This is a genomic window from Flavobacterium bizetiae (genome assembly GCF_024271895.1).
In the GTDB taxonomy this organism is placed as follows: domain Bacteria; phylum Bacteroidota; class Bacteroidia; order Flavobacteriales; family Flavobacteriaceae; genus Flavobacterium; species Flavobacterium bizetiae.
In genome coordinates, this window is the sequence record NZ_CP091861.1 from 1099214 (window position 1) to 1214556 (window position 115343).

Here is a 115343-nt window from a genome sequence, read left to right on the forward strand (position 1 = left end):
GAAACTGTTCCTCCATCTGCGAATAAAGTAATTACACCATCAGAATTTTTACAGATTGGTAATTTAACTTCTGCATATAATGTTAATGGTTTTAAAACAGTAACAGATACAGGGGCTGTAACCGGACACTGGTTTTTATCCCAAACCCATACTTTATAATCTCCAGGAGCATTAACCTCAAGAATATTACTGTCTTGATAGATTACACCATCTAAACTATATTGTAGTTTCAATAATCCATCAGCTGTAACTTCAATTTCATACTTGTCAGTAGTAGGACATTGATTCAACACTTTTACATTTGTAATGGTTGGCAAAGGATCTAATGAAATGTTCACTTGCTTAGATTGTGGACAGCCGTTAGCATCTTTTACATACACTACCCAAGTATCAAAATCTGCTGGTCCTACTTTTAAAGTCTTAACTGATTTAGTTGCTACTTCTGAATAATCAGCATCTGTAACTGCCTGCGTTATAGGTAAAATTGCAAATTTATAATTACGTGTTCCTCCAACAATAGAATTTGGATCTACAGTAATAGTACCGTCTTCATTGCAATTTTGATTTTCAACTTTAATATCAATTCCTGTAATATCTAATAAATCTGGTTGTGTAATAGTAACCGGATTTGAATCAACATCACACGATGGATAATCTGTTTGAGTAACTTTTACAATATAATTTACTCCTGCAGCTAATCCTGTAATCGTAAATGGATTGTTTGTTGTTGCATTTATGCCTGTTCCGTTTGCTACGGAAACTCCGCCAAGAAGAACATCATAATTATAGTTCTTAGTATAGTTTTCGATGTTAATTGTAATTGCACCATCGCTTAATCCGTTACAAGTCACCTGTGAAGATGCTGTAGCAAATACTTTCATGGTATTATACAAAGGAACATCATGAACATTAGTAAGTATTGTACACAATGTGTTTACATCTGTAATTTTAAATTGATAGCTATGTCCTGCCGGCGCTAAATAATTAAATGTTGATCCGGTAGTTATTGCCGTTGCTGGTGTGCTATATGCTGCACCATCTATAGAAACCTGATATTCAAAAGCACCAGTTCCGCCAGCAATATCAACTTTAATAGTTTCAACTCCTAAATTTGGACAATCTGCAGCAATAAATAATTCAGCTTTAGCAGAATCCAATACCGGGAATGGGTTAATAATAATCTGTACATCATCAACACAACCGTTTTTATCCTTAACATAGTAAGTATATGTCTGAGGTGTTTTTGGAGCATCAACCGTAAACTCATTGCTAAGATACCAACCTGTTCCGTCGCTATAGGTATAATCACTAACTGCGCCTGTACCTGAACCCGTTCCACCATCACCTGTTACGGTAACAATAGTTCTTTTGATTGCATTAGCAGGTTGTGTACATTCAAATTTAGCTGCTACTGCTTTCGCTTCTACAGGAATTGGAGCTGTTATCTCAATATTAGATTTTGTTAGAGGACAATCTTTCTCTGATTCTACTGTTACTTCATACATACCCGCAATTAATCCCGTAAATAAACCTGAGCCAGTCTGCACTACAGGAGTTCCTGTTGTAGGCGCGGTTCTGGTTAATGTATAGGTATATGGAGTATTTTCTGTAACTCCAGTTAATGTTACTAATATCTGACCATTAGAAGCATCACCTTGAGCCGGTACTTCGATACAATTTGGTGAAGTCGGTACTGCATCAAAATTAATTGAACTTGGAGCAACCATTTCTACCGCAGGAATATCAAACGAACATCCTTCTGTATCTGTAACTGTAAATTTATAACTTCCTGAAGCTGTAACAATGTAATTTGTTGTACCAGGATTATCAAATGTAAACGGACCTGTTGTTGTCGTTAAATCTTTAGTAACAGTATAGCTATAAGCTGGATAACCTCCTGCGGCTTCTAATTTAATTATACCGTCAGTTGTACCTGTACAATAAAGCTCTTTCTCTTTTGTTGCCGAAGCAAGTAACTGACTGTTAATTTTAACTGACACTGGTGTAACTGCTTTACAACCAAATTGATCTCTTACAGTAACCTGATAATCACCAGGAGCTACATCTGTAAAAGTATTTCCTTGCCATGTTTTACCATTATCAATACTATACTGATAACTTGGTGTATATGCAGGAGTACCCAGAGTAGTTGCATTCACTACTATAGTTGCACCTTGACCAACACCCGAACCTGTATAACAATAAACAGATGAAATATCTATTGAAGCTACTGGCTCTATTGGAGTAAATAGTTCGAACGTGTCTGTTAATATACAACCTTTTGCATCTTGTACTGAGAAATTGTAAACACCTACTTTTTTAAGTCCTCCGAAATCACCATCAGTCTGAACAGGTAAAACTGTACCATCTGGTTCTGTCAATGTAAACAAATAACTTCCCCATCCTTTATCAGCTGTAATAACAACTTTTCCATCTGTTGTACAACCTAGTGGTGTTACTGTTTTATCAATAACTAAAAGCTCAGCTGGGCTTTCAATTTCGAAATCAAGGAACATCGAACAATTTGTTGCATTATCGAACACAGTAATTTTATGATTACCAGGAGTTAGATTTGTTAAATCAATCTTACCATCTGCAGGCCCTGCGACAGCAAGATTAGTATCAAGTTGATAAGTATAAGTAGCTGTACCAAAACCAGTAACTAAGAAACTAGCTTTTCCATTATCTGCACCAAAACAAGTAATATCTGTTAAAGATTGTTCTTCAATATTAATTTTAATAACCTCTTTAATTTCTTTAGATAACTGTTTAGTACATCCTGTATCTACGTCAGTAACTAAAAACACATAATTACCAGGGGTTAAACCATTAAACACTCCCGTTGCACTAGTAGTTACAATTGGAGATGGTGCTATAGTTGCATAAGTATATGCTGCTCCCGTTCTTCCAATTACATTTGTGATAGTTGCTGTAATAAATAAAGTAGTACATGTAATTGGTCCTGATAGATTAATATCAAAATTAGATGGTTTAACCAATTTAGGAATCAAAACTGTACCCGTTGCATCAATACAACCATTAGCATCTCTAACTGCATAAGGAATATTTCTATCTGCATCTGCTTCATTAACAGTATAAATAGTTTTGTCATCGAAATCACTTCCATCAAAACTATATTCATATACTCCTGTGCCACCTGTAGCTGATAATTCTACTTTTGCAGGTTGAGCTGCATTTCCTGCGCCACATGTAAATTGTGTGACTTTTGCCGGATCTAATTTTACTTCTGTTGGTGCTCCTAAAACTACGCTACCAGTAACCTCACATTCTAAGGCATCTTTTACGACAAATGGATAGGTTGTACTAGTAAGAGCTGTAACGCTATAAGTATTTTCATCAGAGAATCCTAAATTATTAAAATTAAATTTATAAGGTCCTTGGCCTCCAATTGCTGATAATATAATTGTACCAGCACCACCATAACATTTCGCTATAATTGCTTCAGAATCCGGAACAATTGGTACTAATGCTTTAATAACTATTGGGTTTGTTACAATTGGGCAATTATTTGCATCTGTAACTCTAATAATATAAGTATCTGCATCTGCTGCCACTATAGGGTAACTAAAGTTTCTGTCTAATGCTCCTAAGGAAACTGGTGCAGAATATGCTGCTGCTCCTTTTTTAACCTCATATTTAAATGGAGCTGTACCATCTGTAATTGTTACATCAATACTTGCATTTGGAGTTGCAACAGAACAGTCTAGTTGTTTTGTTACAACTTTAAGTTTTGGAGTTGGTATAATATCAATAGATTGCAATACTTCACAACTATTTTTATCCTTCACATAAATATCATAGTGACCTGGACTTAGATTTTGAATTAAATATGGAAAACTGTCTACTAATGTATAACTAGTATTATTGTTTATACTGATATAAAAAGGAGCAATAGCCGTAGCTGAATTTGTCAAATCTACTTTTATTTCGAATGCCCCCGCAACTGCACATAAATTTGGTACCGAAAGATCAATTGTAGGACTTGGATCTAATGGCAATAAAAATACCGGTGTTCCTTTAATACATCCAAAAGCATCTTTTACCCATGCATAATAATTAGCAGAATCTCTATTAAAGATTGGTGATGTAGTCCAAGCAGGATCTGTAGCAGCTGGAGTTCCCGGAGTAGTTGTAACCATATAATTATAAGGTCCCGTTCCGTCACTTCCAATTACTTTAATAATACCAGCAGCTGGATTACAATTATCATTTTGTACAATAACATAATCTGCCGACAATAATACTGCCGATTCTCTAATTGAGAATTTAGCTGTAGATAAACTACATCCTGCATTTGTTGCTCCAGCACCTTCTTTTACTAAAACAAAATAATCACCATAAGGCATTGCTCCGAAACCAGTGATAGCAAGTGTTCCGTTTGCAGGAACCGTTCCTGAACCTGTAATTCCTGTTGGAGCTAATGATAATGCATCATAGACTTCGTAGGTAATTGGAGTTGGAGAGGAATAAATACTTGTTACATTAAAAGTAACTTTTCCATCACCATTACCTTTACAAGTAACATTTTGCGAAGTAGGAGCACTAACACTAAGTGTTGTATTTGATGGAATTGGTATTTCTGCCGTTTCATAATAGTAACATCCTGAATGACTATCATATACAATAAACGTATATCTTACTCCTGGTATTAAACCTGTTATTGTCGCTTGCTTAGCTGGAGATTCACCAACCCATACTCCAACAGTTGGATACTTTGGTTTAACACCTGTATAATAACTGAAGTAAAATGGCCCATTACCAATAGGAATTGAAGTATTGACACCAACAGCCACCACAGCAGAACCTAAAGCAGAACAATCAGCCGGAGGTGGTGCATTTACTGTAATGTCTAAATCATCTGGTGGAGAAGTAATGGTAACTTCTTCCGTGTAAACACATCCTTTAGCATCTGTAATCCTAATTTCATAAAGACCAAAATCAACAATTTCAAAAACTGCTGATGTACCCGGTACATTTTTAAATTCTTTATAATAGTTTGTTCCCGTTACAAAATAGTTATACGGAGATGTTCCGCCTGTAACCTTATCAATAGTTATTGATCCTAATGATACACCATTACTAGTATTACATGTAATACCAACAATTGTTTTCTCAAGAGCTATTTTAGAAGGCTGTATTAATGTAATATCTTTTGAAACACTTATACAACCTTTACTATCTTTAACTTGAAAACTATAAATTGTACCCGGAGCTACTGTAGCTGCCAAATCAGTAAATACAGGCGAATCTTGCCATGTACCACCATTAATACGGTACTGATAACCAGGAACACCACCACTTGCAGTTACTGTAATTGTTCCTTCAGAAACATTGAAACAATTTGGATCTGTTTTTATTGCACTAGCAGTAGGAGTTTCCGGATCTGTAACTTTAATTGGCCCTATTTCTGTACTACAACCACCAGATGTAACTTTAAAGTAATAATTACCTGATGCTGTCGTGTTAAATACATTACTTCCTACTGGAGCATATGTTCCCGTAGTTTCTAATTTATAGTCATAAGTGTATGAATTATTTCCACCTCCTGCTGTAAGTGTTACCTGAGCAGCAGCTGGAGCACTACACGTTATATCTTTGTCTAAAACATGTTTTAATGTTAATATCGAATTTATCGTGATATTTGTTTTTGCTTCACAACCATGGTCATCCATTATACTTAATGTGTACGTACCTGGACCCGTAATTGTTTTTGTATCATTTGTATCATAAGATCCGTCCAATCCGTAAAGCGGGGTTCCATTATATACAGTACCAACAATTTTTACTGTAAAATTAGTTCCTGAGTAACACATCGGAGCCGTTATTGGGTCTATCGTTGGCTTAGCATCTCTAGGGATAGTTATAGTACTTTGTATAGGACAACCTTTACCATCTGTAACATAAACATCATAATTTATACCGTCAACATCAGTATCTTTTTCAAAAAGTCCTGTAGTGTTATAATCACCCGCAACTGGAGTAACACCTTGTTTTACTACAGCATAATTTAATGTACCTGTTCCACCTGTAGCAGTCACAGTAATATTTGTTTTTGGCTTAGAACAAAATACTTTTGTTCCATCTGCTTTAACAATAGTAATAGCATCCGGATCGCCCAGTATTACCTCATCTGTAGCTGTACAACCTGTTGCTGTATTTGTTACTGTAAATGTATAAGTTAAACCACCTTTTAATCCTGTATAAGTAACAACACCTGCTATATCATTTCCAACAATGTTAGTTGGTGATGCACTACTTACTAAACCAAAAGTATATCCTCCTGTGGTATTTCCTGAAATTGTAAATTTAACCACCCCATCGCTTAATCCATTACAAGTTACATTGGTTACAATACCACCAACTGCGTTAATAGGATCAACAGGTTTAACATAATACTCATCAACAACTGTACAACCGTTGTTATCTGTTATTTTAAAATGATAATTTCCAGGATATAATCCTAAAAATATATGATCCTGAGTTGCAATTCCTGTCACTACAGGATTTGCAGGAGCAATAGCTGCATCTGTACTTGTTATCTCGAATTTAAATGGTGCTACACCATTTGTTACAGTAACTTTTAAATCTGTCGTTTTTTCTGCTGACTTACAGCTAATAATAGGATCTTGTGAAAAAGACAAAGCTGTAGGCGATTTTAAACCTTTAATTTCAACATCTATAGGAGTTGATAAAGAACAGTTATTCGCATCAAATACTTGTACGGTTACAGTACCTGAGTCAGTTGTAGTATAAACATTTGATACTACCGGAGGCATAACTCCATTATAGCTGTATCTGTATGGATTAATACCTGGAAATGGTGTTCCGCCTGTTACAGTAACTGTAATTTTAGCTGGTTTTGCATTATTTGAGGCATCGCACAATAATTCAGTAGTAACCTTAGCATCTACCGTTAAACCAATAGATGGTTCGTTAATATCAACTGTTTTAGCATCTGATTTACATTTTTTAGCATCTATAACATAAATGCTATATTTTCCTGCCTTTAAATTCTTAAATATATTAGTTGTTTGTGTTACTTCTACGGTAGCCGGAACAGTATTTAAAACATATGTGTAAGTTCCTAGAGCAGGTGTAGCATTAACTGTTATCGTTCCTGTATTATCTCCTTTACATTTTACATCTACTTTGTCTGTTGTAAAATCTGGTTTTACTGTCGCATCTACTTTTTGAGAAACTATTACAGTACAACCTTTGCTATCTGTAATCTCAAAATAATATGTTCCCTCTAAAACTGAATGACTAAATTTAGTTTGACCAGCAGAAACATTAATATATGCCTCTGACGAAAAAACACCTGTAGTATTTACTCTATATTTATAATCTGGATATCCGTTAAAAATTGAAACTTCAATTTTTGCTTCAGGACTAGTAGGATCACACGTTAAATCTGCTTCTATTCTTGGAGTTGCTGACAAAGGCTGAGCAATTGTTTGTTTTGCTAAAACATCTGTACAACCAGTCACAATATCTCTAACTGTAATGGTATAATCACCAGGTATTAACCCCTTAAAAGTTCCTGAAGGCTGATAACTACCGCTGTTAAGTTTGTATTCGTAATTAGGGTTTGGATTTGGTGCCGAAGTTGGTTCTGCAATTAAAGTTGCACCTAAACCTCCTGCACAATAAATAGTATTTACACTAATTTGAGCTGATGGTTTAACGAAATCATTAATTAAAAAAGTTTGACCTGCAACTGTACAACCTCTCAAATCGCTTACAGAAACGCTGTAAGTACCAGGCGCCAGATTAATAAATTTGTTATTATTAACCTGAACTTTTGCTGCACCTGCCGGTAATGGTAATGTACGGGTTACCGTGTATGTATATGTACCCCAACCATCTACAGCATTTATAGTAGCTGTACCCTGATCTTTACAAGTAACATGAGTAAGATCCGGAGCATTTAAAGCCAGAGCAGCTGTTGGTCCCTGAACTTTTACAATTTCTGTAACCGGGCAATTTGTTGTAGAGTTTGTTACTACAATTTTATGATCACCTGCTGCTAAACCTGTAATTACAATATCAAATGGGCTACCTGTTGATGTTTTAGTTTCTAAAGGTAGTGCGTCAACTTGATAAGTATAACCAGTACCAGCATCAATTCCGGTAATTGTAAATGTTGCTGTACCATCTGTACTTCCTGTAAAACAAGATACAGGAGTAGACTTACTACCTACTGTAAAGCTTTTAGGTAATGGTATAAAGTGTTTGTCCTGAACTTTACAATTATTTGCATCTCTTACTTCAAAAGTATACTCTACATCAGCAGCAAGATTCGTAAATGTATTATTTGTACTAAATGTTCCTGCAGTTGGTGAAACCATTCTGTACTCTAAACCAGTAGTTAAAATAGTACCTGCAGCATTTTTTACATCTGTAATAGTTATTGTTGAACGATTTGTTGGGCATGTAACCAGAGAATGATCAATTTTCATTGAAGCCGGTTTGTTCAAGGCAGTAATCGTACCTACTGTTATAGTTTTTGAACAAGAATTAGCATCTGAAATAACAACTTTGTATTCGCCTGCAATACTTAAATTACTAAAAGTTAAACCATCTTGTGGTCCTGCAACCGCTACATTATCTAATAATAATGTGTATTTATATTGAGGTGTTCCTCCCTTAACTTCTGAAACGGTAATTGTAGCCGCATGATCACAAGTATATGCTGTGCTTATCTCTGCTTTTCCTGAAATATCTTCAGGCTGATAAATTTTGAATGAATATGATTTAGTACACTCATTGGCATCTTTAACAATAAAAGTGTAGTCAATTCCTGCAACAGAACCTTCTAAACCGTCGTAATGTGTTTTATTACTGAAACCTCCTGTTCCATTAAATTCAAAAGTATAAGGAGCTACTCCTGTTAATCCTTTTAAATCAACATAACCATTTTTAGTTCCAAAACAAGTTGCATTATTAGGCTTAGCTTCTGCAGTAACTTGTATTTTATCACTAATTTTTTGTAATATTTTTATCGGGCATTTATTAAAATCAACAATCTCAAAAGTATAAGTATCTGAAATTGTAGTAGTAAACTCAAATGTTGATGTTGTAGTCGTTCCTTCATCCATTTTAGTTCCTAAACTATTTTTAACGATATAATTAAACGGAGCTGCACCCCCTTCAATAGTAACTAAAATAGTAGCCGCAGCAGCTGCACCAGCTTTACAGCTTAATGCTGCTTTGATAGATGGTTTTGCAGCAAATACCGGACTAATAGTCTGACTTACCGCATCGGCAGAACAACCATTTGCATCTACAATAATAAAATCATAAATTCCTTCTTTAGAAACCGGATATGTAAAAGTTGGACCATCAAAAAGATCACTCAATTCACTGTAATTACCTCCGTTGAATCTTACTTTGTATTGAAATTTTCCTTTACCACCTATAATTTTAACGACAATTGACGCTCCTGTAGTAGCATTAAAACATAAATTTGAACTTGCATCAATTTCTGCTTTTATTGCAACAGGGCCATTTACTTTTAAATTTGTAATCTGACTTGCAGGACAATTTTTACCATCTACTCCTGAAACTGTATAATTACCCGGAAGAACATCTCTTACTTTATACTCCCCGTCTACCGGATCAACAACAAAAGGTTGTTTTGTTCCATCTGCCGTATTGGTTAATGTAATCGCATAAGTTGGTCCTGTACCTCCTTCTATTTTAGCTGTAACGATAGCTTTTGTGCTACAAGTTGCATCAGTTGCGCTAACATTTAATTTAAATAAATCAGGTGATTTAATTATGGTTGGAATTGTATAGCTACAATCTGTTGCTGTTTTATTATATCTAATTCTGATGTCATAAGTTTTAGCAACGATATCAGGAAAAGTAGCATTTGGAAATTTAACTTCAGCAACTTTTGATGTATACCATTTAACTCCGCCATCTATAGAATATTCATATCCATTTGTAGTATCAAAGTTTTCTGCTTTTATTGTAAAAGCTCCATCTTTGCTTCCAAAACATGAAACAGGAGTTATTCCTTCAACTGTTCCTATAAACTTAGGTGGTGCATTGATAGTAAAATCCCATTTAAATTGTGCTCCACAAACTCTTGGAACCTGATACACTTTAATATCGTCTATTGCAACGTCATTTCCATTATCATCTCTTACATTAGAACGAACAATAAATCGTAACGAAGTATGTGCTCCAGGGTCAAGAGTGATTGCTGTTTTTGGAAACTTTTGCCAGTCAAGATCATTATTTGATCTGGTAATAGGTCCTGTCGCAAACCATGATATTTCGGTACCGCTATCATCTACTAAGGCAATTCTTAAATTAGCATCAGCTTTACCTTTTCCAATCATCATTAAATTCATCGCATAAAACTCGAAATTAATTGGCTGATTTGGAATCACATCATTAATTTGTTTTTCATACAATATCGTCGTTACCGGTATTTTATCTCCAATATTAACTGCCAGGAATCTACCTTTAGGATCCTTACCTTTACTGGTGTTATCTTTTGGATACATCCAATTCCAGCCAGAAGTTGCTGTTTGATTTATATAACTCGTTACAGAATAATCACCATCGTTTATCGCCGGACTACCATTACACCAGGTTGCGCTTTGACTATTATCTTGTATTTGTCTTTCAAAACAATAATAAAAAGTATTGATACCAGGTGAAGTAGTATTCTCACCACTTCCAAAAGTTTCTGTTAACAAATTACTAGAGGTCGTAGCTGACTTCACATTATAATCAACTGTAATAAAGTGCTGACCTTGTGGAATATTTAAGAACACGTTAGGCTGCGCCGTATTAGGATTAGGATAACCATCGATGTAATATTGAAAAGTATATCTTGGATCTCCAGCACCGCCATTGATAATAACGGATTGATTAGCTGTACCATCACAATTAAAAACCAAAGGACCACGTTCAATTTTTGGAGCAGTTGGCTTAGCATCCATATAAATATTCCCCATCTCATAAGTACACAGTGATTTATCTCTGATAACCACTGTATATGGACCTCCTTCAGGCAAATATCCTTCATTTGTTTTTTGCCAACCATCTGTACTATTAAACCAATATTCATAAGGAGCAGTTCCTCCCTGAGGGTTTGTAATTCTTACAATTCCTTTTACTCCATCAGGGGCACAACCAGCTAATGCGGCAACTCCTGCAGAAGCAGTTAAGGCTGTTGTTGTACCGATATTAACTACAGTAAATGCATCAGTACAAGAAATACCATTTACTCCATATCTAATAGCAACATTATATTCACCAGCGACTAAATTTTTATAACTACTTGTACTTGTCTGCCAGCTTTTTCCAAAATCTTTACTATATTCAATGGTATTATAACCATTTTTATTGACTATCGTAATATTAATATTTCCTGTTGGGTTACAACTTCCACTTGTTGTTGTTGTAATTGTGTATTCAGGTTTTTTGGAATTAGCAATGACGAATGTTTTATCAGCCGTACAACCGTTCAGGTCTGTAACTCGCATTATATAAGTTCCGCCTTTACTCACAATAACTTTACCGTTAGGTACAAGAACAAAACCGGCATTATCTATATTAACATAATAATTATAGGGAGAGGTTCCTTCAGCCGCACCACCAGTAATAATTCCAGTACTACAATCATTCATTGTCGTAGTAATAGACGAATTATTTAGCAGTTTAGTCTTTGATTTAATAGTAATTTTTTGTGTATCTGTTGCACAAGTACCTTCTATAGTAGTTACAATTACATAGTTTCCATCTGCTAAACCTGTAAATTCGTGCTCCGCAATAGATTTAGGTCCGCCAGTGGCAATTGCATTTTTTAAATCAGTGTCCTTAAAAATTTGATATACAAATTGATTGTTTAGTGTATTAGGTCTCACAATCACACTACCTTTTTCGCCATTACATGCCGGCTGAGTTTCAACTACTGTAGAAGCAAAATTAATTTCACTAACCACAATACCTTTAACATTAAAAATACAACTTCCTGTTATTCCTCTCAATCGAATAAAAACATTATATTTATCTGCTTTTGTTACCTGAAAAGTATTACTATCCTGCCAGGTATTTGCATCAGGATTTGTAGTAAAACTGTATTCATATGCAGCACCAAAACCACCTGCAATAATTTGACCTGGAATTACACAACCTGTACCGTCTTTTACGATATCACTTTTTATAATTCCTGTAGGATCTACTTCATTTGTATAAACATTAAAGTAAAAAATAAACTCTGTTTTATCAGCATATCTAATTTTTACTCTAAACTCACCTGCAGCACTGGCATTATAGTCAGGTCCACTGGCAACATCTGCCCACGTACAATTATCTGCATCATTAGCACAATTACCATTTAAGTTAGGCGCACAACCTCCTGTACGACGCTCCCATTGAATTGAAATTGCATCTGTAATACCAGTTTTGATAAGTCTGGAATCATTTTTTCCGCATAAAAATAACTTTGGTAATTTTTTACCATCATTAGGACATTCAGAAACAACACCTGCGTACTCTCCCTGAGCATATTTAATAACAGGATTTTCAATAGCCGGAACTGCTACTTTTGCCTTATTTGGATCCGTGTTAGTATCTAAACTAAAAGGATTTTCAAACTGATTATTTGCTTTTAAGAATATATTCTCATTCAAGTTTTTGGGAAACTTGGAGTTATAAGCGATTCCATTTTGCGAGTAGGATGCAAAATTGAATAACATGGCTAAAACAAAAATCAGCGTTCTTAAAATAGTAGGTTTTCTCATAATCATTTTTTTGTTTACTTACATTTTATCCTCTAAGGGGCATTAGTGAATAAAACAATTAGTATTCTATAACATTTATTATTATGCCCTCCTTAGCATAGGTTAAGGAGGACCGACATTACTCTTATTCTGTATTAATTCTCGACTTTTACGATAGCCATTTTTCCGTTATATGGTTTTGTTCCTTTTGCTTCTAATGCTTTAGTTGCTTCAGATAAACCTTCGAATTTCTCGTAATAGATATAATACTTACTTGTTGTTACGTTGTAAAAGAAATTAACATCTGAACGTCCTGCCGCGACTGCTTTAGTCAGGAACTGATCACGTTTTTCTACACTGTTGTGAACGGCAATAATTAAATAATAACCACTATCAGAATTTTTAATATTCTTGATAATTTGCATATTCGACTGGTCTTCACCAAAATCAAAATCACTTGCGGTTAATGGCGTACTGCTTATTTTAGTTGTTTCTTTTATACGTTTTAGAGCGGCAACGTCCTGTGCATATCTTCCCTGATCGTTCTCGTAAGCTGCACGTTTGATTCTACGTTTTTTCTCAATTTCAGTTTCAGCTTTAATACGTTCTAAATTCGAAAGTAAAACAGCACTGTCTGATTCCATTTTTAATTGTGCTGCTTTCAACTGATTGATCTTATCCAGATACGCCTTGTTTAAAGCATCATTTTTATTCGGGAATTTTTTAAGTCTTTCGTTATATAAATTAGTCAACTTAGCGATTTCATCTTTTTGAATTCTATTCGCATCCGCAAGTTGGGCTTTTAAAGCTTCTAACTGACTATTTTCAGCCGCTACACTTTTAAAAGGCTTTGGCTCTTTATAAATTCCTTTTTCACTTAAATCATTCTCTTCTTTTAAGTCATTAAGATCTCTTTGTTTATTAGCCACAGTAGTATTAAACTGAGACAATAAGTCTTTTTGATTTTTAACCGAATTCTCAATAGATTGTGTTAAATCATCTATTGCTTTTGCTGTATCGTCTTTTGGAGCTGAAGCTGCTTTTGCAAGTGCATCTGCTGCTAATTTAGCCTGCAATGCTTCTGCATCTGCTTTCGCTTTGGCATCGGCCAATAATTTTGCTTCACGTGCCTCTTCTGCTAATCGTAATTGTCTTGTTTCTTCTTCAGCCTGTAATTTTTCAGTAGCTTCTGCATCCGCTTTTGCTTTTTGATCTGCCAGTAACTTCGCTTGTGCAGCCTGCATATCAGCTTTCGCTTTTGCATCAGCAGCTAATTTTGCTTGTAATGCTTCTGCATCTGCTTTGGCTTTTGCATCAGCAGCTAGTTTTGCTTGTAATGCTTCTGCATCCGCTTTTGCTTTAGCATCTGCAGCTAATTTTGCTTGTAATGCTTGGGCATCGGCTTTCGCTTTTGCATCTGCAGCTAATTTTGCTTGTAATGCTTGGGCATCGGCTTTCGCTTTTGCATCTGCAGCTAGTTTTGCTTGTAACGCTTCTGCATCCGCTTTCGCTTTGGCATCAGCAGCTAGTTTTGCCTGTAATGCTTCTGCATCCGCTTTTGCTTTAGCATCAGCAGCTAATTTTGCCTGAAGTGCTTGAGCATCTGCTTTCGCTTTTGCATCTGCAGCTAGTTTTGCCTGTAATGCTTCTGCATCGGCTTTGGCTTTTGCGTCAGCAGCAAGTTTAGCCTGCAATGCTTCTGCATCAGCTTTTGCTTTAGCGTCAGCAGCTAGTTTTGCCTGAAGTGCTTCTGCATCGGCTTTTGCTTTTGCATCAGCAGCTAGTTTTGCTTGTAGTGCTTGAGCATCAGCTTTTGCTTTAGCGTCAGCAGCAAGTTTTGCCTGTAATGCTTCTGCATCAGCGGCTAATTTTGCCAGACGTGCTTCTTCTGCTTCTTGTAATTTTTTCGCTTCTGCATCAGCTTTCGCTTTAGCAGTTGCTTCTGCATCAGCTTTAACTCTTGCATCGGCAATTAATTTTGCCTGTAATGCTTCCATATCAGCTTTTGCTTTGGCGTCAGCAGCAAGTTTTGCCTGTAATGCTTCTGCATCCGCTTTTGCTTTAGCATCAGCAGCTAATTTTGCCTGTAGTGCTTCTGCATCCGCTTTTGCTTTAGCATCAGCAGCTAGTTTTGCTTGTAGTGCTTCTGCATCAGCCTTAGCTTTAGCATCAGCAGCTAGTTTTGCTTGTAGTGCTTCTGCATCAGCCTTAGCTTTAGCATCAGCAGCTAGTTTTGCTTGTAGTGCTTCTGCATCAGCCTTAGCTTTAGCATCTGCAACTAGTTTTGCTTGTAATGCTTCTGCATCCGCTTTCGCTTTAGCATCTGCTTCTATTTTTGCTTTTGCAGCAGCTTCAGCATCAGCCTTAGCTTTTGCGTCAGCAGCTATTCTTGCTGCTCTTGCTTCAGCATCTGCTTTCGCTTTGGCATCGGCAGCTAATTTTTCTTTTAATGCAGCATCTTCAGCAGCTTTTGCTTTAGCATCTGCAGCTAACTTAGCTTTGTTCGCGGCATCAATGCTTACTTTTGTTTTTGCGGCAGCAGCGGCAGCAGCTTTGGCTTCAGCGGCTAATCTTGCCTGATAAGCATCTGAATCTGCTTTTGCTTTAGCATCTGCAGCTAAGATTGATTGTAAATCTGCCGCTTCAGCTTTTGCTTTAGCATCGGCTTTACGTTTTGCTTCGGCAGCATCTGCTTTCGCTTTAGCATCTGCAGCTAATTTTATTTTTAGGGCTTCGGCATCGGCCTTAGCTTTATTATCGGCTTCTAGTTTTGCTTTGGCAGCAGCTTCAGCATCGGCTTTAGCTTTTGCATCTGCAGCTAGTTTAACTTTTAGCGCTTCTGCATCTGCTTTCGCTTTATCAGCAGCTAATTCAGCTTGTGTTTTTTGTGGTGTTGCAGTTGTTGCAGCTTTTGCTTTTGCAGCTGCTGCGGCATCGGCTTTGGCTTTATCTGCAGCTAACTTAGTTCTCAATGCTTCGGCGTCTGCTTTGGCCTTATCAGCCGCCAATTGTGCCTGAGTTTTTTGAGTTGCTGTAGCAGTAGGTTTATTTGCAATTGCTTGCGCTCTCGCAGCGGCAGCAGCATCTACTCTCGCTTTATTATCTGCAGCTAATTTTATTCTGCGCGCTTCAGCATCAGCTCTAGCTTTGTCTGCAGTCAGTTGTGCTTGTGTTTTTTGTTCTGTTGCTACTGCTCTGTTTGTTGTTGCAGTTTGTGCTCTTGTTGCATCGGCTTTGGCTTTTGCATCAGCAGCTAATTTTATTTTTAATGCTTCGGCATCAGCCTTAGCTTTATTATCAGCTTCTAATTTTGCTTTTGCAGCGGCTTCGGCATCAGCTTTCACTTTTTCTGCAGCAGCCAGTCTTATTTTAAGTGCTTCAGCATCGGCTTTAGCCTTAGCTTCTGCAGCTAATCTTGCTGTTTCGGCCCCACTTACTCTAGTTACCGGTGCAGCTTTTGGTTTAGCCATTACTGCTTTTGGTTTCGAAGGATCTATTAAAGAACCCTCTTCATCATCACCATAGTAATAATTTCTGTTTTTGAATTTATAAGCAATAGCAAATTCATGAGAACCTCCCAGATTTGTAAAATTCCCCATTCCTCTTTCGTAGTTGTACTCAATGGCAATACTCGGAGAAATATTAATTCCTAAACCTGCTGAAATTCCGTATAAAGTATTATAACCTGCCTGTGCCCAAACTCCTTGTGGAATGGCAATCATAGCAAGTCCTGAAATAATAGTTTTATCTTGTTTTATTTCTGTTTTTACAATTCCTGAGAATTTACTACGATCAAAAAAACCATAGCTATCCAGATATCCTGTATACATAGCATGCAATTCAATTGCTCTTTCCGGATCATCTTTTACAATACCTGATCCAAAATTATAAAGAATTAAATTGTTTACAGAAACTCCAAAATCAAGAAATGCGGTTCCGTAATTAATACCAGGATTAACAGTAAGTAATGTATTTGAAGGATAATCTAAATTTAAAAGATTTGGATCATCAGATATGATTTTCCCTTTGTTTAAACCACTTTGATATACGCCAACGTTCATACCAAAAGTTAAGTTACTGTCTTGCTCTAAAACAATATTGTGTGCAAAGTTTCCTATTCCGCCAAAAACAGTCATTAGACCATAATTTTGTTGAAATAAGCCAAAAGCAAAAGCTTCATTTTCTCTAAAACGTCCTGAATAATTGGCTAAATAAGTATTTGGCGCATCTTCAAACTGCACCCATTGTCTTTTATTATAAAAACTTGCGTATGCATTTGTTTCGCGAACAAAACTAAATGTTGGGTTGATTAAATATCTATTAAACTTTAAAGAATTTCTGATAGGTAATGAAAACGAAACAACTCCATTCTCAGGTTTGTCCTGGGAATAGAGTGTATTTGAAAAACCGTAAAATAAAGTGATGAATAGTAAAATTTTCTTCATATTATCTTATCACAGTTATTGATCCTTTTTTCTCACCTGCGTCGCCTTTAATGACATAGTAATATACTGGATTTACATTTTTAAAATCGATTGAAGTCTGAGGCCAATCTCCCTGATAATTGGTAACATCAAGAACCATATCGCCATTTGAACTTATAATCATAACCTTGGTATTCGCATTCTTGTATTCATCAGGTATATTCCAATAAGGGCTTAAACCACTTAAACTTATTATGTTTGGAATCACTGATGAAGGTCCTGCTTTTCCTTTGGCTTTAAAAATAAATTCTTTAGAAGAGATACATCCTGAAGATTGCGATATACGCACTTTGTAAATACCAATAGCCGCTACCAGATAACTACTAGATGTAGCTCCCGAAATAAGATTGTTGTTTAGATACCACTCATAAGTTGGGCTTGTAGCATCTGTTGTAACCGTAACGTTTAAAGTTTCTCCTTCTTCAAGTTGAAACTCATCAGCAACATCAATACTGGAATTAAAACCGTTACTTTTCAGGTCGATTGATCCTGTAGCATTACATCCTCCAAAGTCAACTTCTACCGTATAGATACCGGATTCAGTTGCTTTTACGGTACGGGTATTACCTCCAAATGGAGCGCCATCTTTTTTCCAGGTATATTTATTACCACTACTTGCAGTTAAAACGGTTCCATCTGCACTTGCACAAAACGGATTACCTAAACTAGAAGTAATAACTACAGCAGATCCGGATGATGAACTTGCAACGTTTACACGATTAGAACTCGTATTTGGATCGGTACATGCACCATACTCAATAACAGCATAATACTCTCCGGCTGAATTTACAACTAACGTTTTATCACTTTGTCCTGCAATAAGAGCACCGTCCTTAAACCATCTGTATTTAAGATTTGGGTAAGTAGCAGGAGAAGATCCTATTACGCCTGGAGTATCATTATCAACTGAAAGAGTTAAATTACCACCTGAACAAATAGTAGCATTACCAGATTTTCCATTAACGGAAAATGATCCCTCATATGACTTATAGTAGGCAGGGAAATCTGTAGCACTTGTGATTGCATTTTTATATCGCACACTTGTAACTCCGGTAGAACTTTTTATTCTTATACCATAAGTTTCTGACCCTACCAAAGTAACTGGCAGCGAAAATTTTATGGTTTGTTTTGTTGGAGAAACATCTATAGGAGCTCCCTTTATAATAGTAGCAATAGGGTTATTTGCATTGTCTAAAAGTTCTACTGCAAATGTTGTTCCCGGAGGAAAATCAACATAACTAAATGTAGCGTTAAATTCATTGAAAGCAGGACCAGCACAAAGTTTCTCTAAACCATCAAATGGCTGAGGAACTATAGTTTGGGCATACATATTCGATTTAGCTAAGAATAAAAAGCCAAATAAAATGAGAATTTTAGTAAAACTTAAAGTAATTTTTCGAATCATATAGTGCGTTTTCGGGCCAGATCTATATTCTCAAAAAACAAGATGTCTATAAATGTTTCAGAAAAATCATATCGGTAGTTCTCAATAATATCTTTTGCAAGAAGTGAATAAGAAGCTGCTAATGATGAATTATCTTCACATTTTAAAGTAGTCTGATCGTTCGAATCAACTGCAATAGGAAGGCTATCCTTGGGGATGGATAGCCCTGCTATAAACTGATTAGAATTCTCTAATTTGCTGATAATTTTAGTATCAGCCGTATCTTTATTTTGGTTATTTGACGTAGTCATATGGCAAACAGTAGCAATAGAAGTTGTAGGCTTTTCTATTGAACTTTGTGCATATAGACTTAACGTAATAGGTGAAACCAAAAATATTATATTTAAAAAATATTTTTTTCTAGATTGAGCCATTATGTTTTGATCTTTATTTGGTCCTGTTTAAGACGAATACATAAATTGTGTCTGGGGACTTTATTAATAAAATTTACGCTTTGAAATAAAAATCTAAGTCTATTATCTATTGCCGCTTGAAGCTGTAATTTTTCCTAATTGTAATCTAAAATCTGGTTTTTTAGCGTTAGAAATATCAATGAAAGTTTCTTTGTTATCACTTTGAGAGTAAACGTTAAAGAACACACTATTTCCGTACCAGCTCTCTAAATCTTCGTTGTTAGAATTGTACTCTGTAAAGATATTTCCGTTACATAGGTTGAAGTACATTTCCTCAAATTTGATTTTTTTAAGGTTGGCGTCATTGATTTCTGTTTTGCTGTCTAATAATACTGCCGGATTAAATCCTGAGATCACACTTCTTTTCATTTCAAGAGAAGCATTTTCAGCTACATAAACAGCCTCTTTTACTAAACCTGCCTGAATATCAGCTTTGATATTGTCGCTGTCATTAAGCATTGTAATATTAGTTGCAACAACTAAAGTTTGTTTTTTAGTAAAATCTGTTTCGCTTTTCTTTTCGTAAGATTTTACTTCCATACAACGAGATCCGTCTTTAGTACTTGAGAAGTAAGAAGATCTAACTGCCAATGAGTTATAGAAACGACATTGTACACCTTGAGAAAATTTAAAATCGTCGTTGATTGATTTATAAGAAACAAATTTTGTAGCATTTATATCTCCGCCAAGGATACCAAAAGAATCTCCTCCAGCGTAGCTTACCATAATGTTTTCTAGTATAGTTTTACTACCAACACCAGCTAAAGTTAAACCGTTGAAAGTATCAACACCTTTTACTTTTTTTCCTGCAAATTCGATTCTCACGAATCTTAAAATTCCAGAGTTTGAAGCTGCATTATCTCCACCGTAAGTAGTAAGAGTTGGATCAAGATCTAAGTTATAAGAACCTACGTTTCCAAATTTATTAATTGGAGCATCACCAAGAATTACAACTCCACCCCAGTCTCCAGCTTTTTTCTGGCTGCGGTTTGAAGTAAATACGATTGGATCTGTTTCTAAACCATCTGCAACAAGTTGAGCACCTTTTGTAACTACCAATGTTCCTTTTGTTTCGAAATCACCAATAATCAAAGTTCCCGGTTCGATCGTTAAAACAGCGTTATTTGTTACATAAACATTGCCTTGCAAAACATAAATATTCCTCTTCAGCAATTTTGTATTAACAGAAATGTTTCCTGCTAAGATTTGATTTGCTTCTCCATACTCTACTTTGTGAGGCTTAAATTCGGTCCAGTTGTTCAACCAATTGTTGTAGCCCATAATTCCTTTTTCTTGTTGAGCACTCATACTAGTAACTGTCAAAAGAACGCAGATCATTTGAGTAATTTTTTTCATGATAAGGGGGTATTACGGTTAATAATAAATTTGGGTATGCGTATGCTTAAATGATAAAAACTCATCCCGAGTTTTCTGATAGTAGTCAGAACCCACGAGAACGAGTTGTTTTTTTTATTTCTTTTTTTCATGGCGTAAAAAATTTAACTCATCTACGCAAACACTTCAAAAAAGGTTTTAAAAAATATTATATAATATTACATTTCGTTCAATTCGTTGAACTCATGTAAAGATTTCAATGTGCTTTCGTAAAATAAAATTGCTGCAATAAGATTTCCTTTATCAGAATACGGCATCATTTTTCTTTGAAATTCTACTGTAGTATCTAAGAAAGTAGTTGTACCAACAGCCTGAGCATCTAAAACTTTTTTGTGTTCGTTATCGTCCGGAATACCTAAGTCTGCCATCGTAACACCTGGTTTTGTAACCAAAGCAATGTAAGGGAGAGTTTTTACTAAAACTTTAATACGCTCAATGTACAGTTCCAAAAGTTCTCCTTTTTGCATACCGCTCAATTCTTTTTGATCATGGTATTTGCGAATAAGAGCTGTTGTACTAATGATACTTCTTGGAGCATTTTTAGCCTGTGCTGAAATAGCACCAGTTGTCATTAAAAAAAGTGTACTAAATAAAATAATTTTCCCTTTCATAGATTCTTATTATAATGGGTTGTTGATGCAAACAAAAATATGTAAATTAACTTAAATTGCAACTTTATTGATTTCTTTTTTCAAAAAAAAACCTTAAAAAAACCTTAAAAATCAGTCTTATGTCGGGAAAATGTGCGTTTTAACGGGCTTTTTGTTAAATTTGTTAAAATTCAAACCGTAAGATATTACACATAAAAAAAATAAAATCATTTAAAATTATAACCAAAAAAACCTTACGTTTATCATTTTTTAGAAAAAACTATTAACAAAAAACTGCTGATATCTACTCGATTTATCCTCGTTATTAACAAAAGTTGGTTAACAAACTTCAAAAAATTCGAGAAAAAAGCTTTATAACAACATAAATAAAATACCCGATAGAAAGTTTTGAACGAAAATTTTTGACTACATCATTTTCTTCTATCTTTGCTTCATGCAATTTTCTCAAATTTTAGGTCAAGATTACATTAAAAGTCACTTGATAAAAAGTGCAGCTTCCGGACGAATTCCGCACGCACAATTATTCATTGGGCCAGAAGGAAGTGGCACACTATCAACGGCCATCGCTTATGCGCAATATATTTTGTGCAGCAATACAGGAAACGAAAATTCTAATGGAAATGATTCCTGCAATTTGAAGTTTCAAAACATTTCGCACCCCGATCTGCATTTTATTTATCCAACGGTTACTACCGAGGATGTTAAAACAAAACCAAAAAGCTTAGATTTTATTCAGGACTGGCGCACTTTTATTCAGGAAATCCCTTACGGCGGATTATTTGACTGGTATAAAATTCTGGGCGTTCAGAACAAACAGGGAGAAATACGTGTCGAAGATGCAACAGAAGTTTTAAAATCACTTTCGTTAAAATCTTACGAAGGCGGTTATAAAATCATGATCATCTGGATGGCCGATAAAATGAATATCGCAGCCTCAAATAAGCTTTTAAAATTATTAGAAGAGCCTTCAGATAAAACCATTTTTATTCTGATTTCTGAAAATGAAGAAGACATTATTCAAACCATACGTTCTCGTTGTCAGGTCATTCACTTTAACGGACTTCCGGAAAAAGTAATCGCCGAGGCTTTGGTTGCTCAGGAAAATATAGATTCTAATTTAGCTAAAAAAATTGCACATCAGGCTCAGGGAAATTTTAACAAAGCCTTACATCTTTTAAAAGAAGACGATTCAGAATATCCTTTTGAACAATGGTTTGTTAACTGGGTTCGTGCCGCATTTAGAGCCAAAGGAAATGCTGCCGCCATTCAGGATTTAATATCCTGGAGTGAAGAAATTGCAGCTCTTGGACGTGAAAGCCAGAAAAAATTCATTCAGTTTTGTATTGAAATGTTTCGTCAGGCACTTTTGCTTAATTATGAAGCTCCAACTTTGGTTTACATTGAACCTAAAGTCGAAAAATTCAAACTCGAAAATTTTGCACCATTTGTAAACGGAAACAACATTCACGAAATCTTCAAAGAACTTTCAGATGCGATGTATCACATTGAAAGAAACGGAAATGCAAAAATAATTCTGACCGATTTGTCTATAAAACTGACTCGTTTAATTCATAAAAAATAGTTTCAAATGAATAACAATGTTGCCTCCATTTTACTATTAGCATTTTTAGCCTTAACCTTCTTACAATCAGGATATGAAAAAATATTTTATTGGAAAGATAATGTCGAATGGCTTAAAGGGCATTTTGCCAAAACACCACTAAAAAACCAGGTACCTCTCGCCTTACTTCACCTTTTAATTCTTGAATTAATTTCTGGAATTTTATGTGTTGTTGGAGCCATACAATTACTTACAAATAGTGGTCGTGAATTTGGTTTCTACGGAGCTATTTTCTCTTGTATTTGTTTGCTAATGATGCTTTTTGGGCAAAGATTAGCCAAAGATTACGACGGCGCGAGAACGATCGTAATCTATTTTATTCCGGCCGTTATGGCTGTTTATTGGTTGAATTAATCAACTTTAATTTTTAAAAAGAAAACCACAAATTTCTAAGATTCATATTGATTTTCTAATCTTTTTATTCTGAGAAATTTACGGCGAAAAATAAAATTTTACATTAAAAAAATGAACTCAAAACACCCTTCAGAATCCTTAACCATTTTAACCGATTTAGTTTTACCGAGCGAAACAAATCCTTTAAACAACCTTTTTGGAGGTGAATTATTGGCCCGTATGGATCGTGCAGCAAGTATTGCAGCCCGCAGACATTCTCGCCGAATTGTAGTAACAGCATCTGTAAATCACGTTGCTTTCAACAGAGCCATTTCGTTAGGAAGTGTCGTAACTGTTGAAGCAAAAGTGTCAAGATCTTTTAAAAGTTCTATGGAAGTTTTTATCGATGTTTGGGTAGAAGATCGTGAATCAGGAAGCAGAACAAAAGCAAACGAAGCTATTTATACTTTTGTGGCCGTTGATGATACCGGAAGACCAGTTGAAGTTCCGCCAATTGTGCCTGAAACCGAACTTGAAATACAGCGTTTTGACGCCGCTTTACGTCGTAAACAATTGAGTTTATTGCTAGCAGGAAAAATAAAACCTTCTGACGCTACAGAATTAAAGGCTTTATTTTTGTAGTATAAATTTGGTACAATTTGGAACAATTTTGGGAAATCAATCTTCAAAAAAAGAACTAATTTTACAAAATGTAAGTCCATACAAATCTGAATCAGGAAATTATTTCTTTCTGATTTGTTTATGAAAGAGAAAAAAAGATAAAAATTTAGATGAAAGAAAAAGAAAAAAAAGAGATGAGTTCAGAGAAAGATGCCAAATTAAAAGCGCTACAACTTACGCTTGACAAACTAGATAAAACTTACGGAAAAGGAACCGTAATGAAAATGGGCGATAAAGCCATTGTAGAAGTAGAAACTATTTCTTCAGGTTCTCTTGGAGTTGATTTAGCTCTTGGAGTTAATGGTTACCCTAGAGGAAGAATTATAGAGATTTACGGTCCGGAATCTTCTGGAAAAACAACGTTAACGCTACACGCAATTGCAGAAGCTCAAAAAGCGGGCGGAATTGCTGCTTTTATAGATGCTGAACATGCTTTTGATAGAAATTATGCTGAGAAATTAGGCGTAGATATCGAAAACCTGATCATTTCACAACCAGACAATGGTGAACAAGCTTTAGAAATTGCTGAGAACTTAATTCGTTCAGGAGCAATTGATATTGTGGTAATTGACTCTGTTGCTGCCTTGACTCCAAAAAGTGAAATCGAAGGTGAAATGGGAGATTCTAAAATGGGTCTTCATGCACGTTTGATGTCTCAGGCTTTGAGAAAATTAACCGGAACAATTAGTAAAACAAACTGTACTGTTTTCTTCATCAACCAGTTGAGAGAGAAAATTGGTGTTATGTTTGGTAATCCTGAAACTACAACGGGTGGTAACGCATTGAAGTTTTACGCTTCGGTACGTTTAGATATTCGTCGTTCATCTCAAATTAAAGATGGGGAAAATGTTATAGGAAACAGAACTAAAGTAAAAATCGTAAAAAACAAAGTAGCTCCACCTTTTAAAACTGCCGAATTCGACATTATGTACGGAGAAGGAGTTTCTAAAACAGGGGAAATTCTTGACTTAGCGGTTGAATTTGAGATCGTTAAAAAAGCAGGATCATGGTTTAGTTACGGAGATACAAAATTAGGACAAGGTCGTGATGCTGTAAAATCTTTAATCAAAGATAATCCGGAATTAGCTGACGAATTAGAAGTAAAAATTAAAGAACATATCAAAGAATTGGCTAACGCTTAATATTCTTAATGATTTAATATATAATACTTTATACCAACCCGACACGTTTTTTAAACCTGTCGGGTTTTTTATTTTAAAAAAATATCAAAAAACGACGCAACCATTTTACGATATGTCCATCTAATAAACAGACATAAGCTTTGATTGCTATTATGCCATAATAACATTCGAACTTTTTTCAGAATAAATTTGGTTGTTTGTTCTACAAAAATCCGTTAGTTTTCAAATACTAGCGGGTTTTTTATTAAATAATTTCAAAATTTTCTGTTTCTCACGCAACCTTTTTTACTTTCTGTTCTCTATTAAAGTATGACATTAACTTGAGTTTAAACCAAACTCTTTATTATCAATCCTTAATATTTTTAACCATGAAAGAGAAAATAGAAGTGTTGTACAGTAAAAACCGCAGAAAAACCAAATTGAAATTTAAAAAAGTATTGCGTTTTATTTCAGAAAAAATAATTCATCGATAGTACTTTTGATATAAAATGGGGATTTTAATTCAAAAGAAAACCCGGCAACTTTAGTGTTGTCGGGTTTTTAAATTTATGGTCTATTCTCTATATTCTTTATTCTTTTCTTTCTTAAACTGAAGTAAACCTTTATAAATCAGTTGTCTTACTTCGTCACGAAGCGCTTTTCTGTTTTCACTTGTTAATCCGCTCGTTTCTACAAAAGGCAGAATTCTAACTCTCATTTTACCTGGACTTCCACTTAAAAAAGTATACGAAAAACGTTCTTTATTATCAGCAAAAACAATAGGCACGATCGGGATCTGATGTTCTATTGCCAAACGAAATGCACCGTCTTTAAATTCGTCAAGTAAAATGCTTTCGTCATCCGGAACTCCGCCTTCGGGGAAAATACAAATACTAAGTCCCTGATTAAGTCTGTCTTGTGCTCTCTTGAAAACTTCATTTTTACTCTTAGAAGAATTTCTATCCACCAGAATACAAGTACGTTTATAGAAAAATCCAAACAACGGAATTTTAGAAAGTTCTTTTTTCCCAACAAATACAAAGGGATTTCGAACTATCGCCAGCATCAGCATAATATCGGTCATCGAAGTATGATTGGCCACGATCATATAGCTTTTGTTTTTAATAAGTTTCTGCTCGCGCTTGACCGTATAATAAAAACCCATGCCGAAAAGGATAAATTTAGCCCAAATGCGGGCCATTTTAAAGAAATATGGGTATCCGCTTTCTGATATAATAGAAATAAGCAAAAACGGCAGCATAATCAATATTGGAATTCCCATTAAGATGTAAAACCAAATACGCCACAAAACCCAAAAAACAATTTTAATTCCTTTCATAGTTTCAAATGTAATAAAACAGAAATGAATTCTACAAAAAGAATTTGTATTGCTATTTTTTTTTACCTCAAAGTTCCTTTGTATTTGAAAATTTTATTGAGTGCTATTTTACCACAGAGAAACACAGAGTTTTTCAGACAGAATACCAACTTATTTCTCGCAAAGTCGCAAAGTCGCAAAGTTTATTTTCTTTGCGACTTTGCGACTTTGCGCGATTAAAATAAAACAGCGTGGTAAAGTTTATGTACTTTGCTCTAAAAAAACGAACTTTGCATTTAGTAATAAGAAAAAACTAGAATGGCAAAAATACTTACTGGTGTTCAGAGTACTGGAACGCCACACTTAGGCAATTTATTGGGAGCAATCATTCCTGCTATCGAATTATCGAACAATCCTGCAAACGAATCTTATTTGTTTATTGCTGATTTACATTCGATTACACAAATTAAAGATGGTAAAACATTAAGAGAAAATACATACAGTACCGCTGCGGCCTGGCTTGCTTGCGGACTAAATCCTGATAAAGTTACTTTTTACAGACAATCTGATGTAACTCAAACTACTGAATTGACCTGGTATTTAAGCTGCTTTTTTCCGTTTCAACGTTTGACATTGGCACATTCTTTCAAAGATAAAGCCGATCGTTTAGACGATGTTAACGCGGGACTTTTTACTTATCCAATGTTAATGGCTGCAGATATTTTGCTTTATGATGCTGAATTTGTGCCAGTTGGAAAAGACCAATTGCAACATTTAGAAATTACTCGTGATGTTGCTTCCCGTTTCAATCACCAAATGGGAGAGACTTTTGTAATTCCTGAAGCTAAAATTCAGGAAGACAGTAAATTGATTCCCGGAACAAACGGTGGAAAAATGAGTAAATCGGCCAATAATATTATCAATATTTTCCTTGACGATAAAACATTGCGCAAGCAGGTTATGAGCATAGAAACAGATAGTACTCCGCTTGAAGCTCCTAAAAATCCGGATACTTGTAATGCTTTTGCAATCTATTCTTTGTTAGGAACCGAAGAACAAATCGCCGAAATGAGAGCCAATTATCTTGGTGGAAATTATGGTTACGGTCACGCCAAACAAGCTTTGTTTGAATTGATTACAGAAAAATTTAAAATCGAAAGAGAAAAATATACTTACTACATTAACAACCTTGACGAAGTAGATGCTTTATTAAAAAAAGGAGCTTCAAAAGCTTCTGTTATTGCAGATGGTGTTCTCGCAAAAGTTCGCGAAATACTAGGATTTAGTAAATAAAATTAAAAGCCCGTCAGATATTAAAAACCTGTCGGGCTTTTTTATAAAATAATTATCTAATATAAATCCATACAAATAGTGCGAAAACTATTTACCAGATACATGTTTCTTCTCCTAATATCACTTTTTTTATTAGGATACTTATTAGCTTATTTATTTGGAGATGAGAAGTTTTACAGCATGAATAAAACGGTTGGCTGGGCTTTTACTGTTTCAAATGAAATTTTACTAAATGTATTTTTAGCTATCTCTCAGATACTTTTTATTTTTGGTTATTTAATAATATTTCTACTTAAACGAAAGACAAATTATTACATTTCCCTAGCACATTTTGAGCTAATTATCCTGGCATTTTATTCAATAAATTTCGACAATTTCAATGTTTCTTTGATTCTTGGCACACTGTCAATTATCTTGTTTTTGATAAATATTTTCAAATCTCAGAAATAAAAACTTAATTCTCATATCGCCTCAAACAATTTCCCCGGAAGCGGTCTTATCACTCCTTTAAGTTCCATATTCAAAAGCAAACCTGAGATTTTATAAATAGGGAAATCGCATTGCAATGCTATTATATCAAGCAATTCTTTCCCATTTTTCAGTAAGAAATCATATATCTTTTGTTCATCAGATTCCAACTCAACAAACAACTGCTTTTGCACAGGTTTCGATTTATTATCAATATTCCAATTCAAAATATAAACTAAATCAGCAGCGCTCGTTAAAACGTTTGCTTTTTGCGTTTTGATAAGATCATTGCATCCCTGGCTATATTTGTCTGTAACGCGCCCTGGAACGGCAAAAACATCGCGATTATAATCGTTTGCCAGATTAGCCGTAATAAGCGAACCTCCTCTATCAGCAGATTCGATCACTATCGTAGCTTCGGTCATACCGGCAACAATACGATTTCTGCGGACAAAATTTTCTTTATCAGGGTTTGCAGTACTCCAAAATTCAGTAATAAAACCTCCATTTTCTTCCATTGCAGCCACATATTTCTTGTGTGCTTTGGGATAAATTTGGTTTAATCCATGTGCCAAAACTCCAATAGTTTGCAAATTATAATCCATAGCCAGTTGATGTGCCACAATATCAACTCCGTAAGCAAAACCACTCACAATTACAGGATCAAGCGGAGCCAAATCTTCGATTAATTTCTTGCAAAACTCCGTTCCGTATGAAGTAATCTGACGCGTTCCCACTATACTGATTATTTTTTTATTTTTTAAATTGATATTACCCGCAGAAAAAATCAAAACAGGAGAATCTATACAGTGTTTTAAACGATCCGGATAATCTTCTTCCTGAAAAAGAGATGCTTTTATGTGGTTTGAATGAATAAATTCCAGCTCACGACTCGCTCTTTCAAAAACCGATTTATCTTTAAAATTTTTCAATAAAACAGAACCAACACCATCAATAGCTGCTATTTGATTGGTTTTGGCTTTAAAAATCGCTTCAGCATTTCCAAAATGTGTAAGTAATTTTTTAGCCATAATATCTCCCACTCCATCGACTTTTAATAAGGCTAACAAATAAAATAAATCCTGATCTGACATTTACTAAAATATTATGTAAAATAGAATATAAAATTCTAAACAATTTAATAGTGCAAATATGATTAAAATAAAGTAATTTCTTAATAAAACAACAAAATTAGATTTTTTTATATTTTTAAAAACTAGTCACATAATGTTTAAATCACTGAATATTAATTGTCTATAAAAATATCAGAATTGTTAATAAAAATTGTGAATAAAATTTTGATAACTATATTCGTTGCATAACTTTGTTACTATGAAAATCGAAACTTACATAGCACAGTTATTGTATCGTTATCAGTGTGTAACGGTTCCAGGGTTTGGAGCATTTTTAACCGAAATTCACTCGGCTCAGCTTAATGAAAGCACAAATTCGTTTTTTCCACCCAAAAAAATGATCTCTTTTAATAGCCATTTGAAAAACAATGACGGATTATTAGCAAATCATATCGCGAACGGAGAAAAAACATCTTACGGTTTTGCCGTAAGCGCCATTGCTTTTGAAGTTCAGAGCTGGAAAAATACCTTAGAAGAAAATGGCACAATAAGCCTTAAAAATATTGGTGAAATTCGCTTAAATGCAGAGAAAAATATCATTTTTACTCCTAACGATCAAACCAATTTCCTTGCAAGTTCTTTCGGATTAAGTCCGTTTGTTTCTCCTCTTGTAAAAAAGGAAAACTTCGAGAAAAAAATCAAGGAAATCGAAGAAAGAGAGCCAATTGCTTTATATGAAAATGACGAAGAAGGAAGATCTTCGAATTCATTTTTGAAATATGCTGCAATTTTTGTTTTAGGTCTTGGAATCACGGGAAGTATTGGATATCCTTTGTACCAAAATCAAATTGCCAACAAAACGCTTGTTGTAGAAAGTGCTGTTCAGAAAAAAGTACAAAACAAGATACAGGAAGCTACATTTTTCATTCAGAGTCCATTGCCGGCTGTAACTCTTTCTGTTGATTCTGCAAAAGTAGAAGTTGCCGAAGAAAAAGCAATGTCATATCATATTATGGCAGGTGCATACAGAAGCGAACAAAATGCAAGAAAAGCATATAATCAATTGATTAAAGATGGTTTTAAAGCCAGAATGTTAGGCGAAAACAAACACGGTTTATTCCCGGTTTTATACGGAAGTTATGCTACAATGTCTGAAGCTGAAAAAGCACAAAAAGAAATACAAAAAGGTGAAAATCCAGATGCCTGGATCTTAGTCGAAACTCTATAATAATAAAAATCCTATTCAAACCGAATAGGATTTTTTTTGTCTTATTTTGTCTTTAAAAAAACCTTATTTAGCTCAACTTCAGGAGCTGCAATCCTATTTTTGTTCTACTATTTTAAAGAACAAAATACAATGAAAAACACGCTAAAATTACTTCTCGCATTTTTATTTATTCTAAGCTCTAATTCATTTTTTGCTCAAAAGATAATTACAACTGAAAAGTCTCAGGAAATTGCACAGAAAAAATTAGATCTGGAAGCCCAGAAGTCAACAGAAGAGTATCGTAAAAAGCTAGACAATGATCAATCGCAATTAAAAAAAGAACAAAGGAAATTAGAAAGGCATCAAAAAGACCTTAAAAACGCACAGAAAGATCTTGAATCTACCAACAAAAAGATTGATAAGTTAGAATATAACAAGCAAAAACTGGAATCGAAAATAAACTCAAGCTCGGTTTCTGAAGAAGATCTACAAAAACAACAAATAAAGTTGAAAGAACACGATCTTGATATTCAAAAACTTAAATTAAAAAAAATAGAACAGCAGAAAAAACTCGACAGAGTAAAAGCTGAATATTAAAACAAAAATCCTACTCGTAATGAGTAGGATTTTTGTTTAACGTGAAACAATTTTAGCATCCTGAGACAGTATAACTTTAGTGCCCTGATAAATTTTTAATCTCGCCGGAGGCGAATTTTTTTCGCCCAAAATGATGATCGCACATTCATAAACTAAGTTGCCTTTTTTAAATTCATATTGATGATTTCCACCTATTCCTTCTACAACTAATTCGCCACCATTGATCACTAAATCAGGTTTTTGAATCATTTCTTTTTTAATCGACCATGAGGCAAAACGGTAATTATTATTTCCTAAATTATCAATCCTGATTTTAAATTCAGCGGTTTCGAGAATACAAATTGGTGTCTGAAAAAATGCTATGCTAGGATCAAGCATTTTCTTTTGCGATGCAATTAGTTTGTTTTTAAGTTCTATTTCGGCTTTCGATTGATAATTTACTGCTGTTAAACGTCCTTCGGTATCCAGCCAAATGTTGCCGTGAATTAGCATAATTCCGCGCAAACCCATATCAGTCCAGCCTTTTGCATGCGTCGATTTTATAATTTCGTTTTTTAACGTAGCATCAAAAATTTCAGAATATCGTTTTACAAAATCTGCTTTATTTGCAATATCAGGTATTGGATATTCGCGCTCCAGCGGATAAACCACTGCATCAGCAATAGCTTCTTTCTTGTCATTTTTTACATTTTCAATGAACTTTTTAACAAGTTTCTGATAATTAATATTCGAATCCTGAGCAGAAATAAAACTGCTGCAAAAAAATAATAGCACTAAAAATATGTTGCTTCTTTTCATCTTAAATATTTTTAATTAATTACTAATCCGGCATTTACAATCAAATATAAATAATTTATAATAGCGGTAATCGAATTGGAATTAGGTTATAAAACAAAAAATCCCATTCTTTCGAATAGGATTTTGTTTAACGTGGAACAATTTTAGCGTCCTGATTAAGTATTTCTTTTCCGTTTTGATAAATGCTTAAATTAGCTGGTGCTGAATCTTTTGTACCCAAAACTGTAATATAACACTGGTATAGAAAATTACCTTTTTTAAAATCGTAATGATGATTACCTCCTGTTCCGTCGTGAAACCATTTTCCGTTGGTAATGATTAAATCCGGTTTTTCGCTCATTGATTGTTTTATCGACCACGACGCATATCTGAAATTATCATTTCCCAGGTCATCAATTCTAACTCTAAATTTAGAGGTTTCCAGAATAACTTCCGGAGCTTCAAACTTTGCAATCGATGGGTGAAGTTTGCTTTTTTCAGCAGCTATTAATTTGGTTTTAAGATCTTTCTCAGCTTTAGTTTGGTAACTTATAGAAAATACTTTTCCGTCAGTATCCATCCACAAAGTTCCCTGATTTAGCATTATCCCACGCCAGCCCATTTCTGACCAGTCCTTTGCCGCATTCGATTTTGAAATTTCAGCTTTCAATTTAGCATCAAAAATTTCATCATATCTTTTTACAAACTCTGTTTTATTCTTGACAGACGGAATTGGATTGTCTCTTTTTAAAGGATATTTAATAGCCTCGGCTACAGCCTCTTTCCTATCATTTTTTACATTATCAATAAATTTTTTGACAAACTTTTGATATTCTGGTTTCAAGTCCTGCCCTGACATACTTTGAACCGTAATGCCTATGAATAGGATGTATAGTAACTTTTTCATAATTTCTATTTTACATAATGTTTTTATAGTTGATTTCGAAATTTCATTTGAAAACTTCAAAATCAAATTCCAAATTCTGAAACTCCAAGTTACAAAATCTGAAATTAATTTATGCTGGCTTTAAACATTTTAAGTTCGTCCCAGGTAAATTCATCACCATATTTTTCTTTTAGCGGACTTAGAGATTCTTCCTGATAAAACTCAAAAGCTTCACGCAAAGCCAGAATTTTATCATACGGTAAAACATCTGAAATCTCCACTTTTTTAGCCTGAATTAATTTCACCAAATGCGTTTCTATTGTCTGAACCGTTAGTTTTCTCATTCGCGCAATATCTTCAATCGAATTTTTCTCCAGCCACAAATCATGGGTTTCTTCGATGGTTGTTTTCTTTTCGGCCTTTGGTGTGCTTTTATCTAATTTGCGTGCCGTATAACGAACTGTAGGTTCTTCAGATTTAAAAATATCAGTGTTCGACATATTAAATTCCTCGCGGATCTTTGCAACCTTGTCTAATTTGTAGTTTTTAATCGCTGTAGACGACAATTTCTCTTTACAGATGGTTTCGCCTGCAACGACAATTTCTATGAGCAATTTGGCCTTCATTAAACGCAAAACAGCTTTCGTTTGCAAATCATCCAAAAAAGCGAGCTCTTCGTAGAATTCTTTTACTTTTTTAAATTTCTGAATTTCGGCCATTTTATTCAAAAGATCCGTAACCAGTTTGTCCATCGGTTTAAAAAAATAATCATAAGCTGCCACTACCCTTTCCTGTACAAAAAAGAGATCGACAGTTTCTTTATTGAAAATTTTATTAAGCTGATTAACGAATTTTTGTGCAGGATCTGCCAGCGAATCAATTATTTCTAAACGTTTATGTGCCCAGGCTGAATGTTTCGATTTTTCTGAAGCGACTGCATTTTCGTTATAACTAAAACGGTGATTGCGCCATTCCTGAGCCAAATCGGCCCAATTAAAACTGCTAATCAAATAGTTATGAATAAAATTTTTCGTTTCAAAATGCAAAGAATGTTTTAAAACTTCTTCTGTTGCTTTGTTCAAAGCATAGTCCATCACATCCTGATCGTTCGAAATACCATTCATTTGCAGCGGAGACAGCAAAATAAGCCCATTTAAGGACGTTAAACGTGATAATGCTACATATGCCTGTCCGGGCAAAAAAACTTGCGATACATCGAGCGCAGCTTTTTCAAAAGTTAAACCCTGGCTTTTGTGCACTGTAATTGCCCACGCCAGTTTAAGCGGATAATGCGCAAATGTGCCCAAAACTTCTTCTTCGACTTCTTTGGTGAGATCGTTTACTTTGTATCGGATATTTTTCCATTCGTATTTTTCAACTTCAATGGTTTTATCTTCTTCAGGAAAATGTATGAATATTTCTTCAGCCGAAAGTGATTTTACAACGCCCATTTTTCCGTTGAAATAGCGCTTTTCAAAAGACAAATCATTTTTTACAAACATAACCTGAGCGCCTACTTTGAGTTTCAGATTTTCCTCAACCGGAAAAATTTTCTCCGGAAAATCTCCCACAATAAAGGGCTGATAAGCGAATTCATTTCCCGCTAAATCGCCAATTGCCTGTTCGTTAATCGAATCGGCTTTGGCATTATGCGTGGTAAGTGTAATATATCCTGGATTATTTTTTAAATCAAAATCAGGTTTCACATATTCGTTTAAAACCTGAATATCCTGAGGCGTAATCTGATTGTTTCGAAGATTGTTTAAAACCGAAATAAACGTATCATCAGACTGACGATAAATCTTTGATAATTCGATATATAAGGGTGGATATTGCTGAATTACATGCGAATGAAAAAAGAATTTTCCTTTGTAATAATTACGCAAAGTTCGCCATTCTTCATCTCTGATTACGGGCGGAAGCTGCAATAAATCTCCAATAAAAAGTACCTGAACTCCACCAAAAGGACGTGAATTTTTACGCACCGTTTGCATCATAAAATCGATAGCATCCAGTAAATCAGCACGAAGCATACTGACTTCATCAATAATCAAAAGCTCCATATTTCTGATTACGTTACGCTTCACATTATTCATTTTGAAGTGTCGGCGCAAGGTTTCTTTATTCTCAAATTTTACGGTTTCAGTAAACTGAGAAGCCTCTTCGTATGACGGAATAAAGGCTGAAAATGGCAACTGAAACATCGAGTGAATTGTAACTCCACCAGCATTTAGCGCTGCAATTCCCGTAGGAGCAACCACTACAGTATTTTTATGGGTTGTAGCAATGATTTCGCGTAAAAGCGTGGTTTTTCCTGTTCCTGCTTTACCAGTCAGGAAGATCGATTTTTGCGTTTGATTGATGAATTGTAAGGTGTAAGCAGCTGCTTCTGTAACGTTTTGCATTGGGCTTGTATTGAAAAACTAAAAGTATCGCATTTTTATAAAAGAAAAAACCTAAATCTTGACAGATTTAGGTTTTTAAATTTAGTTAGTTAGTTTGGTATTATTTTTTAGCAGCTTCTCCTTCTTTTACTGCCGGTTTTTCTTCTGATTTTGGGCTTGATTTATACTTATCATTCAGAGCTTTAATGATATCTTTTGTAATATCATATTTCTCTTCAGCGTATAAAATTGAAGCTGCATCACCAGTACCGTAGATATAAGAATAACCGTTTTTCTTACCGTAATCTTTGATGAATTTTTTAACTCCACTTACTAGAGAATCCATTTCAACACCACTTTCTTGTTGTAATTGTTGAGACAAAGCTTGTTGAGCATAACCCAATTGTTGTTCTCTTTTTTGCAACTCAGCACCTCTTTGTTGAGCCCAAGCCTGACCGTTTGCTTGTGCCTGGCTTTGAAAATTAGCAGCGTCTTGTTTAAAACGTGTAATCTCGGCTTGTAGTTGTCTTCCTTTTTCTTCAGCTTGCCCTTTGTATTTTGCTTCAAGGTCTTTTGCTTCAGTGTACTCTTTCATTAAAATCGAAGTATCTACGTAAGCTGTTTTTACTTCCTTTACTTCTGCAGTTTTATTACATGAAACGGCGAAAATTGAAAGTGCGATAATTACTAATGCTTTTTTCATTTTTTGAATTTCTATTTTTTTAATGTATTGAAGACAAAAATATAAAAAAATAAATAGCATCAACATAAAGTTTAAAAAATGCTAGAATTTTATCATATTGTTTTTATTTATCGAAAGAAATATGTCAATAATTCAACGCTATCAAAAACGACTTTCATAGCTTTTATTAGAAACACTTTCTCAAAAAAGACATAATTACTCATCACTTGAGCTAAAAAACCATCAGAAACACGCTTATTTTACGTTTTAGTCCTTTTTTAAAGCCTAAAAGAATCTTGTATGCCTATTTTTTCAAATTGATGCTTTTAAAAATTTATAACACCAGAAAAATGTCGAAAAAATCATTTTTCTTTTGAAATTTTAAAAAACAAAAAATTGAATTAACAAGATTTTTAAAAATGCTCCATTTCTAAAAAAATAGAATACAATTTTCGAAAAAATTAAAATTCACAAAAATTTTCGTCTTCATGATTTCAAAATTTGAAAACAGAAAAATTCAGCCTTAAAATTTCAAAAAACGTGCGTTTTTTATGGTATTGTTTTTATTTATGGAACCGTCTTAAAGCATAAAAAACCACTATCAAAAGTGGCTTTCATAGCTTTTATTAGAAAGATGATCTCAAAAAAGACATAATAAGTCCTCACTTATGCTGAGAAAACGCCAGAAATGCGCTTAAATTGCGTTTTACTTGTTTTTTAAGACATAAATGTGCGATGAATACTCTTTTGTACTGCTCGCTTTTAAATTTGATTTTAAACCAACAAAAAAAGCACTGATGTAATTCATTTTTCCGGTTTTGTATTTTTCAGATAACAAACTCACATAAAAAGAATCAAATTTCATCGGAAGCACTTTTTCTAATTTCATATCGACTTTTTCAAAAAGTGATTTGATGGCTTTTTTTGAGAAATGCCAAAAGTGAATTGGCACATCATAAGCTGCCCAAAAAGTTTGGTAATGTTGCGCGTCGTAAGATTTAAAATTTGGAACCGCAACAATTAAAGTTCCAGTTGGCTTTAATAAACGCTTCAATTCCTGAATTTGTAATTCTAAATTTGGAACATGTTCTAAAACGTGCCACATGGTAATCACGTCAAACGAATTATTTTCGAGAGCGCTAGTTTCATTCACAAAAGAAATTCCTTTTTGTATCGCAATATTTTTTGCTCGTTCGCTTGGTTCTACTCCAACAGTATCCCAACCGTCATTTTTTGCCGTTAATAAAAAATCACCTGTTCCGGCACCAATATCTAATATTCTTCCTTTTCGGGATTGTTCACCATTGATCAAATTCAGTTTATTTTTTAAAGCAATATTTTTCACGAAATGATATGCTTTTTCAAATAACGAACGTTTGTTATCAGTATGAGAAATGTAATCTTCGCTTTCGTAATATTTTCCAAGATTTTCTAAATCTGGTTGCGGAGATGTGATTAACATATCTAAAGTTTCATCGTAATACAAATCGAAAATTTCTTTAGATACAGAATGGTCTTTTACAGTAAGAAAATGTTTTTTGTTTAAAACGTCCATTTTTAAGTTTATAGGTATTTTGGTTTAATTTAAAGGCAAACCCTAAAACCAGAAATTCTGTTTTTAGGGTCTATTATTTATTATATTTTTTTTCAGCGTTTCCAATTAATTCTTACCGCCGAAAGTTTTTCGTTTTCAATTCTTATTTCTGAACAAATTATAAAATCATTTTTAATATAAAATTGCAATGGCGATTTATAAAATGTTGCATTATGTTTTATTTCATTCTCCTGATCAATTACCCAACCATTCAAACTTGTATTATTCTTTTTTATTTCATTCATCAAAAGAGAACCAATTCCTTTGCCGTGTATTTCACTATTTAAAATTATGCAAACCAATTTTCATCTTCTCTTAAAAAAGTAAAAGTCCAACCCTGAATTTCATCTGAATCATCAAGCAACAAATAATGTTTTGTTTCTGAAAGTCCGTTTAAATACAATTCAAAATCTTTAATAGTTTTCAAATTCAATTTTGCCGGATATTCATTATTCCAAAGTTGCATTAAGGAATCTTTTTGTTTCAAAGACAAAACTTGCGTTTCAATAATTCTCATAGAATGAACTTTAAAATTTGGTTATTTTGTCATTCCGAAGAACGAGGAATCCCCCGCAAGTATTTCCGTAATCAAAAGAATAAACTTTGTCGATCTTGCAACGGAGATTCCTCGTTCCTCGGAATGACAAACTATATCATTTCTTTATACAAACAAACCAATATAGCTTTCTATTTAAAATTCGTTTCACGTGGAACAATTCCAATCTTCAATTTCAGATTATTTCAAAACCGAAAAACATGTAAATCAGAAATGGTTTCACGTGGAACAATTCAACAAACAGTCTCAGCATTCAATAACCAGCATTCACTGAAAACTAAAAACTGAGACTGTAAACTTTTTTATCTTCCCATATAAATCAACAATACGGAAATATCACTTGGTGACACTCCGCTTATTCTTGAAGCCTGAGAAATTGTTACAGGACGAATCTTGCTCAATTTTTGTTTTGCTTCAATCGACATTGATTTAATTTTATTGTAGTCGAAATTTTCCGGAATCTTCACTTCTTCTAAACGAGTTAGTTTATCAGCGTTGTTTCTTTCTTTTTCGATATATCCTGAATATTTTACCTGAATTTCTGCTTGCTCTAAAATTTCCTGATCTACATCATTCGATTCGATATACTCTTTTACTTTTTCAAATTTCAACATATCCTCCAAATCAATTTGCGGACGTGAGAAAACTTTAAACATTTTATCACCTTGCGTAATCGGAGCAGTTTCTTTTGCTTCGAGAATTGGATTTGTTTCTGCAACCGAAACACTCGTCTCTCTAAAGAAAGCAACCATCTTTTCAGATTCGTTTAATTTCTTTTCCATTCTGCGCAAACGAGCTTCAGAAGCCAAACCAATTTCATGTGACATTGGCGTTAATCTAAAATCGGCATTATCTTGACGCAACAAAGTTCTATATTCTGCTCTTGATGTAAACATACGATATGGCTCTTCCGTTCCTTTCGTAATCAAGTCGTCAATCAAAACTCCGATATAGGCTTCGTCACGTTTCAAAATTAACGGCGCTTTTTCGTGCACTTTTAAATGCGCATTTATTCCGGCCATCAAACCTTGAGATGCTGCTTCTTCATATCCTGTTGTTCCGTTTATTTGTCCGGCAAAATATAGACCTTCAACCAACTTTGTTTCCAAAGTATGTTTCAATTGTGTCGGCGGGAAATAATCATATTCGATCGCATAACCAGGACGGAAGAATTTCACATTCTCAAAACCTACAACAGAACGCAAAGCTTTAAATTGAATATCCTCCGGAAGCGAAGTCGAAAATCCGTTTACGTAAACCTCACAAGTATTCCACCCTTCCGGTTCAACAAATAACTGGTGGCGTTCTTTATCAGCAAAACGATTAATCTTATCTTCTATCGAAGGGCAATATCTTGGACCAAGACTTTTGATTCTTCCGTTGAACATCGGAGAACGATCAAAACCTTCTCTCAAAATATCATGAACATTCAATGACGTGTACGTCATGTAACAAGATCTTTGATTTGTTAGCGGAACGGTTAAATCCGAATAAGAAAACTTATCCGGTTTCGCATCTCCTTTTTCTTCGTTCATTTTCGAATAATCCAAAGAACGTCCATCAACTCGTGGTGGCGTTCCTGTTTTCATTCTTCCTGATTCAAATCCGGCTTTCACCAAATCTTCGGTAATTCCTGTTGCGGCACTTTCACCTGCTCTTCCTCCTCCAAATTGTTTTTCTCCAATATGAATCAAACCATTCAAAAAAGTTCCGTTTGTCAAGACAACCGATTTGGATCGAATCTCTACTCCTAGCGAAGTTCTGATTCCTTTTATCTTTCCGTCCTCGATAATCAATCCCTTTACCATCTCCTGATAGAAATCAAGATTTGGAGTTCCCTCCAGCATCATTCTCCATTCTTCAGCAAAACGCATTCGATCACTTTGAACTCTTGGCGACCACATCGCTGGTCCTTTTGACTTGTTCAACATTTTAAATTGAATTGCCGTGCGGTCGGAAACAATTCCCGAATATCCACCAAGTGCATCAATCTCACGCACTATTTGTCCTTTTGCAATTCCTCCCATCGCTGGGTTGCAAGACATCTGTGCAATGTTCTGCAGACTCATGGTAACCAATAAAGTTTTCGATCCCAAATTTGCGGCCGCTGCCGCGGCTTCAGATCCGGCATGACCTGCACCAACTACAATAACATCGTATTCTTCTAAAAACATTTTGTTTTATTATTCTCTGCAAACCGTTTAAGGCGATCCTCAGAATTATTTTTTCATTCTTTTGTTCCACGTGGAACGGCGCTAACGCGCAAAATTCAAACTCTTCAAGTTCAAAAAAACACAACCCAGAAACATCAAACACTTCCTAGATCACAAAAATCTGTTCCACGTGGAACAGATTAAAACATTATACTTTGACAAGTTCTCGACAAAATCTCCGAAACAAATTTTATGTTCCACGTGAAACACTCTTATTTATTTCAAAACCCAAGCTCTAAATCAATCCATGTTCCACGTGAAACATCTATCATTTGAAGTTTCAAAAAATCAAAACGGACTTTCAAAAATGTTTCACGTGAAACAAAATTATACGTTTTTCAAAACAAAAACATAAAACTTTTCACGTGGAACAATTCTATTATTTCAAACTTTAGATCAAATTATGTTTCACGTGGAACACAATTATTATCAATTTAAAGAGTGGTTTAATTACTGTTCCACGTGAAACATTGCAATCTTCTCATCCTCTTTTGAACGCATAAGTTCAGCTTCAGAATCACTTTTGTCTTTGTATCCACAATAATGAAGTATACCGTGAGCCAAAACTCTTTTTAATTCTTCTATAAAAGAAACATTAAAATCCTTAGCATTATCCTCTACTCTTTCAACAGAAACAAATATATCTCCGTTTAATTCATTACCAACTGTATAATCAAAACTGATAATATCTGTTAGTGTATCATGATTTAGATATTCTACATTTATCTTATGAAGATATTCATCATCACAAAAAATGTAATTTATCTCTCCTTCGTTTTTATTTTCAGATATGATTACAGCACTTAACCAATCAGCAAAGGCTTCTTCGTTGTCTAAAGTAAATTCGGTTTCGTAATTAAAATTGATCATTTTGTATTAAAATATTCTTGAACCTTTTGATTAAAATTCGAGCGCAAAGGTAGTGATTGTCTGTTTAATATCTCTACACTGTTTAAATAATCCAATAGTGAATTAGGTAACGCATTTGTTCTATTAGAAAATTCAGCTTTATTTGTTTCAGATTGTCGCTTTGTATCTTGCCCTTGTTGTTGAACTGCGTTGTTTAATTTTAATAATTCTTGTTGAATATTAAGGATACGTTGCAAGTTCTCATTCTTAAATCCTTTGTTTAAAAGTTGCTTTTCCGAAGCTTTCATCTGATCAATTACAGATCTTCCCTGAGAATCTAAACCTTGTTTGGCCAATTCTTTTTGTAATGCTTCACGAAGTTTTACTTGTTCTTTATAGATTTCCATAATAGCTTCTGCATCTCCTTCTCCGTCATCACCATCTTTTCCGTCATTTCCTTTGCCTCCATTTTTATCTCCTTTACCATCTTTTCCCTGACCACTTTTCCCTTGCCCCTCTTTTCCTTGTCCTTGTTTTCCATCTCCGGATTTACCTTGTTGTCCTTCGCCTGGTTTATCTCCAGGTTTGTCACCGGGTTTCATTCCTTCTTTCATTTTATCAGCAAGACCTTTTTGCTTTTGAATAATATCCGGTAATTGCATTCCTTGTCCGTCACCTGGTTTTGGTTTTCCTGCTACCGGTTTCGACATAGACATTTGCATATTATTTAATAAATCACTTAAAAAATCAGCCAATTTATTTGCAGAAGAAACAGCATATTGCTGGTGCGAAACTCCTTTAGGAACCTGAACATCGCTCAAAGTTTCAATCGCTTTATCAATATTGTATTGCACATTTCCTATTTCTTTGGTTACATCTTCGGCCACTTTTGGATTTCGAAGAGACAATGCAAACAAACTATCATCGACATGTTTAAACTGTTGTTTTAAATTTTGTTGAATTTTAATGTTCTTAGTGAAAGCAGAAGAACCTAATTTCATTGTTTTAAATTGCTTCATCACATCTTCCTGAGATAATGAATAAGCTAAAAGATTATCCAGGACCTGACGAAGCATTGCAACATCTTCTTCTAATTGTTCTTGCTCTCCGCCTTCCATACTTGAATCCATTTGCTCAGCCATACTTTTCATTTTCTTAGCTGCACTTTTTTGTTTTGGCTTAGCCGAAGAGGAATTCTTTTTACTCAATTCTTCAGAAGCTTTTTTCAAATCATCCTTAACATCTTTCTCTTTTGAAGCATCTGACGGAATATCCAAAGGTGCTTTTAAAGTCTTATTTTCTTCTTTCAGATCTTTTAAATCTTCCTGAATTTTATCAAAAGCTTTATTGATATCGTCTTGTTTGTCCTGTGTATTTTCTTTTTCTTTATTCGAAAGTTGCTCTTGTTGGTCTGCCAGCTTCTTTAATTTATCTGCAACTTGTTCTGCTTTTTTAGAAACATAAAAACGTTTGGTTAGTTCAACCAATTGCTCCAGATTACGAGATTGGTTCTTGCTGATTTGTTTGAACTTTTCCATCTTATCAAACAAATCTTCACTATTCAATTTGTCGTTTAAGTTCTTCAGTTCGTCCATCAACTTCTGATTTTTTTCTAAATCTTTCTCGGCATTATCCAAACGCTTTTGCAAATCATCAGCCGTTTTGTCTTTCTTTTCAGATTGAAATTTATCCAGATTCTTATTCATTTTCTCCGCAAATTGCTTCATCATTTCGTCTTGTTGTTTCTGACGTTTGATAAAATCATTTACCTTTTGCTGATCTTTGAACTCTAAATTTTCTTTCTCTTTTCCTGATTTCTGGATCTTATCCATTTCAGAAAATTGCTTGCTTTGATTCTTTAGCGATTTTTCTAAACTATTAATATTCGCATTTTGTTGTTGCAATTCTAAATCATGAATCTCATCTGTAGTTGAAACACGATCAGAAAAAACAGAAGACTTTGTACTCTTAAAACCATGTGGCGCATCATTATCAAAAACCTCAAAATAGTATTCGTAAGATACTCCCTCATGCACTGCAAGATTACTTGGAAAATTAAAAACAAACTGATCAAATACTCCTGACTTAACAGGTATTGTTCCACGCTTGGCAGTGTTAGGTTTGTTACGTTCATAATACACAACTTGCAATTTAGACAAACCATAATCATCTCCTAACCTACCCAAAACATAATTCTTATCCAGCTTTAAACTGTCCGGCGCTGGCGCAACATTGATCGTTGGATATTGATCTTTGATAACAGAAAGCTGATAATCCAGTTTTTCGTAATTTTTAATCTTATTATTCGAGGTAAGAATTTGATATTCTGTATTTTGACTGATATTTTTAGCTAATTTAAACTCATTTTCTGCCTTATTGAACTTAAAAGTTGAATTATCATCTTTCCAGACAATTTCCTGAGTCGATTGTGTATTCATTTTCCAGGTTACCAAAGTTCCTTCCGGTACGATTGCATTACCTGTTCCCTGAATAGTTTCTGATTTCTTTTTCAGGTAAGATGGAAAATTCAATACCATCTCGAAGTTGGCAATTGATGGAACTGTGATTACTTTCAATTCATATTCTTCAGATGAAACTGAATTTCCTTCAAAAGAAAACTCCACATTCGAAACTGGTTTTTCAATCTTGAACTCAAACTTTCCAGGTTGAGATGATTCCATAAAATAACTTTCGTTACCGATATGAATCATTACATTTTCCGGAACAACATTCCCAACTGATTCCATTTTGATAACGAAATCTTTGTTTTGTTCTGTTTGTAAATTAGCATTTAGAACTACAAATTTAAAAGGTGCCGGTGGTAAAAACGTAGCATTAAAATGTACTACTCTATTTAAACTTTGAGAAATGACATTGCTATTTCCTGAAATATAAAACACAGCAAAAAGCAAAATTGGAATGATTGCTAATGGCAAATACTTTTTATTGGTTTTAAAATTAATGGCATTTCCAAACGGAATTGGTTGCAATGAATTTGCTTTTTGCTCTATCGAAGCCAACATCAACTCTGAACTTTCTATCGAATTCTCAGACGCTGACAATTGCAAAAAGTTGGTTAGTTTATCACTTACTTCTGTAAAATGGTTTCCAATAATAGTCGAAGCCTGATTATAATCGATTCCTTTTTGAAGTTTGAACAACTTAAAAATTGGGAATAAAATAAATCGAAACAACAGAAAAAGTTCTACTGCTATAAATACCCAAAACAATAATGTTCTTCCTAATGGTTTTAACCAAAGAAAATATTCGATAAAAAGCGTAAACAGAAAGTACAATAATCCGAAACCAATAAAAAGAAGTGATCCTTTTATCAATTCGTTTGTATAATATTTCTTTATAAATGCTTCTAATTTTTGGTATATAGCAGATGTTGTTTTCAATGTGAATCTGTTTTATTTATAACCCATAAAAGTACTAATTTTAATTAGATAATTCTCAATGAGAAAATTAGTCAATTGATATACAAACAAGACTTTACTAATTAGAAAATGATCAATTAGATAATTAAAAAATTGAACTACAGGAAAATATTATCCTGTTAAACTTCTCGTATAATTAATAATGGTAATTAAAAAATTAAGCCAGAAACAAGACAATTATCTAATTGAACACATTTTCTAATTCTCTAATTAGAATTGTATCTTTGTAACAAAATTTAAACAAATGTCAAAGCAAGTTCGTGTGCGTTTTGCACCAAGTCCAACAGGACCTTTACATATTGGCGGAGTTCGTACTGCCCTATTTAATTATTTATTTGCCAAAAAAAACAATGGTGTTTTTTATCTAAGAATTGAAGACACAGATCAGACTCGTTTTGTTCCCGGTGCCGAAGCTTATATTATGGAAGCACTAGAATGGTTAGGAATTTCTCCTGAAGAAACTGTTGGGAAAAATGAAAAATTTGGTCCGTACAGACAAAGTGATCGTAAGGAATTGTACCAAACTTATGCTGATCAACTGATCACTTCTGGTTGGGCATATTATGCTTTTGATACTCCGGAAGCTCTTGATGCTTTAAGAAAAGAACAAGAATCGGAAGGAAAAACATTTATTTACAATCATACCATTCGTGAAAAGTTAGATACTTCTTTGGTAATTTCTGCTGAAGAAGTTGCTAAAAGAATTGCAAATGGAGAACATTATGTGATTCGTTTTAAAACTCCGGTTGACGAAACTTTACACTTAAAAGATATTATTCGTGGTGATGTAAAATTCGAAACTAGTTTACTTGATGATAAAGTCTTATTTAAAAGTGACGGAATGCCAACTTACCATTTAGCCAATATTGTTGATGATCATTTGATGGAAACTTCACACGTAATTCGTGGTGAAGAATGGTTGCCATCGATGCCACTTCACGTTTTATTATACAGAGCTTTTGGTTGGGATGCTCCTGAATTTGCACATTTACCTCTGATTTTAAAACCAATTGGTAACGGAAAATTATCTAAAAGAGATGGAGATAAATTAGGATTTCCTGTGTTTCCGTTAGAATGGAAAACTGAAGAAGGTATTTCATCAGGTTACAGAGAGAAAGGATTTTTTCCGGAAGCGGTTGTAAACTTCTTGGCTTTGTTAGGTTGGAATGACGGAACTGATAAAGAATTATTTTCATTAGAAGAATTAGTTGAAGCTTTTGACCTGAACAGAGTTCATAAATCCGGAGCAAAATTTGATCCTGAAAAAAACAAATGGTTCAATCACCAATATTTGATCAAACAAAATAATGAAGATTTAGCACCAAGCTTCACTCCTGTTTTGGTAGAAAAAGGTGTTGATATTTCTAAATTTGACATCACAAGAATTGTTTCTTTAATTAAAGAAAGAGCTCATTTTGTTTCTGAATTTTGGGATTTGACTGATTTCTTTTTCCAGGCGCCAACATCATATGATGAAAAAGCAAGCAAAAACTGGAAGGAAGAAACTCCAACTTTGATGCAGGAATTGATTTCGGTTCTTGAAAATATAGAAGATTTTACTTCTGTAAATATTGAAACCATCGTAAAAGATTGGTTGACTAAAAACGAAATTGGAATGGGCAAAGTTATGCAACCTTTCCGTTTAAGTTTGGTTGGAGCATTAAAAGGTCCTCACCTATTTGATATTGTTGAAATCATCGGAAAAGAAGAAACCATTTCTAGAATTCAGAAAGCGATTTCAACTTTATAATATTTTACCATTAAGATATTAAGTTCATAAAGCTTGGCTTAATTTTTCTTAATGTCTCAAAAAATAAAACGCTAATACACATTGATAAAATGTTGTTAGCGTTTTTTTTATGTTTAAAAAAATTGAAATTGGCAGAATATTCGTAATTTACCAGATCATAAAAACTAAATCAATATCATTATGGGTACAGCATTTATTATCCTTTTAGTCTTAGGATTTTTTATTTTAATGTCTTCCTTCTTTACTGTAAAACAACAATCATCAGTAATTATAGAAAGATTTGGAAAATTTCACAGCGTGAGAAATTCAGGATTGCAATTAAAAATTCCGATTGTTGACAGATTGGCCGGACGTGTAAATCTAAAAATTCAACAACTTGATGTGATCATCGAAACCAAAACCAAAGACAACGTTTTCATCAAAATGAAAGTTTCGGTTCAGTTTAAAGTTATTCAGGAAAAAGTATATGATGCTTTTTATAAACTAGAATATCCGCACGATCAAATTACAGCTTATGTTTTTGATGTAGTTCGTGCCGAAGTTCCTAAACTAAAACTGGATGATGTTTTTGAAAGAAAAGATGATATCGCGATTGCAGTAAAAAGAGAATTGAATGAAGCCATGACTACTTACGGATATGACATTATCAATACTTTGGTAACCGATATTGATCCGGACATTCAGGTAAAAAATGCAATGAACAGAATTAACGCTGCTGACAGAGAAAAAACAGCTGCTGAATTTGAAGCTGAAAGTTCAAGAATCAGAATCGTTGCAAAAGCAAAAGCTGAAGCAGAAAGTAAACGTTTACAAGGACAAGGTATTGCAGATCAACGTCGTGAAATTGCAAGAGGACTTGTAGAAAGTGTTGAAGTTTTAAATAATGTGGGTATTAATTCTCAAGAAGCTTCTGCCCTGATTGTAGTAACTCAACATTATGATACTTTACAAGCTATTGGTGCAGATGCCAATTCTAATCTAATCTTGTTACCAAACTCTCCTCAAGCCGGAAGCGATATGCTAAATAATATGGTTGCATCGTTTACAGCATCAAACCAGGTTGGTGAAATGATGAAGAAAAACAATAAGAAAGTGGTAAAACCAAAACCAATTCAGCCTCAATCTGGTTATGAAGATGATATCTTACCAGAATCAGGACAATAACATAAAACAAAAAAGAGGCTTATTTGCCTCTTTTTTTATTGATAAACCAATTGATAATATAGGGTAAAATCGATTGTAAAATTTGTGGATATGATCTGGTGAAATATTCTTTATAAGAAGAAAAAACTCCACTAAAAATATTTTGTGGCGTGATTGATTCTTTTGTTTTTTGAAAACTCAAAACCAATTTCTGGTAATTTATTTCTTTCTCCAGTTTCAGAATTTCTAAATCTCTTTCGATTTCTGCGTATGATGAGTATTTTTTATTTTCCATAATTAGTCATTAAAAAAGATTTCTGAAAATTTTTCTAATATAGGACCTTCGACAACTTTATCTTTTAAGAAGAAAAGTAAAATTGTAAATACTAAATAGATCCCTCCTACTGCCAAAAATCCAAGTGCGTTACTTTCAAATAAAGATCCAAAAGCATAAGCTGCAGCAAAAGATCCAAAAATCATCACCATACTAAAACACAATAAAATCAAAGTAAATTTAAAAATTAAAGTTGTCGATTTCATGGCAACCTTAAATCCCCAAAGTTTATAGTAAGCTAAATGACTGTCCAGATAAACTTTAGCCTGATCCTGAATATTTTCGGTGTTTTCTTTTAATTCTTCAAAAGCCATAATTGTAATTTTAATTTAAAAAAAAGAAGCACAAAACTCATGATTCAACAATTGTATTTGATTATTCTAAAATTAAAATAACCAAAACGATCATCAAAATCACATTAAGCTTTGTGCTTCCTGGATTATTATTTTTGAAGTTTAGCGTTTTGCGCTTTTAAGTCGGCTAATTTAGATTCCAAAAAACCAATAACTTCCTCAGTTTTGTAACTCATATTCGAAAGTAACTCTCCATAAGTTCCGTCTAAATTTTCTTTTGCTTTTGTAAATTTTTCACGTAGAACTTCAGAACTAGCTGAAAGTGAATCTTGCAAATTATGTTTCGCATCATCTAAACCTTCTTTAAGTTTAGCACGGGTTTTTGATCCTTTGTCCGGAGCAAATAAAATTCCGATTGCTGCTCCTACTGCAGCACCAGCTAAAATTGCTGCAACTGTATTTACGTTTTTTGACATAATATTAAAATTTAAATGAATAATAAAGGTACTCTTTTTTTGAATTATAAAATATTGGTTAATTGTAATTTAATTAAAATTAACAATAAATTTAATACACGTAAGCTACAGCTTCGTACTTACCATCTGCTTTTTCGACAATACTTACAAACGGATATCCGCTTGAGGCAGATTGTGTTTTGATTCTCATTGCAGTCTGGTTTTTATTTGCAATTGGCGGTTCACCTTTTGTCTTTGTCGAGACTCCTGAAAAATTAGCCACTTGTTTTAAACCTATTGTCTTGTCCTGAGATAAAACAGTTACGAATTTATAATCTGATTTTGAATCTACTATTACTTTATCAGAAACTTTTTGTGTTTGATTGGATTGTTTATTGGTAATTTTTGCAACGGCATATTTACTAATTTTATGTTCTTCGGCACTTCCGTTAAAAGAATAGTAAACCAAATCATTTTCGATTTTTATAAAATTAACATCCACTTCTTCACCATTGTGTTTTGTAATTTGGTGTGTTTGAGAAATTGCAACATTTGCAAATAAAATTGCTAGCGTAAAAAATAAAGTTTTCATAATATTAAAATTTAAGGATTAAAATTGTTCTTGTCAAAACGAAAGACAAAATTTCTAATTCCTTATAAAATTAATTTCATGAAATTTTTAAATTATGAATTACCTCCTGAAAAATACTTTTACGCTAGAAGTATTATCAAAATACAATCATAATTACAATCGACCATAAAACCAATCTTTAGAATTCAGATTTAGAATTGACTCTAAAACCAAAAATTATTCATTTTTAAATTTTAGAAAAATTCAGATTCGATTCTTAAGTGTTATTAGAAATTTGACACTTTAGATTTGACCTTTGGATAAAAATAGCAACTTTATAAACAATTGTATGTTAACAACCCGTTAAACTAAGAAAAAGGAGCGCAAAAACTTAAATAAAGCCTAAAAATAAACAATAATTCAAAAGATGATTAATGACATGGAAGAAGTAAAAAATCAGCTTAAAATCAATTTATGAAGGTCTTTTTTAATTATATTCATCTATTAAAATTGTATTTCATATAGTTTTAATAAATAATAATTAAAAACTTAAATAAAATAAATTACAATAGTTTTAATTGATAAATAAAAAACTATAGAATTTTAAAAAATGAATCAATAAAATTAAAATTTGAAATTATGTCCGAAATAAATCATCATTTTTTCTCTCTGGAGAATTACCCGCAAAAAGATAGTAAAATAAGGTAAAATGAGGCAAAAATTAAAATAAAGACTTTTAATTAATGATTTTTCAAAAGATGATTAATGAGTTAAAAGAAACAAAAAAGTAGCTTAAAATTAATTTATAAAAGCCACTTTTAATCGTTAAAAATTATAAAATTTAAAATTTATATAGTTTTACTTTATAATAATTAAAAACTACGTTTATATAATTAATAATAGTTAAAATTGATTTTATAACGAATCATTTAAAATTTAATCAAAATAAAATGTTTGAAATTATCAATTCCTTGTCGAATAGGATCAGCCTTTGAGTTTATAAACAATTGTATGTTAACAACCCGAAAAACAAGCTAAAACTATCCCGAAAATTAAAATAAAAGCCTCTGTTTAATGATTTTTTAAAAGATGATTAATGAGGTGAAAGAATTAAAAAAATAGATTAAAATCAATTTATGAAAGCCGTTTTTAATCTAGTAAATCTATAAAAATATAACTTTTAATAGAAAAAGTAAATAATAAAAAAAGCGCTTATAAAAAGCGCTTTTTGATAGATTATAATGATATTAGATTTTTACCATTTCCTTAAGAAGTTCAATTTCTCTCTCGGATGCATTTTTTGGAGGATTTGAAAAAGCTTTCAAAATATCATCCTGAAATTGGTTTCTTAAACTTTCATTTTCTAAATCTCTTAAATTTAAAAGTGCTTTAGATCGAACATAAGTCGACTCACTTCTAAGAGACATTGTATATAATTTTTTGATATCCTCTTCTTCAAAATCCTTAGATTTCAAAATTGAATATTTTAAAATAAATTGAGCAAATAACAATGAACCTTTATTATTGTTAATATTCTTCTTTAATGAATTTTGCAATAAAGAAAAACTTGAAACATTTTTAATGCTCTCCCCTATTGCACTTTCAATTGCAATACGTTCCGGTTTAGTCTCAACTTTAAAATATTTGTTGATATCTTTTAAAGAATTATTGATGCTGTTTTCTTCCTTTTTACCTTTTTCTTCCCAAGCATCTTTCAATCCAACTGTTTTGTTAAACACTAATTTTGAAGGAGTTGAATCTTTATCAACAGTAAAATAACCTAAACGTTGAAACTGAAATTTATCTTCATTTTGAACTGTTGATAAACTTGGTTCAACATATCCCGTGATGATTTCTAATGAATTTGGATTTACAAAATCTAAGAAATTTTTCTCTTTATAACTGTCCGGAGCTTCATCTGTAAACAAACGATCGTACATACGAACTTCTGCTTCAATTGCATGCGAAATAGAAACCCAATGTAATGTTCCAGACACTTTTCTTTGACTTGCTTCTGTCCCGCTTCCGCTTAAAGAATCGGTATCATAAGTTACATGAATCTCTGTAATATTTCCTTCAGCATCTTTCATAACACTTTCTCCTTTAATGATATACGCATTTTTAAGACGTACTTCTTTTCCTAAAGTCAAACGGAAAAACTTTGCTGGAGCTTCTTCAAGAAAGTCTTCTCTTTCGATATATAATTCACGAGAAAAAGGCACTTTTCTGAAACCTGCATTTTCATCTTCCTGATTATTTTCGGCTTCAAGCCACTCTTCTTTTCCTTCACGATAATTTGTAATTACCAATTTTACAGGATCTAAAACAGCCATTACACGAGGTGCAATTTTGTTCAAATCTTCACGAATACAAAATTCTAAAACCGATACATTGATTAAATTATCACGTTTTGCAATTCCGGTTGTATTGGCAAAATTACGCAAAGATGCAGCTGTATAACCACGTCTTCTTAAACCTGAAATGGTAGACATTCTTGGATCATCCCAACCGTTAACATGCTTTTCTTTAACAAGTTGCTGTAATTTTCTTTTACTAACAACAGTATGTGATAAGTTACGTCTGGCAAATTCTCTTTGCTTTGGACGCAGTTTATTATCCTCTAAAATCTGATCTAAAAACCAATCGTATAATTCACGATGAGGCAAGAATTCAAGTGTACAAAATGAATGTGAAATCTCTTCTAAATAATCACTTTGTCCGTGTGCCCAATCGTACATTGGATAGATCTTCCAGGTATCACCGGTTCTATGGTGATGTTTGTGCAAAATTCTGTACATGATAGGATCACGCATCAACATATTGGTTGATTTCATGTCTATTTTTGCACGAAGAATGTGAGTTCCAGCCTCAAATTCACCGTTTTTCATTCTTTCGAATAAATCTAAATTTTCTTCAACAGAACGATTTCTGTACGGAGAATCAGTTCCTGTTGTAGACGGAGTTCCTTTTTGAGTGGCCATATCTTCAGAAGACTGACTATCAACATAAGCTTTATCTTTTTTAATTAATAAAACTGCCCAATCGTATAATTGTTGAAAATAATCTGATGCATAACGTTCTTCTGCCCAGCTATACCCCAGCCATTCAACATCTTTTTTAATTGCATCAACAAATTCCTGTTCTTCTTTTTCAGGGTTTGTATCATCAAAACGTAAATTCACAGGAGATTGATAATCAATTCCTAAACCAAAATTTAATGCAATAGAACTTGCATGACCAATGTGTAAATAACCATTAGGTTCTGGTGGAAAACGAAAATGAAGTTTACTTTGCGAGAGACCTGATTTAAGATCTTCTTCTATGATTTGTTCAATAAAATTGAGTGATTTATCTTCTGATGCCATTATTTTATAGTAATTTTAGCAAAGATAAAAAAAAGGTTTCAGGTTTCAGGTTTAAAGTTATTTAAGTCGCGCAAAACATGAAACGTTAAACCTGAAACTAAAATTAATTTAATTAGTATTTTTGTATAAATTTAGAATTATGAGACAATTAACTGTTACAATTCCAGACGATTTTTACGAAACTTTTATTAGTTTTTTTAAACATATTCCTGATGTATCTATAGATGAAAATGTTGAGAATGAAATTCCATTATGGCAGCAAGAAATGGTTCTAGATCGTATAAAAAATGCCAAACCAGAGGATTATATCGATGCCGATGTGGCTTTAGAAAATTTAAAAAATAAATATGGTTTTTAAAGTTTTAATAGTAAAAAGAGCCGATTTAGAAATTGAAGAAGCTCTTTTATACTATGAAAATATTAGAAAAGGTTTGGGAGAAAAATTTCTTTTAGATTACAAAGATCATTTAAAAACACTTTACAATTTTCCTCTTTTTGAGAAAAAATACAACATTGTTCGCACTTTACCTTTAAAGAAATTTCCTTACACTATCCACTTTACAGTTGATGAATTAGAAAAAATTGTTTCTATTCAAGCTGTAACTTGCAACTATCAAGATCCAAATACTACAAGAATAAAATTATAAAATGGGAGTAATTAAACTAAAAAACATCCGTACTTTTTCGTACCACGGATGTATGATTGAAGAAGGAAAAATTGGATCTGATTATACTGTTGATCTAAAAATTAAAACAAATTTGCAAAAATCAGCTCAAACGGATCACCTTGCAGACACAGTTGACTATGTACATTTGAACAAAATTGTTACTGAAGAAATGGCCATTCGTTCGCATTTATTAGAGCATGTAGCCAAAAGAATCAATATTCGAGTGTTGGCAGAGATAGAAACTGCACAAAAAACAACAGTTTGGGTTTCTAAAATAAATCCTCCTATTGGTGGTGATGTTGAATCAGTTACTATAAAAATGAGCGAAATCAGAGCTTAATTCTTTAAATTAAAAAGCTATTTTTTAAAAATAGTTACTTTTAAACTTTTGAAATTTAAAGATTTTAGTTACTTTTGCCATCCGTTCAAGTAATGGCGTCGTGGCCGAGCGGCTAGGCTGGGCTCTGCAAAAGCTCCTACTCCGGTTCGAATCCGGACGATGCCTCTAAAAGAGATACAGAAATGTGTCTCTTTTTTTTGTGCTTAATTTTTAGAAAAAATTAAATAAAGTTTATGTTCGAATCCAGATAATATCTCTAAAAGAGATACAGAAATGTGTCTCTTTTTTTGTGCTAATTTTTAAAAAAAATTAGATTAAAGATTATGTTCGAATCCGGACGATACCTCTAAAACCTTCAAATTGCTTTGAAGGTTTTTTTTATGACTAATTTTTAGAAAAAATTAGATTAAAGATTACGTTCGAATCCACACAATGTCTCTAAAAAACTTCGTAGAAATATCTCTTGTATATAACTTTTTCACAATCTTGTCATCTCGAGGAACGAGAGATCACACGAGTGACTTTACAATGATTGACGATTTTGTTTGCGGAATTACTAGTGTGATTCTTCGTTCCTCAGAATGACAAAGTGGAGTCAAGTTTGTCAAAGTTTAAAACTTTGACAAAGTTCTATCACTACGAATGTTATAAACATAAAAAAACCTCTGAAATTCAGAGGTTTAATTTTATAATTTTGAGTTATTAACAACTACTTATCTATTTTCTCAAAGGCATTTCGTACCATTTCTTTTTCTTTTGGAAACCAACCCTGAGTTATTAACACAAGACCAAAAACCATTAAAACTATACTAATTCCTTTTTTGATTTTTAGAATGTTAGTAGGTGTCATTTTTGACTTTAACTGTTTGGCTAATAATATTTTAATACAATCTACTAATAAATAAGTAATAATAACAGCCGTAAAAAAAGTAAACATTCTAGAGTTTTGCATTTCTAGTTTTGGTCCTACAGAAATGATCACTGCTAACCAAAAACCTAATACACCAATGTTGATAACGTTCAGTAAAAAACCTTTTACAAACAAACTACCATAGTTTCTTTTGATGATATCACGATCGATTTCTTCATCATCAATTTTTTCTTCATTTCTTAATCTTACGAAAGAAATTATACCGTAAGCCAGCATAATAATTCCGCCAAAAATAAAGAGTGCCGGTTTATCTTTTAAACTCTGAATTAATCTGTAACTTCCTAAATACGCAATTGCTATAAAAAAAATATCACCTAATACGACTCCAAGATCAAAAACTATGGCAGCTCTGAATCCTTTTGTAATACTGGTTTCTAGTAGTATAAAAAATACCGGACCTACCATAAAACTTAAAAAAAGTCCCCATGGCAGTCCAGCCAAAATATCATTTATCATTCAAATACGATTTCTTATTTTACTTCTTCTATTTTACCTCCAAAAACCGTTTTTTGATTAATTTGTTTCGGTTTTCCATAAATGTAAATAGAGCCTCCTGCGCTTACTTTTGCATCTACTAAGGTCGAAGCATTCACATCTGCTTTTCCTCCCGCAGAAACGCTTACTTTAGTCTGAGACGTGGCTAATTTACTTCCTAAGAAATATCCGCCAGCTCCTAAACTTGCATCAAGGTTATCTGCTTTACCAGTTGCTGTAATTTCTCCACCAGAAACTGAACTCACTTTAAGTTTATCAACATCCAAAGCTACATTGATTTTAGCACCTTCCTGTGCACTAACTTTAAAAGAAGTGGCTTTTATAGCTTCTGTGCTTGTAACATCGGCACCTTCATTAGCATCAATTAATTCGATATGTTTATAATACAAAGTTACCTGAAGATCGTTTCCTGACAAAAGCTTAGGAAAAGGCATTCTTAATTTTAATATTCCGTTTTTATTAACAGCTTCCAGCTCTGCTTCTCTTGTTCCTTTTATAACAAGTTTATTTTCAGATGACTGAACTAATTTTACACTTAATTTATCGAATACTTTAACCGTATCAAAATCACCTAACTCTTTGGTAACCTGACCAAAAGACATTTGAACAAATAAAATTGCCGCTCCTATAATTAACTTTTTCATACTTTTATTTTTATAATTAAACCTCTATTCTGCTCTTCTTAAAAAATGAAAATCCAGTTGTTTTTTGACTAAATCGGCATTTTTAACTTTTACATATATTTCATCTCCTAGTTGTAAAATACTGTTTGAAGTCGCTCCAACTAATGCATATTGCTTTTCATCGAAAGTATAATAATCATCTTTTATTTCTCTGATTCTTACCATTCCTTCGCATTTGTTAGACACGATTTCAACATAAATTCCCCACTCGGTAACACCGGAAATAACACCAAGGAATTCTTCGTCCTGATGATCCTGCATGTATTTAACCTGCATGTATTTAATACTATCACGCTCAGCATTTGTTGCTAAACTTTCCATATTCGAACAATGTAAACACTTTGTTTCGTAAACTTCCTCATCTACAGAAGCGCCATTATCTAAATAATATTGCAGCAAACGGTGTACCATAACATCCGGATAACGACGAATTGGCGAAGTAAAATGGCTGTAATAATCAAAAGCTAAACCATAATGGCCAATATTCTCTGTAGAATATTTGGCTTTACTCATACTTCTAATTGCAAGAGTATCAATTAAGTTTTGCTCTTTTTTACCATTTACTTCTTCCATCAAAGCATTCAATGATTTCGAAATATCTCCTTTGTTTCTAAAATCTATTTTGTAACCAAATTTAGCAATTACGGTTTGCATCGCAATTAATTTATCTTCGTTTGGTTCATCGTGAATCCTGTAAACAAATGTTTTCTTTTGTTTCCCAATGTATTCAGCCACTTTTCTATTGGCCAAAAGCATAAATTCTTCAATAAGATGATTTGCATCTTTAGAAACTTTAAAGTAAACTCCTTCTGGTTCTCCTTCGGCATCAAGATTAAATTTCACTTCAACTTTATCAAAAGAAATAGCACCATTTTGCATTCTTTTCTTTCTTAGAATCTTAGCTAATTCATCTAATTTTAAAGTAGCATTTGTTATTTCATCAGAAACGGTATACGATTCTCCGGTAATTGAAATATCAACCGGAATTGTACTGTCTTTTGTTTCAATGATATATTGCGCTTCTTCGTATGCAAATCGTTGATCTGAATAAATTACTGTTCTACCAAACCATTGGTTAATAACTTGTGCATTTTCTGAAACTTCAAAAATAGCCGAGAATGTATATTTCTCTTCATTTGGACGTAACGAACATGCAAAATTAGATAAAACTTCCGGAAGCATTGGCACTACTCTATCAACTAAATAAACCGAAGTTGCACGTTGATAGGCTTCATCATCCAGGATTGTTCCTTCTTCAAGATAATACGAAACATCGGCAATGTGAATACCAATTTCGTAATTTCCGTTTTCTAACTTTTTGAAAGACAAGGCATCATCAAAATCTTTTGCATCTTTGGGATCTATCGTAAACGTAAGTGTATCACGCATATCACGACGTTTTGCAATCTCTGATTCCTGAATCGAAGTATCTATTTTTTGTGCATAAACCTCTACTTCTACCGGAAAATCTGATGGTAAACCGTATTCAGCCAGAATAGCATGAATCTCTGTATTGTGTTCTCCTGGTTTTCCTAAAACTCTAATCACTGATCCAAACGGACTATCGGCTCTTTTTGGCCAATCTTCGATGGTAACTAAAACAACGTCACCATTTTCTGCTTCTCCAATTTTATCCTTTGGAATAAAAATATCCGTATACATTTTAGGATTTGCTGTAGATACAAAAGCAAAATTGGCCTGAATATCTATTACTCCTACGAATTCTGTTTTTTTTCTTTCTACAACTTCAATTACCTCACCTTCAGGTCTTTTCCCTTTTCTTCGGTTATAAACATAAACTTTTACTTTGTCTTTGTCTAAAGCACGATTCAAATTATTGGTTGGGATAAATACATCTTCGCTAAAATCAGGACAAATAAAATAAGCCGTTTTTCTGCTGGTCATATCAATTGTTCCTTCGTAATAATCCTGACTCTCTGCTTTTACTAAATACTTACCAGGTTCAGTTTCTATAATTTTCTTTGAAGCAGCCAGAATTTTTAAATCTTTTATAATCTGGTTTCTGCTTTTTGTATCATCAAGTTCGAGCTTTGCTCCTATCTGTTTGTAATTAAATGCTTTATTAGGACTTTGCGATAAAATTTTTATTATTTTACTTGAGAAATCTTTCTCGTTTTTTATCGGCTTTCTAATTTTCTTACTCATATATCTTTTCTTAAAAAGTTAAAATTACAAATAAGATATCAGATTATAGATTTTAACAAATAAATTATTAAAAATATAACTTTCGTATCTTTACAAAAAGACCCTTTATGGAAAGCTTTAAAACCATTGCCATATTCAATTATCAGCACGAAACAGTCGTTCTAAAGCACTTATTAGAGCAAGAAGAGATTCCGTATTATTTTGAGAACGAAATGACCTTATCTGTCGTCCCAATGTACACCACAGCGCTGGGCGGAATCAAACTTAAAGTTCATCCAAACGATTTCGAAGAAGTTCAGCAAATCTTAGACAATCTTAATAACCCACTTAAAATTGTTTAAACTCATCTAATTTTTCAATTTCAAGATTTTTTTTCTTTTCAAATTTTTCAAAGTTGTCAACATATATTAAATACAACAAAAAGAAAAATTTAAATTAAATTAATTTTTGTTTGTTATTATAGCTTGTTAATATGTGCTATAAATTTATTTTTAAAAGCATTGAAATGAAGTTTCTCTTAGTTATCTTGAGTTATCAACATACTTATATTTTGTTAAACGATTAATTTCTAAGACTTTTTGCATTTTAATTAACAACGGTTAACAACCAAAAATATATTCATTTTGTAGATAAGTTCATATGTTGATATTTGTTGAAAATGGCATTTTTGATATTGATAACTTTTCCAAAAATTCCTCAAACTTTATTAGGTTATTTCATTCCGGTTTTGGATTAGGTTTTTTTTCGACACAACCAAAAAAAACTTCTAATTTTCTATCCGAACTTATTAACAAATAATGTTAACTTAAAGTTAATTGAATATCAACGAATTAGCTTTTGCTATTAACATTATAAAATTTTAACAAAATTCCTGATTATTATTTATTGATTATGAGATACTTACAACGTTGTTAATAATGTTAATAAGTGTTAATGTTTTGATATAAAGCCAGTTGTAATCTTATGTTTTTTGCAATCAATTTTACGAATGTACGCGAATTTTAATTGTTTTGTTTTGAGCAGGATTTAAAACTAACGATGAAAAAGAAATTAGTGAAAATTAGTGAAATTCGTGGCAAACATTTATTAAATGAGTAAATTTGTACTACACAACTTAATAGTATAGAAAAAATGAAAATTTCGATAGGAAATGACCACGCAGGACCAGAATATAAAAAAGCAATTGTTGAAATGCTTAAAGCAAAAGGATATGAAGTAACTAATTATGGTACAGATACAGATGCTTCTGTTGATTATCCGGATTTTGGTCATCCGGTTGCGAATGATGTATCTGAAGGTAAAGCTGATTTTGGAATCGTCATCTGCGGAAGCGGAAACGGAATTGCAATGACTGTTAATAAACACCCTAAAGTTAGAGCGGGCTTATGCTGGACTAAGGAAATTGCTTATTTAACTCGTTTACATAACGATGCCAATATTGTGAGCATTCCGGCGCGTTTTACATCGATCCCACAAGCGGTAGAAATTGTTGAAACGTTCCTGACAACTGCTTTTGAAGGCGGAAGACACCAAAACAGAGTAAATAAAATTGCTTGTCAGTAAAAGTCAAAAAAACCGGTGCTTCGCACCAATAAAAAAATAGTGAACCGGGCGGATTTTTTAAATTCATCCGGTTTTTTGTTTAATTAGCTTAAATTCAGTTAATTATAAGGTTATCAGCATTGTTAATATCTGTAATTTTATAAGCTAATTAGTTAAAATTCAAGAAATTAAAAAGATGTTCACGTTGTTAATAAACATTAGAACAGCAATTAAAATTTGAATAAAAACGATTGCAGAGAATTTTATAATAAAAGAGGATTTTCTCGTTTTATGTTTAAAGAAAAGCATAGCTGTTAATAAACCTATTGTTCCGCCAATTGCTTCAAGGAAAAACAGTGTATTTTCAGGAATTCTGCGTTTATTTTTTTTGGCTTGATTTTTATCATAACCGGCGAGAATAAAAACGAAGATATTTACAAATAAAAAATACAGTAATAAAACTTTCATAGGCTAAAAATTAAAAACAAAGATATTATTTTAGCCGAGTGATTGATAATCTGTTTATGGTTTTAAAAGACAGATTATCTCATTTTGTAATCAAGAAATTATTTCATTAAAAGTATGACTAATATTCAATTCATTGCCAAGACTGTTCAAACAGCAGCGATTAATATTCAAAACACGGTTAAATTATTAGACGAAGATTGTACTATTCCGTTTATTTCGCGTTACCGAAAGGATACAACCGGAAATCTTGATGAAGTTCAGATCGAGCAAATTGCAAAACTTCATAAAGAATATGAAGCGATTGTAAAACGTAAAGAAGCAGTTCTTAAATCGATCGAAGAACAAAAATCGCTTACACCTGAATTGAAACAGAAAATTGAGCAAAGCTTTGATTTACAAGAAATAGAAGATTTTTATCTTCCTTATAAAAAGAAGAAAAAAACAAAAGCAGATGTTGCGCGCGAATTTGGTTTAGAACCTTTGGCAAAAATTATCATGTCTGAAAATGATGTTGATGTTGATTTTATTTCGACACAATATCTTAATGAAAATGTTATTAATGAAGAAGCAGCGATGCAAGGCGCACGTGATATTGTTGCCGAATGGATTAACGAAAACATTTATGTTCGTAAACAATTAAGACGCTTATATCAACGAAAAGCAACGATTGGAACCAAAGTTGTAAAAAAGAAAGCCGAAGAAGAAGGAGCACAAAAGTTCAGTCAGTATTTTGATTGGGAAGAGCCTTTGACAAAAGCGCCTTCACATCGTTTATTAGCAATGCTTCGTGCAGAAAACGAAGGTTTTGTTAAGATGAAAGTTGATGTTGATATCGACGAAGCTTATGATGTTATTGACGAAATAATCATTAAAAAACAAAATAGTACAACAGCACATTTGCAATTAGCGATTGAAGATAGTTACAAACGATTACTGAATCCGGCGATTGGAAACGAAACGTTGCAGGAAGCCAAAGCTAAAGCTGATGCCAATTCGATTCAGGTGTTTGCGAACAATTTAGGTCAGTTATTATTAGCGCCGCCTTTGGGCGAAAAACGAATTTTGGCAATTGATCCAGGATTTAGAAGTGGTTGTAAAGTGGTTTGTCTGGACGAAAAAGGCGATTTATTATACAACGAAACCATTTATCCGCATGCGCCTCAAAATGAGGAAACCATGGCGATTAAGAAAATCCGTTCGATGGTAAACGCGTATCAAATTGATGCCATTTCTATTGGGAACGGAACGGCTTCTAGAGAAACGGAATTTTTCATAAAAAAAATTGCGTTTGATAAACCGCTGCAAGTTTTCATCGTTTCTGAAGCTGGAGCTTCGGTATATTCAGCTTCAAAAATTGCAAGAGAAGAATTCCCTAACTATGATGTAACGGTTCGTGGATCAGTTTCTATCGGGCGTAGACTTTCAGATCCTTTAGCCGAATTGGTTAAGATTGATCCAAAAGCAATTGGAGTAGGGCAATACCAACATGATGTTGATCAAACTAAACTTAAAGAAGAATTAGATAATACTGTAATTCGTTGCGTGAACTCGGTTGGTATCAATATCAATACAGCAAGTAAGCACTTATTAAGTTATGTGAGTGGAATAGGAGAGAAGCTGGCTGAAAATATCGTACAATACCGTTCAGAAAATGGTCCGTTTGAAGATAGAAAACAGCTGAAAAAAGTGCCTCGATTGGGCGAGAAAGCATATCAGCAAGGAGCGGCTTTTATCAGAATTTCCAATGCTAAAAATCCGCTGGATAATTCGGCGGTACATCCGGAAGCTTATCCGGTTGTTGAAAAGATGGCAAAAGATTTGAAACTTTCGGTAAACGACTTAATTGCAAATAAAGAGAAAACAGCCCTAATTAAGGCCGAAAATTATATTACACCTGAAATTGGTTTACTTACATTAAAAGACATCATAAAAGAACTTGAAAAGCCTGGATTAGACCCAAGAAAGTCTGCTAAGGTTTTTGAATTTGATGCGAATGTAAAATCAATCAAAGATTTAAAAACCGGAATGATTTTACCTGGAATTGTTAATAACATCACCAATTTTGGTTGTTTTGTTGACATCGGAATCAAAGAAAGCGGATTAGTTCACATTTCGCAACTAAAAGCTGGTTTTGTAAGCGATGTAAACGAAGTGGTAAAATTGCATCAGCATGTTGACGTAAAAGTTACTGAAGTTGATGAAGATAGAAAGAGAATTCAGTTGACAATGGTACTTTAAAAAATTCCAAAAAATAAATTCCAAATTCCAAAATTGGAAAGTAGAAATAAAAAACTCCCAAATTATAATATATAATTTGGGAGTTTTGGTTTTTATAAATCACTTCAAAATCACTTTTTTAGTCACACTTTTAAAATCATCATTGGATATTTTTATTAAATAAATTCCGGAAGATTGATTGGCTAAATTGATTTCTGTATTTTCATTTGTTGTTTTTTGCTGATGAATAATGCTTCCTGAAGGAGAAATTACAGAAATGGTAGATTGCTGAGGGGCATGAACAGTAAATTGATCAGCACTCGGATTTGGGAAAAGTGTAACAGTAGACTTTTCTAAATCAAAATCTCCAGTAGATAAATTGCCCGTTGGCGGCAGATAAAAATTACCTGTCAATAAAAAAGAATACAATGTTTTTAATGTATGATTAAAATAACTGTTGGGTTCATTTAAGTTATTTAAGTCACTATAAGAAGCATCTAAATGTGCCTGATTTTCACCCGCCATTGCTGCACAGGCAAATGCACCCACAAAAGTAGCATTATGCCATTGCCCGTTTAAAGATCCGTTTTGGTTGTAGCCGTCTTTGATATTGGCAGATCCGCCAAGATTTATGCGTACAAAATCAGATGATTTTTTGGCGTAAGCCTTTGCATCAGCATTTCCATACCATAAATAATCAACAGCAATACGCCATGGAGTTCTTGCAGCATCATAAGTATACGCTTTTCCTTCTCTATTGTACCCATTGGCTGAAGCTATAGTAGAATAAGCGCCAGATGCCTGACACCAGTCAGAAACTAACCCACCAACAGCATTATTTACAGTTAAGTTATTGTTGATAATGGTATAAGATTTTGCAGCAACCTGATTCCAAAAAGTGACATCATTTGAAAAAGTTCCAAAAGCTCTGTAATAGGCTGGCGAAAAATAAGAGGGATTTGTAATTTGGCTTCCGCCGAATTGATCTCCAGGCTTTAAAACAAAAGTATTGGCTTCAATTTCATGAGATTTTATAGTAGCAATCAATGTTTGCGCGTCACTTTTATAATTTAAAGTTCCGTTACTTGCCCATTGATAATCGGCAACAATAAGCGCAAAGGCAGCGTCAAGTTCTGCATCTGTCGCACCATTTGCACCATTTATTCCAGAACAGCCGTTAATTTTCCAGTTCATTACACCATTAAAATTTACATTGTCTTTATAATACAACCAAAGACCATCAAACAATGTTTTATCGGCGGCATAAACAGCAAGTAGCATTCCGTAACCAATTCCTTCAGAAACAGTTTGCGAAGGATCGTCAAATTTTACTCTGAATCGGCCATTCGAACAGCTTGTAACAAAATTATCTTTCCAGATTTTATAATTATTTTGTGCATCGAGAGCATTTTTGTTTGATGCCATTAGGCCATTTGTAAATACTACATTGGCAGGAAAGGGTTGCTTTTGTGCATAACTTTTGAGACACAAAAAAGCAACAGTAATAAGAAGTAGGTTTTTCATTATTATTGTTATTTGATTTAGGGACTCTAAAAGTAAGTTTTTTTAGATAAAATAAAAACCCCAAACTACATCGTAATTTGGGGTTTTATAATAAGGATATAATTTCTTATTTAATTTCTTCCTCTTCTTTTTTAGCAGAAGGTGCAGGAGGGGTTTGATCGTCTTTAGCAGCGTTCTTAAATTCTTTAATTCCACTTCCTAAACCTTTCATTAATTCCGGAATTTTTTTACCTCCAAAAAGTAATATCACAATACCTACTATTACAAGGATTTCTGTAAGACCTAATCTTCCCATGATTGTATATTTAATGCCGAAGCAAATTATGTTCTAATTTTATGCAAATGTATATAGAAATATACGAAGAAGAAGTGTTTTTGGATTAAAATATTAGTTTCCGGTAGCGTTAAATATTTTATAAAATCTTAAAATGAGCCTATTCCTTCATTTTTGTAAGGTATCAACAAGGCGATTAATTATTATATTTGCTCGTATAAACAACCGTAATGACCAGAAAAAAGTTCAATTTCAGAAAAAATTTATTCATCAAAAACCGACTGGTAATTTTGAATGAAGATACTTTCGAAGAAATTTTTTCGTTCAAACTCAACTTAATGAATGTGTTCGTAACGTTCACATTAGGAGGGATATTTCTAATTTTAATTACTACTTTCATCATTGCTTTTACGCCTTTGCGCGAATTTATTCCGGGTTATTCTTCATCTGAATTAAAGAAGAATGCAACTGAACTGGCCATCAAATCAGATTCATTAGAAACCGCTTTAAAGAAAAATGAAGCCTATATAAAAGGAATTCAGAAAGTTTTAAAAGGCGAATTAGAGTATGCAAAATTCAATAAAGATTCGATTATGGCAGAAACTGAGGAAGTTTCAGAAGTAAATATGAAAGCCTCTGAAGAAGAAATTAAATTAAGGGAACAAGTGGCAAAGATGGAGAAGGAGACGGGCGAAAAAACTCGAAGTAAAAACAAAAGTGACAAGAAATAATACCGTAAGAAATGTCGATTAAATCAGTAGCTGCAAAATTATTTGCCACGAAAATATTCTATAAAACACAGGCTTGGGCCAATAAACCGGTCGAAACGCAACAAGCAGTTTTTAAAAGTTTAATAAATAGTGCCAAAGAAACCCAGTTTGGTACAGATCATCACTTTGATAAAATAAATACGGTTCATGATTTCAGGAAACGTGTGCCAATTCGTGATTACGAAGATTTAAAACCTTATATAGACAAAGTTCGAATGGGCGAAAAAAATATTCTCTGGAAAGGGAAACCACTTTATTTTGCCAAAACTTCAGGAACAACTTCCGGAGCAAAATATATTCCGCTGACCAAAGAATCAATGCCGTATCATATTGAAGCTTCGAGAAATGCAATTTTACATTATATATACGAAACCGGAAATGCTGATTTTGTTGATGGAAAAATGATATTCCTGCAAGGAAGTCCAATTTTAATTGAAAAATACGGGATTAAATTTGGAAGATTGTCCGGAATTGGAGCTCATTTTGTGCCTAAATATCTTCAAAAAAACAGAATGCCATCCTGGGAAACCAATTGTATCGAAGATTGGGATACCAAAGTAAATGCGATTGTAGAAGAAACTATTGATCAGGACATGACCATAATTTCCGGAATTCCGTCTTGGGTACAAATGTATTTTGAGCGATTACAGGAAAAAAGCAGCGGAAAAAAAATAGGGGATTTGTTTAAAAACTTCAATCTATTTATTTATGGAGGAGTGAATTACGAACCTTATCGTGCCAAATTCGAAAAAATGATTGGCCGAAAAGTTGACAGCATTGAGTTATTTCCAGCCTCTGAAGGATTTTTTGCGTATCAGGATTTGCAAAAATCTAAAGGAATGCTGTTGTTATTGAATTCAGGAATTTTCTATGAGTTTATAAAAGCCGATGAATTCTTTTCAGAAAATCCAAAAAGCTATACAGTTGGCGAAGTAGAAATTGGCGTAAATTATGCTTTGATCGTTTCTACAAATGCGGGACTTTGGCGTTATAATATTGGTGATACAGTTCAGTTTACATCATTATTTCCGCATCGTGTAATCGTTTCGGGCCGAATCAAACATTATATTTCAGCTTTTGGTGAACACGTTATTGCCAACGAAGTCGAAAAAGCAATGAAAGAAGCAACAGAGGGAACTAAAATTGTTATCAACGAATTTACGGTTGCCCCTCAAATAAACCCTTCAAGCGGATTGCCTTATCACGAATGGCTGGTTGAATTTGAAAATGAACCCGAAAATTTAGAAGCTTTTGGCGAAGCTATTGATGATTCTATGCGAAAGCAAAATATTTACTACGATGATTTAATTACCGGGAATGTGTTGAGAAAAGTGGTTGTAACCAAAGTTTCGAAAAATGGATTTCAGGATTATATGAAATCGCAAGGAAAATTAGGCGGACAGAATAAAATTCCGAGATTATCGAACAATAGAGATATTGCTGATAATTTGAAATAGAGAAAATGGATAATCATATATCTTATGAGCAAATTAAAAATCGCGAATGTGATTTTATAGTCGAATATCGTTTTTTGTCACCAGAAGAAGGAGGAAGAAAAACAGGAAATCCTGCTCAGGGTTATCGCTCAGATTTTATGTATTCTGAAGATGAAAATCTAAAAAAAATATGGATGATCTGGCCAGAGTTTCTAGATGAAGACGGTCAGGTTATTCTGGATAAATCTATTCGTGTTACAGCTTTCGGAAAAGCTAAAATGTGGATAGTAAATGAAATGAATCAAGAATTTCACAAACAAAAAATAAAAACAGGATTAAAAGGTTTTTTTATGGAAGGACCACATAAAGTTGCAGAATGTGAAGTTATCCAAATTGTAAATCTTAGTTTAAAATAAATGTTATCAAATAATGACATGAATAGATTTCAGTTGAATTAACATTTTTAATTCCTAATTTCGTTTAATAAAATACCTATTACATCTTCTTCAACAGAAGATTTTAAAATAAAATAGCATGAAAGAAACTAAAAATATATCAAGATCAAGAGCGCAGGAATCATCTGCAGCTATAGAAAAAATGTACATTACAATGCGTCACTTATTCAACCGTGGTTTTTATAAACCAATGGGAGTTTCGGGCGATAGTTTACGTGAATCATTATTAGCATTACGTCCGGAAATATACGGAAACATAGGCGAAGAAAAAGTAGAGCTTAACGGACTTTTGTACGTTATAGAACGTTTACCAATAGGTATCGAGCAATGTCGTTTTATCAATTTAACTTCGGATGAAGGTTATTCAAAATCGCATTTTCAGGCAATTGTTCCTCCAAAAAGAAGACGTAACTGTTACAGAATCGATGAGGAACAAATGAATGTTGAAATCACTCGCGGAAGATCAGATATTTATGATATCCTGACTCACTTGACATTTATTTTCATAGAATCGCATAAAATCAAAAACAGGGTTTTATTAGATGACGGAGGGGAAGTTTCGCGCGACTGGTTGAAATTAGAGCAAGCTGTATTACAAACCAAAAAGCTTTCTCAAATTGAAAAAGAAAAAGCAATCTCGCATGTTGCTAATATTTTAGCACGAACTTTTGAAGAGGTTCTGGATATTTATGATGCTTTTGGATCAGAAAATGCTCCGGATCGTTTCCTGCATGTAATTTATTGGTTAGGAAAATTAGCGATTGAAGAAGTTATTGATAATAATAAACGTACCATAACTTTTAGTCCTGTATTAAGAGAGCGTTTAGGGCACCATATTCACGGTGAAATCTGGGCAACGAACATCAAGGAAGTTCTTAAGGCAAATAGCCTTTTAAAACGTCCGATTCACGTGATAAGTGCGAATATGCATAGTGTGATGAACTCTATTTTTGCAACACCGTTGTTGAAAACAAAATTCAAGGACAAGTCTGATTTTTATATTTATGAAGAATTAAGTAAATCCGGTGCTAAAGAAACCAGAAGTCATGTTGAAGAACTGGCTTTAAAAAACGGAATGATTTCTTTACCTGATAGTTCAGGAACGAATATTGACGTTCAGATTTTTGATACTGCAAAAATTGACTGGGCAAAAACAGCATTTCCAAAAACAGTTCTTGACGAAGCCGCTCCGGTTATTATCGTAATGGATTATGCTTTTGGTGAGCAAGCTTACGAAACAATAGATGAGCTTTTAAAACCTTATAAAAAAGAAACTTTACTAAATGTAAAATCAGTTTCGATAATGGGTAAAGCCGGAATTCTGGAAGGTGGAAAAGGCGATATCATGATTCCTACAGCACATATAAACGAAGGAACGGCAGATAATTATTTCTTCGAAAATGAATTAACAGGAGCAATGTTCGAAGGAAACGATATTGCAGTTTTTGAAGGTGCGATGGTTACCGTTTTAGGAACATCATTACAAAACAGGGATTTATTGAAATTCTTTCACGAATCGACCTGGGGAGTTATTGGCCTTGAAATGGAAGGATCTTATTACCAAAAAGCCATTCAGTCAGCATCAAAAATTAGAAAAAGTGTTCCGCATGATATCAAAGTTCGTTACGCGTATTACGCCTCAGATAATCCACTTGAAACCGGAAGTACATTAGCTTCTGGTGGATTAGGAACTACAGGTGTAAAACCAACTTACCTGATCACGATTAAAATTTTGGAACAAATTTTCAACGTAAAATAAATCTATAAATGAGTACAAAAGTACCCCAAAACAATGAAGATCAAGAAATTGATTTAAGTGTGATTTCACAAAAAATAAATATTTTTTTTCAGGGAATCAGCGCTTCTATTTTTAGAATAATTCAGTTTTTTATTAGAAACTGGATTATTATTTTGATTTTGTTTTTGGCCGGATTTGGTTTGGGGTGGTTTTTAGATAGTACTCAAAAAATCTACAAACACGAAATTATTGTAGCACCTAATTTTGGGAGTACAGATTATTTGTCTTCAAAAATTGAATTGATAAATTCAAAAATAAATGAAGGTGATACTATTTTTTTGAAAGAAGTTGTTGGTATTCAGCAGCCCAAAAATCTAAAAATGATAGAAGTAAAGCCTATTGCTGATGTGTACAATTTTATAAAGAACAGACCTGAAAATTTTGAATTAATAAAATTGATGGCTGAAGATGGTGATATAAAAAAGATTCTTGATGAAAGTATGACTAGCAAAAATTATACAAATCAGGCAATCCTAATATCAACAGGTAAAAAAGTATCTGAAGAAAAATTAATTCAGCCGCTTTTAAAATATTTGAATACAACGGATTATTATAATAAAATTCAAAAAGAAACGTATTATAATATTACTACCAAAATGAAGCAAAATGACTCTATAATTAAACAGATAGACGGTGTTTTAAGTAATTTTTCGAACACATTAAAAGGCTCATTAAAAAATGATAAATTGGTTTATTACAATGAAAACACTCAGTTAAATGATATTATTAAAACAAAAGATGCATTGTTGAATGAACAATCATTTCACAGACTTGAATTAATTGGTTACGATAAAACTATAAAGGATAACAGTATATCTATTAATGTTGAGTATCGAAAACCATTTTATTTAAAGTTCAAATTTTTATTGCCAGTAGTTTTTATTATCTTATTTTTTTTATTGCCTTTTTGTAAAAGATCTTATAAAAGAAAAGAATTAATAAACTAAATAAAGCCATTCAAAATTTCCTGAAATTAATTTTAATAAATGAAAACAAAATTACTTAGCCTTTTAGTATTTACATTTGTACTTTTTACCGCTTGCCAAAATTCTCTTAGTAGAGAAAACGAGACAATAAAAGGCAATTATTCTATAGAAATCGAAGGACTTTTTCAAAAAAACGACAAATTAGAGGTCTATTACTTAGTTGATGGAAAAGACTGGAATAATGATAACTCGATTACGCAAGCAGTTTATGCATCAAATAAAATGCAAAAAATAATATTAGATTTACCAAAAGGAATTGAACCTAAAAATTTTAGGGTAGATTTAGGAGTAAATCCAAGTCAAACCTATGTTACAATAAAAAATATTTCGATCAAGTTTAAAGATAAAACACTTGATGGAGGAAATGAAAACTTTGTAGAATGGTTTGTACCTAACGAATTTGTAGCCTGGGATATGAATTATTACGGATATAAATTGAGTACAGTAAATGGGGCGTATGATCCATATTTAATGGGTAGTGATTTACTTATGGATAAAATGGCAATTGAATTTAAATAAGCTGCTTCTTTAAATTTTACAAAATAAAGTCAGAATATTTATTTATGACTTAAGATAATTATGAATTTGATTTATAAAAAACATAAAAATTTGATTGTTTCTTTTGTAAAAAACATGCAATTTAGAATTTTTGGTTTAGGAATATCTTTTCTGATTGTTTTATTAATAAACCGGTTTTTTGGAGTTGCAGTATTTGGAGAATATTCTTTAATAGTTACAATTTCGCAGATATGCAGCTTGTTTGTAAGTTTTGGAATTCCAAATACACTCATTAAAATCATTGGAAACAGAAATTACGATTATCCAGCAGCAAAAAAACTATTAATAAAAAGTTTTAAAATAACATTGCTTTTTGCTTTAATTCCAATGTTGATTTTCTATTTCGGAAGGCATTTTTTATCAAACTCAATTTTTAAAAATGCAGGTCTTGATTCGTACTTCTTAGTATTTGCCGTAGCAATCCCCATTTTTGTTGCGCATGAAATTTTTGTCTATTTTTTTATTGCAACAAAAAACTTTTTAAAGTTTAATCTATTTATGTTTGTTGTTCCAAATGTTTTATTGATTGGCTTTTTGGTATTATTTCATTTTTTAGGAAAAGGGCAGTATTTTACTTTTTTAGCGTTTTCATTAGCAATTTTTTTTACTGTTATTATCGAAATTTTTACTGTTTTTGAATGGAAATCGAAAGACTCAATTGAGGTTCAATCTACAAAAATGCTTCTAAAAACCGCTTCTCCTTTCTTTCTTAGTGGTTTCTTAATGTATTTACTAAACGGAACAAGTATTATTATACTTGGTTTAATGGTAGATGAGAAGCAATTAGGTATTTATAATATAGCTTTTAAAGTAGCTAATCTTGGTTTACTCATTATTGTATCTATAAGCACCATTACAACTCCAAAAATAGCTCAGTTGTTTGGCGAAAATAATTTCATTGAGTTAAAGAAAACCATTCAAAATGCCACAAAATTAATTTCAATTCTAACAATTCCTTTAGTTCTTACAGTACTAATTTTTAATCAAGCTATTTTATCTTTTTTTAGCTCTGAGGCTATTATTGGAGGAAATGTTTTAATAGTATTAATTTTGGGAGTACTTATTAACGCAATGTCGGGAAATGGTGACCAAATATTAAACATGACAAATAATCAAGATATTTTAAGAAACATTACTTTGGTCTGTTTTATTGCAAATGTCTTAATAAGCATAATATTTATTTCATTTTATGGAATTCTTGGTGCTGCTTTTGCAAGTTTATTTACAAATATATTGCTCAATTTTTTATGTGTATATTACATAAAGAAAAAATTGGGATTTTACACTTTATTTTAGATGAAAGGAATTATCTCGATTGTTATTGTCAACTACAATGGATTAATTTATTTAGATGATTGCTTGAACTCTTTGTACAAGCAATTAAGCGATTTGACGTACGAAATAATAATGGTTGATAATGATTCAAAAGATAATAGTGTTTCATTTATAAAAGAAAAATTTCCAGAGGTTATTGTCATTCAAAGCCATAAGAATTTAGGTTTTGGAAAAGCAAATAATCTTGGAGTATCTTATGCTAAAGGAGAAACAATATTATTATTAAATAATGATACTATTTTATTAAATGATATAAAACCAGCGATTGAGATTTTGTATTCAAAAAATAATTACGGAATTGTTACAGTTAACATGCTCAATAGTGATAAAAAATATATATCAGCAGTGGGAAGATTTCCGTCTCCATTAACGGTACTTAAAATTTCTTTTTTAAATGATAAACGAAGAGAGTTCGTACAAGGAAAATTTAATTTAAAGCAAAAATATATTGTAGATTGGGTAACGGGAGCATTTATGTTGATGAGAAAGAAAGATTATATAGATTTACAAGGATTTGATCTAGACTTTTTTATGTATGTTGAAGATGTAGATTTGTGTAGAAGAATGCATAATAGCGGAAAAAATTGTGTTTTCGTCCCATCGATTAATTATATTCATTTTGTTGGTCATAATATTTCAAGAAATAAACTTTTAATGAATGGCTATCAAATTTATATCGATAAACATTTTTCCGGAGCAGAGAGATGGATTGCTTTAATAATGATTTCAATTAATATATTTATAAAACGAATTTCAAATAAAATTTAATGAAAACCAGGCAAATTATAGTTCCCTTATTTCTGCTTGTTGTGTTTTCACAGCTTTATTTATCTTCTTTTAGAATAAATATTGTAATTCAAATAGTTGTTTTTTTTATACTATTGTTATTAAACGGCTTTAAAATAAGTGTCAAAATTATAAATTTGCTAACCCCTCTTTTTTTAATCTTCATACTTGGATTTTTTAGTGGTCTGTGGAGGGATTTTGAAATAATTTATTTCATAAAAGACATATCTCATTTTATAAAACCAATTATTGGATTAATGTTAGGGTATCTTTTTTTTCAAAAAATAGATTTTAAAAGTTTTATAAAAATAATTGTTCTCACGGGGTTTTCTATGGCATTTTTTCATATTTTATTAGTTTTATTTAATGGTAAATTATCGATTGAAAAAATTAATGATCTTAGAAGTGCTTTTGGTAAAGATAATTTTATGGAGTTATTTAGTTTATTATTCATTTGCTTTTATAATAGATTTTTAGATAGTAAAATTTTCAAAAATAAAGTCTTTAATTACATTATTTTCTTTACACTTTTGATATCATGTCTTCTATATTTTTCAAGAACGATGATAGTTGTGTTTTTTTTAGGGGTGCTAACTATTTTTGGATATACAAAAATTAATAGTAGAAATATAAAAATATTGTTAGGGTTTATAATTGCTATTGGTGTATTATATATCTATTTGTTTTCGATTAAAATAGATAGAAATGGGAAAAGTTTAGAGTCTTTTTTATATAAAGTAAAAATAGCACCGGCAGAAATGTTTAATACTAAAATTGATAGAGAGAACCATAAACAATTATGGGATCATTGGAGGGGATATGAGGCTAAAAGAGCATTAGCATTGATGGATAAGACTCCTATAAGTTATATTGTAGGAACAGGATTTGGATCTTTAATTGATCTTAAATTTAAGGCACCACTTGACAGCGACGGCATTCGATACATTTCAGAAACGCATAATGGATACATTTACATATTTTATAAAACTGGAATTTTGGGCATATTTTTGTTATTGTATTTTTTGCTGAATTTGTATCGGTATATCTATTCTAATTATATATTTATAAATGTTTTTATCAGTATAACTGGTGTATGTTTTCTTTTTACAACACTAACAATTACTGGTATATATAACCCTAGAGATGTTATCATCATAATTTTAGGAGGTTTATTTGTATTTTCTTCACGACAAAATATTTTATTAAAGGAATAATAGATGCAGAAAAGAATAAAAATATTTGTTGACTGTCATATTTTTGACAAAAGTTTTGAAGGAACAAGAACCTATATTACAGGTTTATATCAGGAATTAATAAAAGATAATAGTAAAGAATTTTTTTTTGCAGCAAAAAACACGACAATTCTAAAAGAAACCTTTGGAAATAATGAAAATATAAAATATTTAAAGTTTAAAACGACAAATAAATTCTATCGTTTATTAATTGATATTCCAAAACTTATAAAAGATAATAAAATTGATTATGCTCATTTTCAATATATAGTGCCACCTATAAAGTATTGTAAATATATCAATACAATTCATGATTTAATTTTTTTAGAATATCCACAATATTTCTCTTGGCTGTATCGTGTAAAAAACAAGTTTTTATTTAGCTATAGTGCAAAACGATCTGATATAATATTAACTGTTTCAGAGTATTCAAAAAGGCAAATTCAAGATAGATTTAATATCGATCAAATTGAAATTACTTCAAATGCTGTTAATAATGTATTCTTTGAAAAATACGATAAAGAAGTTGTAAAATTAACGATTAAAGAAAAGTACAAGGTAGATAACTATTTTATTTATGTTAGTAGATGGGAGCTTCGAAAAAATCATCATTTTTTATTAGAAGTTTTCATTGAGAATAATTACTACAAAGATTTTTATTTAGTTTTGGTTGGAAAAAAAGATTTTTCAAATAACAATTTTAACCTCTTATATAATTCTTTACCTAATTCCATTAAGGAAAAGATAATTATCTTAGATAAAGTTAATTTTGAGGAAATTCATTTATTAATTAAAGGAGCAACACTTTCTATTTATCCTTCAATTGCTGAGGGATTTGGGATTCCGCCTTTAGAGGCGGCAGTGGCCGAAATTCCGTCAATTTATGCAGATACAACTGCTATGAAAGATTTTCATTTTTTAAAAAATTGTGAGTTTGATCCGTTTAATAAAGTTGATTTACATCAAAAAATTCAGTTAAAATTGAAAGAAAAGAAACCGCTAAGCTATTCAGAATTGATTAAAGAAAAGTACAATTGGAGAAAATCCGCACTAAATTATACAAAAGAATTAAATAAGAGTATCAAAAAAACAAATGAAAATAGCCATTCTTGGTACCAGAGGAATTCCTAATAATTACGGAGGATTTGAGCAATTTGCTGAAATTTTTGCTGTTTTCCTGGCAAAGCACAATCAAGATGTATATGTATACAATTCGCACAATCATATTTTTCAGGAAAAACTTTTTAAAAGGGTAAATATTATTCACCAATATGATCCGGAATATAAAATTGGAACCCTTGGGCAATTTATTTATGATTTGAATTGTATTCTCGATTCAAGAAAAAGAAATTTTGATATTATTCTGCAATTAGGTTACACAAGTAGTTCTATATGGTCTTTTCTTTTGCCTAAAAAAGCAATCATCATTACCAATATGGATGGATTAGAATGGAAAAGAACTAAGTATTCTAAAATAACTCAAAAATTTCTACAATTTGCTGAAAAAATGGCAGTAAATAATAGTCATCATTTGATTGCAGATTCATTAGGTATAAAAAAATATTTAGAGGAAAAGTACAAGCAGGAAAGTAGTTATATTGCATATGGTGCTGAGCCATTTACCACACAAAATGAGGACATACTTTTGCAATATAATGTATTGAAGTATAATTACAACTTGATCATTGCAAGATTTGAACCTGAAAATAATATTGAAGTAATTTTAAATGGAATTGCCAAAAGTGAGGATAATAAAGTAACAATGGTGATAGGTAATAATGATAATGATTTTGGAAATTATCTTAAAAAGAAGTTTTGTAACCATCAAAATATACGTTTTACAGGAGGAATCTATGATAAAGAGCATTTAGATAATCTGAGATATTTTTGTAATCTTTATTTTCACGGACATTCAGTAGGAGGAACAAATCCTTCTTTGTTGGAAGCAATGGCGGCAAAAGCATTAATTGTAGCACATAACAACGAATTTAACCGCGCTATTTTACAAGAAAACGCATTTTATTTTTCGAATGCTAGTGATATTAAAAATCTTATTGAAACAATAAAAAGAGGAGATTATGAACAAATTGTTCACGATAATTTTGATACTATAATTAAAGAATTTAATTGGAATAAAATAAATGAATCATACTTCAGATTATTCGAAAAAAGTCTTCAGTAAAATTGATGAATTATGGAAGAATAAAACATTGTTGGTTTATCTTCTAACTGTAATGTTAATCACACTTCCAATGAAACACATAATTGGAAGTTTAACCTGCATCATTTTTTTAATTGTTTCTTTTATCCAATTCAAAAAAGCAGATTTTTCACTTCCCAGAGTTTTATTGCTCCCGATGTTGTTGTATATTTTAATGTTAATCTCTCTTATTTGGACAATCGAAAGCAAACAGACAGTAAAGGGATTACAAAAAGAAATATTGTTTTTATTGATTCCCCTGGCGTTTTGTGGATTACCAAAAGTAAATAGGAATCATGTAAATAAGGTTATTAAATACTTCAGTTTTACAATGACTGGTTTCGCTATTTTCTATTTTTTAAAAGCAATTGTTAAATTCAGGAATTCAGGAAACAAGGATGTATTCTTTTATCATGAATTAGTTACTTTAGAATTAAATGCAATTTATATGGCTGTTTTTGCTTCTTTAGCTATGTTTTTTTTTCTGGCTAAAAAAGAAAAATCAATTATCGACAAGACTTCATTTTTGATTCTTATTGTTTTTATATTTTTATTATCATCTAAGAATATTATTATAGTTGATTTAGGGATGATAATAGTTTATTATTTCTTTTTTTCTGCTGTTTCCGGAAAAACAAAAACAGCAATACTTTCTGTAGTGATTATTATGTCTGTAAGTTCTGTAACTTTTATAAAACCGGTCAGAGATAGATTTATGGTAGAGTTTGATACAATATTTGTTGATAGTTCTTTAAAAAATACGACAAAAGAAAATCAGGGACCAATTTATAATATTAGCTTAAAACAAGCTTGGAATCAGAATAGGTTTCAGCAAAATGATTTTTTCCCCGGAGCAGCATTTAGATTTTTTCAGATTAGAATTTTTAAAGAAATGCTTCAGGAAGAAAATATTTTTTTTACGGGATTTGGATTAGATGCTTCGCAAGATAAAATAAAAGAAAAAGTAAAAGAACATAATTTATACCCAAATTATGGTGAGCTTAATTTTCACAATGAATATATTCAAATATTTTCAGAATTGGGAGTATTTGGTTTTTTAATAGTGATAAGCATGTTGTTTGTTACAATAAGAAAAGGAATTTTAAATAAAGATTTTGTACATATTGCTTTTTCAGTAACAATGATAGTCTTATTTTTGACCGAATCTTTTTTGAGTAGACAAAGAGGAATAATCTTCTTTATAATTCTTTACTGCATATTTAATGTAGCAAACAATTCTAATGAACAGAAAATATTGAAATGAAAAGAATACTTATTACCGGAGCAGCAGGATTTTTAGGATCGCATTTGTGCGACCGATTCATTAAAGAAGGATATTATGTTATCGGGATGGATAATCTGATTACGGGAGATCTTAAAAACATAGAACATTTATTCAAATTAGAACATTTTGAATTTTACCATCACGATATTACCAAGTTTGTTCATATTCCTGGTGATTTAGATTATATTTTGCATTTTGCTTCGCCGGCAAGTCCAATAGATTATTTAAAAATTCCAATTCAGACTTTAAAAGTAGGGTCATTAGGAACTCATAATTTATTAGGATTAGCAAGAGTTAAAAAAGCAAGAATTCTGATTGCTTCAACTTCTGAAGTATACGGAGATCCTTTGGTTCATCCGCAAACCGAAGAATATTACGGAAACGTAAATACAATTGGTCCGCGTGGTGTTTACGATGAGGCAAAACGTTTTCAGGAATCCATAACAATGGCGTACCATACCTTTCATGGTGTAGAAACCAGAATCGTACGTATTTTTAATACTTACGGCCCAAGAATGCGCTTAAACGACGGACGTGTAATTCCTGCTTTTATTGGTCAGGCTTTGCGCGGAGAAGATCTAACTATTTTTGGAGACGGAATGCAAACACGTTCTTTCTGTTATGTTGATGATCAGGTCGAAGGTATTTTCAGATTGTTGCATTCAGATTATGTATATCCGGTAAATATTGGAAATCCGGATGAAATCACGATTAAAGATTTTGCAGAAGAGATCATTAAATTAACTGGAACCAATCAAAAGGTAGTCTATCATCCTTTACCAATAAATGATCCTTTACAACGCCAGCCAGATACTACAAAAGCAAAAGAGCTATTAGGTTGGGAAGCAAAAGTAAGCCGTTCTGAAGGAATGAAGATTACGTATGATTATTTCAGATCACTTTCTAAAGAAGAATTATCTAAAGAAGAACATAAAGATTTTTCGAGTTATATTAAATAAAAAAAACGGGCAAATATTCAATAGAGATTTGCCCGTTTTCTTTTTATAGAATTGCTAAAAAGCATTATTTTCAATTAGTTCTTTCATTTGCGCATCCAGATTAAAATGACTTTTTGCATGAAGAAAAATAGTCTTTTTCATCTTTTGAATTTCACCTTTTCCTAATTCAGAAATTTGGTTTAAAGTTGCATTTAATTTTTGAAAATCTTCAACCGGAACAACCCAGCCCAAATTATTTTCTTCGACAATATTTTCGCCTTCGCCTCCGCCAAAATAAAACACCGGAAAACCTAAAGCAGTATATTCGAATATTTTTGAAGGAACAGAACCGTAGATTCTCGTTTTAAGCGGAACCAATGCTATATCTAAATTCTTCAAGGTTTCATGCAAAACATTTCGTTCCAGCATTCCGTGAAAGATTATCTTTTTAGTCGGATTTTGGTTGAGGTAATTTACAATTTGAGTTTTCTCAGCGCCATCTCCAAAAATATGTAATTCGACATTTAAATTCTCTAAATTCAATTGCTGAATAAGTTCAAAAACTCCTTGTGCAACGCCTAATAATCCGGCATAAAACAATTTAATTGGTTCTGTAGAAGTTTCTTTTTCTTCTAGAAAATCTTCAACAAAATGATCTGGATAGTTACGATATAAGAAGCATTTTTTTTCAGGAAATATCGAATGAATGTGTGCTATAATTTCGTTTGATTGTCCAAAAATATGAGTTGCTTTTTTATAGATAAAGCGTTCAATAAAAAGCAGGATTTTATGCGAAACACTATTTTTCTTTAATACTTCGAGCTCAATGGCAGCCGTTGGCCAAAGATCCGAAACATTCAAAATGATGGTTTTACGTTTCAGCCAAAGCACAAAAACCGAAACAAAAGAAAGCAATAATGGTGGTGATTGAACAATAACTTTTTTAGGTGTTTTGGCAAAGAGTAAATAGAAAAACAGAGTCGTCGAGAATGACAATGTCGAAACAATTCGTTTGAAGATATTCGAACTATTGCTGGGATAAATCCAAAGACGTTTTAGCATGATATTTTGAACTTTTTCAGTAACCGAATACTTTCCTTTATACTCTGGAAACAATTCCCCTTTTGGATAATTTGGAAGTGGAGAAATCACCGAAACGGCATATCCGTTTTGATTCAGTTTTAATGCCAATTGCTCAATTCTATTAGCAGCAGCGCCTTTTTCGGGCGGGTAATAATTGGATATGATTAAAATGTCCTTCATTATTTTTTATCCAATAAAATTGAAATAATCCTTTCTGATGCCTTTCCGTCCCATAATTCCGGAATACCACTTTTTCGTGCACCATTTTTCAAGAACAGACCAAAGATATTTTGTAAATTTTCTAATGAAGTTCCCACAATAGTATTAGATCCAATAGTTTCTGTTTCAGGTCTTTCAGTGTTATTACGCATTGTAAAACACGGAATTCCAAGAACTGTTGTTTCTTCAGAAATTCCTCCACTATCTGTAATAACAGCAAAACTATTTTTGATTAAATACATAAAATTTAAATAACCTTGCGGCGCCACAAAAATGATGTTTTTAAACTTGATATCGCTTTCACTCAAAATGGCTTGCGTTCTGGGATGAATAGGAAAAAGAATTTTTTTGTCATTTACTAAACCATCAATTCCGTGCAATAATTTAATTAACGATGAAACTTCGTCGACATTTCCGGGACGATGTAAAGTTAGAATGATATAGTTTTTTTCTTCCAATTGATGTTCATTCCAAAAATCCGGAGCCGAAATTCTATCAATATTTTGGTATAAAGTATCGATCATGACATTGCCCACAAAGTGAACATTTTCAGGATCTGAACCCAGTTTAAGTAAATTTTCTGAAGCAGAAGTTGAGGTTGTAAAAAAGTAATCGGTAATGCTGTCGGTCAACATTCTGTTAATTTCTTCCGGCATTATTAAATCTCCTGAACGAATTCCGGCTTCGACATGCGCTACTTTTGTATTGCATTTTTTGGCCACAATCGAACACGCCATAGTTGAGTTGACATCGCCAACAACCAAAACCAAATCGCAAGGATTTTGAAGTAATTCCTTCTCAAAAGCAATCATAATTGCTGCAGTTTGTTCTGCCTGAGAGCCACTTTTGACTTCAAGATTTACATTGGGTTTTGGAATATTTAATTCCTCAAAAAAAGTATCACTTAAGTTTTTATCATAATGTTGACCAGTATGAACCAATCGAAATGAAACATTAAAACCTTCATTTTGTTTGCTTTTTATGGCATTAATGATTGGTGCAATTTTTATAAAATTAGGTCTTGCGCCAGCGATTATAGTGATTTTCATAATTGGATTGGATTCTTTCTAAAAATTTTCTTTTGGCAAAAGTAAAGTTTAAATTGGAATCTGGATAAATTGAGATACTTTCTTGAATGTTTAAATGATTTTTGAGTATATCAAAACTTATCTTATAAGAATTGGAGGTCGCAATTTGCGATCTCCAATTATTTCTTAATATTTAAAGAGGAAGCTTTAGGAAACTTGAGGTCACAATTTGTGACATCAAGATTGTTTTTTTTGAAATTCTTTAAGGTCACAATTTGTGACCTTGAAAATCAAATATTATTTTTTATAGCCAATTTTCACTCTTGCATTTTCATCTTCTTTCTTTTCGGTCAATTCATCTAAATAAGAAAAAACTAATTCAATATTCTTATCATGATTTTCTAACTTCTTTTGAATCTGAAGAATATCAACCTTAATTTCTGTCGTATCCAAAAGCATTTGTCTCACTTTTGTGAAAATACGCATGATTTGAATATTAGTTTGAATTGCTTTATCGCTTTTTAGAACGCTTGATAACATAAGAACACCGTGTTCAGTAAATGCCGCTGGTATATGGCGTAAACCCATTTTTTCAGAATTGGAGATCACAATTTGTGATTTCCAATTTTCAAATTCTGATTTATTAAGTTCAAACATAAAGTCTTCAGGAAATCTAGAAATGTTTCTTTTTACAGCTTGTTTTAAAATTCGTGTTTCAACACCATAAAGTAAAGCCAAATCACGATCAAGCATTACTTTTTGACCGCGAATAAAATATATTTTGTTAGAAATTGTTTCTTCAGAAAGTAAAGATTGATCCTCCATAGGTTTTAATTAAAAAAAAACAAATGTAAGATTTTATTTATATTTATAAATACGATTTGAATTGTTTTAGTTTTCCGCTTTTGCTTCTTCCCAGAACTGTTTTTCTGTTAAAACTAAAGTTTAAATTAGGCTCTAAATACAAGGAGATTGCCTTTTCTATCTTTTGAATTTGAGTTTTATTCAATTCAAAATCACTAACATATTCAATTTCAAAAGAATCTAATTTGGTTTGTTTGATGATAAATTCTTTTACATTTCCGTCATCTTCGATAATGCTTTTTGTTACATAATAAAAGGTTAATCCAGGAGATTTTTTTCCGCTTGGTAAGATTGCAACATCATTTGTTCTTCCAATTAGTTTTTTTAGAATTGGTTTTTGTGGCGTACTTTTTTCGTCTAAAATCCCAATATCGCCAATTTCATATCGTATAAACGGATGCGCTTTATTAAACAAAGCAGTAATAACGATTCGTCCTTCTTCCCCGTAAGGGAGAATTTTATTATTTTCGTCAAGAATCTCGACAAAAAGAGTTTCGGCATTTATTTGCCATTCTCCATTTGGATTTTCAAAAGCAATTAAATCAAGTTCTGAAGCGCCGTATTCATTGATTATCGGAATTCTGAATTGTTTTTCCAGAAGTTTTTTATCCGACTCAAAAAGCATTTCTGAAGTAACAAAACAAGCTTTTAACGTTGGGCAAGCCTCATTTAAAACAATATTTTTCTGTTCCAGATATTTCGCAAACAAAACGATAGAACTTGTATAACCATTGATATAATCGAATTTTTTCGATTTAAATTTTTGCAGAAATTTTTCCAGAACAACATCAGATAAATCGAAAACCGGAAAACGGAAACGATGCGTCAAAAAATCTTTTATTCGTTCTTTTTGATAACCAATAAAATCCATCGGAATACCATAAAAACGAGCTTGAAGCGAATGATTAAAATCAATACCAAACCATCCAAAACGCATAATGTTCGAAGCCCACGTTAAAGCATGAGAATATTTATCTTTAGCAAAAACAAAAGGAGTTCCGCTAGACCCGGAAGTTTTATTAACGTAAACATCTTTTCTGGAATATCCTTTTGAAAGCCGTTCTTCAAGAGGCTTTTGTAGATTTTGTTTGTTTAAAATGGGTAAATCTTCCCATTTTTCAACTGTTTTATTCCCAACTAAATTTTTGTAGAAAGTATTATTTTTCAAATGAAAATCGACAATTTCTTTTTTTTTGTTTTGAAGAAAAAAAAGATATTCTTCTTGAGATAAATTCACGATTTCATTCAATTCAGCTTTGGCTTTCTTTACAGGAAAACCATTTAATCGAAGCGAAATATCAAAAAGAGAAATCATTTGAGGATAAATTTTCATCAAAAATAATATTATCCAATTACTAACATAGAAGAATGAACAAGTTTTTAAGATTTAATTATTTTTTACGTACAAAAGCAATTATTTTTGCACCACAACTAAATACAACTACACATGACAATTTTACTATTGGGATCAGGCGGAAGAGAACATGCTTTTGCGTGGAAAATGATTCAGAGTCCGCTTTGCGAAAAACTTTTTGTTGCACCAGGAAATGCGGGAACGGCTGCAATTGCTACAAACGTTGCAATGTCTCCAACAGATTTTGATGCCATTAAAGCATTTGTAATTCAGGAAAATGTAAAAATGGTGGTCGTAGGGCCAGAAGATCCTTTAGTAAAAGGAATTTACGATTATTTTAAAAACGACGAAAGTTTACAACATATTCCGGTTATCGGGCCATCAAAATTAGGGGCTCAACTTGAAGGAAGTAAAGAGTTTGCTAAAGAATTCCTTATGAAACATAATATCCCGACTGCTGCTTACGACAGTTTTACTGCCGAAACAGTTGAAAAAGGATGTGATTTCTTAGAAACTTTACAACCTCCATACGTTTTAAAAGCAGATGGTTTAGCAGCAGGAAAAGGAGTTTTGATTATTCAGGATCTTGAAGAAGCTAAAACCGAATTAAGAAACATGTTGGTTCATGAAAAATTTGGAGCAGCAAGTTCAAAAGTAGTAATCGAAGAGTTTCTTGACGGAATCGAATTAAGCTGTTTTGTTTTAACGGACGGAAAAAGCTATAAAATTCTTCCAACAGCAAAAGATTACAAACGTATTGGCGAAGGCGATACAGGATTAAATACAGGCGGAATGGGAGCAGTTTCTCCAGTTCCTTACGTTGATGCTGTTTTGATGGAAAAAATCGAAACACGTATCGTAAAACCAACAATAGAAGGTTTCCAGAAAGACGGAATCGAATATAAAGGATTTGTATTTATTGGTTTAATCAATGTAAAAAACGAACCAATCGTTATTGAATACAACGTGAGAATGGGAGATCCTGAAACTGAGGTTGTAGTGCCAAGATTAAAATCTGATTTGGTTGCATTGTTCCAGTCAGTTGCAGATCAAAAGTTAGATACTTTCGAATTAGAAGTTGATCCTAGAAGTGCTACTACGATTATGGTAGTTTCTGGCGGATATCCTGAAGATTTTGAAAAAGGAAAAGTTATTACAGGATTAGAAAATATTACAGATTCTATAGTTTTTCACGCGGGTACAAAATTAGATGGCAATAATGTCGTTAGTAATGGAGGACGTGTATTGACTGTAACATCTTACGGAGACGATTTTCAACAGGCCATAAAAAAATCTTACCAAAATATAGATAAACTAAATTTTGATAAGATGTATTTTAGAAAAGATATTGGCTTCGACTTACTTTAAAAAAGAGTGAGCTGTAGTATCTTGATTTTCTGTTCCGGCGTCATCAAAAATGCGTAATTGTTTAATCCAATAAACGATTGCGCATGCGCAGATGATCATAAAAATCCAGTTAATAGTATTAGCACCAAACCAAGTAATAAGTTCTAAGTGACGTAAAAAGTCAAGTGGAGCAAATAAAATGTTAACGAATAAGTATTGAATTCCTTCGAAAAAAGCTGTCATAATTTATAAAATTATATGTTATTTATTGTTGTGTAACGCATTGAAGTTAAAATTCAGATAATAGAATCTTTTTTCAACTTGTTGGGTTTTCCTTTTTAAACAAGTATTATATTTACAATCACAAAAGTATAAAATATCCTTATGATAACAAGTGTTTTTAAAAAATCTACGCCATTAAATTATTCATTGGTCGTAATTTTAATACTGGTTTTCTTTTTTATTTTTCAAATTAAAGATCCATCATGGGTGAGTTCTTATTTTTTGGCGTTCCAAAAAGTAAGTGTGCTGCTCTTTATTTTAGCTTCTTTTTTCCTAGTTAATTTTATCGTAAAAAAGAACGGACTCAGTAAAGACAACGGTTATGCGATCTTTTTCTACTTATTGTTTATATTATTCTTTCCTACGATTTTTAATAATTCGAATGTCGTTTATGCCAACTTTTTTATTTTGCTGGCGCTTCGAAGATTAATTTCGCTGCAATCCCTAAAAGCTTCAAAAGAAAAAATATTCGATGCCTCTTTTTGGATTTTAATAGCCGCTTTATTTCAATTTTGGTGTATTCTTTTCCTGATATTGGTATTTATATCCATCATTTTTCACGTTTCAAGAGATTATAGAAACTGGATTTTACCTTTTATAGCGCTTTTAGCTGTATCAATAATCTTTTTATTGATAGCGCTGATATTCCATATCGATATTATCGAATTTTTTCAGAAACGTGCCGTAATCGATTTTAACATTACTTATTTCAAAAATAATTACGAAAACGGAGCACTTTCAATATACGTTGCAGTCGCTTTGTTTTTTGTAACATCAATGTTAACTACATTGTCAAACAGGCCACAAATCGTACATTCATCATACAAAAAGATCATAGCCTGTTTTTTTATTGCAGCCCTTGTTTACATTGTGTCTCCAGACAAAAGCAATGATTTATTGTTGTTTAGTATTGCTCCGTTAACCATTATGGCAGCAAGCCACGTAGAGTATATGCAGCAAAAACTCAACAACGAGATTGTTTTTTATGTATTGATTTTGTGTAGTTTATTTACCTATTTCTCTCAACTATAATTTACTTCCGTAAGCAAGATCTCCTGCATCTCCCAGACCAGGAATAATGTAGTTTTTCTCATTTAATTTCTCGTCGAGAGAAGCCACCCATAAATGGCAATTGTCCGGAAGGCTTTCTTCAAGAAAAGCAATTCCTTCTGGTGCAGCAATAACCACTACAATATGAATCTCCTTTGGAGTAGCATTTTGAATCAGTTTTTCATGAACCGCTACAATAGATTGCCCGGTTGCCAACATCGGATCAAGCAATAAAACCGTTTTATCGTTGATGTTTGAAACAGCCTGATATTCAACCCGAATTTCAAATTCATGATCGTTATTAGGATGATATCTGCAAGCCGAAACAAAGCTATTTTCAGCATGATCAAAATAGTTCAAAAAACCGTTATGAAGCGGTAATCCGGCTCTTAAAATCGAACATAAAACCAAATCACTTTCAATTTCGGTTGTCTTTTTTATACCCAGCGGAGTCTCAATTTCAACTTCTTTATACGACAAATCCTTACTAAGTTCATAAGCCATAATTTCGCCAATGCGCTCAATATTTCGTCTAAAACGCATACTATCGTTTTGAACGCTTACGTTTCTGATTTGACCTAAAAAGTGATTTAATACGCTATTATTTTCAGAAATATAATGGATTTTCATAATAAAAATTTAGAATTATCAATGGGTTACAGTACGATAACGAAAATTTCATCGTTTTATTCGCACGATAAAAGTATAAAAAGTATCTTTGTAACTCTAACAAATAAAGACATGTTTTCAAAATTAGCATATTCTGTTTTCGAACAAAGCATCAAAGATTATCATCAATTTGATAATGTAGATCAACCAATAAACAATCCTTATCCTAAGGATAAATTCGAGCATTTGTTATATCTAAAAAACTGGATTGACACTGTTCAATGGCATTTTGAGGACATCATTCGTGATCCCCAAATAGATCCTGTAGCAGCTCTTACTTTAAAAAGAAGAATCGATGCTTCAAATCAGGAACGTACTGATATGGTAGAATATATCGACAGCTACTTTTTACAAAAATACAGCGATGTAAAAGTAAAAGATGGTGCAAAAATCAACTCAGAAAGTCCGGCTTGGGCTTTTGACAGATTGTCTATCCTGGCACTAAAAATTTATCATATGCATGAAGAAGCTACTCGTGCAGAGGCTTCACAAGAGCACAGAGATAAATGTCAGGAAAAACTAAACATCCTTTTAGAACAAAGAAGCGATTTATCAACAGCGATTGATGATTTGCTTACCGATATCGAAAACGGAGATAAATTCATGAAAGTGTACAAACAAATGAAAATGTACAACGACGATGAATTAAATCCTGTTTTATACCAAAATAAGAAATAATTTCTGGAGCTATTTCCAGCTTTCCATTTCATCCCGATAGCTATCGGGACAAAAAAAAATAGAGTTTCTATTGTTCAAAAAAGAGCTTCCGTTGGTCGCTTTTTTTAAACAAGAAACTTTATTTTTTTTGCTCCGGGATTTTCATTTCAATCTGGGCTAAAAGTACAGAACCGGAAAAAGACGTGAATTTAAAAACATAAAGAAATTGTCTAGTAAAATTAAGCATATAGCCGTCATGAGACTTTCCGCAATGGGAGACGTCGCCATGACGGTTCCTGTTTTACGCGCTTTTGTAAAACAGTATCCAGAGGTAAAAATCACCGTAATTTCACGTCCGTTTTTCAAGCCATTTTTTGACGGAATCCCGAATCTTGACTTTTTTGCTTTCGATGAAAAAAAACGTCACAAAGGTTTTGCGGGACTCTTGAAACTGTTTCAAGACGTGAAAAAGCTTAAAATTGATGCTTTTGCAGATCTTCATAATGTTTTAAGATCAAAAATTGTGAGTTTACTTTTCGCTTTAAGCGGAAAAAAAAGAACCACTGTTGATAAAGGTCGTGAAGGTAAAAAAGAGCTAACAAGCGCCGAAAATAAAGTATTCAGGCAATTGCCAACTATGTTCGAAAGACATGCAAAAGTGTTTCAGGAACTTGGTTTTCCGCTAGATTTATCCAACCCAACTTTTCCTGAAAAGGCAACTTTAAGTTCAGAAATTCTCGAAATTATTGGCGATAAAAACTCAAAATTAATCGGCATTGCACCTTTTGCACAATACGATTCTAAGGTCTATCCTCAGGATTTAATGCAGGAAGTGATTGCAAAATTGGCTGCGAATAAAGACTATAAAATAGTACTTTTTGGAGGAGGAAAGAAAGAAATCGAAATTCTGGAATCATTTGAAAAACCATTTGAAAATGTAATCAATATGGCTGGAAAAATTAAATTTCAGCAAGAATTACAGCTTATTAGCAATCTCGACATAATGCTTTCTATGGATTCCGGAAACGCACATATTGCAGCAATGCTGGGCGTAAAAGTTATCACACTTTGGGGCGCAACGCATCCGTATGCAGGATTTTTGCCTTTCAATCAAACGATGGAAAATGCTTTAACTTCAGATCGAAATCAATATCCGCAATTGCCAACATCGGTTTACGGAAACAAAATTGTCGAAGGTTATCAGGATGCAATGAGAACCATACTTCCGGAAGAAATTGTAAATAAAATTCAGAGTCTTTTGTAAATTTAAAGACTAAATCTCAATAAAAAATTCCAAATCCCAATTGTAAAGTTGGAATTTGGAATTTTTTTTATTGGAATTTGATTGTTTATAAATCAAGAAAAAGATATCCCATTGCTTTCTTTTTGTTTCTATCGACTACAACTTCTACAAAATGATTTTCTTTTTCTGTAGCGAGCAAAATGTGCTCAAAATCTTCAGTTGAATTTCGGTAAACCTTATGTACCAGTTCAGATTCTTTAATTTTTTTCGATAAAATTTTAGCAGCTTTTAATTCGCTCACATAGGGCCAAATATTAAAAAAACTATCTTTTGATGATATTTCTTTCATTCCTTCGCTCATTGATGAATTATATTTTTCTGCCGAAAGTAATTTAGGCGCTTTTCTGTTTCTTCTTTTTTTAATTATAAAATAAATACAAAAACAAGAGGTTATTACAAAAAGTACGATAAAAGATAGACGGAGGTAATGATGCATTGCCATGATATTTAATATTTAAACGCGTTGACAAATCTTATTTAGCTCTACAATTTCACAAAACGGAGATTGCGATTACTGTAATTTCACCTCTAATATACTAAAAATTCGGCAATATTTTAGCACTATTTTGGTTTTATTTCAATACCAATTAAAGCCAAATTTTCTCGTCTCTACATCTGCTGTAGATATAATTTTTAAGGTTCGAAATTGTAGCTTCATAATTTGGTGCTTCATAACCAAATCGTTCGTGTTCCATTTGTTCTTTTTCAATAGCATTGCAGCCTTTTATTACTTCTTTGAGCATATCCAGCATCGCAAGTTCCTTATTATTCGTTTTCTCAAATTTAAGATCAACAATTTCATCTTGCAATTCTTCGCAGTATTCTACAAGTTTTTCTACTTCAGGTTCGTCTAAAAGATATTCTTTACTTTTAAAAATTTCTCGTACGGATCTCATATTCAATTAATTTTTTAAATGCCAAATTCCAATTTCTCCTCTTTGTCAAATTTTAAAATTTTGACAAAGATTGCTAATTATATAAAACAAAAAAAATTCCAAATTCCAATCGTAAGTTTGGAATTTGGAATTTAATTTTTTTTGAAATTTTAACCTTTATACATCATCATAATCTACATAAATAGACTCTGATGTTGGGTGCGCCTGACAAGTTAAAATTAAACCTGAAGCGATTTCTTTATCTGTTAAAATGGAATTTTTAGTCATTTCGGCACTTCCAGAAGTTACACGAGCAAGACAGCTGCTGCAAATTCCACCCTGGCAAGAATATGGAGCATCGATTCCTTGTTTTAAAGCCGCATCTAATATGGTTTGTTTTTGAGACATTTCGAACGAAACTTCGTCATCATCTACTAAAACAGTGATTTTTGTATGTCCTTCTAATGAAGCTTTTATTTCATTTTCCTGAGATGATGAAGTAAAAAGTTCAAACTTAATAGCCGATTCTTTTACGTTTTTCTCCTTTAAAATAGCAGAAACCGTATTGATCATTTCTTCTGGTCCGCACAAGAAAAACTTATCAAATTGTAATTCTTTGTGTTTATTATTTAAAACAAAATTTACCGAAGATTTCTCGATTCTTCCAAACAATGCATTTTCGGCTTTAGCCTGACTAAATACATAATGCACGAAAAAACGACCTACATATTGCAATTGCAAATCATGTAATTCCTGGTAAAAAATAGTGTCTTCTGGAGTTTTATTTCCGTAAACCAATACAAATGAACTTTTTGGTTCACTTTTTAAAACTGATTTTATGATCGAAAGTACAGGAGTAATTCCGCTTCCGGCAACAAAAGCTGCGTAGTTTTTTTGTCTTTCAGCGTCTGGTTCAAAAGTAAATATCCCTTCAGGATGACCTACTTCAAGAACATCGCCCGCTTTAAGTCTGGTATTCGCAAATTGAGAAAACAAACCGTTTTTTACTGCTTTTACTGCAATTCTTAATTCACCGCTTTCTGGTGCTGAACAAATAGAATAAGCACGACGAATTTCTTGATTATCAAGAGTTAATTTTAAATTTATGTATTGTCCGGCTATAAATTTATAGTCTGGTTTTAGTTCTTCAGGAACATTAAAAAGTACAGAAACCGCGTCTTTTGTTTCGCGTTTTACCTCTTTAATTATAAGTTTTAAGAATGAAGGCATGATTGTATATTTTATGCAAAAGTAGCAAACGGAGATTAAATGTCAGGCACGAAATAATTATTTTTAACTTTTTTTGTAACGTTTGGTTACATTTGATCTCTTACTACAAAACTGAAAACCAAATAACCATGATTAAAAAGTTTATTTATCTAGAATGGAAAGCCTTTACGAGATCAGCATCCTTTGGTGCAAACGTGGCAATGAAAATTTTAATTGGTTTTTTGATGGTTTATTTTTCGGTACTTTTTATCGGAATGGGCGTTGGAGCATTTTATGTATTAAGAAAAATGAATCTCGAACCCTTATCAACCATCAACCAATTTCTGATTTATTATTTTCTGTTTGACCTCGTTGTTCGCTTATTAATGCAGGCAATCCCGGTATTGAATATCAAACCATTATTGGTTTTACCTTTCAAGAAACCAACCATTGTTCATTTTTCATTAGGCAAAACAGCTTTGTCTTTTTTTAATTGGGTTCATGCCCTTTTCTTTGTTCCTTTTTCGATTGTGCTAGCCATGGAAGGTTACGACATTACGGGGATTATTTTTTGGCTATTAGCTGCATTTTCGCTAGTATATATCAACAATTTCCTGAATATTATTTTAAGTAATATTGATAAATTATTTGTTGTTTTTATTGGAATAATTATGGCTTTGGGCGCCGCTCAATATTATAAAATATTTGATATTACGAAGTTTACAACGCCTGTTTTTCAGGGATTTTATGAAACAAAAGGATTGTTTATAATTCCAGTTTTGGTATTAGCCGGATTGTATTTATTTACATTTAAATATTTTAAGAACAATCTGTTTTTAGATGCAGGACTTTCTAAAAAAGAAGACGTTGCGACGACAGAAAATCTTTCCTGGCTGAATCAGTTTGGAACTTTAGGAACCTTTCTAAAAAATGATATTAAATTGATTAAGAGAAACAAAAGGTCAAAAACAACCATATTTATGAGTGTTTTCTTTTTGTTCTACGGTTTCATATTTTTCGGAAACACACATCAGCCGGAAGTGATGCATATTTTTGCAGGAATCTTTGTTTCAGGAGGATTTTTATTTGTCTTTGGTCAGTTTGTACCAAGTTGGGATAGTTCATATTATCAATTAATGATGACACAAAATATTCCGTATCGTGGTTATATTACTTCAAAATGGTGGCTGATAGTTATTGGTACTATTATTTCGACAATCATCGCTTCTTTTTATCTTTTCTTCGGATGGGAAATTTACTTAACTATTGTAGTTGGAGCTATTTACAACATTGGTGTAAACTCTCATCTAGTACTTTTGGGCGGAGCATTTACAAAAACACCAATCGATTTAAGTTCAGCCGGTGGTGCTTTTGGAGATAAAAAAGCCTTTAATGCCAGTGCAATGTTATTGACTTTGCCAAAATTATTATTGCCTTTGGGGCTTTATGCTATTGGTCTTCATTTAGGAAACAAAACCATTGGTTTAGCATTAGTGGCAGGTGCCGGAGTTTTAGGTTTTATCTTAAAAGACAAAGTTTTTTCTTTAATCGAAAAAAGGTATAAAATCGAGAAATACAGTACGATAAGTGCTTACAAACAAAAGAATTAAATTAGAGAATGTGCCAATTTGATAATGAGAAAATTTTATCAGATTCAATTAAACATTAAAAAATACAGAAGAGATTTAAAAATCTAAAATCATCAATTTAAAATCTAAAATTACAATGATACAAGTAAATCAACTTTCAAAACAATATAACGGAACAACAGTTTTAAACATTAACAATCTTGAAATTCCAAAAGGACAAAGTTTTGGGCTAGTAGGTAATAACGGAGCAGGAAAAACTACTTTCTTTAGTTTGTTATTAGATCTTATTCAGCCTTCTACAGGAAATATTATAAACAATAGTATTCAGGTAAATACCAGCGAAAACTGGAAATCTTTTACAGGATCTTTTCTTGACGAAAGTTTTTTGATAGGATATTTGACTCCAGAAGAATACTTTTATTTTATTGGAGATTTACGTCATCAAAATAAAGCCGATATTGATGCTTTATTGAAACAACATGAAGAATTTTTTAATGGAGAAATCCTGAATAACAAAAAATATTTAAGAGATTTATCAAAAGGAAACCAGAAAAAAGTGGGGATTATTGCCACACTTATAGGTAATCCTGAAGTAGTTATTTTAGACGAACCTTTCGCAAATTTAGATCCTACAACCGTAAGCCGATTAAAAAAAATAATAAAAGATCTGGCCGATAATCCCAATGTTACTGTACTGGTTTCTAGTCATGATTTGCAGCATACAGTAGAGGTTTGCGATAGAATTGTGGCTCTTAATAAAGGCGAAGTGGTAAAAGATATTCAAACTTCAAAAGAAACCTTACAAGAACTGGAATTGTTTTTTGCGGTTTAAATTTCTATATTTCAAAAAGAAGCGTATTTTTACAAGTCAATATACTAAAAATCCTTTTTAGCAGTTAATTGATTTAAAATCTTTTCTATTGAAAAAGAATACTCTTAAATATAGTTTTTTTCTTGTCTTTTTGTTTCTTTTGATAGCCTGTTCTACCAAGAAAAACACTTTTTTAGCTAGAAATTCACACGCCTTAAGTACAAAATACAACATTTTGTACAATGGGGGAATTGGTCTTGAAAAAGGTTTACACTCGATTCAGGCCAACAATCAGGATAACTTCTGGAAGACTCTGCCTATAGAAAAAATGCAGGTTGATGAAAATTTTTCTGAAGAAGAAAAAGCTAAAAATCCGGATTTCGAAAAGGCAGAAACCAAGGCAACAAAAGCCATCCAGAAACACTCCATGAATATTGGAGGAAGAGAGCGAAATTCACAAATCGACGAAGCTTATTTAATGCTCGGAAAAGCCAGATACTATGATCAGCGCTTTATTCCGGCACTTGAAGCATTCAATTATATTTTATATAAATATCCAAACAGCAGTAATATCTACACGGCAAAAATTTGGCGTGAGAAAACAAATATGCGTTTAGGGAATGATGCCATTGTTTTAAAAAATATTAAACTATTATTAAAAAATACAGATTTAAACAAACAGACTTTTTCTGATGCAAATGCTTTACTGGCAGAAGCTTTTTTAAATTTAGAACAAAAAGACAGCGCGGTTTCCAGACTTAGAGTTGCCGAAGAATTTACAAAAGTAAACGAAGACAGAGCACGTTATCGTTTTATTTTAGGGCAGATGTATCAGGAGGCTGGCAAAAAAGACAGTGCAAGTTATTTTTATGATGGTGTAATCGATATGAATCGAAAAGCCGACCGTAAATATATGATGCATGCCTATGCTAAAAAGGCCGAAATGTTTGATTATAAAAATGATAACAAGCAAATGTTTCTAAAGTCTTTTAACAAGCTAGTTACAGACCGTGAAAACAGACCTTACTATGATATTCTGTTTTATCAAATGGGTGTTTTTTATGATAATTATAAATTACAGGATAGTGCGCTGATTTTTTATAACAAATCGCTATTCAGAAAATCTAAAGATCCGTATCTGGTAGCTTCGACTTATAGAAATATTGGGAACATGTATTTTAAGAATACCAATTATACAATGGCTGCCAAATATTATGACAGTACATTAGTAAAATTAGATCCTAAAACAAGGGAATATGCGTTTATTCAAAAAAACAGAAAAAATTTAGATAACGTAATTAAGTACGAAGGAATTGCAAAACGCAACGATAGTATAATTAAGGTATACGGTTTACCTGCACCGGACAGAAAATTATATTTTGAAAATTATATTGCCGAACTTAAAAAGAAAGATGAAGCAAAACGTATTTTAGAAGAAAAAGAAAAGGAGAGATTAGCCAATATAGATCGTAATACAAATTTAGGAAGTGAGCCAACAGCTATAAATCCTAACTCTATTGGCAAACCACCTTCAGATCCTGAAGGTATTATGCCACCAGGAAATAATTCAGCAAGTACCTTTTATTTTTACAATCCAACAACAGTTGCCTACGGAAAATTGCAATTCAAAAAATTGTGGGGTAACAGAACTTTGGGCGGAAATTGGAGATTGGCTGCAGTAAAATCTGCTAATAATGCGGCAATGAACGATACTATCAATAACGATTTGGATGCGGCGAATAAATTAAAAGATTCTATTGTAATCGAAAAGTATACAACTGCTTTTTACGAAAAACAACTTCCAAAAACACAAGCTGCGATGGATAGTATTGGGGTAGAGCGTAATTTTGCCTACTACCAGTTAGGACTTATTTATAAAGAGAAATTCAAGGAGTATAATTTGGCAAGTGATAAATTAGAACAGTTATTGAAAAATAATCCCGAAGAAAAATTGATTTTGCCATCGATGTATAATTTGTACAAAATATATCAGATTACAAATCCGGCAAAAGCTGAAGCTATAAAAATGGATATTAGTTCTAAATATCCAAATTCGAGATATGCACAAATTTTAAACAACACCAATTCAGAAGATTTAGCATCTGCAGATAAAGAGTATCAAAAATGGTATAAGCTATTTCAGGAGGAACAATTTGATACCGTTTTAGACAATATCGATAATTTAATCAATCAGTATTCCGGAGACGAAATTGTTTCTAAATATGAATTGCTAAAAGCAAATACTTTAGGAAAAGTAAACGGTCTTGCGGCTTATAAAAATGGTTTAGAAACAGTTGCTGATAATTATCCAAATAGTGATGAAGGTAAAAACGCCAGAGAAATTTTAGAAAAACAAATTCCAGGTTTAGAAAAACTTGATTTTACATCTGTTGACACTAAAAACTGGAAAATTTTATACTTAGTTCCTAATAATGATTCTAAAACCCGTAAAAAAATTGAAGAAGCAATTAAAGTCTTTTTGTTAGTTGAAAATTATGAAAGACTAACCACGTCTTTTGACAGATACAATAAAACAGAAAGTTTTATCGTTGTTCATGGTTTAAAATCAGAGGCTTATGCCAAAGATGTTTCTGGAGTTTTTAGAGATGATAAAAAATATCAAATATCAAATCAGCCTATTATTATATCAAGTGATAATTATAAGTTGATTCAAATAAAGAAAAATCTCGAAGCCTACTTAGCCCCAAAAACCCCATAATCCCCATACCATGTTTGATAAAGTTAAAAAAAACGGAACAGAACTTTTAGGAAAAACAAATAGAATTGTTGAAGGCACCTCTATAATAGGTGATATTGTTTCTAAAGCTGATTTTAGATTAGACGGCGAATTGATAGGAAATTTTACTTCGCAAGGAAAATTAGTTATAGGAGCCTCAGGCGTTGTAAGAGGAGAAATTGTTTGCAATAATGCTGATATCGAAGGAGAATTTCAAGGAAAAATAAAAGTTTTAGAGATACTTAATATAAAGGCATCTGCGCAAATTCACGGCGAAGTTGCGGTAGGAAAACTGTCTATTGAACCTGGAGCAGAGTTTACGGCGACTTGTACGATGTTAACAAATAATCCAAAAGAAGTAACGCTAAAAGATGGAAAAGGAGCCGAACAAAAATAGAAGGAATAAATGGATGCCGCTTATTAATATTCCCGTGCAAATGGGAATTATTATTTTTTTATTCTCTTATTTCGGTACATGGTTAGATGAGAATCATCCAAGTCCAAAAGTATACTACAATACAATCTTTGTAATGCTGGGCGTTGGCCTGGCATTATATAATGTTATACGTCAGGTAAATGACATTAACAAGACAAAGTGATTTTTGTCATTGAAAGCATTTGATAAAAAGTGCATCTTTGCATAAAATTATTTTCAAATGCATTTAAAAAATTACAAATCCTTTTTACAATTATTCTTTTTTGCTTTGGCAGCATATGTTTTGCATAAAGCGGCTTTTTTAGTTTTAGATTTAAATACGCAAACCTTCTATTATAGTATAGAATTTTTGTATTTGATTTTTTTCGGATTATCCGCATTAATGTACCTTATACTATTAATAGTAAAAAAGAAAAATTTTGAGATTGTCGGAATGGCTTTCCTGTTCGGAACTTTTACTCAAATGTTAATAGGATATGTAATTTTAAGACCGATTTTAGAAAACCATAGTGCAGAGGTAATGGTTGAAAAAATCAATTTTTTTATAACATTTATTTTGTTTTTGTTATTTGAGACGCTTTTAACTGTCCGATTATTAAATGAAAAGCGTTAAAATAGGGATTCTGTAAAAAAGGGTTCAAAAATAATTTTTCATATCCTTTTGAATATTAATAAAAAATGTACCTTTGCACCAAATTTTAGAAACGTAAAAAATAAGATTTTTAACAGATATGGTGATTTCCAACAAACCGCTCAAATTTATTCTTGCAGCTTTAGTAGCTTGTTCTCCTGTAATGAGTTTTGCAAATTCAGAGAATGACTCAACGCATGTACAGACTGAAACTGCTCATGAAGAGAAAGTAATTTCGCATAACGCTCCCGTAGAAGGTGAGCATGAAGCTCTGGATCCAAAAGCTAAAGTAGACGCTTTTATTGATCATCACTTACAAGATTCTCATGATTTTGTTTTCTTCTCAGATGAAAAAGAAAATAAACATTATGGTTTCTCATTACCCGTTATTCTTATCGACGGAGGATTGAAAATTTTCTCTTCTTCAAAATTACACCATGGTGAAGAAGTTGCAGAAGTTGATGGAAACTTCTACAAACTAGTTCACGGTAAAATTTACAAAACAGATGCTGCCGGTACCATTACTTTTAATGAGCACGGACATCCTGAAAACGAAAAGCCATTAGATTTTTCTATTACAAAAAATGTAGTGTCAATGCTTTTTGTTGCAGTACTATTATTCATAATGTTTACTGGTTTAGCAAAATCATATAAAAAAGGACCAATCCCAACTGGATTTGGAAGAGTATTAGAACCGCTTATCATTTTCATCAGAGATGAAATTGCTATTCCTAATATTGGAGAGAAAAAATACAGAAAATATATGGGTTACTTATTAACTGTATTTTTCTTTGTGTGGGTGTTAAACTTATTAGGTATGACTCCGCTAGGAATTAACGTAACAGGAAATATTGCAATTACAGTTTGTTTAGCTGCATTTACTTTCATTATTACACAATTTAGTGCAAACAAAGATTATTGGGGACACATTTTCTGGATGCCGGGAGTACCTGTACCAATGAAAATTATTTTAGCTCCAATTGAAATCTTAGGAACATTAACAAAACCATTTGCATTATTAATTCGTTTGTATGCAAATATTACTGCAGGTCACGTAGTAATCATGAGTTTGATCGCAATGATCTTTGTAGGTAAAAATTTAGCTGCAGATTTGCCAATCTCTTTAGGATTAACATTATTTATTTCGGTTATCGAAGTTTTAGTTGCATTTTTACAAGCCTTCATTTTCACAATGTTATCATCATTGTTTATTGGTATGGCTGTTCAGGATCATGATCACGCACATCATCACGAAGATGAAACTGCAATCATTTAATTAGAAGTTTAATTTTATATATATAAATAGTTATGGGAACAATTCCAACTTTAGTAGGTGCTGGATTAGTAGTAATCGGAGCAGGTTTAGGTTTAGGTAAAATCGGTGGATCTGCTATGGACGCTATTGCTCGTCAGCCAGAAGCTGCTGGTAAAATTCAAACTGCGATGATTATTATCGCGGCTTTATTAGAAGGTTTAGCATTTGCTGCTTTAATCTTAGGAAAATAATAAAGAAAGAACTAACAACATCTTTAACGGTTGGTTAAAGGTGTTGTTACTTTTAAAAAAAGAAATTAAATATTTAATATAGTTATAAAATGGATAAGTTAATTAACGATTTTTCATTCGGTTTATTCTTTTGGCAAGCTTTAATCTTGTTGGTTTTAATTTTACTTTTAGTAAAATTTGCCTGGAAACCAATTATGGAATCTATTATCGCAAGAGAAGAAGGTATTAAAAATGCATTACTTTCTGCTGAAAATGCAAAGAGAGAAATGGAAAACTTACAAGCTGACAATCAAAGAATTTTGAATGAAGCTCGTGCAGAACGTGACGCGATGCTAAAAGAAGCTCGTGAAATGAAAGAGAAAATGATTGCTGATTCTAAACACGAAGCTCAAGAGCAAGGTCAAAAAATGATCGAGCAGGCAAAAGCGGCTATCGAAAGTGAAAAAAATGCTGCTATGGCTGAATTGAAATTACAAGTTTCTACTTTATCATTAAGCATTGCTGAAAAATTGTTGAAAGAAGAATTATCTAACAAAGAATCTCAAACTAAATTAGTAGAGAAAATGTTAGGTGACGTAAAGCTAAACTAATATTATGGCAAGTACAAGAGCAGCAATTCGTTATGCAAAAGCAATTCTAGACTTAGCAAACTCTAAAGGTGTTGCCGAAGCTGTTAATAACGATATGAAGTCGATTGCTACAGCAATTGATACAAATGTAGAATTGAGTACATTTATTCAAAACCCAACTACAAAAGTTGAAGTTAAAGAAAGTGCTCTTTTAGAAGTTTTTGCAGATGCAAATGAAGTAACCAAAGGTTTATTTCATTTATTATTTGAAAACAAAAGATTTGAAATTCTTGAAGCAATTGCTTTAGAATATAAAAAATTATTTGATGAAGGAAATGGAGTTGAAGTAGCAAAAGTTACAACAGCAATTCCTATGGATGCAGCTTTAGAAGCTAAAGTTTTAGCAAAAGTAGCAACATTATCAGATAAAAAAGTAACAATAGAAAATATCGTAGATCCATCAATCATTGGAGGATTTATTTTAAGAATAGGTGATCAACAATACAATGCATCTGTTGCAAACAGATTGCAGGTATTAAAAAGAGAGTTAAGTAATTAGTTTTATTACACATAAAAGTGTCTAAATTATAAATTAAGATGGCGGAAATCAAACCTGCTGAAATTTCAGCAATATTAAGAAAGCAAGTAGAAGGTTTTGAATCTGGTGCTACGCTAGAAGAAGTAGGAACAGTACTTCAAGTTGGAGACGGTATTGCTCGTATTTACGGGCTATCGAATGTACAATATGGTGAGTTAGTTGAATTTGATAACGGACTTGAAGCTATTGTATTGAACCTTGAAGAAGACAATGTTGGTGTGGTACTTTTAGGACCATCAACTGGAATCAAAGAAGGATCAACAGCAAAAAGAACACAACGTATTGCTTCTCTTAAAGTAGGTGAGCAAATGGTAGGACGTGTAGTAAACACTCTTGGTTTTCCAATTGATGGAAAAGGACCAATTGGTGGAGACTTATACGAAATGCCTTTAGAAAGAAAAGCACCTGGTGTTATCTTCCGTCAGCCAGTAACTGAGCCATTACAAACAGGAGTAAAAGCAGTAGATGCTATGATCCCGGTTGGTCGTGGACAACGTGAGCTTGTAATTGGTGACCGTCAAACAGGTAAATCAACTGTTTGTATCGATACAATCTTAAACCAAAAAGAATTTTACGATGCAGGAAAACCTGTATTCTGTATATATGTTGCAATTGGGCAAAAAGCTTCAACTGTAGCAGGAATCGCTAAAATGTTAGAAGAAAAAGGTGCAATGGCTTATACAGTTATTGTTGCAGCTAATGCTTCTGATCCAGCTCCAATGCAAGTTTATGCTCCTTTCGCAGGTGCTGCAATTGGAGAATACTTTAGAGATTCAGGTCGTCCTGCACTTATTGTGTATGATGATTTATCTAAACAAGCTGTTGCTTACCGTGAGGTTTCTCTTTTATTAAGAAGACCACCGGGACGTGAGGCATATCCTGGAGACGTTTTCTACTTACACTCTCGTTTATTAGAGCGTGCTTGTAAAGTAATTGCTGATGACGGAATTGCTAAAAACATGAACGATTTACCAGATTCTATTAAGTCTATTGTAAAAGGTGGTGGTTCATTAACTGCTTTACCAATTATCGAAACTCAGGCTGGTGACGTTTCTGCATATATCCCAACAAACGTAATCTCGATTACAGATGGTCAGATTTTCCTTGATGGAGATTTGTTCAACTCTGGAGTTCGTCCTGCTATTAACGTAGGTATCTCTGTATCTCGTGTTGGAGGTAATGCTCAGATTAAATCAATGAAAAAAGTTTCAGGAACTTTAAAATTAGACCAGGCTCAATTCCGTGAATTAGAAGCTTTCGCTAAATTTGGTTCTGACTTAGATTCAGTTACTTTAAACGTAATTGAAAAAGGTAAAAGAAACGTTGAGATCTTGAAACAAGGTTTAAATGATCCTTATACTGTAGAAAATCAAGTAGCTATTATTTACGCTGGTTCTAAAAACTTATTAAGAAATGTTCCTGTAAATAAAGTAAAAGAGTTTGAAGCAGATTTCTTAGCTTACCTAAACAGTAAACATAAAGATACGCTTAACGCTTTGAAAGCTGGTAAATTAGATGACAACATTACTGACGTTATCGAAAAAGCAGCAAAAGAAATTTCAGCAAAATATAACTAATAAGATAATTCGTTAATTAGATAATTAGAAAATGTCTTAACATCATTCTAATTATCTAATTTTCAAATTGTCACATTTTCTAATTAATAGATGGCAAATTTAAAGGAAATCCGTAATAGAATTACTTCCGTTTCATCGACGATGCAAATTACATCGGCAATGAAAATGGTTTCTGCTGCAAAGCTTAAGAAAGCACAAGATGCAATCACTGCGATGCGCCCTTATGCCGAGAAATTAACGGAGTTGTTGCAAAACCTTTCTGCTACACTTGATGGTGAAGTTGGAGGAGATTATACAACACAACGTGAAGTAAAAAAAGTATTGCTTGTTGCTATAACTTCAAACAGAGGTTTATGTGGTGCATTCAATTCAAATATTATTAAAGAGGTTAAAAATCGTTCTGCTTTTTATGCCGGAAAACAAGTTGATGTTTTTCCTATTGGTAAAAAAGGAAATGATGTATTAAGTAAATCTCATAAAGTTCACGGTCACCATAATGCAATTTTCGATCATTTAACTTTTGAAAATGTTGCCGGAATTGCTGATAATCTGACTCAGAAATTTTTATCTGGAGAATACGACAGAATCGAATTGATCTACAATCAGTTTAAAAATGCTGCGACACAAATCGTTCAGACAGAACAATTTTTACCGTTAGCGCCAATTAAATCTGATGTACCGGTTTCTACTGGAGATTATATTTTCGAGCCTTCAAAAGAAGAGATTGTGTTAACTTTGATTCCTAAATCATTAAAAACACAATTGTATAAAGGTATTCGTGATTCATTTGCTTCAGAACATGGAGCACGTATGACAGCAATGCACAAAGCAACTGACAACGCAACTGAATTAAGAAACCAATTGAAATTGACTTATAATAAAGCACGTCAGGCCTCTATTACTAACGAGATCCTTGAGATCGTTGGTGGAGCAGAAGCTTTGAACGGATAATTTATTCAAGACATACAAAAAAGACCCGATAATTACTTATCGGGTCTTTTTCTTTATATAGTAGTTTTAGTTTTTTCTAATTTTAAACTTATAAAATGGTGATTCTCAATTCAATCAAAAACCGAGAATCAGTTACCATTTTATAAAATTATTGACAGATTTATCACCTCTGTAATGCTTTGTCTTTTATGGGAACAAACTAGCTTTATCAGTCCCAATGCTCTGTTTTTTTGAGGGTTACATATCAGCAGAATCACTCCCTTGTGCTTTGTCTTTTATGGGAACAAACTAGCTTTATTAGTCCCAATGCTCTGTTTTTTTGAGGGTTACATTTCAGCAGAATCAATCCCTTTGTGCTTTGTCTTTTATGGGAACAAACTAGCTTTATTAGTCCCAATGCTCTGTTTTTTTAGGGTTACATTTCAGCAGAATCAATCCCTTTGCTTTGTCTTTTATGGGAACAAACAAGCTTTATTAGTCCCGGTGCTTTGCTTTTTTTTTAAGGGTTGTATTTTAGCTTTGCTCATTCCCTTTGATACAAAGTTAGGATAGAAGTACTTCGAATTATTTATACAATTTTTTAACTTTATTATAAATTTCACACATACGGTTATAAAGTCTTATAACAGGCAATAGAAAAATGAGTATTTTTGATGTCTATTTTTTATTACAATGAAACTACAAATAAAAGAGCTCACTACTATAGAAGCAATGGTTGATCAGATAGATACCATACGATTTTTATATCCTAATTTATCGATTGAAAAATACCAGGTCTACCTTTCTGATATGGTGCCTCACAATTATATTCAGATTGCAGTTTTTGAAGAGGATAGTTGTGTCGGAATTACGGGTTGTTGGTCGGCGACAAAATTATGGACAGGTAAATATCTCGAAATAGATAATTTTGTGGTAAACCCTGAGCATCGTTCTAAAGGAATAGGGAAATTATTGACAGACTATATCGAAAAAAAGGCCTTAGATCTGGATTGCAGTTCTATAGTTTTAGATGCTTTTACAGGAAATTTTGCAGCCCATCGCTTTTATTATAACCAAGGCTATGGCCCGAAAGGTTTTCATTTTGTTAAAATTCTCGACGAAAAAAAACTAACACAATAAAATTACACACCAATTTTTTTATTGAACCTACAAAATCAATAATAAACCAAAGAATTGGTTATTTTTGTTTTACAAACTTTATTATAAATTATTTTGGGATTATATAAAAATCTGTTCAAACAAACTGCTATTTACGGACTAGCGACTGTATTACCAAGAATGCTAAGTTTTTTATTGGTAAGATTGTACACTGGTATTTTACCAACTGCAGAATATGGCGAGGTTTCGATCGTTTTGTCATGGATGGTTTTCTTTAATGTGGTTCTTTCGTACGGAATGGAAACAGCATTTTTTAGATTCTATAGTGCCGAGGACGATAAGAAAAATGTAATTGCAACGTCGACAATATCAATATTTTGGTCATCGATTATTTTCTTATTTGCGGCTTTAATATTTAGAAATACATTGGCAAGTCTTGCTGAAGTCGATGTACAATATATTACCTATACCGTTTGGATTTTAGTTTTAGATGCCTTGGTTTTAATACCTTTTTCTAAACTTAGAGCCAATCAAAGACCAATGGTTTATGCAGCAATCAAAATAGGAAATGTAGTAATCAATTTATTACTGAATATTTTCTTTTTAATGTATTTGCCAAAACTTGCCGCTTCAAATCCTAACTCTATTTGGGATAATTTATATGTAGAGAATTTCCAGATTGCCTATATTTTTATTGCAAATCTACTGGCGAGTTTAGCCACATTTATTGTGCTTTCGCCAAATTATCTTTCATTGGGAAGAAAATTCGATCCGGTACTTTGGAAAAAAATGATGAAATACGGTTTACCAATTTTGGTTGCCGGACTTGCATTTGCTGTTAACGAACATTTTGATAAAATTTTACTAGGATATTTATTGCCTGAAAATTTAGCAAAATCTGAAGTTGGAGCTTATTCAGCTTGTTACAAATTAGGTTTGTTTATGGTTTTGTTTGCTACAGCTTTTAGATTAGGAATCGAACCTTTCTTTTTTAGTCATGCTAAAAATGCAAACGCGCCTCAAACGTATGCAGTAATCACAAAATATTTTGTTATTCTGGGATCCTTAATTCTATTAGGAGTTATTGTTTTTGCCGATGTTTTAAAGTATCTTTTACTAGACAATAAATCATATTGGGAAGCAATGAAAGTAGTGCCGCTAATTATTCTGGCGAACTTCTTTTTAGGAATTTACAACAACTTATCTGTTTGGTACAAACTAACAGATAAAACAAAAATTGGAGCATATATCTCGATTGTTGGAGCAATAGTAACATTGGTTTTAAATTATTTTTTAATTCCAAAATACAGTTACTACGGATCAGCAATTGCGACTATTTCTGCTTACGGAAGTATGATGTTGATTTCTTATGTACTAGGAAACAAATATTATCCAATACCATATGATATGAACAAAATTGGAGCTTATTTAGGAATTTCAATTGTTTTTTCGGCCATTTCTTTTTATGGATTTAGAGAAAATTATTTTGTTGGAATTCCGTTATTATTAGGATTCATGTATTTTGTGTATCACAACGAGAAAGACACGATCAAGGGAATTATGAATAGAAAATAAAATTGAGTTGTAATAAATTCAATCTTAATCTTTTAAAATAAAAATGAAAATACAAATTATCAATAAATCACAGCACGCTTTACCAAACTACGAAACAATTGCTTCGGCAGGAATGGATTTACGTGCAAATTTAACCGAGTCTATCACATTAAAACCATTAGAAAGAACCATCGTAAAAACGGGACTTTTTATTGAATTGCCAATTGGTTACGAAGCACAAGTTCGACCAAGAAGTGGTTTAGCAGCCAAAAAAGGAGTTACAGTTTTAAACTCTCCAGGAACGGTTGATGCCGATTATAGAGGTGAAATAGGGGTAATTTTAGTAAATTTATCAAATGAAGAATTCGTAATCGAAAACGGAGAACGAATTGCACAATTAATTATTGCCAAACACGAAAGAGCAGAATGGATTGAAGTTGCAGAACTTTCTGAAACATCAAGAGGCGAAGGCGGTTTTGGAAGCACAGGCGTGAAATAGTTTTCAGTCGCAGTCACAGTAATCAGCTTCTGTACTTTGCGACCTTAAAATGAAATAAAAACCTGGCGAACTTTGCGAATCCCGATAGCTATCGGGATCGCGAACTTTGCGGTTAAAAATTTTAAGTTGCAGAACAAAGTAACCTTTAAGGTTAAAAATTAAGAACCAAACTAAGAGGATTTTTTTAAATCTTCGAATAAAATAAAGAGATAAATGAAAATAATCGTTCCAATGGCGGGTCGTGGATCAAGACTTAGGCCACATACTTTAACCGTTCCTAAACCATTAATTCCTGTTGCAGGAAAATCTATTGTAAATCGTTTAGTCGAAGACATTGCTAAAATATTAAAAGAACCTATCGAAGAAGTTGCTTTTATTTTAGGAGATCCTGCTTTTTTTGGAGATGATCTGGTAGAAAGTTTAGAAGAATTGGCCGGAAGTTTAGGAGCAAAAGCTTCGATCTATCGCCAGGATTTACCATTAGGAACAGGTCATGCGATTATGTGTGCCAAAGAATCTTTATCGGGTCCTGCTGTTATCGCTTACGCAGATACATTAATCAGAGCTGATTTTGAATTAGATCCTGCTGCTGATGCCGTGATTTGGGTAAAACAAGTAGAACAGCCGGAAGCATTTGGCGTAGTAAAACTTAACGGAAATAATGAAATTATAGAATTGGTAGAAAAACCAAAAGAATTCGTAAGTGATTTAGCCGTTATCGGAATCTACTATTTTAAAGAAGTGGGAGATTTGAAAAAAGAACTTCAGGGAGTTTTGGATAATAATATCCAGAATGGTGGAGAATACCAAATTAACGACGGAATTAAAGCAATGATGGCCAACGGTAAAGTTTTTAAAACCGGAAGCGTAGACGAATGGATGGATTGCGGAAACAAAGATGTTACAGTTGAAACCAATTCAAGAATGTTAGGATTCTTGCATAACGACGGAGAGCATTTAGTAGATTATGATGTAAAATTAGAAAACTCAACAATTATCCCTCCTTGTTATATTGGCGAAAATGTAGTGTTGAAAAACGCAACAGTTGGGCCAAACGTTTCAATAGGAAAAGGATGTCACGTAATCGACAGTTCGATAAAGAATAGTTTAGTACAAACCTATTCTCAAATAAAAAACGCTAACTTAGACAATGCTATGATAGGAAATCACGTTGTTTATGATGGTAAGTTTACCAGCATTAGTATTGGTGATTATTCGGTTTTAGAATAAGTAATAAGCTTAAATAGATTCGTTTTTGTTTAAAGATTAAATTTTAAAGATGATACAAAAAGGAGTTATAGTCATTTTATTTTTCGTTTTGCTTGGCAATCCAATTTCGGTTATGGCACAAACAGAACCGGAAGATATTGCTATGGCAACAGATGAATATCAGGATGCTTTTTATGAATCATTAAAACAAAAAGGAATTGAAAATTATGATAAAGCAATAGCATCGCTGGATAAATGCGTTAAGCTAAAACCTAATGATGCTGTAGCTTATTTCGAATTGGGAAAAAATTATCTGTCATTAAAAGATTATCGAAATGCACAGGATTCTTTTGAAAAAGCGACACAATTAGATCCAAAAAACAAATGGTACTGGTTAGGAATTTACGATGTAAGTTACGAAACCAAGAACTATCCTTTGGCAATTGAAACGATTCAAAAAATAATTGCTTTTGATGAAGAATACAAAGACGATTTGATTTCATTATATATGATTACAAATCAGTTTGACAAAGCCTTGGTAACGATCAATGAAATGAACGATAAATTCGGAAAATCAGAAGATCGTGACCGTTATAAAATGCAAATTTTATCTCAGGGAAAATATCAAAATGCTGAAATCACGAATCTTATCGATCAGATAAAAAAGAGCCCAAAAGAAGAATCGAATTATATAAATCTGATTTTTTTATATTCAAAAGCAGAAGAAACAGACAAAGCTCTTGAAGTTGCAAAACAATTGGCAAAAGAAGTCCCTTCATCAGAGTGGGCGCAAGTAAGTTTGTTTAAAGTTTATATAGACGCAAACCAGGCAGACAAGGCAATTAAAGCGATGAATGTAATTTTATCAAGTTCAAAAATTGATTCAAAAATTAAGCATCGTACTCTAAATGAGTTTTTAATTTTTGTGAATAAAAATCAACAATATGCTCCTGATTTAGAGAAAGCCATTGCTTATTTCGATAATGATAAAGAAATTGATGTTGCAAAAGAAGTTGGGAAATTTTATCATAGTAAAGGTCAGTTCGATAATGCGATTAAGTATTATGAGAAAGATTTAAAATCAAATTCAGATACAGATCGTGAAACCAATTTGTTGTTGCTTGAGGCATATACGCAAGCAAAACAATTTGAACCAATGACAAAAAGAGCGATGAATATGATTGAAATTTATCCTAGTCAGCCACAATTTTATTATTATGCCGGCTTAGGAAACAATCAGTTACAACAATTTAAAAATGCAAAAACCGTTTTAGAAATGGGACTCGATTATGTAGTCGATGATAAAGCGTTGGAAGCAAATTTTAATATTCAGTTAGGAGAGGCATACAATGGTTTAGGAGATGCTAAGAAAAAAGAGGAATACTTTTTGAAGGCAAATGAATTATTAAAGAAAAAAAAGTAAAAGAGTAAATTCAGATGAAAAAATATATAGCACTAGTATTAGTAACAGCTTTTATGGTTTCTTGTAAATCAAAGGCAGTTGCAGTACAAAATAATAACGGCACTACAGAAGTTATTACAAAAGAAGATAAAAAAGCAGTCGAGAAACATTATGAGAACAAATTAGATTTTTCGACTTTATACATAAAAGCCAGCGCTAAATATGCTGACGAAAAACAAAGTCAGAATGTTACTGCCGACATTAGAATCGAAAAAGACAAACAGATCTTAATAAGTGTACGTTTTTTAGGAATTACTATGGCAAAAGCTTTGATAACGCCAACAACAGTAAGTTACTACGAAAAAATAAACAGTACCTATTATGAAGGCGATTTTACTAGTTTAAGCAAATGGTTAGGAACTGAATTAGATTATAGCAAAGTTCAGAATTTATTAGTAGGAGAAGCACTTGACGATTTAAGAAAAGGAAAGTATACCCAAACAATTGTAGACAATCTTTTTAAGTTAGAAGACGAAAAAGAAACGAATATAAAGAAAGCATTCTTTTTAGATGCAGATAAATATTTAGTGCAAAAAGAAGAGATTTCTCAGCCTTCAGAAAACAGAATGCTGCAAATTTCCTATGGTGATAGCAAAGTTTTTAATCAGGGAACACTCCCAACCAGTATTGAGATTAATGCTATTCAGCCAAAAGGAAAAACCAATATTAATTTGAATTACAACAATATTTCATTTAATGAAGAACTTTCTTTTCCATATAGCGTACCAAGTGGTTATAAAAAAGTTATAATTAAGTAAATTTGCAAAAAGAAAACATAAACATGCCAAAATTTCTCCTAAGCCTAATTTTTATATGTGCCACTACATTTGTATGGGCACAAGATTCGCAACAAGAAAAACTGGAGCAGCGTAAAGCTCAGATTCAGCAAGAAATTAGAGACAACGAAAAAATGCTGCAATCTGTAAAGAAAAAAGAAAAATCAGCAGTAAATGTTTTTTTGATTCAGGCGAATAAAATTAAACTGAAAGAGAAACTAATAAATACTACGGCAAAACAAGAAAAGCTTTTAAGTAATGATATGTATATTAATCAGGTTAAGGTTAATAAACTAAAAAAAGAACTTGAAATATTAAAAGCCGATTATGCAAAAATGATTCTAAAATCATATAAAAGCAGATCTGAGCAAAGTAGAGCGATGTTTATTTTATCTTCAGAAAGCTTTTTGCAAGCTTACAAGAGAGCGCAATATTTAAAACAATACACCAATTTTAGAAAAAATCAAGGTTTAGAAATTCAATCAAAAACTGCACAATTAGTTGATTACAATGCTAAATTGGACGGACAAAGACAGGTTAAGAAAAAAATTATTGCCGAAAATCAAAAAGAAAAACAAAGCTTAGAAGTTGAGAAACAAGAACAGCAAAAGTTAGTTAACTCGATTAAAAAAGATAAAAATAAAATTATTGCCGATACAAAAGCGAAACAGCAGGAATCGAGAAAAATCGATGCTAAAATTAAAGAGCTGATCCGCGAACAAATTAGATTAGCCAATCAAAGAGCCGAAGAAGAGAGACGCAGAAGAATCGCAGAAGGTAAAGCCAGCGAAGCTGAAAAAGCAGAAGCGTCAGCACCTAAAAGTTATTCATCAGACAGAATTACATTAACTCCGGAAGGTAAAATCTTAGCTGCCGATTTTAAAGCCAACAGAGGAAAACTGCCTTGGCCGGTAGAAAAAGGATTTATATCTCTTGGTTACGGAGATCAGCCGCATCCACTTTATCCAACACTTACAGTTCATAATTCAGGAGTAGAGATTACTACAGAACAAGGAGCAAGCGCACGCGCCGTATTCGAAGGAGTAGTATCAAAAGTTATCGCATTATCGCCCGTAAACAGAGCTGTTTTTATTCAGCACGGAGATTACTTTACAGTATATCAAAATTTAAGTTCAGTATCTGTCGAGCAAGGTGACAAAGTAAAAGTGAAACAAGTTATCGGGAAAGTAAGAACAAGCGGAGATACAGGAAAAACAATCATTAAGTTTTTGATTCTTCAAAACGTATCGAATAACAATCCGGAAGGATGGTTACAAAACAGATAATAAAAAAGGGAGCTAAATTAGCTCCCTTTTTCGTGGGTTGGTTTTTTGGTTAATCATATTGTTCCAGAAAATACTTTAAAATATCAGTTGTGGTAACGATACCCTTAAGCTCTCCATTATCCACTACCGGAAGCGCATGAAACTCTTCTTTTACAAAAATTTCTGCCGAATCTCTAATGATCGTAGTAGACGATATTGTTTTTGGTTTTGCTGTCATAACTTGAGCAATCGTCAGCATGTCCAGAATCGCTTCGTCAGCGCCTTCCTGACCTTCAAATAAAGCCCCAAAAGTCAATCGGTTAATATCTGTTCGGCTTATAATACCAATTACCTCTTTGTTTCGGATAACCGGGATATGACGAATATTGTGTTTCTTTAATTTTTCAACTACTTTTCTTAAGTCGTCATTTTCGTTTACGGTCACGACGCTTTTAGTCATGATATGACTGATTGGTTCTCTTTTTTTCATAATTGATACGTTTTAAAGTTCTATCAAATGTGTCGAAAAATTCTCATAAATAATATGATTTTTGTCAGTTCGGAGAGATACTTTAGTTTAATTTTTAAGACCTCATTTTTTATCTTTTTATTGAAAATGACAATCGAAATTGTAACTTTATAAAGGATAAAACAGATTTGAAGATAAAAATCATTCTATTGTTCATTTGAAATTGTATCGATTGAAATTTAAAATAGTATTTTTGCACTATGGAAACAAATAGACAGAAAAAAATAGGCGGTGTCATCCAGAAAGATTTGGTTGATATTTTGCAAGGTGAAGTGAGAAAAAACGGAATTACTAATTTGGTAATTTCGGTATCCAAAGTTAGTGTTACTACAGACTTATCTGTGGCAACAGTTTATTTAAGCATTTTTCCTCAGGACAAAGCCAAAGAAACTTTAGAAGGCATAAAGTCAAATAGTACTTTAATTAAGCATGATTTATCACAACGCGTTCGTTTGCAATTGCGTCGTGTACCCAACCTGGTATTCTTTATCGATGACTCTTTAGATTATATCGAAAAAATTGATAACGCATTATCAAACAGAGAAAATCCAATCGAAAATCGTGATCTTTTAGAAAAAAGAAGAAAATCATAAATTGAATTTCCCCCTTTACATAGCCAAACGTTATATTTTTAGCAGAAGTAAAAACAATGCTATCAATATTATTAATCGCATTGCCAGCATGGGAATTATTGTTGGCACAATGGCTTTGTTTGTGGTTTTATCTGTTTTTAGCGGATTAAAAGTCTTTAGTCTTTCGTTTACAAACGAGATAGATCCCGATCTAAAAATTACAAGTACTTACGGAAAATCGTTTTTGATTACACCCGATCAGGAAAATCAAATTAAGAAAATTGACGGTGTAGTTTTATATACCAAAATTATCGAAGAACGTGTTTTGTTTTTGTTTAAAGACAAACAACAAGTTACTTATCTAAAGGGTGTCGACAGAAATTATCCTGTGGTAAACGACATCAAAAAAAAACTCTTTAACGGAGACTGGCTAAAACCAGATACATATCAGGTAGTTATTGGTTACGGAATTGCACAGGATTTCTCGATGGGAATTCTTGATTTCGAAAACCCTCTGCAAATATTCGCACCAAAACCCGGAAAAGGAGCAATCGAAAATCCGGAAGAAGCCTTTAATAAAACAGATGTTTTACCTGTCGGAATTTATTCAATCAGCGAAGATTTAGATTCAAAATATGTGTTTGCTGATATAGGTTTAGCTCAGGAGTTGTTAATGTATAAACCAAATCAAATTTCAGGAATCGAATTTCATCTGAAAGAAGGAGCAAATGAAAGGGTTATTAGTGACAAGCTAAATACCATTTTCAATAATAAAATCACCATAAAAAACAGAGCCCAACTTAATGAGTCTTTGTATAAAATGCTAAATACAGAGAATATAGTGGTTTACCTGATTTTTACTTTGGTAATTATTGTGGCCCTTTTTAATCTGGTTGGAGCACTAATTATGATGATTTTAGAAAAGAAAGGAAATCTTAAAACCCTTTTTAACCTGGGAACAGAAATCAGTAGTTTGCGAAAAATATTCCTGCTGCAGGGAACTTTGCTAAGTGTTTTTGGCGGGATAATTGGTCTCATTCTCGGTATTATTTTAGTGCTGTTACAACAGCGATTTGAACTTATTATGATCACCCCAACTTTGGCATATCCAGTAGTTTTCAGTCTTGAAAACGTGCTTATAGTTATGGGAACAATTGTATCACTTGGTTTTGTGGCTTCTTTAATCGCCAGTAGTCGTGTAAGTAAAAAGTTATTAGATTAATATTTTCCTAAAAAATATTACTTATATTTATCCTCTTAAAAAACTACAGTTTATGATTGTTTCTGCCTAATCCTATTTTATTTTTTCGAATAATTAGGATACTTACGTTTATTTTTCTTCCGTTCAGATCTTCGAATCTGGACCAATTTTATCATTTATCCTAATACATCATGACAGAAACAACTATACAGAAAAGTTTATTTTCTAAAATTTTCACCACTTTAAAACAAGCCATCAAAGGAGACGAATCTTTTGATTATACCGCAGGGAGCATTAAAAAAGCAGTTATTCTATTGGCCATTCCGATGGTTTTAGAAATGATGATGGAATCTGTTTTTGCTTTGGTAGATCTCTATTTCGTCGGACATTTAGAGCACAGCAGCTTTGCGATTCAAACCGTAGGATTAACAGAATCTGTACTTGCTATTATATATTCAGTCGCTATTGGTATGAGTATGGCCGCAACAGCAGTTGTTGCCCGACGAATTGGCGAAAAAGATCCTGTTGCTGCCGCAAAAGCTGGAATGCAGGCCATTATTATTGCTTTTGTGATCAATTGTATCATAAGTGTTTTTGGCGTTATTTATGCCAAAGAAATCCTGATGCTAATGGGTGCGTCTGAGGAAGCAGCAGAACACGGTTATATTTTTACGCAAATTATGATTGGCGGAAGTCTATGCATTATGCTTTTGTTCCTGATTAACGGAATATTTCGCGGAGCAGGAAACGCAGCAATTGCCATGAAAAGTCTTTGGTTAGCCAATATTTTAAATATTGTTTTATGTCCGATACTAATTAACGGTTTCGGCCCAATTCCTGCTTTTGGATTAACCGGTGCAGCAATCGCTACCACTTTAGGAAGAAGTATTGGAGTATTGTATCAGGTATTTCATTTGTTTTTTGGCAATGGAGCTTTAAAAATTAAGCTTTCTTATTTCATTCCGGATTTTCATCAGATAAAAGCCTTAGTAAAAATTGCTGCTCCGGGAGTTCTACAATTCGTTATTGCATCTTGCAGCTGGATTTTTCTGGCACAATTAGTAGCAACAACAGGTGGAGACCACGGATCGGCTGGATATCAGACAGCGCTTAGAATTATGATGTTTTTTATTCTTCCGGCTTGGGGATTAAGTAATGCCGCAGCTACTTTGGTTGGACAAAACTTAGGAGCAAAACAAATCGATCGTGCCGAAAAATCAGTTTATACAACCGCGAGATACAATGTCATTTTTATGGCGACCATTATGGTAATTGTATTGTGTTTTGGAAAGTATATTATTTCGTTTTTTACCAACGATGAATTGGTAAAAACAATAGCCGTCGAAGCCTTACAGATTATGAGTATCGGATTTATCTTTTACGGAATCGGAATGGTTTTGATCAACACATTCAATGGGGCAGGAGATACCTGGACACCAACCGGAATTAATTTCTTTGGTTTTTGGTTGTTCCAAATTCCGTTAGCCTATGTATTGGCTAAACATTTTAATATGGGACCAACAGGAGTTTTTATCGCAATTCCGGTTGCAGAAACAGCAATAACATTGGCGAGTATTTTCTTTTATAAAAGAGGGAAATGGAAACGTATTCAAGTATAATTTATAACAAAAAAGACCTTCAAATTTGAAGGTCTTTTTTTATATCAGGTCTTTGTAAAAGTTTTAAACTTTGACAAAGATTTTATTATAGTTTAAACAAACTCATATCCAGCATAAACCTGCTCGATTTCTTTCATAATAGCAAACAAAGCTTCAGGTTCATCAGTAGTTACCAATTTTTGTTTGTATTCTTTAAACGAATGAATTCCTTTAAAATAATTAGTATAATGACGGCGCATTTCAACAATTCCTAAACGCTCGCCTTTCCATTCCATTGACCACATAAGATGATTTCTGGCGGCTTCTACACGATCAGCAACTGTTGGAGCAGCTAAATGTTCACCCGTTTTAAAATAATGCTTGATTTCGTTAAAAATCCACGGATAACCAATTGCAGCACGACCAATCATGATTCCGTCAATACCGTATTCGTTTTTATATTTTAATGCTTTTTCAGGATTGTCGATATCACCATTTCCAAAAATAGGCATTGTAATTCTCGGATTGTTTTTTACGCGTGCAATATGCGACCAATCAGAATGCCCTTTATACATTTGAGCACGAGTTCTTGCATGAATCGTTAATGCTTGAACACCAATATCCTGAAGTCTTTCAGCAACTTCATCAATGTTGATAGAATTTTCATCCCAGCCCAAACGCGTTTTTACCGTTACAGGCAAATCCGTACTTCTGATAACCGCTTTTGTCAAGCGAACCATTAAATCTACATCTTTCAAAACTCCGGCTCCGGCACCTTTACAAACCACTTTTTTTACCGGACATCCAAAATTAATATCCACTAAATCAGGTTTTACTGTAGAAACAATTTTAGACGAAAGCGCCATTGCTTCTTCATCACCACCAAAAATCTGAATTCCAACCGGACGTTCGTAATCAAAAATATCCAACTTCATTCTACTTTTGATCGCATCACGAATCAATCCTTCAGATGAAATAAATTCAGAATACATCATGTCAGCGCCGTGCGTTTTGCATAATCTGCGAAACGGCGGATCACTAACATCTTCCATCGGTGCGAGTAATAAAGGAAATTCGGGTAATTCTATGTTGCCAATCTTGACCATCTTCAATATTTTGTGCAAAATTACAACATTTAGTTTAATTTGCAGCAAAACATTCAGCGTGAGGTTCAAAGGGCTGAAATTAAACCATATAAGTTATATAAGTTCATTTAATAAAAAGTTCGATTAGCATAATCTTAGATGGAGAAAAAAGTAAGTTCATTTAATAAAACGTACGATTACCACAAACTTTAATATGAACTTATATAACTTAAATGGTGAAAAAAAATCTTATAAGGTTGTTTTTCTGTAATCAAAAAATCGAATTGGTTTTCGGCTCATTGGGTTAAAAACTAAAGGATTCAAAGTTTCTTTCGAGGCGAATTCAATCTTTGGCGTAACCCTTAATTTGGCTCTAAAATGATCTTTTATTTCTTGTAAAAATTCAGCAGATTGATTTTTTACGGCAATTTTTATTAGGATTTCATCCGTTCCTAAATCGTTGGTCGAGATCTCGATAATATGATTTTCGATATTATCAAAACCACTCAAAACATCATTCATTGCTGGCGGATAAAGTGTTGTTCCTTTGTATTTTATCATTTGTTTTTTACGTCCTACAACTGGTCCAACGCGCAACGTATTTCTGCCACAAGCGCAAGGACTATTATGTAACTGAACAATATCTCCGGTTTTAAAACGCAACAACGGCATCGCTTCAATACCTAAAGTCGTAAAAGTCAGTTCGCCAATTTCTCCCTCTTTTACAGGAATATTATTTTCGTCCAAAACTTCAACAATAATCAATTCTGGATGATGATGACCACCATTTCCGTGTTCACATTCTGTAAAAGCGGTGCTCATTTCTGTAGAAGCATAAGTTGAAAACAACTTAATATCCCACTTTTCAGTGATTTTATTCGATAAGATATTCATCGAAAAATCCTGGTTTCGCAAAGATTCACCAATGCAAATCGCACCTTTTATACTTGAATTATTATAATCAATTCCGTGTGCTTCGGCATATTCAATTAACTTTAATAAAAACGAAGGAACAGTAATTAAATAAGAAGGTTTGTATTTTAAAATCGAATCCCATTGCAATTCCGGAATTCCGGCGCCAACACGAATTACGCCCACTTTTAATTTTCGCAAACCAAGAAAATAGGCAAGACCAGCCATAAATTTTCTGTCGATTGTGGTCATTAATTGTACCACATCACCTTCTGCAATTCCGGCGCAGGCAAACGAAATAGCTTCGTTGTAAGCCAATCGTTCTAAGTCAGAATCTGTTAAACCAAAAGTTACAGGATCTCCTAAGGTACCAGAAGTCGAGGCATAATCAATAATTTTATGTTGCGGAACACACAAAAAATCATCGTTGTATTCTTGTAAATCTTCTTTAGTTGTTACAGGCAAATATTGCAAATCTTCGAGCGTTTTAATTTTCGAAATATCAATATTTTGTCCCGCAAAAAGGCGTTTGTAAAAAGGAGAATTTTGACTGATATATTCTAAAAGTTCGACTAATTTTTGCTCTTGAAAATTTTTAATTTCTTCTAAAGAATCTTTTTCTATTAATGGAATCATCGTAATTTTCTTTTGATTTTTTTTAAATAATTTTCAATTGCTGTTTTATCAGGAACTGTTGTAATTTCTTTGGTTAAAGCTTTTTCAAAATTGGCCTGAGAAAGCCGGTATTCTTTTTTTTGATAAAAGTACAACCCTGCTTTGTAATACACAACCCAATAATCAGGGTTTAAGGATTGATAATTCTCGATAAATTCAGGATTGATCGTTTCTTTATTTTTAAGATATTGATCTATTTTATGATCTTCAATTCTAAATTTTTGATAGTTTTTGTATTGAATGGTTTCCAGAAAAGGATCTTTTGGAATGTCTAAATTTTTCTGTTGAAAAGAAGAAACAACTGTTTTAATTTTTCTTTCTTTAAAAATAGAATCCAGATTATAACAAACAAATTCGCCTA

95 protein-coding genes and 1 tRNA gene (2 of these 96 running past the window's edge) are annotated in these 115343 nt (G+C 32.7%); 55 read left to right on the plus strand and 41 right to left on the minus strand.

The features are described 5' to 3' along the window. The 6 genes from L0669_RS05005 to L0669_RS05030 form a co-directional block, all read right to left on the minus strand. Positions 1–12785 carry the 5' portion of a T9SS type B sorting domain-containing protein gene (locus L0669_RS05005; RefSeq protein WP_263761790.1) on the minus strand. It extends 3496 nt beyond the left edge of the window, so 12785 of the gene's 16281 nt are visible here — the first part of the coding sequence; the start codon lies at positions 12783–12785; the stop codon falls past the left edge of the window. A gap of 134 nt (positions 12786–12919) precedes the next feature. Continuing rightward, positions 12920–17209, minus strand: coding sequence for a PorP/SprF family type IX secretion system membrane protein (locus L0669_RS05010; RefSeq protein WP_263761791.1), 4290 nt, complete (start codon positions 17207–17209; stop codon positions 12920–12922). 1 nt (position 17210) lies between these two features. Next, complete coding sequence (sprC, locus tag L0669_RS05015) at positions 17211–18653, minus strand: gliding motility protein SprC (protein ID WP_263761792.1); 1443 nt, start codon at positions 18651–18653, stop codon at positions 17211–17213. Next, positions 18650–19066: a hypothetical protein gene (locus L0669_RS05020; RefSeq protein WP_263761793.1), complete on the minus strand. Its 417-nt coding sequence runs from the start codon at positions 19064–19066 to the stop codon at positions 18650–18652. Before L0669_RS05020 ends, sprC begins: the two co-directional genes overlap by 4 nt. Before the next feature lie 102 nt (positions 19067–19168). After that, complete coding sequence (locus L0669_RS05025; protein ID WP_173968970.1) at positions 19169–20461, minus strand: hypothetical protein; 1293 nt, start codon at positions 20459–20461, stop codon at positions 19169–19171. A 197-nt stretch (positions 20462–20658) separates the two neighbouring features. Further along, complete coding sequence (locus L0669_RS05030) at positions 20659–21111, minus strand: hypothetical protein (protein ID WP_173968972.1); 453 nt, start codon at positions 21109–21111, stop codon at positions 20659–20661. Between the two features lie 433 nt (positions 21112–21544). Between L0669_RS05030 and L0669_RS05035 the strand changes: the two genes are divergently transcribed. From L0669_RS05035 to recA, 4 genes are all read left to right on the plus strand, one after another. Further along, positions 21545–22693, plus strand: coding sequence for a DNA polymerase III subunit (locus L0669_RS05035; RefSeq protein WP_263761794.1), 1149 nt, complete (start codon positions 21545–21547; stop codon positions 22691–22693). A 6-nt stretch (positions 22694–22699) separates the two neighbouring features. Further along, a complete protein-coding gene (locus L0669_RS05040) occupies positions 22700–23086 on the plus strand; it encodes a DoxX family membrane protein (protein WP_072957544.1) in 387 nt (128 codons plus the stop codon). A gap of 111 nt (positions 23087–23197) precedes the next feature. Further along, on the plus strand, positions 23198–23707 hold the full coding sequence (locus tag L0669_RS05045; protein ID WP_173968976.1) for an acyl-CoA thioesterase: 510 nt from the start codon (positions 23198–23200) through the stop codon (positions 23705–23707). Between the two features lie 173 nt (positions 23708–23880). After that, entirely contained in the window at positions 23881–24888 is a 1008-nt protein-coding gene (recA, locus tag L0669_RS05050) for a recombinase RecA (RefSeq protein WP_173968979.1), read from the plus strand. A gap of 553 nt (positions 24889–25441) precedes the next feature. On the opposite strand, the gene L0669_RS05055 is transcribed toward recA, so the two are convergent. Beyond that, complete coding sequence (locus L0669_RS05055) at positions 25442–26206, minus strand: lysophospholipid acyltransferase family protein (RefSeq protein ID WP_263761795.1); 765 nt, start codon at positions 26204–26206, stop codon at positions 25442–25444. Positions 26207–26503: 297 nt separating this feature from the next. Here L0669_RS05055 and trpS point away from each other — a divergent pair, with 297 nt between their 5' ends. Further along, positions 26504–27478 (plus strand): tryptophan--tRNA ligase, encoded by a 975-nt coding sequence (gene trpS, locus L0669_RS05060; RefSeq protein ID WP_263761796.1) that lies wholly within the window; start codon positions 26504–26506, stop codon positions 27476–27478. A gap of 461 nt (positions 27479–27939) precedes the next feature. Here the strand turns inward: trpS and dprA are convergent, their stop codons facing one another. Continuing rightward, positions 27940–29040, minus strand: a complete 1101-nt coding sequence (dprA, locus tag L0669_RS05065) for a DNA-processing protein DprA (protein ID WP_263761797.1) — start codon at positions 29038–29040, stop codon at positions 27940–27942. A gap of 238 nt (positions 29041–29278) precedes the next feature. Between dprA and L0669_RS05070 the strand changes: the two genes are divergently transcribed. Together L0669_RS05070 and L0669_RS05075 are read left to right on the plus strand one after the other, a co-directional pair. Beyond that, positions 29279–30247 carry an HU domain-containing protein gene (locus L0669_RS05070; protein WP_263761798.1) on the plus strand — a complete coding sequence of 323 codons (969 nt, stop codon included), beginning with the start codon at positions 29279–29281 and terminating at the stop codon, positions 30245–30247. A gap of 129 nt (positions 30248–30376) precedes the next feature. Then, positions 30377–30823: a hypothetical protein gene (locus L0669_RS05075; RefSeq protein ID WP_263761799.1), complete on the plus strand. Its 447-nt coding sequence runs from the start codon at positions 30377–30379 to the stop codon at positions 30821–30823. 36 nt (positions 30824–30859) lie between these two features. Here the strand turns inward: L0669_RS05075 and L0669_RS05080 are convergent, their stop codons facing one another. The 9 genes from L0669_RS05080 to L0669_RS05120 all read right to left on the minus strand — a co-directional run bounded on the left by L0669_RS05080 (position 30860) and on the right by L0669_RS05120 (position 44165). Then, positions 30860–31621, minus strand: a complete 762-nt coding sequence (locus tag L0669_RS05080) for a hypothetical protein (RefSeq protein ID WP_263761800.1) — start codon at positions 31619–31621, stop codon at positions 30860–30862. A gap of 127 nt (positions 31622–31748) precedes the next feature. After that, on the minus strand, positions 31749–32507 hold the full coding sequence (locus tag L0669_RS05085) for a hypothetical protein (RefSeq protein ID WP_263761802.1): 759 nt from the start codon (positions 32505–32507) through the stop codon (positions 31749–31751). A gap of 104 nt (positions 32508–32611) precedes the next feature. After that, positions 32612–34891 carry a helix-turn-helix domain-containing protein gene (locus L0669_RS05090; protein WP_263761804.1) on the minus strand — a complete coding sequence of 760 codons (2280 nt, stop codon included), beginning with the start codon at positions 34889–34891 and terminating at the stop codon, positions 32612–32614. A gap of 100 nt (positions 34892–34991) precedes the next feature. Further along, positions 34992–35573: an OmpH/Skp family outer membrane protein gene (locus L0669_RS05095; RefSeq protein WP_173971196.1), complete on the minus strand. Its 582-nt coding sequence runs from the start codon at positions 35571–35573 to the stop codon at positions 34992–34994. 685 nt (positions 35574–36258) lie between these two features. Beyond that, entirely contained in the window at positions 36259–37107 is an 849-nt protein-coding gene (locus L0669_RS05100; protein ID WP_263761806.1) for a class I SAM-dependent methyltransferase, read from the minus strand. A gap of 328 nt (positions 37108–37435) precedes the next feature. Next, on the minus strand, positions 37436–37663 hold the full coding sequence (locus L0669_RS05105; protein WP_263761808.1) for a hypothetical protein: 228 nt from the start codon (positions 37661–37663) through the stop codon (positions 37436–37438). 341 nt (positions 37664–38004) lie between these two features. Continuing rightward, entirely contained in the window at positions 38005–39876 is a 1872-nt protein-coding gene (mnmG, locus tag L0669_RS05110; protein ID WP_263761810.1) for a tRNA uridine-5-carboxymethylaminomethyl(34) synthesis enzyme MnmG, read from the minus strand. Between the two features lie 489 nt (positions 39877–40365). Further along, entirely contained in the window at positions 40366–40785 is a 420-nt protein-coding gene (gene ybeY / locus L0669_RS05115; RefSeq protein WP_263761812.1) for an rRNA maturation RNase YbeY, read from the minus strand. After that, positions 40782–44165 carry a DUF4175 family protein gene (locus tag L0669_RS05120; protein WP_263761814.1) on the minus strand — a complete coding sequence of 1128 codons (3384 nt, stop codon included), beginning with the start codon at positions 44163–44165 and terminating at the stop codon, positions 40782–40784. Before L0669_RS05120 ends, ybeY begins: the two co-directional genes overlap by 4 nt. Positions 44166–44448: 283 nt before the next feature. Here L0669_RS05120 and gltX point away from each other — a divergent pair, with 283 nt between their 5' ends. Beyond that, on the plus strand, positions 44449–45954 hold the full coding sequence (gltX, locus tag L0669_RS05125; RefSeq protein WP_263761816.1) for a glutamate--tRNA ligase: 1506 nt from the start codon (positions 44449–44451) through the stop codon (positions 45952–45954). A 180-nt stretch (positions 45955–46134) separates the two neighbouring features. Next, positions 46135–47118, plus strand: coding sequence for an SPFH domain-containing protein (locus L0669_RS05130; RefSeq protein ID WP_263761818.1), 984 nt, complete (start codon positions 46135–46137; stop codon positions 47116–47118). A 19-nt stretch (positions 47119–47137) separates the two neighbouring features. On the opposite strand, the gene L0669_RS05135 is transcribed toward L0669_RS05130, so the two are convergent. The 5 genes from L0669_RS05135 to L0669_RS05155 all read right to left on the minus strand — a co-directional run bounded on the left by L0669_RS05135 (position 47138) and on the right by L0669_RS05155 (position 52115). After that, complete coding sequence (locus L0669_RS05135; protein ID WP_173973360.1) at positions 47138–47392, minus strand: DUF6327 family protein; 255 nt, start codon at positions 47390–47392, stop codon at positions 47138–47140. 2 nt (positions 47393–47394) lie between these two features. After that, a complete protein-coding gene (locus L0669_RS05140) occupies positions 47395–47745 on the minus strand; it encodes a competence protein (protein WP_173973361.1) in 351 nt (116 codons plus the stop codon). Positions 47746–47873: 128 nt separating this feature from the next. Further along, positions 47874–48200, minus strand: a complete 327-nt coding sequence (locus L0669_RS05145) for a YtxH domain-containing protein (RefSeq protein WP_173973362.1) — start codon at positions 48198–48200, stop codon at positions 47874–47876. Positions 48201–48291: 91 nt separating this feature from the next. Next, entirely contained in the window at positions 48292–48771 is a 480-nt protein-coding gene (locus tag L0669_RS05150; RefSeq protein WP_263761820.1) for a hypothetical protein, read from the minus strand. Between the two features lie 1226 nt (positions 48772–49997). Then, on the minus strand, positions 49998–52115 hold the full coding sequence (locus L0669_RS05155) for a glutamine--tRNA ligase/YqeY domain fusion protein (protein WP_263761822.1): 2118 nt from the start codon (positions 52113–52115) through the stop codon (positions 49998–50000). A gap of 139 nt (positions 52116–52254) precedes the next feature. Between L0669_RS05155 and L0669_RS05160 the strand changes: the two genes are divergently transcribed. From L0669_RS05160 to L0669_RS05175, 4 genes are all read left to right on the plus strand, one after another. Beyond that, complete coding sequence (locus L0669_RS05160) at positions 52255–52473, plus strand: hypothetical protein (RefSeq protein ID WP_263761824.1); 219 nt, start codon at positions 52255–52257, stop codon at positions 52471–52473. Continuing rightward, the gene (locus L0669_RS05165; protein ID WP_263761826.1) at positions 52463–52762 is read left to right on the plus strand and encodes a hypothetical protein; all 300 of its coding nucleotides are present in this window, start codon (positions 52463–52465) and stop codon (positions 52760–52762) included. Before L0669_RS05160 ends, L0669_RS05165 begins: the two co-directional genes overlap by 11 nt. Before the next feature lies 1 nt (position 52763). Then, entirely contained in the window at positions 52764–53123 is a 360-nt protein-coding gene (folB, locus tag L0669_RS05170; protein ID WP_263761828.1) for a dihydroneopterin aldolase, read from the plus strand. Positions 53124–53217: 94 nt separating this feature from the next. Next, positions 53218–53288 (plus strand) — tRNA-Cys (locus L0669_RS05175). Positions 53289–53832: 544 nt separating this feature from the next. On the opposite strand, the gene L0669_RS05180 is transcribed toward L0669_RS05175, so the two are convergent. The 3 genes from L0669_RS05180 to rnr are packed head-to-tail and all read right to left on the minus strand — an operon-like array spanning position 53833 to position 57398. Then, a complete protein-coding gene (locus tag L0669_RS05180; protein WP_173972621.1) occupies positions 53833–54510 on the minus strand; it encodes a LysE family translocator in 678 nt (225 codons plus the stop codon). Positions 54511–54524: 14 nt separating this feature from the next. Continuing rightward, positions 54525–55193 (minus strand): head GIN domain-containing protein, encoded by a 669-nt coding sequence (locus L0669_RS05185; protein WP_173972622.1) that lies wholly within the window; start codon positions 55191–55193, stop codon positions 54525–54527. A gap of 24 nt (positions 55194–55217) precedes the next feature. Next, positions 55218–57398 (minus strand): ribonuclease R, encoded by a 2181-nt coding sequence (gene rnr, locus L0669_RS05190; protein ID WP_263761829.1) that lies wholly within the window; start codon positions 57396–57398, stop codon positions 55218–55220. 107 nt (positions 57399–57505) lie between these two features. Between rnr and L0669_RS05195 the strand changes: the two genes are divergently transcribed. Both L0669_RS05195 and rpiB read left to right on the plus strand, forming a co-directional pair. Continuing rightward, positions 57506–57739, plus strand: coding sequence for a DUF2007 domain-containing protein (locus tag L0669_RS05195; RefSeq protein ID WP_263761832.1), 234 nt, complete (start codon positions 57506–57508; stop codon positions 57737–57739). A 790-nt stretch (positions 57740–58529) separates the two neighbouring features. After that, positions 58530–58961 carry a ribose 5-phosphate isomerase B gene (rpiB, locus tag L0669_RS05200; RefSeq protein ID WP_173972625.1) on the plus strand — a complete coding sequence of 144 codons (432 nt, stop codon included), beginning with the start codon at positions 58530–58532 and terminating at the stop codon, positions 58959–58961. A gap of 159 nt (positions 58962–59120) precedes the next feature. Here the strand turns inward: rpiB and L0669_RS05205 are convergent, their stop codons facing one another. Beyond that, positions 59121–59408, minus strand: coding sequence for a DUF1294 domain-containing protein (locus L0669_RS05205; protein WP_263761833.1), 288 nt, complete (start codon positions 59406–59408; stop codon positions 59121–59123). Between the two features lie 114 nt (positions 59409–59522). On the opposite strand from L0669_RS05205, the gene L0669_RS05210 reads away from it, so the two are divergent. Beyond that, positions 59523–61646 (plus strand): Tex family protein, encoded by a 2124-nt coding sequence (locus L0669_RS05210; protein WP_263761835.1) that lies wholly within the window; start codon positions 59523–59525, stop codon positions 61644–61646. A 99-nt stretch (positions 61647–61745) separates the two neighbouring features. Here L0669_RS05210 and L0669_RS05215 read toward each other — a convergent pair whose 3' ends face one another. Both L0669_RS05215 and L0669_RS05220 read right to left on the minus strand, forming a co-directional pair. Then, the gene (locus L0669_RS05215) at positions 61746–63149 is read right to left on the minus strand and encodes a glycosyl hydrolase family 8 (protein WP_263761836.1); all 1404 of its coding nucleotides are present in this window, start codon (positions 63147–63149) and stop codon (positions 61746–61748) included. A gap of 106 nt (positions 63150–63255) precedes the next feature. After that, on the minus strand, positions 63256–63444 hold the full coding sequence (locus tag L0669_RS05220; protein ID WP_173972071.1) for a Sec-independent protein translocase subunit TatA/TatB: 189 nt from the start codon (positions 63442–63444) through the stop codon (positions 63256–63258). A gap of 209 nt (positions 63445–63653) precedes the next feature. On the opposite strand from L0669_RS05220, the gene L0669_RS05225 reads away from it, so the two are divergent. The 13 genes from L0669_RS05225 (at position 63654) to L0669_RS05285 (ending at position 77223) form a co-directional block, all read left to right on the plus strand. Continuing rightward, positions 63654–64154, plus strand: a complete 501-nt coding sequence (locus tag L0669_RS05225; protein ID WP_263761837.1) for a peptidase — start codon at positions 63654–63656, stop codon at positions 64152–64154. An 11-nt stretch (positions 64155–64165) separates the two neighbouring features. Then, a complete protein-coding gene (locus L0669_RS05230; protein WP_263761838.1) occupies positions 64166–65650 on the plus strand; it encodes a GH3 auxin-responsive promoter family protein in 1485 nt (494 codons plus the stop codon). A 5-nt stretch (positions 65651–65655) separates the two neighbouring features. Next, positions 65656–66045, plus strand: a complete 390-nt coding sequence (locus tag L0669_RS05235) for a hypothetical protein (RefSeq protein WP_173972068.1) — start codon at positions 65656–65658, stop codon at positions 66043–66045. A gap of 118 nt (positions 66046–66163) precedes the next feature. Then, positions 66164–67843 (plus strand): DUF6909 family protein, encoded by a 1680-nt coding sequence (locus L0669_RS05240; RefSeq protein WP_263761840.1) that lies wholly within the window; start codon positions 66164–66166, stop codon positions 67841–67843. Between the two features lie 8 nt (positions 67844–67851). After that, on the plus strand, positions 67852–68829 hold the full coding sequence (locus L0669_RS05245) for a hypothetical protein (protein ID WP_263761842.1): 978 nt from the start codon (positions 67852–67854) through the stop codon (positions 68827–68829). A 39-nt stretch (positions 68830–68868) separates the two neighbouring features. Beyond that, on the plus strand, positions 68869–69387 hold the full coding sequence (locus L0669_RS05250; protein WP_263761844.1) for a hypothetical protein: 519 nt from the start codon (positions 68869–68871) through the stop codon (positions 69385–69387). 114 nt (positions 69388–69501) lie between these two features. After that, on the plus strand, positions 69502–70722 hold the full coding sequence (locus L0669_RS05255; RefSeq protein WP_263761846.1) for an oligosaccharide flippase family protein: 1221 nt from the start codon (positions 69502–69504) through the stop codon (positions 70720–70722). Further along, positions 70723–71529 carry a glycosyltransferase family 2 protein gene (locus tag L0669_RS05260; protein WP_263761848.1) on the plus strand — a complete coding sequence of 269 codons (807 nt, stop codon included), beginning with the start codon at positions 70723–70725 and terminating at the stop codon, positions 71527–71529. Further along, positions 71529–72761, plus strand: coding sequence for an O-antigen ligase family protein (locus L0669_RS05265; RefSeq protein WP_263761850.1), 1233 nt, complete (start codon positions 71529–71531; stop codon positions 72759–72761). The genes L0669_RS05260 and L0669_RS05265 overlap by 1 nt, the downstream gene beginning before the upstream one ends. Before the next feature lie 3 nt (positions 72762–72764). Further along, positions 72765–73910 (plus strand): glycosyltransferase family 4 protein, encoded by a 1146-nt coding sequence (locus L0669_RS05270; RefSeq protein ID WP_263761852.1) that lies wholly within the window; start codon positions 72765–72767, stop codon positions 73908–73910. Beyond that, positions 73873–74961 carry a DUF1972 domain-containing protein gene (locus tag L0669_RS05275; protein ID WP_263761854.1) on the plus strand — a complete coding sequence of 363 codons (1089 nt, stop codon included), beginning with the start codon at positions 73873–73875 and terminating at the stop codon, positions 74959–74961. The genes L0669_RS05270 and L0669_RS05275 overlap by 38 nt, the downstream gene beginning before the upstream one ends. A 193-nt stretch (positions 74962–75154) precedes the next feature. After that, on the plus strand, positions 75155–76243 hold the full coding sequence (locus L0669_RS05280) for an O-antigen ligase family protein (protein ID WP_263761856.1): 1089 nt from the start codon (positions 75155–75157) through the stop codon (positions 76241–76243). Then, entirely contained in the window at positions 76240–77223 is a 984-nt protein-coding gene (locus L0669_RS05285) for a UDP-glucuronic acid decarboxylase family protein (RefSeq protein ID WP_041519840.1), read from the plus strand. The genes L0669_RS05280 and L0669_RS05285 overlap by 4 nt, the downstream gene beginning before the upstream one ends. A gap of 54 nt (positions 77224–77277) precedes the next feature. Here L0669_RS05285 and L0669_RS05290 read toward each other — a convergent pair whose 3' ends face one another. The 4 genes from L0669_RS05290 to L0669_RS05305 all read right to left on the minus strand — a co-directional run bounded on the left by L0669_RS05290 (position 77278) and on the right by L0669_RS05305 (position 81711). Beyond that, complete coding sequence (locus L0669_RS05290; RefSeq protein ID WP_263761859.1) at positions 77278–78465, minus strand: glycosyltransferase family 4 protein; 1188 nt, start codon at positions 78463–78465, stop codon at positions 77278–77280. Next, the gene (wecB, locus tag L0669_RS05295) at positions 78465–79553 is read right to left on the minus strand and encodes a non-hydrolyzing UDP-N-acetylglucosamine 2-epimerase (RefSeq protein WP_263761862.1); all 1089 of its coding nucleotides are present in this window, start codon (positions 79551–79553) and stop codon (positions 78465–78467) included. Before wecB ends, L0669_RS05290 begins: the two co-directional genes overlap by 1 nt. 276 nt (positions 79554–79829) lie before the next feature. Beyond that, on the minus strand, positions 79830–80357 hold the full coding sequence (locus L0669_RS05300; protein WP_263761864.1) for an ORF6N domain-containing protein: 528 nt from the start codon (positions 80355–80357) through the stop codon (positions 79830–79832). 43 nt (positions 80358–80400) lie between these two features. Further along, the gene (locus L0669_RS05305; protein WP_263763911.1) at positions 80401–81711 is read right to left on the minus strand and encodes a phenylacetate--CoA ligase family protein; all 1311 of its coding nucleotides are present in this window, start codon (positions 81709–81711) and stop codon (positions 80401–80403) included. A gap of 132 nt (positions 81712–81843) precedes the next feature. Here L0669_RS05305 and purD point away from each other — a divergent pair, with 132 nt between their 5' ends. Further along, on the plus strand, positions 81844–83118 hold the full coding sequence (gene purD, locus L0669_RS05310; protein ID WP_173971312.1) for a phosphoribosylamine--glycine ligase: 1275 nt from the start codon (positions 81844–81846) through the stop codon (positions 83116–83118). Here the strand turns inward: purD and L0669_RS05315 are convergent. Continuing rightward, positions 83110–83340 (minus strand): DUF6341 family protein, encoded by a 231-nt coding sequence (locus L0669_RS05315; RefSeq protein WP_041519835.1) that lies wholly within the window; start codon positions 83338–83340, stop codon positions 83110–83112. The two genes, purD and L0669_RS05315, sit on opposite strands and share 9 nt — an antisense overlap. Before the next feature lie 141 nt (positions 83341–83481). Between L0669_RS05315 and L0669_RS05320 the strand changes: the two genes are divergently transcribed. Then, on the plus strand, positions 83482–84411 hold the full coding sequence (locus tag L0669_RS05320; RefSeq protein WP_173971313.1) for a DUF6427 family protein: 930 nt from the start codon (positions 83482–83484) through the stop codon (positions 84409–84411). Here the strand turns inward: L0669_RS05320 and upp are convergent. Continuing rightward, positions 84406–85059 (minus strand): uracil phosphoribosyltransferase, encoded by a 654-nt coding sequence (gene upp / locus L0669_RS05325; protein ID WP_263761866.1) that lies wholly within the window; start codon positions 85057–85059, stop codon positions 84406–84408. The two genes, L0669_RS05320 and upp, sit on opposite strands and share 6 nt — an antisense overlap. A 111-nt stretch (positions 85060–85170) precedes the next feature. Here upp and L0669_RS05330 point away from each other — a divergent pair, with 111 nt between their 5' ends. Then, positions 85171–85776, plus strand: a complete 606-nt coding sequence (locus tag L0669_RS05330) for a DUF4254 domain-containing protein (protein ID WP_121327958.1) — start codon at positions 85171–85173, stop codon at positions 85774–85776. A gap of 235 nt (positions 85777–86011) precedes the next feature. Next, on the plus strand, positions 86012–87019 hold the full coding sequence (locus L0669_RS05335; RefSeq protein WP_263761867.1) for a glycosyltransferase family 9 protein: 1008 nt from the start codon (positions 86012–86014) through the stop codon (positions 87017–87019). Between the two features lie 85 nt (positions 87020–87104). Here L0669_RS05335 and L0669_RS05340 read toward each other — a convergent pair whose 3' ends face one another. From L0669_RS05340 to L0669_RS05350, 3 genes are all read right to left on the minus strand, one after another. After that, complete coding sequence (locus L0669_RS05340; protein ID WP_232067377.1) at positions 87105–87494, minus strand: hypothetical protein; 390 nt, start codon at positions 87492–87494, stop codon at positions 87105–87107. Positions 87495–87645: 151 nt separating this feature from the next. After that, complete coding sequence (locus tag L0669_RS05345) at positions 87646–87954, minus strand: hypothetical protein (RefSeq protein ID WP_263761869.1); 309 nt, start codon at positions 87952–87954, stop codon at positions 87646–87648. 156 nt (positions 87955–88110) lie between these two features. Beyond that, positions 88111–89163, minus strand: coding sequence for a ferredoxin--NADP reductase (locus tag L0669_RS05350; protein ID WP_263761872.1), 1053 nt, complete (start codon positions 89161–89163; stop codon positions 88111–88113). Positions 89164–89291: 128 nt separating this feature from the next. Here L0669_RS05350 and L0669_RS05355 point away from each other — a divergent pair, with 128 nt between their 5' ends. The 19 genes from L0669_RS05355 to L0669_RS05445 all read left to right on the plus strand — a co-directional run bounded on the left by L0669_RS05355 (position 89292) and on the right by L0669_RS05445 (position 108431). Continuing rightward, on the plus strand, positions 89292–90752 hold the full coding sequence (locus L0669_RS05355; protein ID WP_263761874.1) for a DUF5687 family protein: 1461 nt from the start codon (positions 89292–89294) through the stop codon (positions 90750–90752). 115 nt (positions 90753–90867) lie between these two features. Then, entirely contained in the window at positions 90868–91563 is a 696-nt protein-coding gene (locus tag L0669_RS05360; protein WP_263761876.1) for an ABC transporter ATP-binding protein, read from the plus strand. An 88-nt stretch (positions 91564–91651) separates the two neighbouring features. Then, positions 91652–94261, plus strand: a complete 2610-nt coding sequence (porW, locus tag L0669_RS05365) for a type IX secretion system periplasmic lipoprotein PorW/SprE (protein ID WP_263761878.1) — start codon at positions 91652–91654, stop codon at positions 94259–94261. Positions 94262–94271: 10 nt separating this feature from the next. After that, positions 94272–94676 carry a bactofilin family protein gene (locus L0669_RS05370; RefSeq protein WP_173971322.1) on the plus strand — a complete coding sequence of 135 codons (405 nt, stop codon included), beginning with the start codon at positions 94272–94274 and terminating at the stop codon, positions 94674–94676. Continuing rightward, positions 94651–94878 (plus strand): AtpZ/AtpI family protein, encoded by a 228-nt coding sequence (locus tag L0669_RS05375; protein ID WP_173971323.1) that lies wholly within the window; start codon positions 94651–94653, stop codon positions 94876–94878. The genes L0669_RS05370 and L0669_RS05375 overlap by 26 nt, the downstream gene beginning before the upstream one ends. A 57-nt stretch (positions 94879–94935) precedes the next feature. Then, positions 94936–95328: a hypothetical protein gene (locus L0669_RS05380; protein ID WP_173971324.1), complete on the plus strand. Its 393-nt coding sequence runs from the start codon at positions 94936–94938 to the stop codon at positions 95326–95328. 118 nt (positions 95329–95446) lie between these two features. Next, complete coding sequence (atpB, locus tag L0669_RS05385) at positions 95447–96622, plus strand: F0F1 ATP synthase subunit A (RefSeq protein ID WP_263761880.1); 1176 nt, start codon at positions 95447–95449, stop codon at positions 96620–96622. Between the two features lie 32 nt (positions 96623–96654). Continuing rightward, positions 96655–96852 carry an ATP synthase F0 subunit C gene (gene atpE / locus L0669_RS05390; RefSeq protein ID WP_008465835.1) on the plus strand — a complete coding sequence of 66 codons (198 nt, stop codon included), beginning with the start codon at positions 96655–96657 and terminating at the stop codon, positions 96850–96852. A gap of 89 nt (positions 96853–96941) precedes the next feature. Next, positions 96942–97442: a F0F1 ATP synthase subunit B gene (locus L0669_RS05395; RefSeq protein ID WP_173971326.1), complete on the plus strand. Its 501-nt coding sequence runs from the start codon at positions 96942–96944 to the stop codon at positions 97440–97442. Between the two features lie 4 nt (positions 97443–97446). After that, entirely contained in the window at positions 97447–97980 is a 534-nt protein-coding gene (atpH, locus tag L0669_RS05400) for an ATP synthase F1 subunit delta (protein ID WP_263761882.1), read from the plus strand. 38 nt (positions 97981–98018) lie between these two features. Further along, complete coding sequence (atpA, locus tag L0669_RS05405) at positions 98019–99596, plus strand: F0F1 ATP synthase subunit alpha (RefSeq protein WP_053472983.1); 1578 nt, start codon at positions 98019–98021, stop codon at positions 99594–99596. Positions 99597–99686: 90 nt separating this feature from the next. After that, a complete protein-coding gene (gene atpG / locus L0669_RS05410; RefSeq protein WP_078006589.1) occupies positions 99687–100547 on the plus strand; it encodes an ATP synthase F1 subunit gamma in 861 nt (286 codons plus the stop codon). A 672-nt stretch (positions 100548–101219) separates the two neighbouring features. Further along, positions 101220–101666 carry a GNAT family N-acetyltransferase gene (locus L0669_RS05415; protein WP_263761884.1) on the plus strand — a complete coding sequence of 149 codons (447 nt, stop codon included), beginning with the start codon at positions 101220–101222 and terminating at the stop codon, positions 101664–101666. A gap of 93 nt (positions 101667–101759) precedes the next feature. Then, positions 101760–103220, plus strand: coding sequence for a lipopolysaccharide biosynthesis protein (locus tag L0669_RS05420; protein WP_263761886.1), 1461 nt, complete (start codon positions 101760–101762; stop codon positions 103218–103220). A gap of 43 nt (positions 103221–103263) precedes the next feature. Next, positions 103264–103698: a dUTP diphosphatase gene (gene dut / locus L0669_RS05425; protein ID WP_263761889.1), complete on the plus strand. Its 435-nt coding sequence runs from the start codon at positions 103264–103266 to the stop codon at positions 103696–103698. Between the two features lie 213 nt (positions 103699–103911). Beyond that, positions 103912–104928, plus strand: a complete 1017-nt coding sequence (locus tag L0669_RS05430) for a sugar phosphate nucleotidyltransferase (protein ID WP_263761891.1) — start codon at positions 103912–103914, stop codon at positions 104926–104928. Positions 104929–104977: 49 nt separating this feature from the next. Beyond that, positions 104978–106330 (plus strand): tetratricopeptide repeat protein, encoded by a 1353-nt coding sequence (locus tag L0669_RS05435; protein ID WP_263761892.1) that lies wholly within the window; start codon positions 104978–104980, stop codon positions 106328–106330. Positions 106331–106344: 14 nt separating this feature from the next. After that, positions 106345–107127, plus strand: coding sequence for a lipoprotein insertase outer membrane protein LolB1 (gene lolB1, locus L0669_RS05440; protein ID WP_263761893.1), 783 nt, complete (start codon positions 106345–106347; stop codon positions 107125–107127). A gap of 23 nt (positions 107128–107150) precedes the next feature. Continuing rightward, the gene (locus tag L0669_RS05445; protein WP_173971334.1) at positions 107151–108431 is read left to right on the plus strand and encodes a murein hydrolase activator EnvC family protein; all 1281 of its coding nucleotides are present in this window, start codon (positions 107151–107153) and stop codon (positions 108429–108431) included. Between the two features lie 49 nt (positions 108432–108480). Here the strand turns inward: L0669_RS05445 and L0669_RS05450 are convergent, their stop codons facing one another. Further along, entirely contained in the window at positions 108481–108900 is a 420-nt protein-coding gene (locus tag L0669_RS05450) for a CBS domain-containing protein (protein ID WP_263761895.1), read from the minus strand. A gap of 239 nt (positions 108901–109139) precedes the next feature. Here L0669_RS05450 and rbfA point away from each other — a divergent pair, with 239 nt between their 5' ends. The 3 genes from rbfA (at position 109140) to L0669_RS05465 (ending at position 112331) form a co-directional block, all read left to right on the plus strand. Further along, entirely contained in the window at positions 109140–109532 is a 393-nt protein-coding gene (gene rbfA, locus L0669_RS05455) for a 30S ribosome-binding factor RbfA (RefSeq protein ID WP_173968114.1), read from the plus strand. Position 109533: 1 nt separating this feature from the next. Then, positions 109534–110733, plus strand: a complete 1200-nt coding sequence (locus L0669_RS05460; RefSeq protein WP_263761897.1) for an ABC transporter permease — start codon at positions 109534–109536, stop codon at positions 110731–110733. A 170-nt stretch (positions 110734–110903) separates the two neighbouring features. After that, on the plus strand, positions 110904–112331 hold the full coding sequence (locus tag L0669_RS05465; protein ID WP_263761899.1) for an MATE family efflux transporter: 1428 nt from the start codon (positions 110904–110906) through the stop codon (positions 112329–112331). Between the two features lie 92 nt (positions 112332–112423). Here the strand turns inward: L0669_RS05465 and dusB are convergent, their stop codons facing one another. The 3 genes from dusB to L0669_RS05480 form a co-directional block, all read right to left on the minus strand. Further along, the gene (dusB, locus tag L0669_RS05470; RefSeq protein ID WP_173971338.1) at positions 112424–113416 is read right to left on the minus strand and encodes a tRNA dihydrouridine synthase DusB; all 993 of its coding nucleotides are present in this window, start codon (positions 113414–113416) and stop codon (positions 112424–112426) included. Positions 113417–113644: 228 nt separating this feature from the next. Then, on the minus strand, positions 113645–114943 hold the full coding sequence (gene flxY, locus L0669_RS05475) for a flexirubin biosynthesis putative acyl-CoA ligase FlxY (RefSeq protein ID WP_263761901.1): 1299 nt from the start codon (positions 114941–114943) through the stop codon (positions 113645–113647). After that, positions 114940–115343, minus strand: the end of a protein-coding gene (locus L0669_RS05480) for a C45 family autoproteolytic acyltransferase/hydrolase (RefSeq protein WP_263761903.1). 1267 nt of this gene lie beyond the right edge of the window; only the last 404 of its 1671 coding nucleotides appear in the window; the start codon falls outside the window, past its right edge; it ends in the stop codon at positions 114940–114942. The genes flxY and L0669_RS05480 overlap by 4 nt, the downstream gene beginning before the upstream one ends.

Excerpts from the sequence above, each read along its gene's own strand:
- L0669_RS05010 (WP_263761791.1), bottom strand. The coding sequence starts at position 17,209 with ATGAAGAAAATTTTACTATTCATCACTTTATTTTACGGTTTTTCAAAT.
- sprC (WP_263761792.1), bottom strand. The coding sequence starts at position 18,653 with ATGATTCGAAAAATTACTTTAAGTTTTACTAAAATTCTCATTTTATTT.
- L0669_RS05020 (WP_263761793.1), bottom strand. The coding sequence starts at position 19,066 with ATGGCTCAATCTAGAAAAAAATATTTTTTAAATATAATATTTTTGGTT.
- L0669_RS05025 (WP_173968970.1), bottom strand. The coding sequence starts at position 20,461 with ATGAAAAAAATTACTCAAATGATCTGCGTTCTTTTGACAGTTACTAGT.
- L0669_RS05030 (WP_173968972.1), bottom strand. The coding sequence starts at position 21,111 with ATGAAAGGGAAAATTATTTTATTTAGTACACTTTTTTTAATGACAACT.
- L0669_RS05035 (WP_263761794.1), top strand. The coding sequence starts at position 21,545 with ATGCAATTTTCTCAAATTTTAGGTCAAGATTACATTAAAAGTCACTTG.
- L0669_RS05040 (WP_072957544.1), top strand. The coding sequence starts at position 22,700 with ATGAATAACAATGTTGCCTCCATTTTACTATTAGCATTTTTAGCCTTA.
- L0669_RS05045 (WP_173968976.1), top strand. The coding sequence starts at position 23,198 with ATGAACTCAAAACACCCTTCAGAATCCTTAACCATTTTAACCGATTTA.
- recA (WP_173968979.1), top strand. The coding sequence starts at position 23,881 with ATGAGTTCAGAGAAAGATGCCAAATTAAAAGCGCTACAACTTACGCTT.
- L0669_RS05055 (WP_263761795.1), bottom strand. The coding sequence starts at position 26,206 with ATGAAAGGAATTAAAATTGTTTTTTGGGTTTTGTGGCGTATTTGGTTT.
- trpS (WP_263761796.1), top strand. The coding sequence starts at position 26,504 with ATGGCAAAAATACTTACTGGTGTTCAGAGTACTGGAACGCCACACTTA.
- dprA (WP_263761797.1), bottom strand. The coding sequence starts at position 29,040 with ATGTCAGATCAGGATTTATTTTATTTGTTAGCCTTATTAAAAGTCGAT.
- L0669_RS05070 (WP_263761798.1), top strand. The coding sequence starts at position 29,279 with ATGAAAATCGAAACTTACATAGCACAGTTATTGTATCGTTATCAGTGT.
- L0669_RS05075 (WP_263761799.1), top strand. The coding sequence starts at position 30,377 with ATGAAAAACACGCTAAAATTACTTCTCGCATTTTTATTTATTCTAAGC.
- L0669_RS05080 (WP_263761800.1), bottom strand. The coding sequence starts at position 31,621 with ATGAAAAGAAGCAACATATTTTTAGTGCTATTATTTTTTTGCAGCAGT.
- L0669_RS05085 (WP_263761802.1), bottom strand. The coding sequence starts at position 32,507 with ATGAAAAAGTTACTATACATCCTATTCATAGGCATTACGGTTCAAAGT.
- L0669_RS05090 (WP_263761804.1), bottom strand. The coding sequence starts at position 34,891 with ATGCAAAACGTTACAGAAGCAGCTGCTTACACCTTACAATTCATCAAT.
- L0669_RS05095 (WP_173971196.1), bottom strand. The coding sequence starts at position 35,573 with ATGAAAAAAGCATTAGTAATTATCGCACTTTCAATTTTCGCCGTTTCA.
- L0669_RS05100 (WP_263761806.1), bottom strand. The coding sequence starts at position 37,107 with ATGGACGTTTTAAACAAAAAACATTTTCTTACTGTAAAAGACCATTCT.
- L0669_RS05105 (WP_263761808.1), bottom strand. The coding sequence starts at position 37,663 with ATGAGAATTATTGAAACGCAAGTTTTGTCTTTGAAACAAAAAGATTCC.
- mnmG (WP_263761810.1), bottom strand. The coding sequence starts at position 39,876 with ATGTTTTTAGAAGAATACGATGTTATTGTAGTTGGTGCAGGTCATGCC.
- ybeY (WP_263761812.1), bottom strand. The coding sequence starts at position 40,785 with ATGATCAATTTTAATTACGAAACCGAATTTACTTTAGACAACGAAGAA.
- gltX (WP_263761816.1), top strand. The coding sequence starts at position 44,449 with ATGTCAAAGCAAGTTCGTGTGCGTTTTGCACCAAGTCCAACAGGACCT.
- L0669_RS05130 (WP_263761818.1), top strand. The coding sequence starts at position 46,135 with ATGGGTACAGCATTTATTATCCTTTTAGTCTTAGGATTTTTTATTTTA.
- L0669_RS05135 (WP_173973360.1), bottom strand. The coding sequence starts at position 47,392 with ATGGAAAATAAAAAATACTCATCATACGCAGAAATCGAAAGAGATTTA.
- L0669_RS05140 (WP_173973361.1), bottom strand. The coding sequence starts at position 47,745 with ATGGCTTTTGAAGAATTAAAAGAAAACACCGAAAATATTCAGGATCAG.
- L0669_RS05145 (WP_173973362.1), bottom strand. The coding sequence starts at position 48,200 with ATGTCAAAAAACGTAAATACAGTTGCAGCAATTTTAGCTGGTGCTGCA.
- L0669_RS05150 (WP_263761820.1), bottom strand. The coding sequence starts at position 48,771 with ATGAAAACTTTATTTTTTACGCTAGCAATTTTATTTGCAAATGTTGCA.
- L0669_RS05155 (WP_263761822.1), bottom strand. The coding sequence starts at position 52,115 with ATGGCATCAGAAGATAAATCACTCAATTTTATTGAACAAATCATAGAA.
- L0669_RS05160 (WP_263761824.1), top strand. The coding sequence starts at position 52,255 with ATGAGACAATTAACTGTTACAATTCCAGACGATTTTTACGAAACTTTT.
- L0669_RS05165 (WP_263761826.1), top strand. The coding sequence starts at position 52,463 with ATGGTTTTTAAAGTTTTAATAGTAAAAAGAGCCGATTTAGAAATTGAA.
- folB (WP_263761828.1), top strand. The coding sequence starts at position 52,764 with ATGGGAGTAATTAAACTAAAAAACATCCGTACTTTTTCGTACCACGGA.
- L0669_RS05180 (WP_173972621.1), bottom strand. The coding sequence starts at position 54,510 with ATGATAAATGATATTTTGGCTGGACTGCCATGGGGACTTTTTTTAAGT.
- L0669_RS05185 (WP_173972622.1), bottom strand. The coding sequence starts at position 55,193 with ATGAAAAAGTTAATTATAGGAGCGGCAATTTTATTTGTTCAAATGTCT.
- rnr (WP_263761829.1), bottom strand. The coding sequence starts at position 57,398 with ATGAGTAAGAAAATTAGAAAGCCGATAAAAAACGAGAAAGATTTCTCA.
- L0669_RS05195 (WP_263761832.1), top strand. The coding sequence starts at position 57,506 with ATGGAAAGCTTTAAAACCATTGCCATATTCAATTATCAGCACGAAACA.
- rpiB (WP_173972625.1), top strand. The coding sequence starts at position 58,530 with ATGAAAATTTCGATAGGAAATGACCACGCAGGACCAGAATATAAAAAA.
- L0669_RS05205 (WP_263761833.1), bottom strand. The coding sequence starts at position 59,408 with ATGAAAGTTTTATTACTGTATTTTTTATTTGTAAATATCTTCGTTTTT.
- L0669_RS05210 (WP_263761835.1), top strand. The coding sequence starts at position 59,523 with ATGACTAATATTCAATTCATTGCCAAGACTGTTCAAACAGCAGCGATT.
- L0669_RS05215 (WP_263761836.1), bottom strand. The coding sequence starts at position 63,149 with ATGAAAAACCTACTTCTTATTACTGTTGCTTTTTTGTGTCTCAAAAGT.
- L0669_RS05220 (WP_173972071.1), bottom strand. The coding sequence starts at position 63,444 with ATGGGAAGATTAGGTCTTACAGAAATCCTTGTAATAGTAGGTATTGTG.
- L0669_RS05225 (WP_263761837.1), top strand. The coding sequence starts at position 63,654 with ATGACCAGAAAAAAGTTCAATTTCAGAAAAAATTTATTCATCAAAAAC.
- L0669_RS05230 (WP_263761838.1), top strand. The coding sequence starts at position 64,166 with ATGTCGATTAAATCAGTAGCTGCAAAATTATTTGCCACGAAAATATTC.
- L0669_RS05235 (WP_173972068.1), top strand. The coding sequence starts at position 65,656 with ATGGATAATCATATATCTTATGAGCAAATTAAAAATCGCGAATGTGAT.
- L0669_RS05240 (WP_263761840.1), top strand. The coding sequence starts at position 66,164 with ATGAAAGAAACTAAAAATATATCAAGATCAAGAGCGCAGGAATCATCT.
- L0669_RS05245 (WP_263761842.1), top strand. The coding sequence starts at position 67,852 with ATGAGTACAAAAGTACCCCAAAACAATGAAGATCAAGAAATTGATTTA.
- L0669_RS05250 (WP_263761844.1), top strand. The coding sequence starts at position 68,869 with ATGAAAACAAAATTACTTAGCCTTTTAGTATTTACATTTGTACTTTTT.
- L0669_RS05255 (WP_263761846.1), top strand. The coding sequence starts at position 69,502 with ATGCAATTTAGAATTTTTGGTTTAGGAATATCTTTTCTGATTGTTTTA.
- L0669_RS05260 (WP_263761848.1), top strand. The coding sequence starts at position 70,723 with ATGAAAGGAATTATCTCGATTGTTATTGTCAACTACAATGGATTAATT.
- L0669_RS05265 (WP_263761850.1), top strand. The coding sequence starts at position 71,529 with ATGAAAACCAGGCAAATTATAGTTCCCTTATTTCTGCTTGTTGTGTTT.
- L0669_RS05270 (WP_263761852.1), top strand. The coding sequence starts at position 72,765 with ATGCAGAAAAGAATAAAAATATTTGTTGACTGTCATATTTTTGACAAA.
- L0669_RS05275 (WP_263761854.1), top strand. The coding sequence starts at position 73,873 with ATGAAAATAGCCATTCTTGGTACCAGAGGAATTCCTAATAATTACGGA.
- L0669_RS05280 (WP_263761856.1), top strand. The coding sequence starts at position 75,155 with ATGTTAATCTCTCTTATTTGGACAATCGAAAGCAAACAGACAGTAAAG.
- L0669_RS05285 (WP_041519840.1), top strand. The coding sequence starts at position 76,240 with ATGAAAAGAATACTTATTACCGGAGCAGCAGGATTTTTAGGATCGCAT.
- L0669_RS05290 (WP_263761859.1), bottom strand. The coding sequence starts at position 78,465 with ATGAAGGACATTTTAATCATATCCAATTATTACCCGCCCGAAAAAGGC.
- wecB (WP_263761862.1), bottom strand. The coding sequence starts at position 79,553 with ATGAAAATCACTATAATCGCTGGCGCAAGACCTAATTTTATAAAAATT.
- L0669_RS05300 (WP_263761864.1), bottom strand. The coding sequence starts at position 80,357 with ATGGAGGATCAATCTTTACTTTCTGAAGAAACAATTTCTAACAAAATA.
- L0669_RS05305 (WP_263763911.1), bottom strand. The coding sequence starts at position 81,711 with ATGATTTCTCTTTTTGATATTTCGCTTCGATTAAATGGTTTTCCTGTA.
- purD (WP_173971312.1), top strand. The coding sequence starts at position 81,844 with ATGACAATTTTACTATTGGGATCAGGCGGAAGAGAACATGCTTTTGCG.
- L0669_RS05315 (WP_041519835.1), bottom strand. The coding sequence starts at position 83,340 with ATGACAGCTTTTTTCGAAGGAATTCAATACTTATTCGTTAACATTTTA.
- L0669_RS05320 (WP_173971313.1), top strand. The coding sequence starts at position 83,482 with ATGATAACAAGTGTTTTTAAAAAATCTACGCCATTAAATTATTCATTG.
- upp (WP_263761866.1), bottom strand. The coding sequence starts at position 85,059 with ATGAAAATCCATTATATTTCTGAAAATAATAGCGTATTAAATCACTTT.
- L0669_RS05330 (WP_121327958.1), top strand. The coding sequence starts at position 85,171 with ATGTTTTCAAAATTAGCATATTCTGTTTTCGAACAAAGCATCAAAGAT.
- L0669_RS05335 (WP_263761867.1), top strand. The coding sequence starts at position 86,012 with ATGAGACTTTCCGCAATGGGAGACGTCGCCATGACGGTTCCTGTTTTA.
- L0669_RS05340 (WP_232067377.1), bottom strand. The coding sequence starts at position 87,494 with ATGCATCATTACCTCCGTCTATCTTTTATCGTACTTTTTGTAATAACC.
- L0669_RS05345 (WP_263761869.1), bottom strand. The coding sequence starts at position 87,954 with ATGAGATCCGTACGAGAAATTTTTAAAAGTAAAGAATATCTTTTAGAC.
- L0669_RS05350 (WP_263761872.1), bottom strand. The coding sequence starts at position 89,163 with ATGCCTTCATTCTTAAAACTTATAATTAAAGAGGTAAAACGCGAAACA.
- L0669_RS05355 (WP_263761874.1), top strand. The coding sequence starts at position 89,292 with ATGATTAAAAAGTTTATTTATCTAGAATGGAAAGCCTTTACGAGATCA.
- L0669_RS05360 (WP_263761876.1), top strand. The coding sequence starts at position 90,868 with ATGATACAAGTAAATCAACTTTCAAAACAATATAACGGAACAACAGTT.
- L0669_RS05370 (WP_173971322.1), top strand. The coding sequence starts at position 94,272 with ATGTTTGATAAAGTTAAAAAAAACGGAACAGAACTTTTAGGAAAAACA.
- L0669_RS05375 (WP_173971323.1), top strand. The coding sequence starts at position 94,651 with ATGGAAAAGGAGCCGAACAAAAATAGAAGGAATAAATGGATGCCGCTT.
- L0669_RS05380 (WP_173971324.1), top strand. The coding sequence starts at position 94,936 with ATGCATTTAAAAAATTACAAATCCTTTTTACAATTATTCTTTTTTGCT.
- atpB (WP_263761880.1), top strand. The coding sequence starts at position 95,447 with ATGGTGATTTCCAACAAACCGCTCAAATTTATTCTTGCAGCTTTAGTA.
- atpE (WP_008465835.1), top strand. The coding sequence starts at position 96,655 with ATGGGAACAATTCCAACTTTAGTAGGTGCTGGATTAGTAGTAATCGGA.
- L0669_RS05395 (WP_173971326.1), top strand. The coding sequence starts at position 96,942 with ATGGATAAGTTAATTAACGATTTTTCATTCGGTTTATTCTTTTGGCAA.
- atpH (WP_263761882.1), top strand. The coding sequence starts at position 97,447 with ATGGCAAGTACAAGAGCAGCAATTCGTTATGCAAAAGCAATTCTAGAC.
- atpA (WP_053472983.1), top strand. The coding sequence starts at position 98,019 with ATGGCGGAAATCAAACCTGCTGAAATTTCAGCAATATTAAGAAAGCAA.
- atpG (WP_078006589.1), top strand. The coding sequence starts at position 99,687 with ATGGCAAATTTAAAGGAAATCCGTAATAGAATTACTTCCGTTTCATCG.
- L0669_RS05415 (WP_263761884.1), top strand. The coding sequence starts at position 101,220 with ATGAAACTACAAATAAAAGAGCTCACTACTATAGAAGCAATGGTTGAT.
- dut (WP_263761889.1), top strand. The coding sequence starts at position 103,264 with ATGAAAATACAAATTATCAATAAATCACAGCACGCTTTACCAAACTAC.
- L0669_RS05430 (WP_263761891.1), top strand. The coding sequence starts at position 103,912 with ATGAAAATAATCGTTCCAATGGCGGGTCGTGGATCAAGACTTAGGCCA.
- L0669_RS05435 (WP_263761892.1), top strand. The coding sequence starts at position 104,978 with ATGATACAAAAAGGAGTTATAGTCATTTTATTTTTCGTTTTGCTTGGC.
- lolB1 (WP_263761893.1), top strand. The coding sequence starts at position 106,345 with ATGAAAAAATATATAGCACTAGTATTAGTAACAGCTTTTATGGTTTCT.
- L0669_RS05445 (WP_173971334.1), top strand. The coding sequence starts at position 107,151 with ATGCCAAAATTTCTCCTAAGCCTAATTTTTATATGTGCCACTACATTT.
- L0669_RS05450 (WP_263761895.1), bottom strand. The coding sequence starts at position 108,900 with ATGAAAAAAAGAGAACCAATCAGTCATATCATGACTAAAAGCGTCGTG.
- rbfA (WP_173968114.1), top strand. The coding sequence starts at position 109,140 with ATGGAAACAAATAGACAGAAAAAAATAGGCGGTGTCATCCAGAAAGAT.
- L0669_RS05465 (WP_263761899.1), top strand. The coding sequence starts at position 110,904 with ATGACAGAAACAACTATACAGAAAAGTTTATTTTCTAAAATTTTCACC.
- dusB (WP_173971338.1), bottom strand. The coding sequence starts at position 113,416 with ATGGTCAAGATTGGCAACATAGAATTACCCGAATTTCCTTTATTACTC.
- flxY (WP_263761901.1), bottom strand. The coding sequence starts at position 114,943 with ATGATTCCATTAATAGAAAAAGATTCTTTAGAAGAAATTAAAAATTTT.